The 115,343-nt window shown below is 46.7% G+C and carries 104 protein-coding genes, 1 riboswitch and 1 other annotated feature (2 of these 106 running past the window's edge); of the genes, 71 read left to right on the top strand and 33 right to left on the bottom strand.

Annotated elements, in window-relative coordinates; genetic code table 11:
• Both BUA17_RS26720 and BUA17_RS26715 read left to right on the top strand, forming a co-directional pair.
• Positions 1-345: the 3' portion of a sigma-70 family RNA polymerase sigma factor gene (locus tag BUA17_RS26720; protein ID WP_063566157.1), read on the top strand. 243 nt of this gene lie to the left of the window's left edge; only the last 345 of its 588 coding nucleotides appear in the window; its start codon lies beyond the left edge, outside the window; the stop codon is at positions 343-345.
• The gene (locus BUA17_RS26715) at positions 332-1,093 is read left to right on the top strand and encodes a DUF3600 domain-containing protein (protein WP_072735513.1); all 762 of its coding nucleotides are present in this window, start codon (positions 332-334) and stop codon (positions 1,091-1,093) included. The genes BUA17_RS26720 and BUA17_RS26715 overlap by 14 nt, the downstream gene beginning before the upstream one ends.
• Before the next feature lie 91 nt (positions 1,094-1,184).
• Here BUA17_RS26715 and BUA17_RS26710 read toward each other — a convergent pair whose 3' ends face one another.
• Positions 1,185-2,051 carry an AraC family transcriptional regulator gene (locus BUA17_RS26710; RefSeq protein ID WP_063566155.1) on the bottom strand — a complete coding sequence of 289 codons (867 nt, stop codon included), beginning with the start codon at positions 2,049-2,051 and terminating at the stop codon, positions 1,185-1,187.
• Between the two features lie 112 nt (positions 2,052-2,163).
• On the opposite strand from BUA17_RS26710, the gene BUA17_RS26705 reads away from it, so the two are divergent.
• A complete protein-coding gene (locus tag BUA17_RS26705) occupies positions 2,164-3,321 on the top strand; it encodes a Gfo/Idh/MocA family protein (RefSeq protein ID WP_072735512.1) in 1,158 nt (385 codons plus the stop codon).
• An 85-nt stretch (positions 3,322-3,406) separates the two neighbouring features.
• Here BUA17_RS26705 and BUA17_RS26700 read toward each other — a convergent pair whose 3' ends face one another.
• Positions 3,407-4,534, bottom strand: coding sequence for a glycoside hydrolase family 88 protein (locus BUA17_RS26700; RefSeq protein WP_072735511.1), 1,128 nt, complete (start codon positions 4,532-4,534; stop codon positions 3,407-3,409).
• A gap of 142 nt (positions 4,535-4,676) precedes the next feature.
• Here BUA17_RS26700 and BUA17_RS26695 point away from each other — a divergent pair, with 142 nt between their 5' ends.
• Both BUA17_RS26695 and BUA17_RS26690 read left to right on the top strand, forming a co-directional pair.
• Positions 4,677-5,039: an AraC family ligand binding domain-containing protein gene (locus tag BUA17_RS26695; protein WP_072735510.1), complete on the top strand. Its 363-nt coding sequence runs from the start codon at positions 4,677-4,679 to the stop codon at positions 5,037-5,039.
• Positions 5,040-5,127: 88 nt separating this feature from the next.
• The gene (locus BUA17_RS26690; RefSeq protein ID WP_211754063.1) at positions 5,128-5,550 is read left to right on the top strand and encodes a helix-turn-helix domain-containing protein; all 423 of its coding nucleotides are present in this window, start codon (positions 5,128-5,130) and stop codon (positions 5,548-5,550) included.
• A gap of 165 nt (positions 5,551-5,715) precedes the next feature.
• Here the strand turns inward: BUA17_RS26690 and BUA17_RS26685 are convergent, their stop codons facing one another.
• A complete protein-coding gene (locus BUA17_RS26685; RefSeq protein WP_063566151.1) occupies positions 5,716-6,036 on the bottom strand; it encodes a winged helix-turn-helix transcriptional regulator in 321 nt (106 codons plus the stop codon).
• Positions 6,037-6,450: 414 nt separating this feature from the next.
• Between BUA17_RS26685 and zwf the strand changes: the two genes are divergently transcribed.
• From zwf to yunB, 4 genes are all read left to right on the top strand, one after another.
• Entirely contained in the window at positions 6,451-7,905 is a 1,455-nt protein-coding gene (gene zwf / locus BUA17_RS26680) for a glucose-6-phosphate dehydrogenase (protein WP_072735508.1), read from the top strand.
• Positions 7,906-8,346: 441 nt separating this feature from the next.
• A complete protein-coding gene (gnd, locus tag BUA17_RS26675; RefSeq protein ID WP_063566149.1) occupies positions 8,347-9,240 on the top strand; it encodes a phosphogluconate dehydrogenase (NAD(+)-dependent, decarboxylating) in 894 nt (297 codons plus the stop codon).
• An 87-nt stretch (positions 9,241-9,327) separates the two neighbouring features.
• The gene (fsa, locus tag BUA17_RS26670) at positions 9,328-9,972 is read left to right on the top strand and encodes a fructose-6-phosphate aldolase (RefSeq protein WP_072735507.1); all 645 of its coding nucleotides are present in this window, start codon (positions 9,328-9,330) and stop codon (positions 9,970-9,972) included.
• A 206-nt stretch (positions 9,973-10,178) separates the two neighbouring features.
• Complete coding sequence (gene yunB, locus BUA17_RS26665) at positions 10,179-11,054, top strand: sporulation protein YunB (RefSeq protein WP_063566148.1); 876 nt, start codon at positions 10,179-10,181, stop codon at positions 11,052-11,054.
• A gap of 122 nt (positions 11,055-11,176) precedes the next feature.
• On the opposite strand, the gene BUA17_RS26660 is transcribed toward yunB, so the two are convergent.
• Positions 11,177-12,247, bottom strand: a complete 1,071-nt coding sequence (locus BUA17_RS26660; protein WP_072735506.1) for a M23 family metallopeptidase — start codon at positions 12,245-12,247, stop codon at positions 11,177-11,179.
• 203 nt (positions 12,248-12,450) lie between these two features.
• On the opposite strand from BUA17_RS26660, the gene lipA reads away from it, so the two are divergent.
• Both lipA and BUA17_RS26650 read left to right on the top strand, forming a co-directional pair.
• Positions 12,451-13,350 (top strand): lipoyl synthase, encoded by a 900-nt coding sequence (gene lipA / locus BUA17_RS26655; protein WP_063566146.1) that lies wholly within the window; start codon positions 12,451-12,453, stop codon positions 13,348-13,350.
• Positions 13,347-13,748 carry a YutD family protein gene (locus BUA17_RS26650; protein ID WP_240321485.1) on the top strand — a complete coding sequence of 134 codons (402 nt, stop codon included), beginning with the start codon at positions 13,347-13,349 and terminating at the stop codon, positions 13,746-13,748. The genes lipA and BUA17_RS26650 overlap by 4 nt, the downstream gene beginning before the upstream one ends.
• Before the next feature lie 29 nt (positions 13,749-13,777).
• On the opposite strand, the gene BUA17_RS26645 is transcribed toward BUA17_RS26650, so the two are convergent.
• Complete coding sequence (locus tag BUA17_RS26645; RefSeq protein WP_024634403.1) at positions 13,778-14,581, bottom strand: NAD kinase; 804 nt, start codon at positions 14,579-14,581, stop codon at positions 13,778-13,780.
• A 104-nt stretch (positions 14,582-14,685) separates the two neighbouring features.
• Positions 14,686-15,939: a sporulation integral membrane protein YlbJ gene (ylbJ, locus tag BUA17_RS26640; RefSeq protein WP_072735505.1), complete on the bottom strand. Its 1,254-nt coding sequence runs from the start codon at positions 15,937-15,939 to the stop codon at positions 14,686-14,688.
• Between the two features lie 562 nt (positions 15,940-16,501).
• Here ylbJ and BUA17_RS26635 point away from each other — a divergent pair.
• Together BUA17_RS26635 and BUA17_RS26630 are read left to right on the top strand one after the other, a co-directional pair.
• Complete coding sequence (locus BUA17_RS26635; RefSeq protein ID WP_024634405.1) at positions 16,502-16,879, top strand: globin domain-containing protein; 378 nt, start codon at positions 16,502-16,504, stop codon at positions 16,877-16,879.
• 36 nt (positions 16,880-16,915) lie between these two features.
• On the top strand, positions 16,916-17,647 hold the full coding sequence (locus BUA17_RS26630; protein ID WP_063566144.1) for a DUF2225 domain-containing protein: 732 nt from the start codon (positions 16,916-16,918) through the stop codon (positions 17,645-17,647).
• A gap of 17 nt (positions 17,648-17,664) precedes the next feature.
• Here BUA17_RS26630 and BUA17_RS26625 read toward each other — a convergent pair whose 3' ends face one another.
• A complete protein-coding gene (locus BUA17_RS26625) occupies positions 17,665-17,898 on the bottom strand; it encodes a hypothetical protein (RefSeq protein ID WP_063566143.1) in 234 nt (77 codons plus the stop codon).
• Positions 17,895-18,065, bottom strand: coding sequence for a YycC family protein (locus tag BUA17_RS26620; protein ID WP_064506463.1), 171 nt, complete (start codon positions 18,063-18,065; stop codon positions 17,895-17,897). Before BUA17_RS26620 ends, BUA17_RS26625 begins: the two co-directional genes overlap by 4 nt.
• Before the next feature lie 118 nt (positions 18,066-18,183).
• On the opposite strand from BUA17_RS26620, the gene BUA17_RS26615 reads away from it, so the two are divergent.
• Complete coding sequence (locus tag BUA17_RS26615) at positions 18,184-19,983, top strand: M3 family oligoendopeptidase (RefSeq protein WP_072735504.1); 1,800 nt, start codon at positions 18,184-18,186, stop codon at positions 19,981-19,983.
• Positions 19,984-20,255: 272 nt separating this feature from the next.
• Positions 20,256-20,669: an O-methyltransferase gene (locus BUA17_RS26610; protein WP_072735503.1), complete on the top strand. Its 414-nt coding sequence runs from the start codon at positions 20,256-20,258 to the stop codon at positions 20,667-20,669.
• Positions 20,670-20,747: 78 nt separating this feature from the next.
• On the opposite strand, the gene BUA17_RS26605 is transcribed toward BUA17_RS26610, so the two are convergent.
• Positions 20,748-20,981 (bottom strand): alpha/beta-type small acid-soluble spore protein, encoded by a 234-nt coding sequence (locus tag BUA17_RS26605; RefSeq protein ID WP_063566140.1) that lies wholly within the window; start codon positions 20,979-20,981, stop codon positions 20,748-20,750.
• Positions 20,982-21,182: 201 nt separating this feature from the next.
• Entirely contained in the window at positions 21,183-22,157 is a 975-nt protein-coding gene (locus BUA17_RS26600) for an aldose 1-epimerase (RefSeq protein WP_063566139.1), read from the bottom strand.
• A 249-nt stretch (positions 22,158-22,406) separates the two neighbouring features.
• Positions 22,407-22,672: a binding site (T-box leader), on the top strand.
• Between the two features lie 64 nt (positions 22,673-22,736).
• Here BUA17_RS26600 and trpS point away from each other — a divergent pair.
• Entirely contained in the window at positions 22,737-23,729 is a 993-nt protein-coding gene (trpS, locus tag BUA17_RS26595) for a tryptophan--tRNA ligase (RefSeq protein WP_072735502.1), read from the top strand.
• Positions 23,730-23,839: 110 nt separating this feature from the next.
• Here trpS and BUA17_RS26590 read toward each other — a convergent pair whose 3' ends face one another.
• Positions 23,840-24,037: a hypothetical protein gene (locus tag BUA17_RS26590; protein ID WP_063566137.1), complete on the bottom strand. Its 198-nt coding sequence runs from the start codon at positions 24,035-24,037 to the stop codon at positions 23,840-23,842.
• A 120-nt stretch (positions 24,038-24,157) separates the two neighbouring features.
• Between BUA17_RS26590 and BUA17_RS26585 the strand changes: the two genes are divergently transcribed.
• Positions 24,158-24,376, top strand: a complete 219-nt coding sequence (locus tag BUA17_RS26585; RefSeq protein ID WP_017692386.1) for an alpha/beta-type small acid-soluble spore protein — start codon at positions 24,158-24,160, stop codon at positions 24,374-24,376.
• Between the two features lie 107 nt (positions 24,377-24,483).
• On the opposite strand, the gene BUA17_RS26580 is transcribed toward BUA17_RS26585, so the two are convergent.
• The gene (locus BUA17_RS26580) at positions 24,484-25,464 is read right to left on the bottom strand and encodes a metal-dependent hydrolase (RefSeq protein ID WP_063566136.1); all 981 of its coding nucleotides are present in this window, start codon (positions 25,462-25,464) and stop codon (positions 24,484-24,486) included.
• 253 nt (positions 25,465-25,717) lie between these two features.
• Between BUA17_RS26580 and cyoE the strand changes: the two genes are divergently transcribed.
• Together cyoE and BUA17_RS26570 are read left to right on the top strand one after the other, a co-directional pair.
• Complete coding sequence (gene cyoE / locus BUA17_RS26575; RefSeq protein WP_072735501.1) at positions 25,718-26,647, top strand: heme o synthase; 930 nt, start codon at positions 25,718-25,720, stop codon at positions 26,645-26,647.
• A gap of 231 nt (positions 26,648-26,878) precedes the next feature.
• Complete coding sequence (locus tag BUA17_RS26570; RefSeq protein ID WP_083584878.1) at positions 26,879-27,490, top strand: SCO family protein; 612 nt, start codon at positions 26,879-26,881, stop codon at positions 27,488-27,490.
• Between the two features lie 80 nt (positions 27,491-27,570).
• Here BUA17_RS26570 and BUA17_RS26565 read toward each other — a convergent pair whose 3' ends face one another.
• Positions 27,571-27,918 carry a toprim domain-containing protein gene (locus tag BUA17_RS26565; protein WP_072735499.1) on the bottom strand — a complete coding sequence of 116 codons (348 nt, stop codon included), beginning with the start codon at positions 27,916-27,918 and terminating at the stop codon, positions 27,571-27,573.
• A 301-nt stretch (positions 27,919-28,219) separates the two neighbouring features.
• Positions 28,220-29,395, bottom strand: coding sequence for an MFS transporter (locus BUA17_RS26560; RefSeq protein ID WP_063566132.1), 1,176 nt, complete (start codon positions 29,393-29,395; stop codon positions 28,220-28,222).
• Between the two features lie 216 nt (positions 29,396-29,611).
• On the opposite strand from BUA17_RS26560, the gene BUA17_RS26555 reads away from it, so the two are divergent.
• The 11 genes from BUA17_RS26555 (at position 29,612) to BUA17_RS26505 (ending at position 42,802) form a co-directional block, all read left to right on the top strand.
• Positions 29,612-30,070, top strand: a complete 459-nt coding sequence (locus BUA17_RS26555; RefSeq protein WP_072735539.1) for an ATPase — start codon at positions 29,612-29,614, stop codon at positions 30,068-30,070.
• Between the two features lie 15 nt (positions 30,071-30,085).
• Complete coding sequence (locus BUA17_RS26550; RefSeq protein WP_090810551.1) at positions 30,086-31,234, top strand: transglutaminase family protein; 1,149 nt, start codon at positions 30,086-30,088, stop codon at positions 31,232-31,234.
• A gap of 105 nt (positions 31,235-31,339) precedes the next feature.
• Positions 31,340-33,367, top strand: coding sequence for a peptidoglycan D,D-transpeptidase FtsI family protein (locus BUA17_RS26545; RefSeq protein WP_072735498.1), 2,028 nt, complete (start codon positions 31,340-31,342; stop codon positions 33,365-33,367).
• Positions 33,368-33,736: 369 nt separating this feature from the next.
• Positions 33,737-35,713: a peptidoglycan D,D-transpeptidase FtsI family protein gene (locus tag BUA17_RS26540; protein WP_083584868.1), complete on the top strand. Its 1,977-nt coding sequence runs from the start codon at positions 33,737-33,739 to the stop codon at positions 35,711-35,713.
• Between the two features lie 201 nt (positions 35,714-35,914).
• Complete coding sequence (locus BUA17_RS26535) at positions 35,915-36,898, top strand: metal ABC transporter solute-binding protein, Zn/Mn family (RefSeq protein ID WP_072735497.1); 984 nt, start codon at positions 35,915-35,917, stop codon at positions 36,896-36,898.
• A gap of 31 nt (positions 36,899-36,929) precedes the next feature.
• The gene (locus tag BUA17_RS26530; RefSeq protein ID WP_231952394.1) at positions 36,930-37,751 is read left to right on the top strand and encodes a metal ABC transporter ATP-binding protein; all 822 of its coding nucleotides are present in this window, start codon (positions 36,930-36,932) and stop codon (positions 37,749-37,751) included.
• A gap of 3 nt (positions 37,752-37,754) precedes the next feature.
• Positions 37,755-38,714, top strand: coding sequence for a metal ABC transporter permease (locus BUA17_RS26525; protein ID WP_072735496.1), 960 nt, complete (start codon positions 37,755-37,757; stop codon positions 38,712-38,714).
• Complete coding sequence (locus BUA17_RS26520; RefSeq protein WP_072735495.1) at positions 38,714-39,586, top strand: metal ABC transporter permease; 873 nt, start codon at positions 38,714-38,716, stop codon at positions 39,584-39,586. The genes BUA17_RS26525 and BUA17_RS26520 overlap by 1 nt, the downstream gene beginning before the upstream one ends.
• Before the next feature lie 282 nt (positions 39,587-39,868).
• Positions 39,869-40,618 carry a Cof-type HAD-IIB family hydrolase gene (locus tag BUA17_RS26515; RefSeq protein WP_063566126.1) on the top strand — a complete coding sequence of 250 codons (750 nt, stop codon included), beginning with the start codon at positions 39,869-39,871 and terminating at the stop codon, positions 40,616-40,618.
• A gap of 54 nt (positions 40,619-40,672) precedes the next feature.
• Positions 40,673-41,113 carry a DUF456 domain-containing protein gene (locus tag BUA17_RS26510; protein WP_063566179.1) on the top strand — a complete coding sequence of 147 codons (441 nt, stop codon included), beginning with the start codon at positions 40,673-40,675 and terminating at the stop codon, positions 41,111-41,113.
• A 60-nt stretch (positions 41,114-41,173) separates the two neighbouring features.
• A complete protein-coding gene (locus tag BUA17_RS26505; RefSeq protein WP_063566125.1) occupies positions 41,174-42,802 on the top strand; it encodes a putative polysaccharide biosynthesis protein in 1,629 nt (542 codons plus the stop codon).
• Between the two features lie 149 nt (positions 42,803-42,951).
• Here BUA17_RS26505 and BUA17_RS26500 read toward each other — a convergent pair whose 3' ends face one another.
• Positions 42,952-44,232, bottom strand: coding sequence for a DUF2515 family protein (locus BUA17_RS26500; RefSeq protein WP_072735494.1), 1,281 nt, complete (start codon positions 44,230-44,232; stop codon positions 42,952-42,954).
• Positions 44,233-44,375: 143 nt separating this feature from the next.
• On the opposite strand from BUA17_RS26500, the gene BUA17_RS26495 reads away from it, so the two are divergent.
• The 6 genes from BUA17_RS26495 (at position 44,376) to BUA17_RS26470 (ending at position 49,915) form a co-directional block, all read left to right on the top strand.
• Entirely contained in the window at positions 44,376-44,720 is a 345-nt protein-coding gene (locus BUA17_RS26495) for a thioredoxin family protein (protein WP_063566123.1), read from the top strand.
• A 302-nt stretch (positions 44,721-45,022) separates the two neighbouring features.
• A complete protein-coding gene (locus tag BUA17_RS26490) occupies positions 45,023-45,961 on the top strand; it encodes a COX15/CtaA family protein (RefSeq protein WP_063566122.1) in 939 nt (312 codons plus the stop codon).
• Between the two features lie 214 nt (positions 45,962-46,175).
• A complete protein-coding gene (locus BUA17_RS26485) occupies positions 46,176-46,904 on the top strand; it encodes a Cthe_2314 family HEPN domain-containing protein (RefSeq protein ID WP_072735493.1) in 729 nt (242 codons plus the stop codon).
• Positions 46,905-47,034: 130 nt separating this feature from the next.
• A riboswitch (SAM riboswitch) is annotated at positions 47,035-47,176 on the top strand.
• Between the two features lie 127 nt (positions 47,177-47,303).
• On the top strand, positions 47,304-48,338 hold the full coding sequence (locus BUA17_RS26480) for a methionine ABC transporter ATP-binding protein (protein ID WP_072735492.1): 1,035 nt from the start codon (positions 47,304-47,306) through the stop codon (positions 48,336-48,338).
• A complete protein-coding gene (locus tag BUA17_RS26475; RefSeq protein ID WP_072735491.1) occupies positions 48,339-48,998 on the top strand; it encodes a methionine ABC transporter permease in 660 nt (219 codons plus the stop codon).
• An 80-nt stretch (positions 48,999-49,078) separates the two neighbouring features.
• Positions 49,079-49,915 carry a MetQ/NlpA family ABC transporter substrate-binding protein gene (locus BUA17_RS26470; RefSeq protein WP_072735490.1) on the top strand — a complete coding sequence of 279 codons (837 nt, stop codon included), beginning with the start codon at positions 49,079-49,081 and terminating at the stop codon, positions 49,913-49,915.
• 185 nt (positions 49,916-50,100) lie between these two features.
• On the opposite strand, the gene BUA17_RS26465 is transcribed toward BUA17_RS26470, so the two are convergent.
• Positions 50,101-51,099, bottom strand: coding sequence for a DUF2167 domain-containing protein (locus BUA17_RS26465; protein WP_072735489.1), 999 nt, complete (start codon positions 51,097-51,099; stop codon positions 50,101-50,103).
• Between the two features lie 313 nt (positions 51,100-51,412).
• Here BUA17_RS26465 and BUA17_RS26460 point away from each other — a divergent pair, with 313 nt between their 5' ends.
• Positions 51,413-52,192 carry an SDR family oxidoreductase gene (locus BUA17_RS26460; protein WP_072735488.1) on the top strand — a complete coding sequence of 260 codons (780 nt, stop codon included), beginning with the start codon at positions 51,413-51,415 and terminating at the stop codon, positions 52,190-52,192.
• A gap of 68 nt (positions 52,193-52,260) precedes the next feature.
• Here BUA17_RS26460 and BUA17_RS26455 read toward each other — a convergent pair whose 3' ends face one another.
• On the bottom strand, positions 52,261-52,506 hold the full coding sequence (locus BUA17_RS26455) for a NifU family protein (RefSeq protein ID WP_024632664.1): 246 nt from the start codon (positions 52,504-52,506) through the stop codon (positions 52,261-52,263).
• Between the two features lie 80 nt (positions 52,507-52,586).
• Here BUA17_RS26455 and BUA17_RS26450 point away from each other — a divergent pair, with 80 nt between their 5' ends.
• Positions 52,587-52,841 (top strand): YuzB family protein, encoded by a 255-nt coding sequence (locus BUA17_RS26450; RefSeq protein ID WP_063566116.1) that lies wholly within the window; start codon positions 52,587-52,589, stop codon positions 52,839-52,841.
• Here the strand turns inward: BUA17_RS26450 and BUA17_RS26445 are convergent.
• On the bottom strand, positions 52,838-53,899 hold the full coding sequence (locus BUA17_RS26445) for an NAD(P)/FAD-dependent oxidoreductase (RefSeq protein WP_063566178.1): 1,062 nt from the start codon (positions 53,897-53,899) through the stop codon (positions 52,838-52,840). The two genes, BUA17_RS26450 and BUA17_RS26445, sit on opposite strands and share 4 nt — an antisense overlap.
• A 221-nt stretch (positions 53,900-54,120) precedes the next feature.
• Positions 54,121-55,227: an aminofutalosine synthase MqnE gene (gene mqnE, locus BUA17_RS26440; protein WP_072735487.1), complete on the bottom strand. Its 1,107-nt coding sequence runs from the start codon at positions 55,225-55,227 to the stop codon at positions 54,121-54,123.
• A gap of 628 nt (positions 55,228-55,855) precedes the next feature.
• On the opposite strand from mqnE, the gene BUA17_RS26435 reads away from it, so the two are divergent.
• Positions 55,856-56,212 carry a HesB/IscA family protein gene (locus tag BUA17_RS26435; protein ID WP_064635713.1) on the top strand — a complete coding sequence of 119 codons (357 nt, stop codon included), beginning with the start codon at positions 55,856-55,858 and terminating at the stop codon, positions 56,210-56,212.
• Positions 56,213-56,428: 216 nt separating this feature from the next.
• The gene (locus BUA17_RS26430; RefSeq protein ID WP_072735486.1) at positions 56,429-57,070 is read left to right on the top strand and encodes an NAD(P)-dependent oxidoreductase; all 642 of its coding nucleotides are present in this window, start codon (positions 56,429-56,431) and stop codon (positions 57,068-57,070) included.
• A gap of 97 nt (positions 57,071-57,167) precedes the next feature.
• On the opposite strand, the gene BUA17_RS26425 is transcribed toward BUA17_RS26430, so the two are convergent.
• The 3 genes from BUA17_RS26425 to BUA17_RS26415 form a co-directional block, all read right to left on the bottom strand.
• Positions 57,168-57,677: a hypothetical protein gene (locus tag BUA17_RS26425; protein WP_072735485.1), complete on the bottom strand. Its 510-nt coding sequence runs from the start codon at positions 57,675-57,677 to the stop codon at positions 57,168-57,170.
• 488 nt (positions 57,678-58,165) lie between these two features.
• On the bottom strand, positions 58,166-59,146 hold the full coding sequence (locus tag BUA17_RS26420; protein WP_244552235.1) for a glycoside hydrolase family 53 protein: 981 nt from the start codon (positions 59,144-59,146) through the stop codon (positions 58,166-58,168).
• A gap of 416 nt (positions 59,147-59,562) precedes the next feature.
• On the bottom strand, positions 59,563-59,790 hold the full coding sequence (locus BUA17_RS26415; RefSeq protein WP_072735535.1) for a hypothetical protein: 228 nt from the start codon (positions 59,788-59,790) through the stop codon (positions 59,563-59,565).
• A 247-nt stretch (positions 59,791-60,037) separates the two neighbouring features.
• Here BUA17_RS26415 and ppk1 point away from each other — a divergent pair, with 247 nt between their 5' ends.
• The gene (gene ppk1 / locus BUA17_RS26410) at positions 60,038-62,119 is read left to right on the top strand and encodes a polyphosphate kinase 1 (RefSeq protein WP_063566111.1); all 2,082 of its coding nucleotides are present in this window, start codon (positions 60,038-60,040) and stop codon (positions 62,117-62,119) included.
• Here the strand turns inward: ppk1 and BUA17_RS26405 are convergent.
• A complete protein-coding gene (locus BUA17_RS26405) occupies positions 62,079-63,605 on the bottom strand; it encodes a Ppx/GppA phosphatase family protein (RefSeq protein ID WP_072735484.1) in 1,527 nt (508 codons plus the stop codon). The two genes, ppk1 and BUA17_RS26405, sit on opposite strands and share 41 nt — an antisense overlap.
• A gap of 26 nt (positions 63,606-63,631) precedes the next feature.
• Positions 63,632-63,886 carry a hypothetical protein gene (locus tag BUA17_RS26400; protein ID WP_063566109.1) on the bottom strand — a complete coding sequence of 85 codons (255 nt, stop codon included), beginning with the start codon at positions 63,884-63,886 and terminating at the stop codon, positions 63,632-63,634.
• A gap of 236 nt (positions 63,887-64,122) precedes the next feature.
• Here BUA17_RS26400 and BUA17_RS26395 point away from each other — a divergent pair, with 236 nt between their 5' ends.
• The gene (locus tag BUA17_RS26395; RefSeq protein ID WP_063566108.1) at positions 64,123-64,782 is read left to right on the top strand and encodes a YheC/YheD family protein; all 660 of its coding nucleotides are present in this window, start codon (positions 64,123-64,125) and stop codon (positions 64,780-64,782) included.
• Between the two features lie 355 nt (positions 64,783-65,137).
• Complete coding sequence (locus tag BUA17_RS26390; protein WP_024632651.1) at positions 65,138-65,281, top strand: sporulation histidine kinase inhibitor Sda; 144 nt, start codon at positions 65,138-65,140, stop codon at positions 65,279-65,281.
• Between the two features lie 21 nt (positions 65,282-65,302).
• Here BUA17_RS26390 and BUA17_RS31025 read toward each other — a convergent pair whose 3' ends face one another.
• Positions 65,303-65,554, bottom strand: coding sequence for a hypothetical protein (locus BUA17_RS31025; RefSeq protein WP_072735483.1), 252 nt, complete (start codon positions 65,552-65,554; stop codon positions 65,303-65,305).
• Between the two features lie 84 nt (positions 65,555-65,638).
• Complete coding sequence (locus tag BUA17_RS26380) at positions 65,639-66,640, bottom strand: NAD(P)/FAD-dependent oxidoreductase (protein WP_024632650.1); 1,002 nt, start codon at positions 66,638-66,640, stop codon at positions 65,639-65,641.
• 507 nt (positions 66,641-67,147) lie between these two features.
• Between BUA17_RS26380 and BUA17_RS26375 the strand changes: the two genes are divergently transcribed.
• Positions 67,148-68,341, top strand: a complete 1,194-nt coding sequence (locus BUA17_RS26375) for an NAD(P)/FAD-dependent oxidoreductase (protein WP_024632649.1) — start codon at positions 67,148-67,150, stop codon at positions 68,339-68,341.
• The gene (locus BUA17_RS26370; RefSeq protein ID WP_072735482.1) at positions 68,338-68,592 is read left to right on the top strand and encodes a hypothetical protein; all 255 of its coding nucleotides are present in this window, start codon (positions 68,338-68,340) and stop codon (positions 68,590-68,592) included. The genes BUA17_RS26375 and BUA17_RS26370 overlap by 4 nt, the downstream gene beginning before the upstream one ends.
• Positions 68,593-68,725: 133 nt before the next feature.
• Here the strand turns inward: BUA17_RS26370 and hemQ are convergent, their stop codons facing one another.
• Complete coding sequence (gene hemQ / locus BUA17_RS26365; protein ID WP_063566107.1) at positions 68,726-69,472, bottom strand: hydrogen peroxide-dependent heme synthase; 747 nt, start codon at positions 69,470-69,472, stop codon at positions 68,726-68,728.
• A gap of 230 nt (positions 69,473-69,702) precedes the next feature.
• Between hemQ and BUA17_RS26360 the strand changes: the two genes are divergently transcribed.
• The 5 genes from BUA17_RS26360 (at position 69,703) to BUA17_RS26340 (ending at position 74,215) form a co-directional block, all read left to right on the top strand.
• Positions 69,703-69,996 carry a YuiB family protein gene (locus BUA17_RS26360; RefSeq protein ID WP_053783239.1) on the top strand — a complete coding sequence of 98 codons (294 nt, stop codon included), beginning with the start codon at positions 69,703-69,705 and terminating at the stop codon, positions 69,994-69,996.
• A gap of 355 nt (positions 69,997-70,351) precedes the next feature.
• A complete protein-coding gene (locus BUA17_RS26355) occupies positions 70,352-71,887 on the top strand; it encodes a replication initiation and membrane attachment family protein (protein WP_072735481.1) in 1,536 nt (511 codons plus the stop codon).
• Between the two features lie 85 nt (positions 71,888-71,972).
• Entirely contained in the window at positions 71,973-72,944 is a 972-nt protein-coding gene (locus BUA17_RS26350; RefSeq protein WP_072735480.1) for a helix-turn-helix transcriptional regulator, read from the top strand.
• A 95-nt stretch (positions 72,945-73,039) separates the two neighbouring features.
• The gene (locus tag BUA17_RS26345; protein WP_063566104.1) at positions 73,040-73,558 is read left to right on the top strand and encodes a DinB family protein; all 519 of its coding nucleotides are present in this window, start codon (positions 73,040-73,042) and stop codon (positions 73,556-73,558) included.
• Positions 73,559-74,215 (top strand): hypothetical protein, encoded by a 657-nt coding sequence (locus BUA17_RS26340; protein WP_072735479.1) that lies wholly within the window; start codon positions 73,559-73,561, stop codon positions 74,213-74,215. It abuts the gene before it with no gap.
• Between the two features lie 88 nt (positions 74,216-74,303).
• Here the strand turns inward: BUA17_RS26340 and BUA17_RS26335 are convergent, their stop codons facing one another.
• Complete coding sequence (locus BUA17_RS26335; RefSeq protein WP_139295737.1) at positions 74,304-77,060, bottom strand: endo-beta-N-acetylglucosaminidase; 2,757 nt, start codon at positions 77,058-77,060, stop codon at positions 74,304-74,306.
• 253 nt (positions 77,061-77,313) lie between these two features.
• On the opposite strand from BUA17_RS26335, the gene BUA17_RS26330 reads away from it, so the two are divergent.
• The 11 genes from BUA17_RS26330 to dnaI all read left to right on the top strand — a co-directional run bounded on the left by BUA17_RS26330 (position 77,314) and on the right by dnaI (position 98,518).
• Positions 77,314-79,101: a sensor histidine kinase gene (locus BUA17_RS26330; protein WP_170867951.1), complete on the top strand. Its 1,788-nt coding sequence runs from the start codon at positions 77,314-77,316 to the stop codon at positions 79,099-79,101.
• Position 79,102: 1 nt separating this feature from the next.
• Positions 79,103-80,617 carry a response regulator transcription factor gene (locus BUA17_RS26325; RefSeq protein WP_072735478.1) on the top strand — a complete coding sequence of 505 codons (1,515 nt, stop codon included), beginning with the start codon at positions 79,103-79,105 and terminating at the stop codon, positions 80,615-80,617.
• A 282-nt stretch (positions 80,618-80,899) separates the two neighbouring features.
• A complete protein-coding gene (locus BUA17_RS26320; protein WP_072735477.1) occupies positions 80,900-82,372 on the top strand; it encodes an ABC transporter substrate-binding protein in 1,473 nt (490 codons plus the stop codon).
• Positions 82,373-82,447: 75 nt separating this feature from the next.
• Complete coding sequence (locus tag BUA17_RS26315; RefSeq protein WP_063566098.1) at positions 82,448-83,377, top strand: ABC transporter permease; 930 nt, start codon at positions 82,448-82,450, stop codon at positions 83,375-83,377.
• Positions 83,378-83,461: 84 nt separating this feature from the next.
• On the top strand, positions 83,462-84,316 hold the full coding sequence (locus BUA17_RS26310) for a carbohydrate ABC transporter permease (RefSeq protein WP_205525065.1): 855 nt from the start codon (positions 83,462-83,464) through the stop codon (positions 84,314-84,316).
• Between the two features lie 34 nt (positions 84,317-84,350).
• Positions 84,351-86,699 carry a glycoside hydrolase family 3 N-terminal domain-containing protein gene (locus BUA17_RS26305; RefSeq protein WP_170867950.1) on the top strand — a complete coding sequence of 783 codons (2,349 nt, stop codon included), beginning with the start codon at positions 84,351-84,353 and terminating at the stop codon, positions 86,697-86,699.
• 4 nt (positions 86,700-86,703) lie between these two features.
• Entirely contained in the window at positions 86,704-89,811 is a 3,108-nt protein-coding gene (locus BUA17_RS26300; RefSeq protein ID WP_072735476.1) for an alpha-mannosidase, read from the top strand.
• A 254-nt stretch (positions 89,812-90,065) separates the two neighbouring features.
• Positions 90,066-91,385: a glycoside hydrolase family 125 protein gene (locus BUA17_RS26295; protein WP_072735475.1), complete on the top strand. Its 1,320-nt coding sequence runs from the start codon at positions 90,066-90,068 to the stop codon at positions 91,383-91,385.
• A complete protein-coding gene (locus BUA17_RS26290) occupies positions 91,382-94,555 on the top strand; it encodes a beta-galactosidase (RefSeq protein ID WP_072735474.1) in 3,174 nt (1,057 codons plus the stop codon). The genes BUA17_RS26295 and BUA17_RS26290 overlap by 4 nt, the downstream gene beginning before the upstream one ends.
• Positions 94,556-94,559: 4 nt before the next feature.
• Positions 94,560-97,337, top strand: a complete 2,778-nt coding sequence (locus tag BUA17_RS26285; RefSeq protein ID WP_072735473.1) for an alpha-mannosidase — start codon at positions 94,560-94,562, stop codon at positions 97,335-97,337.
• Between the two features lie 230 nt (positions 97,338-97,567).
• Entirely contained in the window at positions 97,568-98,518 is a 951-nt protein-coding gene (gene dnaI, locus BUA17_RS26280) for a primosomal protein DnaI (protein WP_053783224.1), read from the top strand.
• Between the two features lie 116 nt (positions 98,519-98,634).
• Here dnaI and BUA17_RS31020 read toward each other — a convergent pair whose 3' ends face one another.
• Entirely contained in the window at positions 98,635-98,790 is a 156-nt protein-coding gene (locus BUA17_RS31020) for a YqzM family protein (protein ID WP_090810527.1), read from the bottom strand.
• Positions 98,791-99,053: 263 nt separating this feature from the next.
• On the opposite strand from BUA17_RS31020, the gene trxA reads away from it, so the two are divergent.
• Both trxA and uvrC read left to right on the top strand, forming a co-directional pair.
• Positions 99,054-99,371, top strand: a complete 318-nt coding sequence (trxA, locus tag BUA17_RS26275) for a thioredoxin (RefSeq protein WP_036605788.1) — start codon at positions 99,054-99,056, stop codon at positions 99,369-99,371.
• A gap of 350 nt (positions 99,372-99,721) precedes the next feature.
• Positions 99,722-101,812, top strand: coding sequence for an excinuclease ABC subunit UvrC (gene uvrC / locus BUA17_RS26270; protein WP_072735472.1), 2,091 nt, complete (start codon positions 99,722-99,724; stop codon positions 101,810-101,812).
• On the opposite strand, the gene BUA17_RS26265 is transcribed toward uvrC, so the two are convergent.
• Positions 101,781-103,478: a CPBP family intramembrane glutamic endopeptidase gene (locus tag BUA17_RS26265; RefSeq protein WP_063566091.1), complete on the bottom strand. Its 1,698-nt coding sequence runs from the start codon at positions 103,476-103,478 to the stop codon at positions 101,781-101,783. The two genes, uvrC and BUA17_RS26265, sit on opposite strands and share 32 nt — an antisense overlap.
• Positions 103,479-103,947: 469 nt before the next feature.
• Between BUA17_RS26265 and BUA17_RS26260 the strand changes: the two genes are divergently transcribed.
• Complete coding sequence (locus tag BUA17_RS26260) at positions 103,948-105,288, top strand: TrkH family potassium uptake protein (RefSeq protein ID WP_090810609.1); 1,341 nt, start codon at positions 103,948-103,950, stop codon at positions 105,286-105,288.
• Between the two features lie 17 nt (positions 105,289-105,305).
• The gene (locus tag BUA17_RS26255) at positions 105,306-105,977 is read left to right on the top strand and encodes a potassium channel family protein (protein WP_072735471.1); all 672 of its coding nucleotides are present in this window, start codon (positions 105,306-105,308) and stop codon (positions 105,975-105,977) included.
• Between the two features lie 50 nt (positions 105,978-106,027).
• On the opposite strand, the gene BUA17_RS26250 is transcribed toward BUA17_RS26255, so the two are convergent.
• Complete coding sequence (locus tag BUA17_RS26250; RefSeq protein WP_063566089.1) at positions 106,028-106,951, bottom strand: LysR family transcriptional regulator; 924 nt, start codon at positions 106,949-106,951, stop codon at positions 106,028-106,030.
• A gap of 312 nt (positions 106,952-107,263) precedes the next feature.
• On the opposite strand from BUA17_RS26250, the gene BUA17_RS26245 reads away from it, so the two are divergent.
• The 6 genes from BUA17_RS26245 (at position 107,264) to BUA17_RS26220 (ending at position 113,552) form a co-directional block, all read left to right on the top strand.
• On the top strand, positions 107,264-107,932 hold the full coding sequence (locus tag BUA17_RS26245; RefSeq protein ID WP_063566173.1) for a succinate dehydrogenase cytochrome b558 subunit: 669 nt from the start codon (positions 107,264-107,266) through the stop codon (positions 107,930-107,932).
• Between the two features lie 43 nt (positions 107,933-107,975).
• Positions 107,976-109,718, top strand: coding sequence for a succinate dehydrogenase flavoprotein subunit (sdhA, locus tag BUA17_RS26240; protein ID WP_063566088.1), 1,743 nt, complete (start codon positions 107,976-107,978; stop codon positions 109,716-109,718).
• A 366-nt stretch (positions 109,719-110,084) separates the two neighbouring features.
• The gene (gene sdhB / locus BUA17_RS26235) at positions 110,085-110,849 is read left to right on the top strand and encodes a succinate dehydrogenase iron-sulfur subunit (protein WP_063566087.1); all 765 of its coding nucleotides are present in this window, start codon (positions 110,085-110,087) and stop codon (positions 110,847-110,849) included.
• A gap of 177 nt (positions 110,850-111,026) precedes the next feature.
• Positions 111,027-111,968 carry a metallophosphoesterase gene (locus tag BUA17_RS26230; RefSeq protein ID WP_072735470.1) on the top strand — a complete coding sequence of 314 codons (942 nt, stop codon included), beginning with the start codon at positions 111,027-111,029 and terminating at the stop codon, positions 111,966-111,968.
• A 39-nt stretch (positions 111,969-112,007) separates the two neighbouring features.
• The gene (locus tag BUA17_RS26225; protein WP_072735469.1) at positions 112,008-112,742 is read left to right on the top strand and encodes a metallophosphoesterase family protein; all 735 of its coding nucleotides are present in this window, start codon (positions 112,008-112,010) and stop codon (positions 112,740-112,742) included.
• A gap of 177 nt (positions 112,743-112,919) precedes the next feature.
• A complete protein-coding gene (locus BUA17_RS26220; protein ID WP_082934958.1) occupies positions 112,920-113,552 on the top strand; it encodes a GNAT family N-acetyltransferase in 633 nt (210 codons plus the stop codon).
• Positions 113,553-114,026: 474 nt separating this feature from the next.
• Here BUA17_RS26220 and BUA17_RS26215 read toward each other — a convergent pair whose 3' ends face one another.
• The gene (locus BUA17_RS26215; protein WP_064635735.1) at positions 114,027-114,836 is read right to left on the bottom strand and encodes a histidinol-phosphatase; all 810 of its coding nucleotides are present in this window, start codon (positions 114,834-114,836) and stop codon (positions 114,027-114,029) included.
• 32 nt (positions 114,837-114,868) lie between these two features.
• Positions 114,869-115,343, bottom strand: partial view of a LysR family transcriptional regulator gene (locus BUA17_RS26210; protein WP_063566083.1) — the 3' portion only. It continues 428 nt past the right edge of the window; 475 of the gene's 903 nt are visible here — the last part of the coding sequence; its start codon lies beyond the right edge, outside the window; it ends in the stop codon at positions 114,869-114,871.

The raw sequence follows: 115,343 nt of genomic DNA, 5'->3' as shown, positions 1-115,343 counted from the left end.
CAGGTTCGAAGTTACCGGCGCAGACGATTGACTCAATTTCGTTTTAGCAAGCGGATGGAGAAGTCTGATACTGGGCTGGAATATGATTTTTCCGGTGACTTAATCAACAAACTGGCAAATCGCCCTCTGCTTGAACAGGTGCACCGATTGCCATACAAGCTGCAGCAGGCCATCACTCTTCACTATTTGAACGAGTACACACAAGAAGAGATTTCATGCATATTGGGCATTCCGCTAGGAACGGTGAAATCGCGTATTCATGCGGCATTAACCAAGCTGAGGCAGAATCAGAAGTTGGACCTAGGTATTCGGGGAAAGGTGGAGGATTTACATGAATCTCGATGAACAGCTGCGAACAGCCTACCAGAAAGAGACTAAAGACTGGACAATTCCTGAGAGAACAAAACATAAAATCATGAATGCTATACGAAGTGAATCACATCTCAAAAGACATCGGAAAAAATGGCTGGTTACTGTGCTGCTGGCTGCTGTGCTCATCATTCCTACGGGAGCCTATGCGGGGTATACCTATTTGGCTAACGAAATGTATGGTTCACAGGAAAATATATCAGCGGTGGGTGGAACATCGGAGGATTATATGAGACTGGAAGAGAAGCTCCAGACAGCCAAAGCACATTTAAGTGAAGAGGAATTCATTCAATTTATGGATCTGATGAAGCAAATGGGGCAAATGGCTTTGAAGAATGCGGATCAACAGGGAGAGATGCATCCTGAGCAATGGGGTGTCACAGAACAGACGGAATTTAATCGTCTTACTGCAGAACTGGAACCATTTTTTAAAAAGCTCGAAGCAGCAAGTGCAGACTCTCCAAAAGAACCTAAGGACCAGGAACAATTTTGGAAGGAACAGCTAGCAATGGCAGAGACGAAGTTTTCCAAGGAGCAGTTTACCGAGTTCAAATCGTTATATGAACAGATGAAGCAATATGAAGCCATGGTGATGGATCAGGATGGGAACATGCATGAAGAACGATTGTCTGCGGAGCAGAAAGAAGAACTGAAGCAGGTACGTGAGCAGATTTTTCCCTTCTTGGAGAAGTTGGGACTGGATGTACGCAAACCGGGTGAGTAGCTTAGGTAGTGTTAGGGGCTGAGGAGCGAAAGGTATTTTATTCCTTTTTCTCCTTTTTTATTTTGTAGAAATGATTTTGTAGATAATCTTCTTATCTGCGTTGCATATTCAGCCGATATTGATGTGGCGTAGTGCCTGTTGCATTGCGGAAGACTTTGCAAAAATAAGATGGGCTGGATATGCCTACACGGTGGCCAATTTCCGGAACAGTATGTGTGGTACTTGTGAGTAACACACAAGCATGACGAATACGTGTAGCTTGGGCGTAAGCAACGATGGTGGTACCGGTAGCTTTTTTAAATATATGGGACAAATGATAAGGCGAGAGATGCAGTGTATCTGCGATATCCTCCAGACGAAACGGTTCATTGTAGTGCTCTTCAATCCACTGCATGACAGCCTCAGCATGAGGATGCAGAGCGGGAGGACTCGTTGGGAGCGTAGTAGAGCTGGGATACTGCCTGTCTTTCCAAAGGTAGCGAAGTTGTGCGAGCAGTCCAAGTAAAAAGACTCGTGTATCCTCTTCCACTTCATGTGGAAGTAATGTAGGTAGAATATCGGCAAATTGCTCAATCATCTGAACCATTTGGGATGAAGGGGAAAGACGAATCGGTTGAAGCGGAGATGTTTGCCCGAGAAGGTCCATTGTAAAACGATTTGATACGGCAAATTGCCGAGAGTGCGGGTTCAGCAGGTGCTGCTCATACATTAGTACGCTGCGGATAAAGGGATGTTCTTTCGTGACTTGAATCTGGATCTGATGCAGCTGAAAAGGGCGGAATATCATCAGCGTACCCGGTTCAAGGGAGAATGCCTGACCCTCGGTTATTAGCTGTCCATATCCATCATGGATATACGTGATTTCCATCTGTGAATGAGCGTGAAAAACCTCTCGGAACGCAGTGGTGGAGGTGCGACGGCATGCCAGATTAAATTGATCCTCAGTGATGATGGCCATTAGGAATGCCTCCCCTTCAAGAGCGCAATATAGTTTCATTTTATCACAAGATGAACGCATAAAAGCGCTTTATTATTGTGTATTGTGAAGGGAATAAGGGAGGTATGCATTCATGTTAAAAGTAGCCATTATTGGAGCAGGCGCGATCAGTGCAGCGCATATTACAGCGTATTTGGCATTTCCTAAACGATGTCAGATCGTAGCTGTGGTGGATATGTACACGGAAAAAGCACAGAAACAAATTAACGAATATGGGTTGAAAGGAGCACGAGCTTTTACCGATTATCATGAATTGCTGGATCAAAACATTAACTTGGTTTCCGTATGTACCCCACCGTATACCCATGCACCGATCACATGTGATTTTCTGCATGCAGGTACACATGTGCTTGTCGAAAAACCAATGGCCTCTTCTTTACAAGAGGCGGATATGATGCTGGAAGCGGCGCAAAAGAGTGGTAAGCTGCTTTCAGTTGTGGCGCAAAATCGTTTTACGACACCGATGATGAAACTGAAATATGTGCTGGACAGCAAACTTATGGGTCCCATTGTCCACGTGCAGGTTGATTCATTCTGGTGGCGGGGCCATAATTATTATGATCTGTGGTGGCGTGGTACATGGGAAAAAGAAGGCGGTGGCTGTACACTTAATCATGCGGTCCATCATATTGATGCGATGCTTTGGATGATGGGTCCTCCGGTGGAATTACAGGCCATGATGGCGAATACGGCGCACGATAATGCCGAAGTAGAGGATATTTCCATGGCGATGCTTCGATTCCAAGAAGGAGCACTTGGTATGATCACCAGTTCCGTGGTACACCACGGAGAGGAGCAGCAGTTGATTTTTCAGGGTAAAGAGGCCAGGGTATCTGCGCCTTGGAAGGTCGTTGCTTCTACGGCACGAACGAATGGATTCCCAGAACCCAATCCAGATCTGGAACAACAGATTCAGAAACTCGCTGACGAATTACCAGATGTTACTCATGTGGGGCATACCGGGCAAGTAGAGAATGTGCTAAACGCCATTGAGACAGAATCACCGCTTCTGGTGGATGGGAAGAGTGGTCGGAATACACTGGAACTCATTGTTGGTATCTATAAATCAGCTAGTACGGGAGAGAAGGTTACTTTTCCACTAGAGGCAGAGGATGCTTTCTATACAAGGGAAGGGATTATGGAAAATGCGGTGCATTTTTATGAAAAAAAGACAGCCGTGGAGAACTTCGAGGATGTGGATATTACGTTAGGGAGAAAGTTGGAGTCGTAGTTAAATAAACATGGAAAAGAGGCCAGTCCCACAGATATTGTGAGATCTGGCTTCATTTTATTGGAGTCCTACTCACAAAACAAAATCAATACACCCGATGTTTCCATCCATTCAACTTCGCGATGGCCTCCAGATAATAATAATCTCCATAGATCAGGGAGACATCGATGAAGGAATTGCCGCTGCCTGTGGCGTGCAGCAGAATCGATTCATGCTCTGGCTGATCCCAGACTGCATAGTTCTCTGTTAAGGAACGCAGAATTTGTTCGGCTGCATCGGCATAGAGTCGTTTTTCACCTTCAGGAACGGCGGCGGCCAGTTCTAGCAGACCGGATGCGGCGATTGCTGCTGCAGAGCTATCTCGGGACTGATCCTCCAAAGTCGGAAGTCTGAAATCCCAGTAAGGTACATGATCCTCTGGCAGCGCAGCAATAAAGTAATGGGCGATTCGTTTCGCTGTGTTCAGGAAACGCTCATCCTGGGTATAACGATACGTATTAGCGAATCCGTATAACCCCCATGAGGTACCACGACTCCATGAGGATTCAGGAGCATATCCCTGCCCGCCAAAACATTCAATATAACGACCATCCTCCGGGTCAAAGGAAAGGATATGTTTGGTCGATCCGTCTTCACGAACACCGTACTGCATGGTCGTCTCGGCATGGCTAATGGCAATATGTTTGTAGCGTGGATCTCCCGTCACTTCTGAAGCCCAGAACAACAAAGAGATATTCAGCATGCAATCAATGATGGCCCAGCCATATTTGTCTTCATTCCACGCACGAATGAATTTGCCTGCCGGGTTATAGCGTCCTGCAAGGAAATTGGCTGCCTCCAGACCACGTCTGAGAGCGTCTTCATCACCTATAATTTTATGTTTGATAACAGCAGTAGAGAGAAACTGGAAGCCAACATCGTGATGAAGCTCTCCTGTTGATCTTATAAACCATTGCTCCAAAGTTTCATCCCACGACCATGCCGCATCCCGGTAGCTTTCCTCTCCTGTCATATCGTACATAATCCACAGCATACCCGGCCAGAAACCTGAAACCCACCAATCGGTATTGATGTTATCATACTTCCCATCATCACCGGCAAAATGAGGACATTTATCCCCAATGTTTTTTTTCATCTCTGGCAATTTATTTTCGAGCTTCTGCATGACTTCCTGCCAATAAGTCGTAGTTACGGCGGATTCTACCTTGGCCATGAGATAACCTCCTTAGGGTTAATTAGAAATAAAGATAACGCTTTCCTATAAGGAGATTATATCTTTTTAAAAACCTTAAAAGTTGTGTTAGGATATGAAGAAATGTTGCTCTGTTGTCATTTGTGAAGAAGGGGGAACGAGAGTGTTTGAACCTGTGAACTTTGAGGGAAATACTTTGGTATGGGATTATCAAATTAAATCGGTAAACGAATTCAAAGGATATTATCATTGGCATCAATGCGGGGAAATTCTCTATGTCCATGAAGGGCAAGGCATTGTGGTATTGAATAATCATACCTATCCCATTCGTAAAGGAATGCTCTTCTTTTTTCAGCCATATCAGCTGCATCACGTCTATGCCGAGGTTCATCCAGATACACCATATGAAAGGAACATTTTCTATGTAGAGCCCATTGTAATGGACCGATATTTGGGAGCGTTCCCACATCGCCGTGCTTTTTTTTTCGAGGTTATGGAAAGGAAGAAATCAACAGCAGGTTTTTGATCTAAGTTCATCTATGGATCAGGTGGATTGGATATACAAAAGTTATCACCAGTCACGCAGTCGGGTTGGGGGAGAATGGGAGGAATCGGTGCTGTTTTTGCTACAACTATTGAATATTTTGGATCAACAAAATGACGGGGAACAGGCGAGTCAACCACACTTGGTCGAATCACGTCAATTAAGGCATGCGGAGAAGATGATGCATTGGATTGAAGAGCACTACATAGATGAAATCAGACTGGATCATATGGCGAATGATATTCATTTATCCAAGTCTTATGCTTCCCGTATCTTTCAGCAAGAAACAGGAAGCAGTATTACGGACTACGTCACAGCCCGAAGACTCAAGCAGGCATATCTTCTGCTGGAAACGACAACTCTTTCCGTTGAAGAGATTGGCAGACGAGCTGGATTTCCCAATGGATCTTATTTCATTCAATTATTTCGCAAGTCGGCGGGAACCACTCCGCTACAGTATCGGCAGCATTTTGAACGCAGCAGCAGACATTAAATCACATAAGTGTAACTGCTGATGTTATTAAAAGTAGCGTCAGCACATTATCGTGATGAAATTTAAAGCGTTATTTTAAAATTCTCAATATGTCGTAAGTAAAAGTGAAATAAGTTCCTTCTCTAAAATAGAATGAGACACCTATACTTTCCTCAAAAGTACGTGCTAAAGCCACTTATCGGCCCATCGTTCTACGGAGCTTAATGCGCGCCCCAGCTCTGTGCCTTTGCGGGACAACATATATTCTGTCCGAACAGGGCGTTCCGTAACCACGTGACGCACGACAAGTCCCTCTTCCTCCAATTCCTTCATCCGTTCATTAAGTACCCGTTTGCTCAGGTCCGGGATATAAGCGTGAATTTCACTGAATCGTTTGGGTTCTTCCATCAATGTATGAATAATGAGGGCTACCCATTTCCGGCCAATGATCTGATAAGACTGTTCCACCTTTTCGCATATTTGCTTGGCATTCTCATCATCGCTCATAATAGTACTCCTTTGATTTAGTTATGCTTATTATAGCATTAGTATACTTATTGTAACCTGAGTGTCCACAAGCCCTATGTGTAAAATGTCACATACCAATTGTTCTTAATGTTACCACATAAAGCGTTAACATTAAATAAAAACCCTATAAACACTGGTGTTCACAGGTTGGACACGATTGTTGACGAATTGTGACGACAGGTGTAAGATGGGTAACGTCAATTCAATTGGTTACAATTTATAACCTTGATTAAGGTTGTGGAGAGAAGGAATGTTCCATGTTTAATTCAGGTCAGATACACAAGCGGAGGTAAGGCGGGGAACTCCCCCACTAATTCCGTCTTTTGTCATGCTTGGATTTGAACATTTTGTATCATCATATACTATACTGCACAGATCACAGGAGGCACTCCAATGGACGCAATGACATTTGTCCTCTTCGGGGCAACAGGCGATTTAGCCAAACGTAAGATTTACCCTGCATTATATAATTTGTACATTGATTCGAAAATGCCGAAATCCTTCTCCGTTATTGGTCTTGGACGGCGTGAATTGTCGGATGCTGACTTCCAGGCGAATGTCGAAAAGTCATTGCATACCTTCTCCCGTCAAACACCGGAAGAAGAAGCTGAGGTTCGCGACTTTATTGGTGCTTTCCGTTATTGTTCTTTAAATAATACGAAGCTTGAAGATTACACCAAATTGCTGGAACTGGTTCAGAAACGTGAACAAGAGCTCAATATTCCCGAGAATCGCATGTTCTACATGTCGGTTGCACCGGAATTCTTTGAGCCAATCGCACTGAACATTCAAGAAAGCGGCTTGGGTAACGCCAAAGGCTGGAAGAAACTCATCATCGAAAAACCATTCGGACACGATTTGCAATCTGCTCGTGATCTGAACGAAAAATTGAGCAATACTTTTGCGGAAGAAGAAATTTACCGTATTGACCATTTCCTTGGTAAACCGATGGTTCAAAATATTGAAACCCTCACTTACGCGAATCCGGTCATTCAGGCTTTGTGGTCCAATCGTTACATTGCAAATGTACAGATTACAGCAAGTGAAACGGTTGGTGTCGAAGAGCGTGCCGCGTATTATGACCAAAGCGGTGCCCTTCGTGATATGTTCCAAAACCATATGCTTCAGTTGCTGATGATGATTGGTTTGCATTTGCCAAAACGCTGCACACCAGAAGAAATTCAATTCAAAAAGCAGAAGATCGCTGAAGCTCTTCGTCCATTGACGAAAGAGAATATCGCTTCCGAAGTCGTTCGTGCCCAATATGGAGCAGGCGAACTGCAAGGTACTTCTGTTGTTGGATATCTGGACGAGCCTGACATTCCAGCTGGTTCTCAGAATGAAACATATGTTGCGGCGAGACTGTGGATCGATGATCCATTCTGGAGTGAAGTTCCATTTTATATTCGTACAGGCAAACGCCTGGCTGAGAAATCAACCAGAATTGTTGTTGAATTCAAGGCTCCACTGAAAACAGGTCATGAATCCGAAAATACAACAGAGCCTAACTTGCTGACGATTGAAATTGGTCCGAAAGAAAGCATCTCGCTTCAATTAAATGCGAAAAACCCACTCAACCAAGGCGAAGTGGAACCTATGCATATGAGCTTCAACTCAGGTGAACGCAACATTCCGGAAGCTTATGAAAACCTGATCTTTGACGCGATGCGTGGAGATTCTACATTCTTTGCTCACTGGAACGAAGTTGAACTGGCTTGGCAATGGGTACAGCCGATCTTGGAAGCATTCCAGGAGGGCAGTGTGCCACTCGATACGTACAGCGCAGGTTCGCAAGGACCGGAGTCAGCAGATCGTCTGATTGCAGAGAACGGCTACCGTTGGTGGTAAAAGTATTGTAAGAGCAGCATCAGAGAAGAGAACACTACTATCTATTCTGCTCGATAATATACAAATTTTTATGAATTACACCGTTCCAATTTTGCATAAGTCCTTCCGGTAATACCCGGAAGGCCGTGAAAATTTTTGATATAGATTAGTTGGCTCAATCTAAATCAGTTCGTAACAATTACGCGCGAGTAGTGTAGGGGACGAAATCGATTCTGAAGAAGCGAAGCTAAAAGCTTTCTGAAAGAAAGCTACTTCGGAAGCATATGCCTCGCCTTTGTCTCAATATTTTAACCATAAACATTATTAATCAAGGAAATTTGGAGACAACAGCGATCGAAAGAACGATTCGTAACAGGAACGGCTACTGCGCCAAGGTTAAGCACTTATTTTGGAATTGGCCAGATAAAAATTAGAAATGTTCATAACAGGAGGAACTTAGCAATGAAACTTGGACTTATTGGATTAGGTAAAATGGGATTGAACCTGGGTAGAAACCTGATTGACCACAAACATGAAGTGGTTGCTTTTGACCTTAACGCTGAAGCTGTTAATGAAATGAAAGAATACGGCGCAGCAGGCGTATCTTCTTATGCAGAAATGGTCGCTTCTCTTGAATCCCCACGTGTATTGTGGATCATGGTTCCTCACAACGTGGTTGACGCTGTACTGGCTGAAGTGAGCCCACTGTTGTCCAAAGGCGACATCATCATCGAAGCGGGTAACTCGCACTACAAAGAGTCCATCCGTCGTTACGAAGAAATGAAACCTAAAGGCATTCACTACATGGATGCTGGTACATCCGGCGGTATGGAAGGCGCGCGTAATGGCGCATGTTACATGATCGGTGGCGATCCTGAAGCTTGGGCAGTAGTTGAGCCTGCGTTCAAGGATACTTCCGTTGAAAATGGTTACCTGTATGCAGGTAAAGCAGGTAGCGGTCACTTCCTGAAAATGGTTCACAACGGTATCGAGTACGGTATGATGGCTTCCATCGGTGAAGGCTTCGACGTATTGGAGAAAAGCGGCTTCGATTTCGACTTCGAACAAGTTGCTCGCGTATGGAACAACGGTTCCGTTATTCGTTCTTGGTTGATGGAATTGACAGAGCGTGCATTCTCCAAAGATGCTAACCTGGACGAAATCAAAGGGGTTATGCATTCTTCCGGTGAAGGACGTTGGACAGTTGAAACAGCATTTGATCTACAAACTGCTACGCCAGTTATCGCGTTGTCCCTGTTGATGCGTTACCGCTCCCTGGAAACAGACACGTTCACAGGTAAAGTTGTTGCAGCATTGCGTAATGAATTTGGCGGTCACGCTGTAGAAAAAAATTAATTCATATATAACTGTTAACATATACGGATAATCGGGTAATGATGAGTATAGTTGTTTATAAAATTCATCAAGTGGAGGGAACATATCATGAAATTTTTCTTAGATACAGGTAATGTTGAAGAAATCAAACGGATCGAACGTCTGGGTCTGGTGGATGGAGTCACGACCAACCCGTCTTTGATTGCCAAAGAAGGTCGCGTATTTAAAGAAGTGATTCAGGAGATCTGTGGCGTTGTTAAAGGCCCGGTCAGTGCTGAAGTGATCGGACTTAAAGCCGGGGATATGTTGAAGGAAGCTTATGAAATTGCAGAATGGGCACCGAATGTAGTGATTAAACTACCGATGACCGAAGATGGACTCTATGCTTGTCATGAACTGACCCAAAAAGGAATTAAAACCAATGTAACGCTGATCTTCTCTGCAGCACAGGGTCTGATGGCGGCAAAAGCTGGCGCAACATACATCAGTCCATTTGTTGGCCGTCTGGATGATATTGCGGTGGATGGCATGAAGCTGATTCGCGATCTGCGTCTCATTCTGGATACGTATGATTTGCCTTCCGAAATTATTGCAGCAAGCATCCGTAATATCAAACATGTCGAGGATGCAGCTCTTTCTGGTGCGCATATCGCGACCATTCCGGGTTCGCTCCTGCCAACATTGTGGAAACACCCGCTGACAGACAGCGGCATTGAGCGCTTCCTGAAAGATTGGGAGTCCGTTCCGAAATAATAAAATGTGGACAGGGATCTGATTCCTCAGAGCCATATTCCATTAAAAAGCCTTCCGTCATGCAGACAAAATCTGCTGGTGGAAGGCTTTTTTAGTTGTAAGTGATGATATCCCCGTACGAGCAGGTGCTGTCCTTCTTTTTCGGGACAACAATGCATAAGGATAGTATATAGCCTATAGCTCATCCCGCAGGGGAGGGACGCCCGATGATGAGAAGACGATGGCGAAGCCGAAGACGCCGCAAGCCGCCAAGTGGCAGGCGCAAAATGTGGTTGATTATTTTATTGGTAACAGCGTTTTGTTTGATGCAGGGTTTTGCCTATGTGGATAAGAAAATGAAACCACCCATTATGCATCTGGCCAAAATCAGAGTAAAGCAGATTGCAACGGAAGCGATCAACAAGGCGATTACAGCGCAGGTTTCCGAAGGCAAATCCACCGAAGGATTGATTGACTGGAAAACCGATACGGCTGGGAAAGTGTCCGGATTCATGCTGAATTACGACGAGCATATGCGGATCACTGCGAGTACGATGAACATCGTGCAATCCACTTTGCAGAATGTGCATATGTTAAAAGAAAAAATTCCGCTGGGGCAGGCGTTGGGCAGTCCGGTACTGGCATCCTTTGGTCCAAGTATACCGGTTCGTATTGAGCCTCAGGGTGCCGTCAAGGTGGATCTGAACACCCGTCAGCAGAACGCCGGTATAAACATGATTCTGGTGGAAGTGTACATTCACATCATTGCCGAAGTCGCGGTAGTGGTGCCCTTTGACATGGAACCCGAGACCGTCGATACGGAAATTCCGATATCTTACCTATTGGTGGTCGGGGATGTGCCGATGTACTACTACGATAATCAGGGCAAACCAGTAGGCAGCAACGGAAGCAATGCACCTGCGATCGCACTTCCATCGGGTCAGACGGGTGTTTCGAGTGGTCATGGAGGAACGCCTAATTCAACCTCTCCCAATCAGCAACAGGCTCCAGCAAACGGTTTGAACGGAAATGGTTTGGAGGTTGAGCCGGATTTGTCTGATCCCAATGAGGGATTACAGCTTGACGTGGATGTGAACCACTAATGAATCAAAGGTAAATATCGAATACAAAACGGGGCCCCTAAGATAGAGGTCCCGCTTTGTATTAAAATTCATCTGAATACTAAGTAGATACTTTTTATCCTTTATTCCAACCTCATTTTGCCTCATTTGCTTTTGGCTTTCTTCTGTTTGCGTTCTTCCTGCTCCCAATGCTTCAGATTCGGGTAAGGGTCGAACGACCATTCATTCAGTCCGCTATCACGATAGATGCCATAGTGCAGATGAGGAGGAAACTTACCTTGTGTACCTGGTTTTCCATACCCTGAACTGCCCACCCAGCCCAAAACCTGACCAGGGGTAACCACTTCGCCGATATGGGCGTTTTTGTCGAAGCCGGATAGATGAGCGTAATAGTGGTAATGGTTGTTCAGATCACGAATACCGATACGCCAGCCGCCAAACGGATTCCAGCCTTTGATTTCCACGACACCGTAACAGGTACTGCGCACAGGCAGGCCATGCGGTGCAAAAATATCCGTGCCTTCATGAATACGGTACCCACCCCAACTGCGTTTGGTTCCCCAGGTGCTGCGATATGAATAGTTGGTTCCGAGAGGGACGGGAAAGGCGTGACCAAAGAGATCAAGGCTGTCAAAATGCTCATATAATTTCGCGAATTGCTGAATGCGCTGCACAGCTCGGGAGTTATGATAATATTCCCACAGAGCGATGTTGAAGTCCTCCGGCTTGTTCCCATAATTCTGAACAATGGAAGCCATGCTGTAAAGTACGTCCAGGTCATTATTAGCATCTGCTACGCCATCACCAGAACCGTCACGACCATATCCATTGAAAAAAGCAATGGAACCCGGTTGTTGATCCGTTTCATTCGGATTTAGCCAGCCTCTCCAGGCTGGGGAGGTCATGAATATGCCGGTCAGCCGTTCCGGATGTTTACGATCTTTCGGATGAGCACGCGAGATGGTTCGTTCATATTGATCAATCGCTGCGAGCCTGTACCAGGGAATTTGGGTCATCTGACCAATGCTTTCATATAGATGTCGGCGCGAGGCGAAAATGTCCGCTGGTTTTTGCTCTACAGCCTGAGGTTTGGAATCAGCGGCGGTGGGTTCACCGTAAACATCAACAGGCAAGAATGGGAGAAGCAGTGTGCCTGCAAGCAATGTTTTGATCCAAAAGGAATAAGTTAACCGCGATGTAAAGCGATCTTGCACAGGGAAGCAGCCCCCTTTCCAATGAGATGATGCACATGGTGCCCGGTGAACCAAGCTATAACCTAGCGTTCTTCAAAAGTCTTCATTTTATCCATGTAAGACATGAATGCACAAGATGTGACAAATGGGGGTTTTTCCAGCGCTTTCATGGTATAATATGTTCCGAGCAACAGCCTAACTTCAGTAGAAAGAAGGTTTATGCATTGGCTAAACGTGTTAAAGAACCGAAACCGGACTGGATTCGGATCAAATTGACAACCGGCGATAACTATCAGGAAATGAAAACGATGATGCGTTCCAAAACGCTGCATACAGTATGTGAGGAAGCACGGTGCCCGAATATTTACGAATGTTGGGCTAATCGGACGGCTACTTTTATGATTTTGGGCGACATTTGCACACGGGCATGCCGTTTTTGCGCGGTAAATACCGGCTTGCCAACGGAACTTGATTTGCAGGAACCAGAACGCGTGGCAGAAGCGGCAGAACAGATGAATCTGCAGCACTGCGTAATTACGAGCGTGGCGCGTGACGACCTGAAGGATGGAGGAGCGACGATCTTTGCGGAGACGGTGAAGGCCGTTCGTCGTCGTTTGCCTTTATGTAGCGTAGAAGTGCTGATTCCGGACTTTTTGGGTGACCGGGATTCCTTGCAGATTGTGATGGATGTCAAACCGGACATCTTGAATCATAACATTGAGACAGTAGAGCGGCTATCGGACAGAGTCCGTGCCAAGGCGAAATACAAGCGTTCACTCGAACTGCTTGCTCGTGCCAAGGAAATGCAGCCAAATATCCCGACGAAATCGAGCATCATGCTTGGTGTGGGGGAAGAATATCATGAAATTCTGCAAACGATGGATGATTTGCGAGCTGTGGATTGTGATATTATGACGATTGGTCAATACCTGCAGCCATCAGAGAAACATCTGTTTGTGGAGAAGTACTATCCGCCAGAAGAGTTCGCAGCATTGAAGCAGGAAGGACTAAAGCGTGGATTCAGCCACGTTGAATCTGCACCGATGGTACGTAGTTCTTACCGTGCGCACGAACAGGTAAAATCTGCTACAAAACATGCTGAACAGGCGGCAACACACGCATGATGGAGGATACCGGATTGGAAGAAGATAATAGCACAGAACAGGTTCAGGAATTAGCCCAAGAATCGGCTCAGGACAAACCTCAAGAACCGGTTATTGTTCAAATCGGCGGAAAGAATTATGAAATCGTACAAAACCACAAAGAAGGCTGGAATCCTGAAGTCTTCCGTGACCGTTACAGCGAAGTGCTGGAGCGGTACGATTACATTATTGGGGACTGGGGTTACAGCCAGCTGCGGTTGAAAGGTTTTTACCGGGACAACCATCCCAAAGCAACGAAGGATTCCACGATCTCCAGCATGGTGGACTATATCAATGAATATTGCAACTTTGGATGTGCATACTTTGTGCTTCAGAAGAGCAAAGATCAGCCTCAAGCCAAAGCAAAAAGCGGTTCCTGAGAAGGACCGCTTTTTTTGTTGCGTATATTTTAGTCCAAAAAAGCTGTGCGAACTCTGTTCCAAAACGGATAGGGCCGGAAACGGGCAAAACTGACCTTGTGACGGGCCACCTGGCAGCGTACGGATATGAGATCTTCCACCATAACGTTTACGTGGTCAATGGTAAGCAGTAACCGCTGATCCTTGCGTGAGAAAATATCACAGTGATGATGCTTGGGCAAAATAACCGGTGAACCCAGCGTCCGATAGACGCGGTTATTAATCGAAGCAATCTCGGCGATCTGAATAGCCTCGATTGTGGGATGCACCATAGCGCCGCCAAGCGCCTTGTTGTATGCCGTACTGCCTGAAGGTGTTGATACACAGATACCGTCTCCCCGGAACATCTCAAACGTCACGTCATTAATGTCGACCTGAGCAACGACTGTACCGTCTACACCTTTTAACGTAAATTCGTTCAGTGCGATATAAGAGGTATTGCCCGACTTTTTACGAATCTCAAGCTCCAGCAGTGGATACTCCACAATTCGTGGTTTGAGTCGTTCCGGGTCGCCTTTGCCGCTCATCAATCGAACCAATTCACGTAATTCTTCCTTCTTCCAATCGGCATAAAAGCCGAGATGGCCTGTATGAACCCCAACAAAAGCAATGTCCGGGATGCGGTCGATGAAATTGTGAAATGCTTGCAGCATCGTACCATCGCCTCCGATGGAGATGACAATCTCCGGCGATTCTGCATCCAGCTTAAACCCTTCCTCTTTTGCCAGCGCATGAAACTGCTGACTGAGATCAATCGATAACTGGTCTCCGCGGTCTTGAACATAGTATCTCAAGATGAAAGCTCCTTTGTGGTCATTATACTACCGATGATAATCAATTCCAGGGAAGAACACAACGTTGGATTGATATTCAGTTGTATATAAACGCACAGGAGGGCTTATTTTTTTATACGTCGAGGTAAGAAAAAGGGACTTAGTAGAGAAAGTATCAGCAGGAAAAGTAATACGCCTCCAAGTACACCTACTCCCGAAAAAAAGATCTGTCCCCAGTCTGGTGTATACGAAAATAATTCTGATTTGGCACCGGTTTGGAACAAAACAGGCCATTCCGAATCACCCATCATCGGCATCCATAACAAAAGTACAAGTATGGGTGCAATGAGAGCATGGATTGCTCTGGCAAACAGAAAGGGGCCATATCTCATGGGTGTGTTGCTCAGGACACTCATGATCTGGGCATGAACGGATAATCCTCCCCAGGAGAGGACAAATGCAACAGCAGCAGCTTTGTACACGAGCGGAATGGATATGCCCGCCCCTCCTGCTTCTTTAGCTCCCAAAGTGACTTCAAATAATCCGCCTACGAGGCTGTGGGATAAGGCAGGGGGGAATCCTGTATATAAAAGCAGTTGTTCCGTAATGGCGTATAACCCGCCTAGCCATCCAGTTTGAACGAGTAATTCCATCATAACGGAGAAGAATACAACTAACCCTCCTACGATAATAATAAGGCGAAGGGATGAGGAGACTGCCTGGCGCAGCAATTCACCAAATGCCCGTCCATCAGCCTTTCTTGCCTCGTGCATGGCATAAATGGCTCGGAGCAGTCTGTTTTTGTGTACCTCCTCAGAGTCGGAGGGAGAGTTGTTGTTCGGCTGTTTATCCTTTGCGGAGATGCCGCCATGGAACCGCATGAGCAGGCCCACAAGAAATGCAGCACCATAATGTGATGTGACCAGTATGGGAGCAATAGCTACATTATGAAAAAAACCGACCGATACGGCTCCAATCATGAAGATGGGATCGGATGATGTGGTGAAAGCAACGAGGCGTTCACCTTCTTCCCGAGTAAGCAATTTTTGTTCCCACAATTGTGCAGTCAATTTGGCTCCAGTGGGATAACCGGAGGCGCAACTGACGGCAAACACAAAGCCGCCGCTTCCGGGAACGCGAAATAGCGGACGCATCAATGGATTTAAGAGTGTACCCAAAAAATGAACAATGCCGAAGCCAAGAAGCAGCTCGGAGAGCACCAGAAAGGGAAAAAGGGAGGGAAACAGCACGTCCCACCAAATGGATAGTCCACGTACACCTGCATGCCAGGTTTCCGCAGGAAACAGCACCATCAACACACACAGGATCAGGAGAGCTAGTGGGATCAGGACATGGGTGATTCGTTGTGAAGCGGCCATGAATTCTTCTCCTTTATTTTTGGAATGGTCAGTGTGCAGCAGAACGCAGGTGCTTTTGCCATCAATATATGAGACAAAGCGGACAAACAGTACAAATTAATGTTTAGAAAGCGCTTGCAAAAGTGGCTGTGTTTTTAGGAGATGTATGCTAAAATGATAAAAACGCCTGAACGTCACCTAATTACCTTGAAGGTGGAATTAAATCGGATGGAGTGATGATTATGAGTCTTGTCACCGGAATCCTGGTTTGTGCTTTTGTTTATGTTATACGTGCCTCGCTTGTGCGCTCTGAAGAAGAGGACTGGCGAAGTTATTAATGAAATATCTGGTGCGCCAAACCTCTTGTTTGGCGCTTTTTTTGTGCCTTCAGCACGAGATAGACCTGTATGAGTCATGGCTATGTGGGACCATAATCCTTTCATGTTATATAGGACTTTTGGGATTTTTTTGATAGAATGAAGATAAAGGCGTTCGTGGCCTTGTTCTTCAATCTCCTTTCATAATTAAGCATGGGAGTGTAATATATGTCAAAATTCGACACCTGAAAGGAGGGAAAAGCGGAATGAATCCTAGTTTAAGCATCTACGACAATCTTGGTGGAGAGGCAGGCGTTCGTGCACTGGTCGAAGCTTTTTATCCGATTGTTCAGCAGAATGAGAAGCTGGCACCTCTTTTTCCGGAGAATATTCAGCCGGTAATCGACAAGCAATACATGTTTTTGTCTCAGTTCTTCGGTGGTCCTGCATTGTTTTCCGAGGCTTTTGGTCATCCGATGATGCGTGCCCGCCATATGCACTTTGAAGTGACAGTTGAACGGGCAGAAGCTTGGCTTGCATGTATGGATCAGGCGTTGACACAAGTTGGTGTGGAAGAGCCGTTGCATTCTTTCGTCCTGCAGCGATTGTCGGGGCCAGCACATCATTTTGTGAATACACCTTAGTTCCGATTACAAGCTTGTGGGAGAGGGATGGAATGAGTGGAATTAGAGCCTCTGTATAAGGTAAAGGTGAAGTGTCATTATTGCGAGACTGAGTATGATACCTCACGCGTAAGACCAAGCTTAAAACGGCCATATCGGACGGATTCCGATTTTTGTGCGTACTACAAGCGGGAAAATCCGGATTTCTATGTTGTTCGAATTTGTCCTGAGTGTGGATTTGCTTCGACAGAGAATTCGACAGAACAATTAAACGATAAACAGCGAAAGGCTTTTAAAGAGCAGATCGGCAATCGTTGGGTGAAACGAGACTATAGCGGAGCACGGACACTGGAACAGGCGATGGATTCGTACAAGCTTGGACTGTTGGTTGCGCAGGTTATTCAGGAGAAAGATCGTGTCGTTGCGGGTCTGCTGCATCATATTGCCTGGCTGTATCGGTACATGGAGGATCATACCCAGGAAAACCGTTTTCTTGAATTTAGCCTTGAGGCTTATGTAAAGGTTTATGAACGGGAAGGTACTGGCGGGAATGAAGCCAAGCTTCTTTATCTATTGGGAGAGTTGAACCGCAGAGTAGGTCGATTCCATGAGGCTGTAAAATGGTTCGGCAGGGTTATTCATGACAAGCGCATTACCGATGCTGCCATGATTCGGGCTTCGCGAGAGCAGTGGGCATTACTGCGGGAACAGATGATTTCGAGCAAGCTGGAATTGCCAGATGAAATGATTGAAGCAGACAAAGAGGCTGCGAAACGCAGCCCCATTTGATAAGTGACAGTTGTTCTCTAATTGCGGACAGGACGACTGGACAGCAGGTAATCACTATCATTGTCGATCACAGTCATGCTGGCATTACAACAAGGAAAGACCAGCAATTTCTTTTTGCCTTCGCGAATGCGTACAAGCTCCTTCGGTTTGAGCGGCAGGAGTACATTGTTTGCATGGCAGTACGGACATTGCTGTACATAAATGTCCCCCATTACAATATCGTAAGGCCAGCTGTTCTCAAAGGGGATCATTCTTGCTCGCCTTCCGTAGAGGCAGGTTTAGCCGCTTCTTCTTTGGCCAACTCGGCGATTTTCTGCATCAGAATATGCTGCGGCATATGCATCAGATGTTCGAGGGGAACACCCAGAGATTCTGCTAATTTGACGGCTGTGTCAGCCGAGACTTGTAAAGGTTTCATACGATTACCTCCTGAAAATAGCTTAAACTATTTCTCTAGTATAGAGATATAGCGCTTATAAAACCAGTTCTAATTCAAGGTTAATTATCCATTCTACTGAGAGAGGTGCCTTATTTAAATGAAAACACCATTACAACCCGTCTGGGATCTGGAATCCATTTTTAGTGGAGGTTCTGCCTCCGAGTCGTTCGCTGCGTATTTGATTGAGCTGGAGCAGGATGTACGCAAGCTGCAAGCTCTTTTGAAAGAAACACCTGCACCCAAGTCGCTGGAAGAAACGAATGCATTTGATCCGATCCTTGAACTGCTTCAGAGCTGTTATATCCGAATTTCGGAAGGGTCCGCATTTGTGTCCTGTCTTTCTTCACAAAACCAAAATGATAAAAAAGCAGTTCAGCTTCAGGGAACCATGAGTTCTCTTGGCGCGATGTTGAACAGTACCAAGTCCCAATTCGATAATACGCTTAGCCAAACGACAGACTCTGTATGGGAAGCATGGATTGCTCGGGAGGATATTCAGCCGCTTGCCTTTGCATTGAATGAGAGCCGCACGCAAGCTCGTGAGAAACTGTCTCCTGAGCTTGAAGGCCTTGCGCTTGATTTGGGCGTCGATGGTTACCATGGCTGGGGCAAATTCTATAACACCATTGTGAGCAAGGTTAACATTCCCTTTGAGCAAAATGGTGAAACGGTTATGCTGTCCGCAGGCCAGGCTTCCAACAAGCTGAGCGACAGTGACCGGAATGTACGCGAGACTGTATTCGCCAATTGGGAACTAGCCTGGACCGATGTCGAAGACTTCTGTGCAGATACATTAAACCATCTCGCAGGCTTCCGTCTCAAATTGTATGAGAAGCGCGGCTGGGATGATATTCTCAAGGAACCTTTGGCGATCAACCGGATGTCGCGTCAGACGCTTGATACGATGTGGGACGTAATTAACGGTGCCAAACCTGCGTTGGTTCGATATTTGGAGCGCAAGGCGAAACTGCTTGGAGTAGAGAAACTCAGTTGGAGTGACGTTGATGCACCCGTAGGCAAGTCGGGTGGAAAAGTCACATATGACGAGGCAGCCATCAATATTGTTGATCAATTCGCCAAGTTCAGTCCCAAACTTTCCAAATTTGCAGAGATGGCGTTTGAGAAACGTTGGATCGAAGCAGAGGACCGTCCTGGCAAGCGTCCAGGGGGATTCTGTACGTCCTTGCCACTCAGCAAAGCAACACGTATTTTCATGACCTTCTCTGGGACGCCGTCGAATGTGTCGACACTTGCCCATGAACTTGGTCACGGATATCATCAGCACATTATGGAAGAACTGCCAGCTTTGAATCAACGCTACGCCATGAATGTGGCAGAAACGGCATCTACCTTTGCTGAGTTGATTGTAGCTGATGCACTGGTTCAGGCAGCAACGGATGAGCAAGAGAAGCTTGCTCTGCTCGAAGACAAGATTCAACGAAGCGTTGCGTTCTTCATGAATATTCACGCTCGTTTCCTGTTCGAAAATCGCTTCTATGAGCAACGCAAACAAGGTTTGGTAAATGCAGATGAGTTGTCCAAACTGATGGTGGAAGCACAACAAGAAGCGTTCTGTGGTGCGCTTGCATCGGATCATCCGCATTTCTGGGCTTCCAAGCTGCATTTCTATCTGACAGGTGTACCATTCTACAATTTCCCGTATACGTTCGGATATATGTTCAGTGCAGGCATCTACGCCAGAGCACAGGAGGAAGGCACGGCATTTGCCGATAAATACGATGATTTGTTGCGAGATACAGGCCGAATGACGGTAGAAGAACTGGCTCAGAAACATCTGGGTACAGATCTCACACAACCTGGTTTCTGGCAAAATGCAGCGAACCTGGTCATTGCCGATATTGATCAATTTCTTGAGATGACAGAATCCGCAAAATAGTATTCCTATATATGAAATGAGGCTGCAATCCTGTGTAAATGCATACGGGGTTGCGGCCCTTTTTGTGTTTTTTAAAGTTAAGGTCCGACTAAATATTTTGTCGCAATTGAGAGAAATAACTCGCTAAAAGGACGCAAAATGGCAATTAATTGTGCAAATTATAGTTATAATTACCCAAGTTTGTTTGACTTTGTTGAATGACCACATTTGTTGTCATATAATGAGTCGTAAGTCCTTGTTTTGTAGGATGAAGTGCATAAAGGAGGAGCGTTATGGTAAAAATTGACCAGCTTTCATTAGCACGACAGTTGGATTTGGTGTTCAAAGAGCTTGATCATGAATTATCAGGGTTAGATTCAGGTGTGGTTTTTGTGCAAATACGAAATAATGTAATTGGGAAGTTTGGGATTCGACATAATCCGATAACCGGACGTGACGGTCAAATGAAAGTGGAGGACGGTGGATTAAACGAAACCCAGCGCTCTTCTTTCCGCGCAATGGCACTGGAAACTTTGAAATTCAAGCGAAATTGGACTCATGGAGAAATTGCATATGATTTTACAGTAAGACAAGGCATGATTCTGGTTGATGCCACGATGGAGTCCAACTATAATATGGCGAACCTGATGATTCGTTATCCAAGAACCAATACATACATGGATTCAGGCATGGAGTCGTCTTCATAATTGTGATGAGCACAGGAAAGCGGCACTTCCGAGGAAGGCCGCTTTTTGTTGTTGCATATACGAGCACAAATTACGAGCTTACGAACGACCCGATAATTGCTGCTCAGCGATTTGGACCAGACGTTTAGTGATGTAACCACCCAGAGAACCTGTCTCACGGGAAGTGTAGTTACCGTAGTAACCGTCTTGGGGAATAGTTACACCCAGCTCTTGTGCAGCTTCAATTTTCAATTGTTGCAATGCTGCGTTTGCTTGGGGAACAACCAGATTGTTGGAGCGGCTTCCGCTACCTTGGTTTTGACCTCCGTACATGTGTGTCACCTCCTTATGGCTTGGTGATGTTAGTATGGTTAGAGAATGAGGAAATATGCATGATATGGCGTAAGGGAAAATTTGGATAATAGAAATGAGATATAACATGAAAAAAGCCGACCCAGTATGGATCGGCTACGTAGAATAAAAGGAAAAAATAGGGGTTATGTTCCCTAGAAGATCCCTGAGAGTACAAGATTACTACTCGGTTGGCGGAACAATCTCAATACGTGTAAATAGCTCAACGGGCTGTTTAGGTTCTAGACGAATCAGTCCCGTTTGCTCGTCTGTTAAATTCAAATTGGGTGCATCAGGAAGCCAGGTATAAGGTTCAATGCATAGAAATTGATCGGATTCGCCCTTTGTAAAGAGGACCCAATGTTTGAAATATGCCTCATCCGCTGAATATTTCAGCGTATATCCATCCTGTCTGCGCAAGTGAGCTACTGCTGGTTGCCCTTCGGCAGCTTTCAAAATGGTATCCCAGTTTCGTCCTTGCATGTTCATGCCTTCGTTTAAAGAAGACCATTCTCCGAGAGATTCAATCTCACCAGTAGGCAGTTGTTCTTCATTCTGAGCGTAAATTCCGGACACAGGAAGTTGAAGTGACCATTCGGCAGGTTTGCCGTCAAGCAGAAACCATGTATGATATCCCATTCCAAAAGGAGCAGGAGTAGAGCTCAGATTGGTCACACGCAGACGCTGGCTTAACACCGCGTTTTGTAGTCTGAACGTCATCTCAAGCTTCAAAGGAATTGGAAATTGAGCCATCCAATGCTTTTCATTTTCAGTTAATAATTCCGTTGTAATTGCACAGCCATCTTCATCTTCTTCGATGTCGCTGACACACCAGGACTGGCTGCGGTGGAGGCCGTGAATATGGTTGTCATTGGCGGTATTCTGATCGAATTGGTAATGAACTCCCTCATATTCGAATTGTCCTCGATGAATGCGGCCTGGCGGAACAAGAAGCGGAACGCCGAAGTGATACGGCTTCTGCAAATAAAAGGCAAGTTCGTCTTCTTCCGGACTGCGAACGACATCGCGGCCCTGCACTAAATCGCGAATCGAAATAATATTATTTCCAAGACGTGGCAGCAGGGTAATCTCCAATTCACGGCTATGTAGGATATACGTGTCGTAACCATTCCATTGGCCTTTGGTCACTTTTTTCATATCGATGCTCCTTTTCCCACTTGAAATCTGTCTGCAAACGACCATTCCTATCTGCCGTTGCAGGCGTGTCATTGTGTACATGCCACTTATCCCATTAGCATACCGAATGAATGCTGGTGATTAGGATAAGCAATTCCATCATAACAGATTTCTGTTAAGTGGGTAAAAAAAGCTATTCCCATTTTGACATTCTGCTTCGTGCGGATTAAGATGGTATTCTGAACGATGCGTTTTATCCAATGAATGATAAGCAAAGCGATGACAGGGACAAGTAAGCCAAGAGAACTCTCTTCAGAAAGCCGGTGGGTGATGTGAACCGGTGTGAACTCTTTACCGAATGGACCCTTGAGTGCTGGTTTGAACAGGCGAAGTCTGATCTTGGGCTATCCTTAGTAGAATTGGACGTATACTCCACGTTACGGAGAAATGAAGGCATTTCTTCTACATGATTTAATCAGGTCTAGAGGAATGGAGAAATGCGAATAAGGGTGGCACCACGGTCTCACGTCCCTTGCGGATGTGGGGCCTTTTTGCGTTCGCGGAGAATAGGAACAAAACAAATAGGAGGCGTTATGTGAAATGAAAACAGTACTTTCGGGAATTCAGCCGAGTGGCAAGCTCACATTGGGCAACTACATCGGAGCAATTAAGAACTTTGTGAAATTGCAGCATGACTACCAATGTCACTTCATGGTGGTTGATCTTCACGCTGTAACGGTAGCTCAAGAGCCAGCAGCGCTGCGTGAGCAATCTGAGGCGGTAGCTGCCTTATTCATCGCAGCAGGAATCGATCCTACGAAATCCAATGTGTTTCTGCAATCCCATGTACCGCAGCACGCGGAATTGGGCTGGTTGATGACTACACTGACATCGATGGGCGAGCTCGAACGCATGACTCAGTTCAAGGACAAATCATCCGGTAAAGATTCCGTTGGCGCCGGGCTGTTTGTCTATCCTTCATTAATGGCTGCTGATATTTTGCTGTATAATGCTGATCTTGTGCCTGTAGGAGAGGATCAGAAGCAGCATCTGGAACTGACACGCGATCTGGCGGGACGCTTTAACCACCGTTATGGTGAGTATTTCACGATTCCAGACCCTTATATTCCACAGGTGGGTGCTCGTGTAATGTCACTGGATGATGCATCTTCCAAAATGAGCAAAAGTAATCCCAATGCAGGCAGCTACATTGCCTTGCTTGATCCGCCAGATGTCATCCGCAAAAAAATCAGTCGTGCCACAACCGATTCCGGTCGTGAAGTTGTATATGATCCGGCAAACAAACCTGAGGTCAGCAACCTGATGAGTATCTACGCTGAATGCGCAGGTCTGTCATTGAAAGAAGTAGCGGAGCGCTATGAAGGCAAAATGTATGGTCCGTTCAAAAAAGAACTGGCTGAAGTGGTCGTATCCGTTATTGAACCTTTACAGGAACGGTATCGTGAGATTCGTGAGTCTGGCGAATTAGCAGACATCCTGGAAACTTCAGCTCGTCGCGCAGAAGCGGTGGCTTCTCAGACACTTAATGCGGTTAAAGAACGTATGGGGTTTGTTCCTAGACGTACGTTGTAGTTGGACGAGGCAAGTAACTTAAAGTAGATGAATTGTTCACATAATAAAGAGGAGCCCTGATGGGGCTCCTCTTTATTATCGTTTCGTACTATACCTATGAAGTTTACCGGTCAAGAGGCGGTTTCCGAGGTGGTACGTGCTTCACGACGCTCTTTTTTTGCACGAATAACGAATCCCCAGCCGATGTTGGCAACGGATACGACAAACAGCAGCGTAGCCAACCAGCCGGAGTAAGAGATCATAATCGCCGTAACCGCTAACAACATAATCGAAGAGAATGCAAACCATAGCGATAAACCTTTGCTCATTGGGAAAAACCTCCATATAGAAATTTGATGAAATTCCGTATAACCTGAAGCACACGAGCCATAATAATCTTGCAAGCTTGCAATTACATTACAGACACAGATTGAAGGGAGATTTTAAATATGGCTCAAGGATCTCGTTCTAACAACTTGGTGGTACCTCAAGCAAACTCAGCACTGCAACAATTGAAAATCGAAGCTGCACAAGAACTGGGTGTAACTATCCCACAAGACGGTTACTACGGTAACTACACTTCCCGTGAGACAGGATCTCTGGGCGGGTATATCACCAAACGTCTGGTACAAATCGCTGAGCAGTCTCTGGCTGGGTCTGGCAAATAATTATTATAACCAAAAAGCAACAAGCAGAAGCCCGGAGCGGAAACGCTCCGGGCTTTCTCGCGCGCATTCGTTCCTATGTCTGATTGTGCCCTTCCGTGCACCTTTCGTCAAGAGCGTGCGGATAAAAGTTTTTTATCCATTTTCTCGTCACTTAACCAGCCGACATACGTATCAATCGTTTCGAAATTTCGATCCATAACGACTACAGCGACAAATGGATATTGTTTGCGGTGTCGATAACGCACATCTGCCCAGCGAACCTTGTATCCTGCTGGTAATTCTTCCACCTCTGCAACAGCATAGGAGGTGAAGTACAGAAACGCAGTGACTTCAGGAGATTTGCGTGAGGCGGCGACAGCCGCGTGAGTGGACGATGAAGCATGGAGATTCCAGGTTAGGACGGAATGATCCATTTTGCCAATCTCATAACTGCCGTCTACAAATCTTTTCACCACATGCCAGCGGTTCCAGGATATCGTTGGGATGACCATATAATGAGCCTCAGAATTATTTTTGTCGAGTCGTTTCACCTGTCTAACAGCCATAGCACGTGCTATTGTCCGCCATACATAATACAAGCCAATCAAAATATACAGTGAAACAAAGAGTGGAGCAGGGGCGATCAGATCGAAAGCCCATAACAAAATGGCCAGCACATGTGTGGTAAACAGAAACGGATCAAAAATATGAATGATGTTCCAGGCAATCCAGCGTTCTGTAAAAGGTCGTGCTGCCTGGGTTCCATAGGTATTGAACAAATCGGTAAAAACGTGTACGCCTACGGCGACAGCAGTCCAGGCCGCGACGTGTCCAACAGCGACACCCGGGAAGATCAGTGCAATGACTCCGGTGATGAGCAGAACCCATAACAGTAGAAATGGCAATGAATGAGACATACCCCGGTGATTCCGAATGTAGAGCGAGTTACTTTTGAGACGTAACGCAGTGTCGATGTCAGGAGCCTGCGAGCCTGCAATGGTACCAACCATGACCGCAGCTGCGAGCATGGGACTCGTCGCGACAACAGGATCGACATAAGCCAGACCGGCCAAACCAATCCCCATGACAAAATGTGTAGAAGTATCCATAAACGTCTCCTTTGTGTGGTGTATCGTTAATGCGACTTGCTTCTCTATCTAGGTGATACCCATATATAGTGTATATTATCCGCCTACCGGGAAGCAAAACACCCTAATTTCCAAAGATATGACAAGAACCTGCTCAATTGACAGCAATTGTACGAGCATTGTCAAACTCTTTTTCCTTTTCCTGTGATAAACTTTATATCGGAGGCAGAGAGAGAAACCTCCATGAGATCAAGAAGAAGGGGGATTCACAAGCGTGGACAATCCATTGAGATACCAGGCTTCTTCCGATTCGGCAACACGATCTGCGCCTCCGATGAAATCAGGGACGTGGAAAGATTTTATCCATATTACGAAACCGGGCATTCTTCGAACCAACCTTATTGCGGTTTTTGGTGGCTTTTGGCTTGCATCCCAGTGGGACGTCAACTATGGCAAGATGGTGCTGACCCTGCTTGGAACGGTGCTGATTATGGCTTCTTCTTGTGTATTTAACAACTACTTTGATCGTGAACTTGATCTCAAAATGGAACGTACTCGCAACAGGTCCTTGCCAACAGGACGTTTAACACCCAAAGTCGTTCTATCCTATGCCATTATTTTGGGTGTGATTGGATTATCCGTACTCTTTTCCTTCTCCGGGGTACTTGCCGGATTATGCGGCATTTTTGGCATGTTTGTCTATGTGATTATGTACACCCTTTGGTTAAAACGTTCGTCGACATGGAGCACCTCCATTGGCGGTCTGTCTGGTGCAATGCCGCCAGTCATCGGGTATGTCGCAGTAACCGGGCGTATGGATCTTGGCGCATGGCTGCTTCTGGCCATGTTGTTTTTATGGCAGCCTCCACACTTCTGGGCGCTCGCGATCCGCAGGGTGGAAGATTATCGGGCTGGTGGATTTCCACTACTACCGGTTGTAAAGGGTATTGAACGGACCAAGATTCAGATGATTCCTTATCTGGTTTTGCAAATCTTTGTCCCGGTCCTCATGTATGCTTACGGGTATGCAGGAATCTTCTATCTTACCGTCTCACTGATACTTTCCGTGCTGTGGCTGTACTACGCACTTAAAGGCTTTCGTGCACAAAATACAGATGCCTGGGCCAAAAAGGTATTCCTTTACTCCATTAACTATCTTTCTTTGAGTTTTATATTGATGATTCTGGATACAGTGCACAAATGAGCAGCATGAAATGCTTTAATAAACATTAGATGGGCACGGGTCCGTGGAACAGTTACAATAACAAGGGGCCCATTGTCGGTTGGGTTCTTGGTATACATATGCATCAAAGTGGTATGTGAATGAGGAAAAGTCATTAAAAACACGATCCAAGTCCATGAATTTTATAGATAACCGTTAAAACTTTATGTATGCGTATTCATATGATCTTGATAATCGGAAGGGACGATAATGATGCTAAAAAAGTATAAATGGACATGGATGCTGTTAGGGCTTGCACTAATTATGGCGGTGTATTTAATGTGGGGCACCGTATTTGCCAGCAAGGAAAAGTTACCCGAAATTCGGGAGATTCAATCCTTTTCGATGGAAAATGTGGATGGAAGCACAGTATCTCTGGATGATACCAAAGGTAAGGTGCGTTTGTTCTACTTTTATTTCACCAGTTGTCCGGATGTGTGCCCAATTACGACGTTTACGTTATCTCAGGTGCAGGATCTGTTAAAAGAGGACGATACCTTTGGTAAGGATGTCTCCTTTGTATCCATCTCGTTTGATCCAAAAGTGGATACTAAGGAGAAGATTAAGGAATTTGCAGATCGATTCCATGCGGATTATAATGGCTGGTACTTCCTGCGGGGGGATATGGATCAAACGAAGCAGCTCGCCAAGGATTCATTCCAGATCCTCATTCAGGGTGAGAACAAGGACGATTTTGCCCATATGAACATGATTGGATTGGTGGATCGGAATAACGAGTTGCGCAAGGTATACAATGCGTTTAATACAGAGGATGTTGAACCAGCAGTCATTGCGGAAGACATTCGCAATCTGATCAAGGAATAAAAAAGCGTTCATAATAACAAGCCAATAAAGAGGCTGCTTCCTGGGATGAATGAATACTCCGGCGAGCAGCCTCTTACGGTTTAAAACGATGGGAGTTCAGGATATTGGATATACGATTCCAATCCGGCTTTCTCCAGCTGGGCGATGATGTATTCATCGGGAGTTCCCTCTACACCAGCGTAACCGCGTCGTGTATACATCTGTACTGCATCCGGGAAGGCATCTCGCAGCACACCCCTGATTCTTTTGCCCGAACTGTCATTATCCATAAATAAGTAGACCTCGTCGTAACCAACCTGTTTGCGCAGCGACTCAAGCTTGAGGGAATTCAGTGTTCCAAACGTGCACAAAATGTTGATTTCGGGTCTTACAAGACGTTTTAGTTTGCTGCGGTCGTTTTTACCTTCCACAATGACATGAATAGGCATCATATTCACCTCTTGATCGAGAGCTTATGTCGACATTCCCCGGGAAATGTTGCAGCGAAAATCGACTGGATTATATAAAATGGACCTTCTAATTTTTACACGTGCGACTACGCTGACAGAAACATCTTTGATTTTCAACTTCTTTTCCACACTCTGAGGTGAGTGTCTGTCCGTTCCGTTTGTGTGTAAAACATCAGTCCATTTTATATAGTTTAGCTGTAAATGGGGGAATGATGCAAAGCCAAGAAAAATACAAGCCTTTCTGTTGTCAAAGGGTATGGATATGATCATCTTGATATGGTTAACCCAGTATGCTTTTGGGATCAGATAGGGCAGCTTCGCGTCTGGCTGTGAAATAAGGGAGCAGCATAATGCCGATCATCAATAATACAAAGGCAATGAAATACGGCGATAAACCCACACGAAGCTGTCCTGCTGTGATGGGGCCGATGAAAGAACCGATGGAGGTAGCAATGGATTGCAATGAGAAGATGCGACCCAGCTTGTTTCCACCGCTTAAATGAATAAAGAGTGTTGCCATGGCTGGGAAAATAATGCCTTTAGACATCCCCAGAACGAAAAGCACGGATGATAACGGAATCTGTGGTATGGCCGCCATAGCAAAGAAACATAAAGACATTAGCAGCACACCTGCAATCAACCGCAGTTTGGGGGAATAACGGTTGAGAAATAGCAAGCTCAGAGTAAATAGTGCTCCAATACTGATAATGGAAAACAAAAGCCCGGTAGACATCATGGACGAATGTCCGCCTCCGCGCAGTGGCAGTTCAAAAAAAAGAATTCCTTGAGCACAGGCAATGACAAGGGGCAGAGCAAAATAACGCCAGGATACGGGCAGGAATTTTCTTTTTTCTCCGACTGGGTTGCTAGGCATGGCGGGCTCGGTCACTTTTTCGTGCTGAACCTCAGCGAGGCCTTTGGGCATGGATAACCATGCGATAACGCCGGACAGAATGAGCAGATAACCGAGACTCGCAAAGGTGGCGGAAAATCCTAAAGCTCCGACGATCAATGCGCCTGCGGCAGGGGACACCACGGATGCCAGCGTATGTACGACGCCGTGGCCTGACATATACTTACCTTGCTTGATAGGATCACTTGACAGTTGCGCAAGCAGTGCGAGACAGGCCGGAGACAGAAAAGCAAGTACAAACCCGCTGATGGAGCGCAGGGCGAGCAGCTGCCATGGCGTATGGATTTGCGCCTGGATAAGCAAAATGATGCCTGCACCCAGCAAACTGAATACAATGTAACGACGGCTGCCATGTTTGTCGATTTGGGTTCCGGCGATCAGATTGCCTGGGAGATGAGTCAAGGAATAGATGCCCATCATCCAGCCGATGAAGGTCGGGGCTGCCCCGAGCGAGATAGCGAAAGGGGTCAAGATTGGATACTGGGCGTGCAAATCAAAAACAGCAAGGAACAAAAATAGATATAGCCAGATGGCCGTTTTCACAGAAGCCCCTCCTTGTTAAGCGATGCATATTCAATAACTGGTCATGACGTGTTCCCCGTTCCTTGGACAGAACCTCATGGTACTACTTGTACGCCCGGCGGGACGAACTTAGACCGTTTATTTTTACATAGGAGGGCTTAGCTGACAGCAGCTTCGGAAATCATGTATAATATTCGGGAAGTGTTAATAATCAACTCTAATACGGAAGGTGTAGTCATGAACATAGAAGTAATCAAAGAGTTTGTGATGCAGAACTGGCTGGTGATCGTGGTTGCGTTGATCATTTTGTTCTTTGTTCTGAACGTGGTCAAAACCGTATTGAAATGGGCGATTGCCATCATCATTATTGCGGCTCTACTGATATACAGCGGCATCTCCATTGATCAGATCAAACAGACAGTTACTGACGTACAATCGAGTACGATGGACACATTGAAGAAGGAAGCTACCAGCATGATGCTTAAGGAAGCTTCCAAAGCTAAATACGTCAAAGGACAGGATGGGGCGTTCACCATCACAAGTCCCAATGTGGAGATTAAAGGCAGAACTCAATCAGAGAAAGTCGATGTGACCTTCCGCGGAATTTCACTTGGCGAATGGAAACTCGACAATGACACCATACGTACGTTTGTCGAACAGGCACAGGAGAACGGAACAGCACCGGCTTCGTTGTAAAGGAGGAATGGATACGTGCTGCAAAGTTGGCTGGATAGTCTGAAAGAATTCAACGGCATAACGATTATGCTGCTGCTGATTGTGGCCGCTTCATTGCTTCAGGGGTGGTCCAGAGGTGCTTCGCGTTCGGCAGGAAGACTCTTTGGGTTCCTCATGGATGGCATTATGGCGGTCATTGGTATTTTGTTATCCATCGGTTTAACATTATGGCTTGCGCCATATGTTCAGCAATGGTTGTCTGTGCATGCGGCAGACATGCCAAACCGTGAATTGAACCGATGGGAGCAGATGTATTATACATTGATTACGGCCATTGCTGATTTTCCGCTGATGCGGTTTGCCGTGTTGTTTGTGCTTAGTTATGGCTTCATCCGATTGATTCTCGGATTGCTCTCTTCCCTTATTTTCAGCAGAAGATACAGTTCAGCAGAGCAAGAGAGCAGACCCAAAGGATTTTTCAGCCGTTTTACAGGTGCAGTGATCGGTACAGTCATTGGCTCCGTCCGTGGGATGATTGTGATTGCCGTGTTGTTCATGATTGTAAGTCTCTATCCGGGCAGCATGTTTAGTCGCTATGTAGAGGCTTCACCCATTTATATGCAAGGGGCCAAATTTGTTATAGAGCCATTATCAGGTACATTTATTAAGGACAAGCTGCCCGTATTTACGCAAGCCGTGCAAAAGGAACTTGGCGCGATCCTGCAACGCAAATATGAAGTCATTGACCATAACATTCCGGCGGATATTGAATCTGCGGCAAAAGAAATTGTGAAAGGTCAAACGACAGATGAAGCCAAAGCCAGGGCATTATATGACTGGGTAGGTTCTCGCATTCAATATGACTATGGTAAAGTGGATGATTATGAGCAAAAGGGCATATGGCACGAGCAGACGCCACAAAATACATTTGATACACGTGAAGGCGTATGTATCGATTACGCTCGTTTATATGCAGTCATGGCTCGTTCACAGGGTCTGGAAGTCAAAGTGGTTACAGGACTTGGTTATAATGGGCAGGGTGGATATGGTCCACATGCCTGGAATGAAATATATTTAAGTGATTCGGAAAGCTGGATTCCGCTTGACCCCACTTGGGCGATTAGTGGTGATTGGTTCAATCCTCCTAACTTTGCCGATACCCATCTGAAAGATCAATCAGCTTAATATTACGCCGGACATGGGTCCGGGAGATGACGACGTTGCCAGGTTATCATGCCGAGGCTGTACAGCGTGGACGGTATGCATCAAGTCATGAAAGAGGTAGGATGAATGAAAAATCATTCAAAAGAGAAGGACGAACTTACGGACAAGCGGCGCTTCAGTTACCGGATGAACGTATTTTTCTTCGCTTCCTTTATTATTTTTAGCGTTATTATTGTACGGCTGGCATTTTTGCAATTCGTGGAAGGCCCTGAGCTCAGTCAGGAGGAAGCGAGTAATATTACCAAAGATGTACCACTCGCTCCCGTGAGAGGAACCATCTATGATTCCACGGGCGAGGTCAAGCTGGCTTACTCCAAGCCGATTCAATCCTTGTATCTGACTTTATACAAAAACTATGGGGATGTGGATGGTAAGCCAAATCCGAATATAGCGGAAGTGGAGGACATCGCAACTCGGTTGCATGATGTTTTTGAGCAGTATAAGAAAAAGGATTCCGAGGCCCTTACGGTCGATAACATCTTAGAAGCAATGGACCTCAATTCGCGTAAAGCAAACGGGTTCATGCCACGTCTGATCAAGAGTGATCTGTCCGATGAGGAAGTGGCTTATTTCCTGCAGCACAAGGATGAATTCAAGGGAATTCAGATTGTAGAGGAAAGTGTGCGTTACTATGATCCGGATACGGTAGCCGTTCAGACGATTGGTTATCTCAAAAAGTTCAAAAGCTCTAAAACACTCAATAAATACAAAGAGGTCGATGAGGCCAATAAAAAGCAAACGGACCCAGGTCTTGTATATACCGAGAATGAGTTTGTTGGCTTTGATGGACTGGAACTGCAATATCAGGATGTTCTGCGGGGAAAAAGTGGTTATAACTCCGTTGATGTTGACTTGCGGAATTTGCCTGAAGGTGTAGCGGGCTCTACCCCACCCGAAAAAGGGTACGACCTGATTACAACGATTAACAAAAATGTTCAGGTGAAGACAGAACAAGCGATACTGGATCAACTAAGCTGGCTGCACACACATCAGGTCTCCGGTAAGCTTCATCCCAATGCAAAAACAGGTTTTGCGGTAGCGATGGAAGTGGATACAGGGAAAATCGTTGCTGCTGCCAGTATGCCGGATTACGACACGAACGTATGGAGAACTGGCGGTATCAGTACTGAAGATTACGATAGAATAAAATATATTTATCAAAATGGTACCATTCGTGGATTCCCGCCAGACGATTCAGGTAAACGGGCGGAATCTGTTGTATTGCTTGGTTCCACAATCAAACCACTTAGTGTATTGATTGGTTTGAAGGAAGGTTTTTTCACAACAAATACAGTATATTCAGACAGAGGTTCAACGACTTTTGGTGGGGATAACCGCAGAGTACAGAATTCCTCCGGTCACGTGTATGGTTCGTTAACTCCTCGTGATGCGATTCGACATTCCTCGAACGTGTTTATGATTGATGAAATTGGTAAGAAGCTGTACTCCAAGTATGGTGCAAAGGGTGTCAATGTCTGGGATGAATACATGGAGGAATTTGGGTTAGGTGTCTCCACAGGTGTTGACCTGCCTAATGAATGGCTTGGGCGCAAAGAATATGGTGAGGAAAGCGTCGAGAGTTCCTTGACCAAGCTGGTATATGCCTCCTTTGGACAGCAGGGGAAATATACAACGATGCAGCTTGCTCAGTACACCACGATGCTGGCGAACAAAGGAAAACGCATGGAGCCGCAATTAGTCAGTGAGTTTCGTGATTCGCAAGGGAATGTGGTTGAGAAAATGAAACCGAAGGTGCTCAGCACAGTCGATTTTAACGATGCTTACTGGAATGAGGTACAGCGAGGCATGGCAACCGAGGTATCTTCATTTAGCGGTTTCCCTTATGATTTTGCAAGAAAAACAGGAACATCGACACAGGTAGTCGGAGGCAAATTGGTGGATAACGGGGTGTTTATTGCTTATGCACCACGTAACAATCCGAAGCTGGCTGTAGCCGTGGTTATTCCTGAAGGGGGCTTTGGTTCGAGCAGTGCTGCCCCTGTTGCACGTGCGATCTTCGACGCGTATGACGAGGAGTTTGGTCTGGACGGTGTACCGAAGAAAGATAAAAATAAAGAATCAGATACACAGTAATGTGATTCTTTGATTCCAAAAGAGGGGACCCTTTCGAGGGTCCTTTTTACGTTTGCCAGTACTGAGAGGTCTCTTTTCGACAAGCTGCTGCAAATCAATATGTAACAAACATCGTGCATGTCACGTTTATATTAGGAGAATGAAAATTTATTTCAGGATTAAAGAGATTAACGATATGTCTGTATTGACATCGTTTCGAAAGAGTCGACATATGTCTCTTCTGTTTACGAAAATGTAACCAAAATCTGGAGGACATGGCAGTTGACCTTTGATAGACTTGTAGAAGGAAAGGTATGTTATTTGAACCGATTAATGCAATATGCGTGATAGATGAATCTACTTTTACATAAGAACGGAGAGGCTTATCCCATGTTTAACCGATTGAGGAAAAAGAAAATGTCCAATGAAGATACACCAGTCAACAACAAGCCGTCTAGTGTAAGAATGAATATGTTTTTTTTCGCTGCGTTTGTGATATTCAGTATCCTAATTTTTAGGTTGGCCTTTGTACAATTTGTCGAGGGACCTGAACTGACCTATATGGAAACCAGCCGTAATACCAAAGATATTCCGCTCGCCCCTGTTCGTGGGCCAATCTATGATGCGACAGGGGAAGTCGCGCTGGCTTATTCGGAGCCTGTACAATCCCTCTATGTGTTGTTGTATGAGGATTATAGAAATGATGACCGCAGACAGGAAGCGGAGGAACTGGCTCATGATCTGGCCGCTGTGTTTAAACAGTTTAATCCAGGGGACAAGGAGCAGCCGGATGCAGAAGAGATCATTAAAAGACTGGATCTCAAATCTCAGAAGGCACATGGGTATTCTCCTCGTCTGGTGAAATCGGATCTCAACATGAAAGAAATTGCTTATTTTATGGAGAAAAAGGCTGAATATCCAGGTGCTATGGTACTTGAGGAAAACGTAAGAAAGTATGATCCCGATAGGGTCGCAGTTCAGGTGATCGGATATACAAGAGAGTTCAAGGGCCAACAGGACAACTTGGATAAGTATAGAGAAATCAGCAAATCGGAAGCAACAGAACGCGACCCGGGATTGCGCTATACCCAGCAAGAAAAAGTTGGAGTTGATGGTCTTGAATTTCAATATCAGGAAGAGCTTCGTGGGCGTAGCGGCTACCAATCCATTGATATTAATTTGCGTAATTTGCCAGAGGGTACGATGCAACAGACTCCGCCGGAGAAGGGATACAGTCTGGTCTCCACAATCAATAAAGAAATTCAGATGGCAGCACAGCAGGCAATAACGGATGAATTGCGTAAGCTTCCGAAAGCCGTTACGGGATATGCGGTAGCCATGGAAGTGGATACTGGCAATGTAGTGGCTATGGCGAGTATGCCGGATTATGATCCAAATGACTGGGATTATGACAAGATCAAGTACGTTTATCGCAACGGAACGATGGCTTCCTTCCCGCCGGACGATTCGAAAAAACATACTGAATCCGTTGTACTGCTAGGTTCCGTAATCAAGCCACTCAGTGTATTGATTGGATTGAAAGAAGGACTATTCACGACAGGGCAAACGTATCACGACCAAGGATATGCTATTTTAGGGAAAGACGGGAGACAAGTGAAGAACTCCCATTCAGCATATAATGGCAATATTACAGCGAGACGGGCTATTGAGAAATCTTCCAATGCCTTTATGATTGATATGGTTGGTAAGAGACTTCTAAATAAGTATGGCTCGGATAAAGGGCTTGATGTTTGGCACAAGCACATGCAGGAATTTGGCTTGGGTGTATCAACTGGTGTTGACTTGCCTGGTGAATTCTTGGGCAGACTTGAGTATACAAACAAAGATGAATCGGCTCTTACACGTCTGGCTTTTGCCTCATTTGGTCAGCAAGGTAAATATACAACGCTTCAACTTGCACAATATACGACAATGCTTGCGAATAAAGGCAAACGGATGGAGCCTCATTTAGTAAAGGAAATCCGTGACGCAGAAGGTAATGTGGTGAAGAAAATTAAACCAAAAGTGTTAAACGAGGTTGATTTTGCGGATGCATACTGGAATGAAGTGCACAAGGGTATGGTTACCAAAGTAAGTTCGTTTGACGGTTTCCCCTACGATTATGCGAGAAAAACAGGAACCTCGGAGCAGGGAACAGGGCCGAACAAAAAGGAAAACGGAGTATTTATCGCATTTGCACCACGGGATAATCCGAAGCTGGCTATAGCGGTTGTTGTGCCTGAAGGTGGCTTTGGATCGGTCAGTGCGTCTCCGATTGCACGTAAAATTTTCGATGCTTACGATGAAGTGTATGGCCTTGATGGGACTCCAAAAGGGAAGAAAGATCAGGGGAAAGATACAGAGTAATGTGAAGAAATGCAGTAGATGTAGCTCTTTTAATATCATATCTAACAGGTTAATGAAGTGAACAAGATATGAATCTTGACAGGCAGGGGAAATTATCCCTTGCCTTTTTATTTTGCATCGGCTAAAATTTGCACAAGGGAAACATTATTAGTCTTGTATAAATTTTAATACCTTGTACAACAAAATTAGATGAGGACAATTATGTTAGGAGAGGGAAAGGGGCGGTTTGAATTGTTGATGGTGAAGATGAGGAGCATTCAGAGAGGGTTAATGACGCTGGCAGCTGTTGTTCTGGTTATCGTGCTAACAGCGTGCTCAGGTGCAGCGGAAACAGGAGGTAGTGAAGGGAAGGTGCAGGTCACAGCCACAACAGGCATGATTGCGGATGTAGCGCGTGAAGTCGGCGGGGCATATGTTGATGTTACCGGGCTAATGGGCCCAGGGGTAGATCCTCACTTGTACAAGGCTTCGCAGGGAGATATTCGGAAGCTGGAGCAAGCGAAGGTCATTTTCTACAACGGGCTGCATCTTGAAGGAAAAATGACAGACATTTTGGAGAAAATGTCCAAGAGCAAAATAGTAACAGCTGTCTCGGAGAACATTCCGGTGGAGGAATTGCGTTCAGGAAAAGATACAGGCGGAACGGAATACGACCCACACGTCTGGTTTGATGTTAGCCACTGGATGCATGCCACAGAGGCTGTGCGCGATACACTCGTGGAAGCAGACCCGGAACATGCAGAAGAGTACAAGGTCCAGGCAGAGCAGTATCTAACCAAACTGGAGGCATTGGATTCCGAGGTGCGGGAAAAAATCCAGGAGATTCCGGAAGCCAGCCGGGTATTGGTTACGGCGCATGATGCCTTTGGATACTTCGGCCAAGCTTATGACATGAAAGTGATGGGGCTTCAAGGAATCAGTACAGCAGCAGAATATGGTGCAAGAGATGTCAGTGCGTTGCGAGATTATCTTGTGGACAACAATATCAAAGCGGTATTTGTAGAATCCAGCGTACCAGCAAAAGCGATGGAAGCCATTATTGCTGGTGCAGCCGAAAAAGGACATACCGTAAGTATTGGTGGTGAACTGTTCTCGGATGCGATGGGTGCTGAGGGAACAGAAGAAGGAACGTATATTGGCATGATCCGCCATAACACTCAGACGATTGTAGAGGCATTAAAATGATAAACGATATGAAGAGAGGAGTGGACAGAGCATGAGCGATACAATTTTATCCGAAAAATCTCAATCACAACCAAATGCTAACCATCTGAAGGGAACACAGCCTACATCAGCTCCGCTTAGTGTTCGGGATCTGGCGGTGGCTTACCATAAAAAGCCGGTCCTCAGTGGGGTATCTTTTGACATCCCGGAAGGTCAGCTGATTGGCATCCTTGGTCCAAACGGGGCTGGGAAATCAACCTTGATCAAAGCCGTTCTGGGACTAGTGCCCAAAATGCACGGCGAGGTGAAAATTTTTGGTCAGTCCTACCGAGAACAGCGGCGCCGTATCGGCTACGTACCTCAGCGTGAATCTGTTGATTGGGATTTCCCAACCCACGCCCTCGATGTTGTCATGATGGGGCGTTATGGACATCTGGGCTGGTTCCGCCGTCCTGGCAAAAAAGAACGGGATTTGGCAGCTCACTGCCTGGAGCAAGTCGGAATGGGTGATTATATGTACCGCCAGATCAGTCAGCTTTCTGGAGGACAGCAGCAGCGTGTCTTTCTGGCAAGAGCACTGGTACAGGATGCGGAATTGTATTTCATGGATGAGCCGTTTGCAGGTGTGGACGCCACAACGGAGAAAGCTATCATTTCATTGTTGGAACAGCTAAAGAAGCAAGGGAAGACCGTACTGGTTGTTCACCATGATCTGGCGACAGTGGAGGAATATTTCGACCATGTCTTGCTGCTTAATGGACGGTTGGTTGCAGGTGGACCGACGAATGAAGTATTTGTACCGGATACTTTGCAAGAGACGTACGGAGGCCGGATAGCGATGATCGGCAGCCGGTCGGAGAAAGGCCAGGTGTAGTGCATGTGGAACTGGATAGTAGCCATTTTGTCCGATCCCAATACACGCTGGATATTGCTTGGCTGCTTGTTACTCGGATTCAGTAGTGGAATTATTGGCTCTTTTACTTTTTTGCGTCGTCAGAGTCTCATGGGAGATACGTTGGCTCATGCAGCTTTGCCGGGGATATGTATTGCATTTATGTTGACTGAAACCAAATCAGTAGGATTATTTCTGTTCGGTGCGCTTGTGGCTGGGATCGTTGCGACCTTCGGCATATCGTGGATTACACGATATTCTCGGATCAAGCAGGATGCGGCAATGGGGATTGTGCTGACTGTATTTTTCGGTATTGGCGTAGTAATGCTTACTCGGATTCAGCACGGTGCAAGCGGCAGTCAGAGTGGGCTGGATAAATATTTGTTCGGTCAGGCCGCATCCATGGTGATGACGGATGTGTATGTCATGGGCGGTGTCTGTCTTGTATTATTGATCGCTTGTCTGGCATGGTTCAAGGAATTCAAGCTGGTGAGTTTTGACCCGGGATTCGCACGGGGTATGGGACTGCCGGTTGGCATGCTGGAACAACTGATTCTGCTGTTGACCGTGATTGCGGTTGTTGCGGGGATTCAGGCGGTTGGCGTGGTGCTTGTGGCCGCTTTGCTGGTTACCCCGGCGGCAGCAGCTCGCTGCTGGACGGACTCGCTCTCGCTTATGGTACTGTTGGCCGGCGTATTTGGAGCACTGAGCGGTGCGACAGGTACAATCTTCAGCACATTGGTGCCTAATCTGCCTACAGGGCCAGTAACGGTACTGGCGGCGACAGTGCTATTTGCAGGTTCCGCATTGCTTGCTCCACGGCGCGGACTGTTAGCACGCCGTTTGCGAAGTATGCAGGCGAAATCCGCTTACTTGAGAGAAGAACATGCCACGCTACAGACACTCTCTGCACAGCGAGCACAGCAGGAACGGGGTGAGTTGTAATGGCAACGTTTTGGATTCTATTAACGGCCATCCTGGTATCCTCCGCTTGCGCAATTCTTGGCTGTTTTCTCATATTAAGGCGGATGGCTCTGGTTGGAGATGCGATCAGTCATGCGGTTCTCCCAGGTATTGCGATTGCTTTCCTGTGGAGCGGTTCACGTGATTCGTTATGGATGCTGCTTGGGGCAACCGTATTTGGATTACTGACGGTGTTCTTCATTCAAAGCTTACAGGCTGGAGGACTATCATCGGATGCTTCCATCGGAATAGTGTTTACGGCACTCTTCGCAGTGGGTGTCATTTTAATCAGTCTGAATGCTGGGCATATTGATCTGGATCTCGATTGTGTCTTGTTCGGTGAGATCGCTTATGTCCAGTGGGATACCTTAACGCTTGGAGGGACGGATGTTGGCCCAAGGGCGGTCTGGATGCTGGGCATCACCTTGCTGGTCATCCTCCTTGTAATCGGCCTGTTCTACAAACAGTTCAAGTTGTGTGCCTTTGATCCGGCGCTGGCTGCGGCCTGCGGCATTCCGGTGGTGTTGTTCCACTATCTGCTTATGGGGCTCGTTTCCATGACATCTGTGGCTTCATTTGAGAGCGTGGGATCTATTCTCGTGGTAGGCATGTTGATTGTACCTGCAGCGACGGCTTATTTACTCACGGATCGCTTGGGTAAAATGATTCTGTACAGCGTGCTCGTAGGAGCGGCTTCCTCGGTTGGGGGCTACATCATGGCTTACGCGCTGGATGCTTCCATTGCAGGTTGCATGGTGGCGGTAGCAGGAATTCTGTTTGTGCTGGCCCTGTTGCTGTCTCCAAAGCATGGTATTGTCTTCCGATATGCTCGTCGCAAATTCGCGGCACGTTAAAGGATAAAAAGTAGCAGCCGCCTGCATTGCAGGCGGTTTTTTCATGGATACGGGTAAGTTTTATCTTATACCAGACTCTTACACGAATTGGAACAGACACCTGTGCCCTTGTTGCAAAGGTTCACCCGTATCGCGGGTTACTTTGTTGCAGGCCGACGATCTGTGGTAAAATGTCGTTAGCTGTGACGTCCGGAGTATCCGCCTACGCGGATGCCGGGCGATCTTTTTGTGAGAGTATTTGGATAGGGAGAAGTAGAGAGACAACTGAGGAGGAAATACGGTATGAGTGAACTAAAATACAAATTGCTTGCATTGGATATGGATGGAACATTGCTTAACGATAATCATGAGATCACACAGGAAACGGCCAAATGGATTCAGATCGCCATTCGTCGGGGAGTGCATGTGTGCCTTTCGACGGGAAGAGCTGTTTTTCATGCGATGCCTTATGCGGTACAGCTTGGGCTGGAGACCCCGATGGTAACGGTCAATGGCAGTGAAGTCTGGAAAGCTCCGCATGATCTGCATATGCGCCATCTGATGGACCCGGCATTGATCCGCAAAATGCAGGAGATTGGCGAAAAATATAATAGCTGGTACTGGGCATACTCCGTGGAAGAGCTGTTCAACCGTGATCGCTGGACGGACAATATTGAAGGTCTGGAATGGCTGAAATTCGGATTCAATACCGAAGTAGATGAAGTTCGTCACCAGATTATGATGGAGCTGCAACAAATGGGCGGCTTGCAAATGACGAACTCCTCACCAGTTAATATTGAGATTAACCCTGCTGGTGTATCCAAAGCGAGTGGCGTAGCTGAAGTTTGCAAGCTTCTGGGCATAGAGATGTCCGAAGTGGTTGCTGTTGGAGACAGCCTGAATGATCTGGCGGTTATTGAAGCCGTGGGTCTTGGTGTTGCCATGGGCAACGCACAGGAGCAAGTGAAGGAAGCGGCTGACCTGATCGTAGCGAGCAACAACGAAGATGGCATTGTCGAAGTCATCCGTGATCATATTTTGAAGGGGGAATAACCTTTGCTCGCAACCGTTGGCTGGATTTTAATTGTACTGCTGTTTGCGGTGGGGATGGCCGGAACGGTATATCCCATACTGCCTGGTGCTGTAGCGATTTTCTTCGCGTTTCTGGTCTATGGCTGGTTCTTCAGCTTTGTTCCGTTCGGTGTATGGTTCTGGATTATCCAGATTTTGATCGTAGTGGTGCTGTTTGTGGCTGATTATGTCGTCAGTGCCTGGGGTGTAAAGAAATTCGGCGGCTCCAAATTATCGACGACTCTCAGTACGATTGGTGTCATCATAGGCCCATTTGTTATTCCGGCATTCGGACTGGTACTGGGACCATTTATCGGTGCTTTTATCGGGGAACTGATCGGAGGGTCTTCACCTGCCAAAGCTTCCAAAGTCGGATTTGGTTCCGTGGTGGGGCTGTTTACAAGCACCGTTATGAAAATTATTTTGCAAATCGTCATGATTGTTCTGTTTATTATCTGGGTGGTAAGATTCGCATAGACGTTCGGGAGCGGCTTCATCTGGATGCACGTCGTTGTGGGGGAAAGAAGGGGAATTGGTTTGTCTAAGAAGGAAACATTCATTAGAGGTACGCTCATCTTGGCGGCAGCTGCGCTAATTGCGAGGGTACTCGGATTGGTTCAACGGGTGCCGCTGGAGCATATCCTCGGCGATATCGGTAACGCATCGTTTACCATCTCCAATACGGTATATTTAATGCTGTTAACCGTAGCTACAGCGGGCATACCGAGTACACTTAGCAAAATGGTGTCGGAACGCTATGCACTGGGACGCGCAGGTGAAGCACAACAAATCTACCGTGCAGCCCTGATCTTTGCGGCTGTAGCCGGGGTAGTGATGTCTGCTTTATTATGGTTCGCAGCACCTTATTATGCGACGTACGTATCCAAAGTACCGGAATCGGTGAGCGCCATTCGGGCCTTGGCTCCAGCGCTACTGCTCTTCCCGGCCATCGCAATGATGCGTGGATATTTCCAGGGTCGCGGCAATATGACGGCAGGCGGCATTTCACAGATTGTGGAGCAGTTTGCACGTGTAGGTACAGCGATCATCGTGGCGTTTGTTATGCTGCAATGGAATTATGATGATCAAACCATTGCTGCAGGGGCTTCATTTGGGGGCGTATTCGGAAGCATTGGCGCTTTTGCGGTCATGTTGTACTTCACCTTGAAACTTCGCAAAAATGACCGTGCGGCGCAATTGAATTATGAGCGTGCGGAGCAATTGCCCATGCGGGGCATCTACAGCGATATATTCAAACTTTCGATTCCAATCGTTTTATCTTCACTCGCTGTTCCGGCGATTAACTTTATCGATTCATCGCTGGTAGTTCCATTGCTTAGCGGACGAATCGGGATGGATGAAGCGACAGGAGTTCTTGCCATTCTCGGTGCCAAAGCCCAAAGTATTGCAGGCATTCCTCCGATTCTGGCTATCGCACTGAGTCAATCACTTGTGCCAGTCATTTCGGCAGCTTTTGCACGCAAAGATGAAGTTCATCTGAAAAATCAGGTGACGCTTGCTTTGCGCATTTCGATTCTGACAGGAATGCCGATCGTTATCGCTCTGTGTGCGGCAGCGTATTCCGTTAACGGTTTACTGTTTACCAGCCCAGACGGGACACCAATCATTACATTGCTGACGTTCGGTACCATTTTCCAAATTACGATGATGACCACCAACTCCATTTTGCTTGGGGTAGGTAAACCACGGATTACAATGATCAGTGTAGCTGCCGGTATCGTAGTCAAACTCGTAGCGAGTTTAATTCTGGCTCCAATTTTTGGCATTTACGGGATCATTATTGCGACCGCATTGTGTTTCCTGGTTATTACGTACCTCAATTTGCGGGTGCTTCGCAAAATTGTTGATTTCTCGATCATGGGTGATCGTTGGAAAGGATTCATCATTACCGTGCTGTGTGCAGCGGGTGTTGGTTTTGCGGCGAACTGGGCTGGGAACTCCATCTTTGATTTATTCCTGCCAACACGTGTATCATTCCTCGTTACCTGTCTGTTTGTGGGTGCGCTTGTGGTTGTCGTGTACTTGGTACTCATGGTTGTTCTACGTGTACTTCGTAAAGACGAACTGGGCAGTTACCCTCGTATTTTGCAAAAAATACTCCGTCCGCTCATGCGTCTACAACGTGGAGCCGGGCAACGTGGATAATCGATTCAACACACAATACACACTTCGTTATATTGTTTGAAATAAGTACAAGCTCTGTCTGCTCTCAAAGCGGACAGGGCTTTTTTATATTACCAAAAAAGTAGTCCATTATTGTACTCTAGACGTATTCCCTGGTAAGGCCTCTGTCCTTAATGAGTCAAGGTTTTGGCATCATGGGCCAATGCAGTTTTTAGCATTCCATACCGATGCTCATGACTCATCTCAAACAGCCAAGGGCGGCGCGGGGCAGTGAGATGACCGAGACAATCGCGATTTTGCAGCCAATCCTGCCTTGTAATCGGTTCATACGGCGTATCACCCCATACAGCCAGCAATTCAGGACTATATAACCGTTGTCCTTCCCCTAGCCATTCTTGATCCAACAGCTCCTGACTATAGAGCTCAGCTTCTCCGTCTTCATCTTTATGTGCGGTGAACAGACCAGGCCAGTATTCAGCACGTGAGCCACGGTGGGGAACCGAGCGCGCAAACTCCAATACTTGTGTGTACACTTGTTCCACTCCAAACAGCATCGCATATAAGCCTTTACCAAACATAATCCGCTCATCCAGCTTGCCAAAATGTTCAATAACCCGGCCTGCAAGACCTTTTTCCCGCCCGAGTGGAAATACGATATGGTTCAGCCCAGCCAGATTATGCAGATGGAATGCGGGTTTGGACAGCACTTGTTTTTGAAAATAAGGATGCTGCACGACACGGCTCTCGATATAGTTCTGCTCATTAATAATTAATGCCACACTAAGCAGCGAGCTGCATCGCTCCAGCCAAAATCGTTCCCAGAACGGTGTCATGAACGCCGATACATGAAAATGGGACAACAAATGAAAACAGCTCCGGCCGATCCGGCGGCTGTTCATATACAATAAAAGCTGGGGATATGCGTCCTGAAAAATGAGGGCATTGCATCGCTCCAGTAGTCGATACATATGCTCACGGTCTGTTTGATTTTGCAGATTGTGCATAAGGTCACTCTGAAGATCGGTCATGTGATATCCGCCGTTGCGAGATACCATATGGGCAAGCAGGGCCCAATGCAGCTCTGGATACTGTTCGTAACATTCCAGGTATGCTGCTGTGCGAGTGATGTTACTCCGGTTGTTTTCCTGCGTTAATGTCTTGATCTCTTCCAGAATGATGCAGTCCTCTTCACAGACCAGTGCACTGAGCGTATTTCGGGCAAAAGAACTCTCGTTTCCAGGCAATAGGCGCTCCACCTCTGCTTGTAAGGTTGCAGCCATGTCAGAGTCCCAAGCCATATCACGCAAGGGATGACGAAGCTGTGCAGAGGCCTGCCAAGCCGCCTGTTTGCCCCTCCACACTTCCCGGGCCGCACCGGGGATGGATCGAACCATCTGTAATATTGACCCATGATGGGCAGACTCGGAGGAATCCGATTTAACGGAAGTCATGACATGACCTCCTTTCCTGATATTCTGATTACGCTTTTAGTTTAAGAAGCTGTTGATGTCAGTATGCGCCGAATATTTGACTTCCACTCCGCAATTTGCTTCACTTAGAGGATAAGACAAGGTATAGAAAGGAAGATGTTGTAATGGAAAAGATTACATCGAAACCGGAATTTGATGTGGCAATCCAATCTCCGCGTTTGACTGTAGCTGTATTTAAGGCAGATTGGTGTGGTGATTGCAAGTACATCGATCCGTTTATGCCTGAAGTTGAAGAAAAGTTTGCTCGTGAGCTGAAGTTGGTTGAGGTCGACGTAGATCAGGTGGGTACTGTGAGCGAAGAGCAAAATATCCTCGGCATCCCCAGCTTTGTAGCTTACACAGATGGCCGGGAACTTGTTCGTTATGTGAACAAACTGCGCAAGTCGAGAGAAGAGATTGAGCAATTCCTGCAGCGTGCAGTTGAGGTGTATAACACGATTCATAAATAAAGCATGACAGGTTAACCATGTTAAAGGTTATAATTAAAGGAACGCCATTTCTCTTGAAATAGGGAAGTGGCGTTTGTATTTTCCGAGTTTTCGGGAGAAACTAACGTTGTAATAATGTACATATTTACCGATGACCTGCGGGTCAACTTCTCGACAGACGTTAACATTTTGTCACAAAGCGCGGCGTCAATGACACATTTATCCGGTATAATGAATTTAGTTGTGAAATAAGTGTCAAAGTATCGAATCAAGCGGAGGATGTAGTTCTTCGCCATCTTAAACCAACAGCGGGTGAGAAAAAATTGAAACACTTAACCTTGTTTAAATGGTTAACCGTATTAACCTGTCTTGTCATGTTTCTGGCCACATTTGGCGGAGGCGTTGTGACCCGAACGGAATCGGGCCTCGGTTGCGGCGCAGAATGGCCTTTATGTAACGGAAAACTTGTGCCTGCACATACTGTTGCCTCACTTATTGAATTTTCCCATCGCGCCGTCAGCGCACTGGCAGGGCTGTTGTCCATAGCCTCTTTTGTAGCATTTTTGCGGTTTGGCAAATCACGCCGTGATCTGCAATTGTTTTCATTGTTAACACTGATATTTGTTATTGTCCAGGGAATCATGGGTGCTTTTGCCGTCGTATTCTCCCAATCTTCCGCAGTCATGGCACTGCATTTCGGATTTGCCTTAATTGCTTTTGCCAGCTCATTGATGATGGCGCTTGGTATTCGGCAGGAAGCTCGCCATGGTGGATTGGAACGACTGAATCGATACCCGCGAGTCAGCAAAGGCTTCCGAAATCTGGTGTGGTTTTCCACAATCTATACGTACCTCGTGGTATATACTGGAGCATTTGTGAGCCATACGGATTCTGCTGGAGGCTGTTCAGGCTTTCCGCTCTGTAACGGACAGATTATTCCTGAGCTCTCGGGAGGCGTAGCTGTTGCTTTTGCTCACCGGGTGGCAGCTGTTTCATTAGTAATCGTCATTGCAATCCTAGGTCATTTTGCGTATCGCAAACATCCGGATAACACGGAATTAAGAGCACTTGGCGTCATTTCTGTTGTGCTGGTTTTGTTGCAAGTGGTCATTGGTTTTGGACTGATGCTCACGATGAATCGTCCGGAAGTGTATATGTTCGTGGCGCTGGCGCATATGCTTGATATTGCTATTTTGTTCGGTGTATTAACCTATATGAGTTTCCTGGTGTACAAGTTGCATCGGCCCGTTAACCGATTCTAATATATCCGAATTATTGTAGTTCAGGGGATGAATCCAGCGAAGTTCACCATCCGATGATGTACATCATTGGACAGGTGAACTTTGTTTGATGTCAGGCGTGTCAGGGCACCCTATTGTAAGCAGCGGTCATACGTTTACTCTGATTCCGATTTTGTTTAATATGATGAATTATTATTAATTTAATGATCTGCAGAGTGGAAAGAGGAGGCTATATATGCTGCGAACGTTGCTGGGTGAAAAGCCGCGTAAGAACGAAGGCATACTAAAGGACGCGATGGAAGCGATGGCGGATACGCTTGAGCTATTTCAGCGACAGATGCATGTGGACCATGATCCTACCCATGATTTTCGTAAACTGTATATATGGACCCAGGGATTGATCTCTTCGCTGGATGAATTGGAGCAAAGCTGTTTTGCAGCTTCCCATTTCCGTCAGAAAGTCAAAGCGGGCTCTACGGACGATATGACATTACCAGAAAAAGCAGAGTATGCCCGTTACGTCTATTTCTATAAGGATGGCTTCATCCGATGTTTTGCCATTCTGGATAAGTTAGGTACAGTGTTGAATGAAATATTTGAGCTGAACACAACCAATGTTAAAACGCATTATTCTTATTTCACCGTATTAAGACAGTTCGGATATGATAAGCTGCATTATGTTCTTGCTAACGAACTAATTCGGATCAAGGACTCTTACCGTGAGCCAATGAGCAAATTGCGCAAGCGGCGAAACATGGAGATTCATTACATGAATTCCGAAATGCAGGATGATCTGTGGCAGCTGCACCAGACTTTGCAAGGGAAAGTGAAGCTGGAAGACCTGGATCAGCATCTTTTGGAACTCCGGCAGGGTGTGGATATGGTATGTGAGACGTTAAAAGCAGCGTATGGCTACATCAACGAGAAGTGGCATAAGCAGGTAATGCATCAACCGACGAACTGATTGGATAGTAATATTTGCCTTTGACAAATCGGAATACTTGGATTATACTGAGTTCCTGATCGACAGTTAGATGGAATTAACATTTATGACATTAACATTATAACTACTACTGAACTTATAAATTAAATATTTCTTATCGAGAGCGGCGGAGGGACAGGCCCGATGAAGCCCGGCAACCGATTTATAACTGCATGACAGCTGTGTCATACTTTATAGATGTTAGGTGCTAATTCCTACAAAATGGTGCAAGGCACGATTTTGGCAGATGAGAAGGTATAATCTTTCACGTGAAGAGCCCTTTTTGTTTCTGCAAAAGGGGCTCTTTTTTTGTACGATGAAGGGGAGTTTTCCTTTCATTCGGGTAAAGATACATGTAGGCAGTGGGAAGGAGCAGTAATTTTGATTGAATTAAAAGGTTTAACCAAGAAGTACGGTAAAGGTTCAAAAAGTACGACGGCCTTATCGGAACTAAATTTGAATATCCGCAAGGGTGAAATATTCGGAGTTATCGGTCATTCCGGTGCAGGCAAGAGTACATTGATCCGTTGTATCAATTTGCTCGAACGCCCCACGGCAGGCGAGGTTTGGGTTGATGGAATCAACCTAACCGATCTCAATAAGTCCGATTTGCAACAACAACGGCGTAAGATCGGCATGATTTTTCAACATTTTAATCTGTTATCCTCAGCTACGGTATATGACAATGTGGCTTTTCCTTTAAAGCTCGTTAATACGCCCAAGGCTGCAATTGATCGAAAAGTGAAGGAAATGCTCGCATTGGTTGGACTGGAGAACCACAGCAATAAATATCCGGCCCAGCTGTCAGGCGGACAGAAGCAAAGGGTGGGTATTGCGAGAGCGCTCGCGAGTGATCCGAACGTGCTGCTGTGTGATGAGGCCACATCGGCACTTGATCCCCAGACAACTGATTCGATTCTGAAGTTATTGCTGGATATCAATGAAAAGTATAACCTCACGATTGTTCTAATCACCCATGAGATGCACGTGATCCAGAATATCTGTGATCAGGTGGCGGTTATCCATCAGGGAGGCATCGTGGAGCAAGGGCCAGTGACGGAAGTATTTCTCAAGCCGCAGCATGCCATTACGCGTGACTTTATGATGCGGGACCATGAGGTGGGAATTGCATTAGAAGAGACCGCTCTGGCGAGTGCAGATGTCTCATTACAGAAGGATGGATCTTCTAAGCTTGTGAAAATATCCTTCTTGGGCAATAAAACCTATGAGGCGATTTTGTCCAGAACGGTTCGCAAAACAGGAGTGGATTTCGCCATTTTGCAAGGCACCATTTCAACGATCAAACAAGTTCCCTATGGACAGCTGACCGTTCGTTTTGAGGGGCAGTCAGATGAGATCAATCTCACCATTAAAGAATTAGTGGATCAGGGACTTGATGTGGAGGTGCTTCGTTAAATGGATTTTTCAACAGTACGTTGGGAAGAAATCGGTAAGGCTTCAATTGAAACACTGCAAATCCTCGGAGCATCGGGCCTATTCACGATAATCATTGGTTTGCCGCTAGGCGTATTGCTGTTTATGACGGCAAGGTCGACTTCGATTCAATCTCAAGTGGTGTACACGATACTATCTTTTATTGTAAATATTCTGCGATCAGTGCCATTTATCATTTTGATTGTTGCACTCATTCCGTTTACGCGTTCACTGGTTGGCACTGCTACAGGAGTACTGGGTGTTATACCACCACTCGTCATTGCCGCAGCTCCATACTTTGCCCGGTTGGTGGAAACTACACTGCGTGAAGTGGATCGTGGCGTCATTGAAGCCGCACAGGCGATGGGAGCTTCAACCGGACAGATTGTACGGCGTGTGCTTCTGCCAGAGGCATTGCCGGGTCTGATAGCTGGTATCACCATTACAATTGTTACCCTAGTTTCCTACACGGCGATGGCGGGGATGGTTGGTGGTGGAGGTCTGGGAACATTGGCAATCAACTACGGATACTTCCGTTATCAGAATGAAATTATGATTATATCCGTTGTATTTATGATCATTCTGGTGCAAGTGCTTCAGATGGCTGGCGATCGTTTGGTTAAATGGTTCACCAGGAAATAACACATATATAGCATTTACCTGATTCGGTATCGATTTGGGGCAAAATGCAAAAAAAATTTATTGGAGAAGGGGTTTTACACATGAAAAAATGGTCTTTTGCTCTACTTAGTATTATGCTGATTGCGGTTCTAGCGGCTTGCGGAAACAACAAGGATTCCGACAGCGGCGCTGACAATGCGGGAGGCGCACCGCGCACCGTAGAATTGAAAGTGGGAGCATCCCCTACACCACATGCAGAAATTTTGGAAAGCATCAAGCCTGAACTCGAAGCTGAAGGCATTCGCTTGCAAATCGTGACTTTCAATGACTATGTTCAACCGAACCAACAGCTTGAAGATAAACAACTGGATGCGAACTTTTTCCAACACCAACCTTACCTGGATACAGAGAACAAAGAACGTGGTTTTCATCTCGTTGCTGTAACACCTGTGCATGTTGAGCCATTTGCTGGCTATTCCAAAAAAATCAAATCATTGGATGAGTTGAAAGACGGCGCAAAAGTAGCCATTCCTAATGACCCATCCAACGGCGGTCGTGGACTGTTGTTGCTTGCAAAAGAAGGACTTATCACGCTGAAAGACAACACAAATATCACTTCTACGATTCAGGATATTACAGCCAATCCGAAAAATCTGAATATCATCGAGCTGGATGCAGCCATGATGCCTCGTCAACTGGATGAAGCAGATCTGGTATTCATCAACGCCAACTACGCGTTGGAAGCCAATCTGAACCCAGAGAAGGATGCGCTGTTGATCGAGGACCTGCAAGGTAACCCTTATGCAAACATTCTCGTATCCCGTGAAGATAACAAAGATGCAGATGCCATCCAAAAACTGGCTGCAGCCCTGCATTCCGAAGAGGTTAAAACATTCATCAAAGATCGTTATCAAGGTGCTGTAGAACCGGCGTTTTAAGCTGAACGATTAAGCTGAAAATATATTGTATACTCGGCTCCACTTGTTATGGAACTACTAAAGAAAGCCCTGCATTCTCTTTATTGAGAATGCAGGGCTTTCTGTTTTGTACATCATGTTAAAGAGAACGTTTTGAGGTAAGAGCACTTCGATGTAGGAATACTATAAGTGCTTTACTTATAAGCTTAACGTTTATTCGGATCAGTATCTGAATGTCCATCTGTCTGTTGGCTATCAGAGCCTGCGGACTCCTGTCCAGCAGCATGCTGTTGGTAAGCTTCCTCTGCAGGAGATAGCGAATTCTGATCTCCTGGGTCAGCATCTTTTTTGCGGCCGGTCAGCTTGCGACGAATCCATCCGAAAGCACCAACAATAGCGGCCACGATGACAAACCATCCTTTCTTAAGTAAAAGCAATAATCCAACTTTCTTAGCTACAGCTACACCAGCACCACCGAGAATCAGACTGGTCAGGCCAAGTTCTGATTTTTTGTCTACGGATGCATCAAACTCTTCATAGGTATTTCCTTTGATCACGTTGAGCTGGTTAAGCACGGAGCTTTCAAACTGTTTGCGATTTTCTTCAAAATTGGCACTATCCGTAACGAGGATAACACCGATGTATCCTTCGCGGGTGAGTACATTCACATTATAATTGACGAGTTTTTCCCGCTCTGCATCCTCAAGACCAAGAGAATAGATCAATTGATGTTTGCTGCTGTCATAGGTGGGCTCAATTTCCCATCCGGTGATAAACAATTGATTTTCGGGTGTTGTTTTCTCATTTTGATCTTCTGTACCTCTTTTATAGCTATCGAGCAGTTCATCGGCATCCAGATCGTCTTTCTCACTATCATCGACATGACCGGTATCGTTATATTCAAAGATAACATACCAGTTGGAGTTTTCGCCGGCGCCATAGATACTTCCAATTTCCGTTCCATTGGGGAAGGAGTCCGTGTCTTCCAGGAACCTTTGGGTGTTAGCTGCATCGAGATAGGAGAGATTTTCAGCTACGTTTAATGTTGCTTTGTTATCAAGGACTACGTCTGAAGGCCCATCAATCCATTGATAATCTTCGGTGGAGCTATTGCTTTCACTTTCTGCAGATGCTGTGGTCGAGAATGGAGCTTGAAATGAGGCGATAAGCAAAATTGCGAGTAGAGAGGCTAACCATCTTTTCATTTACGCTGTATTCCTTTCGAAATGTTGTCATTTACATGAACATATGTATTGTGTCGTTATATTCATAAGAAAATAAGGACTTATCGACATTAACATAGGCATCCAGACCAGACAAGGGAATTCTGGAGATAAAGGGTTAATTTTCCTACAAAAGACCTAATTCATTTTATTTCAGTGGTTTGAAAGATAAGTATTTAGTCCTTAATTTACACTTTTTTGCAAATGGTACAGATTGGTGGGAAACACGAGTTGTGGGGGGATGATAAATCTTTTATACTGAATGAGTGACTGCTCTTTGAAGAGGGGGATGAACGTGAAGGGAAAGATTGCCCTCATAACGGGAAGTGCCAAAGGTCTTGGTAAAATGACGGCTCTCAGTCTGGCGGATCAGGGTTGCCATATTGCTCTCAATTACGTACATAGCCGTACGGAAGCTGAGGCGTTACAGACTCAGATCATAGCCAAGGGTGTGCGGTGTATTGCCATTCAGGCCGATATTTCCAAGACAGAAGAGATCACTATGCTCGTTGCTCAGGTCGAAGAGAAACTGGGCAGCATTGATATTCTCGTGAACAACGCGGGTCCTTTTGTCCGTGAACGTCGACTGTTTGCCGAGTATTCCGAAGATGAGGTTCAGATGCTTGTGCAAGGAAATCTGCTTGGACCGATGCTGCTGGATCAGCGTGTATTGCCGGAGATGCGGCGCAAGCAGTGGGGACGAATTATACATTTTGGCTTCAGTCATGCAGGAGAAGCGAGGTCATGGCCTCATCGGGCGGTTTATGCTGCTGCGAAGGTAGGTCTGGTTTCATTTACAAAGACACTTGCTGTGGAGGAAGCTCCCTACGGCATTACGGTTAATATGGTCTGTCCAGGTGATATTCGCGGTGCCAACAAAGAGAAAACGATTGATGAGATGGCAGGTATAACCGACGAGGAAACGCCGAGAGGACGTCCTGGAAGCGGTGAAGATATTGCACGGGTGATTACCTATCTGTGTCTGGATCATTCCGATTTTATAACAGGTAACATTATGGATGTATCTGGAGGACTTGACCCGATTCGTCCTAACATACAGCGTGAGGATGCATAGCACAAAAAAAGAGCCCTCCGCTTCATGTGAAGCGAAAGGCTCTTGAGGTTTATTTCGTGAAGGATTGATTAGAATACTTGTACGACTTCTTCGACACCCTCAACTTCTTCGAGAAGGGCGCGTTCAATCCCGGCTTTTAAGGTAATGGTGGAGCTTGGGCAGCTGCCGCAGGCACCGACCAGTTTCAGCTTAATAATGCCGTCCTCCACGTCGACCAGTTCCACGTCACCGCCATCGCGTTGCAGGAACGGACGAAGTTTGTCAAGCACTTCAGATACCTCATCATACATGGTGCTTTGTGCGTTTTCGCTCATTTTTTTCAACTCCTTTCCTCACTATAGTATATTACAATTGGCCACAAATTAAAATGGTCAAACAAAGCAGGTGAACCTACATGAGACCGATTATTGAATTTTGTGCCAATAATATGCATTTTGGCACAGATGAAGTCATGGATCAACTGGAAGAAAATCCAGACTATGATGTGATAGAATACGGCTGCCTCAGCAACTGCGGCCAATGTTACATGACTCCATTTGCACTGGTGAATGGCGAGCTTGTCATCACCGACAAAGTGGAGGATTTATATAACGCTATATTGGCCAAAATTGCCGAAGCCGATGCCTGGGATGAGCTGGATCTCGATTAACCGAGATGACGCTTGGACATCCAGAGCACGCCGCTTTTTAGAATACGTGGCACACGTCCCATCATGGACGTTTTGCCCATCAGCCCAAATCCAGCCTTCTTGCCGAGTGCACCGAGTGTGCCACGAAGCTTGAGTGGCTGCGGATTGGGCTTTTCGCCTTTCCAGAGGGCATGCTGAATATGGGCGATTTGTTCACCCTGTACTTCGGCAGCCTGACCGCTTGGTGCATAAGGCACGCTGGCACAGTCACCTACTACATAAACATCGGTATATTCTGGAATTTGATAATATTCGTTCAGTACGACACGACCTTGTGGATCCTTGGTCACATCGAGATCCTGTACGACTTTTACGGGCTGAATGCCGGCAGTCCAGACTACCGCATCCGTCAGAATTTCTTCATCCCGGTTGAAAATGGCGTTCGGTTCAAGTCGAGAAATGGCAATATGCCCACGTGTCTCGACCTGATGCTCACCAAACCATTCATGAACATAAGCGGACAAGCGCTGCGGAAAAGCGGATAATACACGTTCACCACGGTCCAGGATGCTGATGTTCAGATCCGGTCTGCTCTCACGAAGCTCGGCAGCGATCTCGACGCCGCTCAATCCACCGCCGACGATATGCACGTTACCATAAGCTTTGACTTCGTTAAGACGAAGGTAGGTTTCCCGTGTTTTGCTAAAGCTTTGAATCGTACAGCTATATTCCTCGGCTCCCGGCGTATTGTGGAATCGGTCTGTACATCCAAGTCCAATCACGAGCTTGTCATACTCCAAAGGGTCCTGTCCTTCAAATTCAATCTGACGCTGTTCCAAGTCAATCGAAGTTACTTCTCCGTAACGATAAGTGACTTTGTCGCTGACTGGAAATTGGATACGCAGGTCATAATCGGATACGGTCCCTGCTGCGAGTGCGTAATATTCAGTTTTCAATCCTTGGAAGGGACTGCGGTCCACCAACACGATTTGTGTATCTGACGGGATCTTGCCTTCCAGAAGTTCCTTGATAATCGTGAGGCCACCGTAGCCGCCTCCGAGAATGACGAAATTTTTCATGACTCGGCTTCCTTTCTGCATCAGTCCCGTGTGAACGGGGCTGTAACCTGTGGAGCAGCTATGCAATAACATAGCTGCTCCTGTTTTTTTAATCTGGATTTGAAATGATTGAAAATGGGCATTTAAAATTACAGATATGTTTCAGTAATCCGCACCACTCCATGCCAAACGCTCCCGAGTTGAATGAAAGTCGCTTATGGGAATGATGCTCATACTACATGCTATTCGTACACTTGAATTTCATTGTAGAACGTATCACGTTCAACCGGAATGCGTCCAGCACCCTTAATTAACCATATAAGCTCTTTGCGGGTGAGGCCTTCAGGCGTTAGTGCGCCTGCTGCATGACTAATCCGTTCGCGAACGATAGTTCCGTGTGCATCCGAAGCACCGAATCCAAGGGCGACTTGAGTCAGCTGTGGACCGATGTTGATGAAGTATGCTTTGATATGATCGATGTTATCCAGCATCAGACGGCTGATCGCAATCGTTTTGAGATCTTCGTATGCGGAGTTACGACGCATGATGCTGGCGTTTTTGCTTTTCGGCTGCATGGAGAGCGGGATAAATACCATGAATCCGTTGGTCTCATCTTGCAGTTCACGAATTTGTACCATATGGTTCACGCGATCCTCATAAGACTCAATGGATCCATAAAGCATCGTTGTATGGGTACGCATGCCCAAATGATGAGCAGTACGGTGCACTTCCAGATAACGGTCAACGTTCGCTTTGTCTACACGCATTTTTTTGCGGTATTCATCGGACAGAATCTCAGCGCCGCCACCAGTCAGTGATTTCAGACCTGCTTTTTGCAGCTCTTGTAGTACTTCCTTGATGCTCAGTCCGCTGATGCGAGTGAAGAAATCAATCTCGGCAGCCGTGTAGGCTTTCAGCGTAACATCCGGATATTTCTCGTTTAAAGCACGCAAGGAATCGACATAATATTGAAAAGGAACATGGTTGTTATGTCCGCCTACAATATGGAACTCGCGTACACCTGGGTGAATATGCTGTTCTACGTAATCGATCATTTCTTGACCGGACAACGTGTAAGAGCCATCTTCGCCCTGATCTTTGCGGAAGTTACAGAAAGCACAGTGGGCTTCGCATACGTTGGTAAAATAAAGGCTCATGTTTTCAATAAAATAAACTTTCTTGCCATTCTTACGCAGGTTGGCCTCATTGGCCAGTTGGCCCAAAGTCAGCAGATCATCCGTTTCATACAGATAAACGCCGTCTTCTACGGTCAGCCTTACGCCGTTCTGCACTTTCTCAACGATTTCAGCCATTCTTTTGTCTGTGAACGGTGTTACCAATGTAGACATTTTGTATCCTCCTATTCTTAACCGGAATCGAGTTGTGTGTAGGACTTACTTACAGAACTACATAGAAAAGATGCGGTCATCTGCCGCTTCTTATATAAACTAACTCTTATTTACCCGGTGCAGCCTGTGCTGCGTACGTAAAGCTGATTTTTCATCAAAATGAGTCTTGTGACTCTATATGCATTGGGGACTGCGTACAGTCTCGAAATGTGAAAAAAATTACAACTCTATATATGACCATCGCCTGAATAAGTCATGACAAAATATCGACATTTCAAAGCGATCACCTACTCATTATAAACCTCGTGTCCCGGGGGTTCAATACACTGGGAAGAAAAAGGAGTTAAGGGGGAACGCGGAAACAGGCAAAGATGACTTGAGCCCCTTGACGGGGTGGAGTATAATTTAAAGAAGAGTTAACGAAAGGTTGTTCAAAAAGTACACTTTTGATTACGAAGGATGCCTAGCGGCATCTCAGCGTCGAATATGGGATTCAGCCGAAATGTCCGTTGCTCACGTAGTTTTGCCTACGCTCCGCTACTCCATTTCTATCTTCATCCCATCTTCTTGGTACTGAAAAGCGCCCTTTTTGAACATGATTTTATATGAAAAAGGAGAGTGACCTGGCATGATTAGCATCAGCGAAACGGCTGCAGACAGATTGAAAGAAATGCTTGCACAGCAAGAGACACCTGGTATGTTCTTGCGTCTTGGCGTAGCACCGGGCGGTTGTACCGGATTTTCGTACGCCATGGGCTTTGACGATAAAGAGTCCGATGAGGACCTCTATATGGATATTCAGAATATGAAGGTTGTTGTAGAGAAGGAAAACCTGAAATATTTGAATGGACTGGAAATTGATTTTGAAGAATCCGGCATGTCCGGTGGTTTCACCATTCACAACCCGAACGCAGTGGCAACATGCGGCTGTGGATCATCCTTCCGGACGAGAGAAGAAGCAGGCGTACCGGATAAAGATTGTTAATATTTGTGAATTGCGGCCTCTATAGCGGATTAGTCTTGTACTAATCACGTTATGGAGGTCTTTTTTTTGCGTGGTGGTTTGGTATGTATTTTGGTTGTTCATATTAAGAGGGCACCTGGACGCTTTTTTATAGAGAGGTGAAGTTGACAAGTTATGTTGTAACTAATATAGTTACATTATGAAATTTAACAGAACCTAACCAAAGGAGAGATTATGATGAAGATTGGAATTATTGGCGCGACAGGCAAAGCAGGGAATTTGATTTTGAAAGAAGCGTTGGATAGAGGGCATGAAGTGACTGCGATCGTTCGTAATGCATCCAAAGTGGAAGATAAAAGTCTGAATGTACTTGAAAAAGATGTATTCGACCTCACGGCAGAGGATGCCAAATCATTCGACGTGATCGTCAATGCTTTCGGTGCTCCAGCCGGTAAAGAGAATCTGCATGTGGAAGCAGGACAAGCCTTGATTAACATTCTGAAAGAGGCGCCGAATACTCGTTTGATCGTTGTTGGTGGTGCAGGCAGTCTGTTCACAGATGAAACTCAAACCTTGCGTGTTGTAGACTCCCCTGGATTCCCTGATGCATACAAAGCAACAGCGACCAACCAGGGTAAAAACTTGCAGGATCTGCAAGCTTCTTCAGGTATCCAATGGACGTTCCTGAGCCCGGCGGGATTCTTCAATCCAGAGGGTATACGCACAGGCAAATACCAATCGGGTAAAGATCAGATTCTGGTGAACAGTGAAGGCAACAGCTACATCAGCTATGCTGACTATGCCATCGCTTTGGTCGATGAGATCGAAAACCCGCAGCATAAGAACGAACGCTTTACGGTTGTAGGCGAAGCGAAGTAATTGATTTGAACTGAAAGAGATAAAAATGGACGCCAATCATTATAATGATTAGCGTCCATTTTTTTCTTATGAAGTTGAGATTCTATAATCCTCAATGCTAGTGCGGTGTAACGTCATCTGTATTTGGATTTTCTATCAATTCTACGGACTCTGCCGACTCCATACTTTCAACACCATCTACAACCTCAACGAGTCCTACAGCCAAAGTAGTGACTGCCGCAGCGGCAATTAGATTCTTGGCCCCGAGCTTAACTCTCTCCATGTCCTCGTCTTTCATGCCGACAACCACATCTTTGCCACCGTTATACACATACTTAGCTGATACCACTACGCCTTTAGCTGTATTGGAAACAGCTCCTCCAATATCGGCAAGTCCGGCGTCTAAAGTTGTGTTGTCTTTTCTGATCACACCACTCGCCATATCATATGTACCGCTGGCAAGTTGTCCTACGGTTTTCCCTGTATTAATCGTAGCTTTTTCTACGCCATTACCAATTTCTTTAATGAATGGACTTCCTGTAAGTTCTCCAGCCACTCGGACGGTGCCGCCCAGTACTTTTCCGGTAACTTCTCCAGCAAACTGACCCAGTTCTTTTAAAAATCCCATATATATTCCCCACCTTTGAAATAAGGTTGCACATGTGCTGTCTGAATTCTATATCTTATATTATATAAGTATATGAGCGATAAGACTATTTACGTTCAGATTCATCAAGCGTTCCTAATTAACATGAACCAATTCAACGAATTCGATCTAACTGAGTTGAAGAAGCAAACCACCTAGCCTAGCTTAAAGCATCCAACCCAAACAACTCACTACAACTCTCAAAAAAAGGAGCTACTCCCCAACGGAAATAGCGCTTTTCTTTTTACTACCCCAAATTCCTACTTAACACATTTTAGAAGTGTCTCATAAGCAGCCAACGTAGTGAAGGGAACGGAATCGATTCTGAAGAAGCGGTAGCGTTCGCCTTTATCCCCGGATTTTGTCCTATGAAATAGGACATTCAAAAAAATCCGGGGATAACAGCGATCAGAAGAACGATCCGTACCCGTAACGGCCACCTACTGCTCACCAGTCACTTATCTCCGTGTTTAGTCGATAAATCCTTCCAACATTACGGTCGGCAAGCCGTTAGACTGCCATGCACCTTTACTGTAACCGCCGTTGTAGCCCGGCGTTGCTTCAGGCTCCCAATAGAATACACCTTTACCTTTGCTGCTCGGCAGGTTGCGGAATTGCGTTTTCATCGCTGCGACGAAACTTTTACCGGCTGCCGGTTGGGTATTATCCATCCCGATTTCCGATACGATAATCTCCTTACCATACCGGTTGATCAGATCCTTGGCATTGTTCACAACATTGGTAACAGCCGTGTTCCAGCCGGAAGCGGAAGGATAGAGGGACATGGCAATCATGTCAAAGTTGGCACCGTTATCGATCAGACCACCGATATTCCATACATAGAGGGCATTATCATCTCCGCCCGCCAAGTGAACGATTGTTTTGGTGCTGGTGCTGATGGATTTTACGGCATTATGGCCCGTATTCACCAGCCACGCATAATTTTTCATGTTGGTGGATGCTTTTCCATCTTCCCATAACATACCGTTGCTTGTTTCGTTACCGATTTGTACCCAGTCCGGGGTTACGCCTTTGCTCTGCATGGCCGTCATAACTTCACGCGTGTGATTCCATACAGCATCCATCAGCTGCTGGAACGTGTAGTTTTTCCAGGCTGCAGGTTTCGTTTGTTGACCCGGGTCAGCCCAAGAATCACTGTAGTGCAGGGTCAGCATGACACTCATACCTGCATTTTTGGCACGCAGGGCCAGAGCAGCTGCACGATCTTTGTTCATGTAACCGTTACCATAATCATTCGAAGGATTAACAAAGACACGAATACGAACGGAGTTGATCTGGTAATCATTTTTCAAAATATCAATAATATCACGCTGTACGCCGTTTTTGTCTTTCCATTTGTAGCCTTGCGCTTCCATCCCGGGCACCCAACTGATGTCGGCTCCTTTGGCGAAGCTCGGTGCTGCACTGGCATGCTGGCCTGCGGGCAGCATAATGGAGGTGAATAACAAAACAAAGACCAGAGCGATGGATGTTTTGAAACCCCTTACATTTTTGAACATTACAATATGCCTCCTCGAATATGGGTTGAGTTGCAACCTAATTATAGCGAGCATTGTTTACTCAGCTACAGGGTCCATTTCCAATATTTTGGTTGTTTTTTCAACCTCTCCCCAAAAAAGACAAAACAAAAAGCCGTCCGAAGACGGCTTTTCTACCCGTGGCGCTTTTTGAAACCTTGATCCGTATCCCGCGCCTCCACCAGAATCAGTTAATTTGAGCTAGTGGATTGGGTAAGGGACACGTTCAACATGTGATTAGATATGTTGACGCACCTCCTTTCCTTGTGCCAAGAGTATACATCACTCTTTTACGGAAAGCTAGTCTTTTTTTCATATTTACGAAAAATTTATTTTTCGGTTTGGAACATCGTGATATCCCGATCATAATGACTCTTTGTACCGTTATCGTTGCGAATTCTCACGCTGTCTTCGCTGATCTGCTCTACGATGCCGCGACCTACTTCACAATATACGCCAGCTGGATCTTCCTGCCATGCGGTTACCGTGCATTGGGATAGTGCAGCCGTGAAAAACTCTATATTTTTTTGTAACGTTCTAGGTTTATTCGATTTCATTATATACTCCTTTAACAAAAACAATTTTAGAATGTGGACAGCAACCGGACATTTTACACTGTAAATCACTTTACTCTGTCTCCTGCTCTTTGTAAAGGGATGGAAAAAGTTATCGTCATGAGGTATCATTTACATAAATTTTACATAGCGTTTACACTACGCTGACGCTTGTAGCCAATCACGAATAGTACAATTAGTTCATAACATCTAACCAAGAATAGATATGTAACAAATTCGGAGGCCATACATGCATAGAGATGTCAAAACAGGTAACTACGTTAACCGTGATTTAAGTTGGGTAGAATTCAATCGCCGTGTGCTCCAGGAGGCACAAGATCCAACAACACCTCTGCTGGAACGCATGAGGTTTCTTGGTATTGTCGCCAGTAATCTGGACGAGTTCGTAAGTGTAAGGGTAGCGGAGACGAAAGAGAAGATCAAGGCTGGATTTACGCAAAAGGATTTTACGGGCTACACCCCTGCCGGATTGTACCGTAGATTGATTAAACGAACGGGGACCATGGTCGCCGAGCAATATAAAACCTATCGGGAGCTCATTCGTCTTCTCGCCAAGAAAGGCGTGAATTTCCAGGAATATACCGATCTGAATATGACCCAACAGCGAGCAATGGACCAGTATTTTCATGAGATCATTTTCCCGGTTTTAACACCGATGGCTATCGATTCGAGCCGGCCATTCCCACTGGTACACAATAAATCTGTATATCTGTCCGTGATGCTGCAGAAGGAAGAAGAGCAGGAGGGCGAGCCATTTTTGGCTATCGTTCAGGTGCCTTCCAATCTGCCGCGCGTAGTTCAGGCGCCTTTAAGGGCGAATAGTAAAAAGAAAACGTTCATTCTGATTGAAGATCTCATCAAACATCATATTCATACCTTATTCAGCGGATATGTGCCGCTGGCTGTACAGGAATTCAGAGTGACCCGCAATGCGGATCTTTCTATTAATGAAGAAGAAGCTGAGGATTTGCTTGAGGCGATTGAGAAGGAGCTGCGACGCAGACGCCGGGGAGCACCGGTAAGACTGGAAATTTGTAAGGATTTCCGCCCGGATGCGTTGCTAGAGTTGCAGGAAGAGTTTGATATTCAAGACCCTATGTATGAGATCGATGGACCACTGGATTTGAGCTTTCTGGCCGGGTTTGTAGATAGTCTGGAAGGCTTCTCTCATTTGAAATATAGTCCGGTGCAGCCTGTGTATCCTCTGGAGTTCCTTCCTCGGGAAAGTCACTTTGAACTGCTGCGTAAACGGGACGTGCTCGTGCATCATCCATACGAATCGTTCGAACCGGTAACGGACTTTATTGTGGAAGCTTCGGAAGATCCGCGTGTGATGGCGATCAAGATGACGTTATATCGGGTGAATGGGGATTCCCGTCTCATCCCCGCACTGGCTCATGCAGCTGAGAGCGGCAAACAGGTGACGGTTGTTGTTGAATTAAAAGCCAGATTTGATGAAGAACGGAATATTGCATGGGCCCGCACGCTGGAGAAGTCAGGTTGTCATGTCGTATATGGATTGGTCGGATTAAAGACTCATGCCAAGATTATTCTCGTCGTACGCAGGGAACAGAGTGGTCTGAGAAGGTACGTGCATGTTGGAACAGGTAACTATAATGAAAGTACGGCCAAAATATACACCGATGTAGGACTGTTTACCTCCAATCCCATCATTGGTGAGGATGCATCGGAATTGTTTAATGAGATTACCGGATATTCAGGACCCAAAGCGTTGCAAGCATTCCGCGTCGCCCCTGACGGCATGAAGGATGAACTGTTCGCGCTCATTCGTCGGGAAAGGGAGCATGCCTTCAAGGGAAGACCATCCAGGATTATTGCCAAAATCAATTCCTTATCCCATCAGGATATCATTGATGAATTGTATCTGGCATCTCAAGCTGGAGTACAGATCGATCTGATCGTGCGCGGTGTATGCTGCTTGCGTCCCGGGGTAGAGGGGCTTAGTGAGAATATTCGGGTGATCAGCATCGTGGACCGGTTTCTGGAACACTCCAGACTGTTTTATTTTGAAAATAGCGGGAATCCGGATGTGTATCTATCCAGCGCAGACTGGATGACCCGTAATTTGAAGCGGAGAATAGAACTGATGTGTCCCGTGTTTGATCCGGAGTTGAAGAAGATGCTGGTCGATATATTGAATCTGTCGCTCATGGATAATGTGAAGGCAAGAGAGCTTATGCCTGGCGGCAATTATGTTTTTGTACAAAATGAAAAGCCCCCGCTGAGAAGTCAGACGGAGGCGATGGGCATTATTCCCTGGAAGCCTGCTGAATGGAGTGCGTTAACGTAACTCCCCAAGCTTCCTGTAAATCCTTGACGGCATCGTCAAGGCCACTGAGTTCCAGTAACGGCTCGGCTGTACAGATGAATTGCATCTGCAGCGAGTCGTTTTCTTTTGCCGCCTTTATGGCGGTTATACTTTCAGATCGATTAATCGCTTCAGTCACGCGCAGCAGAGAGCCCAAACGATGGGCATGCCGTTCGTCCGAATCCTTGAGAATGTCCTTGTGCTTATGCAGCAGCTGGGGCGTTCTTTTTTTTGGATGATAATCGGCTGCAACAGCACTCAGGATGGTCTCCCGGTGAGATAGTCCGTAGATGCTTGCATTCATGATCCAATAAGCCGAGTGCTGGGGATACCGGAAGTAGTTAATCTGTTTTCCAGCCATGTGCAGCATGGAGACCGTATACAGAATTCGGGCATCCGCTGGATCGGGAGCATTACCTTGTAGGGCAGTATACAGAGTAAGTGCATCATGGTGAATCCGATTCAGACGTTTCTCCGGAATGGGTGGACCAAAATGAATGAAGTTGCGAATGCTGTCCCGCAGCGCATCTGGCACGACTGGCTTACCTTCAGCAAGGAGATCCCTTAGCAAACCATCGCGTAATCCCGCTCCGCTCACGACATAACGATCCCCTTGGATGATTCGGAAGACCGTCCGCAATATGAGTACACCTGGAACAATAATATCGGCACGATCCTTGGCCAGTCCGGGTACTTTCTTGCGCTGTGCCGAGGTTAGATGTGGCAAAGAACGAGCGATATTTTCCATCTCTTCTGCACCGATTTCATAATGATGCGTAACCGGTAGTGAATATTGTGTTCTCTTCTGCTCCACTTTGGCCAGTGTACGCATGGTGCCACCAAGTCCAATAAGAGGTAGTCCGGGATGTTGTCTGATCCAATCCTGACCGCTCAATGCCTGTATAACTTCATTACATAGCGCAGCTGCATTTTCCTCAGTCCACTGATCTTCTCCACCATAACGGGCATGAGAGTTAACCGCACCAATAGGCAGAGAGATGCTGTGCAGTCTTTTTCGATCACGGAATACAGTGATCTCGGTACTGCCACCGCCAATATCCACGACATAACCATCTGCCAGATCAATCGATTGAGTGACTCCAAGGAAACCGTAATAGGCTTCCTGATCGCCGGATACACATTCGATGGTAAGTCCCGTCTCGGCTTCCAACCAACCTATAATTTCTGGGGCATTGCCTGCATTTCGAATCGCAGCCGTGGCTGCAGCGCGGATAAGCTTGGTTTGATATGCTTCGCAAGTAGCCCTGAATTGTCGCAAAATCGTAATGGCCTTATCCAGTGAATGTCGCAGGATGGTTCCGTCTTGTTCAACCACATTGCTTAGACGAGCGGCATATTTGTCTTCATGAATGATGCGATAGGCTCCATCCTGGTCGAGTTCATAAATAACCAGACGAATGGAATTGGAGCCGATATCGATGATTCCGAGTATTTCGTTATGTGTCATAAGCATCTCCTTCTACAGAGGTTAATCTACCCGACTTTTAGCAAGGCAGCCATGGCTTCCGGTGAACCCGGAGGCGTCGAGGAGAAGGGCGTGGTCAGCATGACCACAATGATGAAGACGATAAAGCAGGCAAACAGAATACAACTTACAGCAAAACCGCGATTGCTTTTCTTCATAAACAGTCGAATACCTGTAACGAATAGAAGTACCGTAATGGCTACCAGAACGATAGAAATTGCAAAATAGGCTACGCCATACAGTGATTTAAAAAATGATTCCATGTCTTCTGAACGCTCCTTAGATCCTCATATTTAAGCCTCTCCAAACCATTCCTTAGTAGCATACGATAGATTGATGCGTTTGAAAAGCAAACCAGGCGCCTGTTCCGGCCTTGAACCAAGCTGATGGACTATATCAACGGAAAAGGGGCCCCAGCCTTGGACAGACATCCAAGAAAGCACGGCTTCTGTTGAGTATGTATAAGGAAGGACTATTGTTCACGAAAGGAGATCAACCCATGTCGAGACAGCTTGCAAGCAAATGGCTGAAGACAGCGGCGCTGTTAAAATATCCGGTAGCTGCTGTCCACATTCCACAGACGAAGGCGTTCAACTCGGGGAATCTGCTAAACATGCTTAGTCATTATGGAATGGTGTATATCAAACCTGTTGTCGGTGGTGGAGGTTACGGTGTCATTAGAGTATCAGGAAGCGGAGGAGCCTATCGTTACACTCATATGAAGATAACCCGTTCATTTACTCAGTTTGATCAGATGTACCGCTCCCTAATCCGTGTAAAAGCCAGACGGAGATACCTTATTCAACAAGGCATTCATCTCGCAACCATTCAAGGCAGACCAATCGATTACAGAGTCAAAGTTGTCAAGACGGAAAGAGGCTGGGTATTCCGTTCTATGGTGGGACGGCTCGCTCGTCCGGGACTTGTCGTGACCAATCTTAGCAAAGGAGGGACGATGCTGTCCGGTAGGAGAGCGCTCGCTCTGTCCTTACCTCATATTTCCGGTAAACATAAACGTCGCGAGATGCGTTCACTGACACTCACCTGTACACATATCATGGAAAGTCAGTTCCCAGGTGTGGGGCAGCTCGGCTTCGATTATGGACTGGATCATTCAGGCAAGATATGGATTTTGGAAGTGAACACCAGACCGCAATGAAAATGGTGACAAAAGCTAAAAAAATCCAAAGAAAATCCGATAGTAATATAGTAGGAAACTAGATGGAAAACGTTTGAAATTTAACAATTAAGGGTAATTTACTCGCATCAACTCTTGAAACTATGAATTTATTCTAAAAAAAATGCTCTGATAATCGTTCTGTTCGGTAAGCTACGATCCTGTGTATAAATACTGTCCACACTATCCACGTTGATCAATCAACATTTTTACCATTTATCAACAAACTATACACAGGATTTCCACATAACGTTGTGGATAACAAGAACGCTTGTTCTCTTTATAAATCTCTGATATGATAGTTTTGAGGAAAAAAAAGGAAAGGTTGTGGCGGGAAATGGCTATGTTATCCGATGAGATGTTGTTGGATTCCTACCATAAGGCGATTGAGTTGGATCTCGAACGAGATTTCATCGCACTGCTGTTGGCAGAAATCCATAAGCGCAAACTGGGTACCGACGTATCTGCCATTCTTCACTAGAGATCCTCATTGCAGGCAATGCTACAGGTTTCCGGACATGTCCCATAGATTGACAGGCCATAGCGTGCTTGTCTGACAATGGTGACAGTACATCATATGATTGCAAACGTTTTCGGCTTCGTCTGCCGTGTCAGAGGAAGTGTGAATGACGTAGGGGCTGTATGGTCCGGTGTAATCGTCCAATTTGCCGCATTCTGACAGTCCCTGAAGGCAGTGGGGACAAGCCTGCTCCGGTACAACCAGACCGTTACACAGCGGGCATATATAAGACAAGGGTATCCCTCCTGATGTTCAATTCATTCAGGAGTAAGATACCCTTTTTTGTGTCTTTTATGTTCTATATGATTCCATAAGGAATTAGCGCTTCATGTTACTGCTGTGTCCCGGGGACAACTTAGCGTCTGGGTCGAAGTAAACCTTGGCATTGTTCACTGCGGTTGGTGCTTCACCGAATCCGACAGCAATCAGCTTCAGCTTGCCTGGATAAGTTGTAATATCTCCGGCAGCATAGATACCCGGAATCGAAGTTTCCATGCGGGAATCGACCACGATGGAATTGCTATCAATTTCGATGCCCCATTCTGCAATAGGTCCCAGGGAAGAGACAAAGCCGAAATTGACGATTACATCATCGACTTCAATTTCCTGTGTTTCCTTGGTTTTAACGTGAGCCAAAGTAACTTTGGTAATGCTGTCCTCACCATGAAGCTCCGTAATTTCGGTAGGTGTAACGATGTTCACCTTGGAATTCATCAGGTTTTCGACACTGTGCTCATGCGCGCGGAATTTGTCGCGGCGATGAATCAGGGTTACTTGCTCAGCGATTGGCTCAAGCATAAGCGCCCAGTCTACAGCGGAGTCACCGCCACCGCTGATCAGTACTTTTTTGCCTGCAAAGGCATTCAGGTCACTGATGAAGTAGTGCAGATTGGTTTTTTCGAATTTGGCCGCACCCTCAAGCTCCAGACGACGGGGTTCGAATGCACCCACACCTGCAGTGATAATTACCGCTTTGGCGTGATACTCATTCACATCGGTTTTTACGACGAAGTGACGTTCTTCTAATTTCTCTACGGATACAACCTTTTCCTCAAGACGAATGTTCGGGTTAAAATGGCTCATTTGCTCCACCAAGTTATTCACCAGCTCCTGAGCGGTAACTTTCGGGAACCCGGCTACATCATAGATGAATTTTTCGGGATAGAGGGCGGCAAGTTGTCCACCAAGTTGTGGCATACTTTCAACCAGAGTAACAGATGCCTGACGCATCCCTCCGTAAAACGCGGCGAACAGACCCGCAGGGCCGCCACCAATAATAAGTAAATCGGTCATGTCATGACCGGCAGTTTGTGCAGTCAAGAATCAACAACACCTTTCTTATTTTAATAGGTAGTTAACAGAAATAATAAAGCCGGGTACGTATGGTAACCAGCGTTTGTTGCTGAACTGTCTTTCTCATTATAAACGGTGTAAACTGGGTTGCAAAGTTGGCAGTTTGATGAATCTGGGAACAATAGATGAAGATCAGGTGAGAATAGGATGAAATTGGAAATGAAAGGTTATGAAAAATAACAAAAAAAACCTTGATCTTTGCCAGAAATACAGATATCCTTGACCTGTACTATGTGTTTTTTTGTCTAATTTAGCCCCAATTTGTAATGTGAAGACAATACCCGCGTTTTGTTGAATCTTGTGTATAATTTCACAATTTTAATCGATAACTTGCATGCAAAAAGTTCAAATAAATTCGCGAAGTTAACATTTGTCGTCATAATGGATAAGACCTCATCAATATGGGTAAGTAAGAGCCTTTTTACAACAAAACAATCGAATGGCTGATGCAACGAAACCGGAAGGGGTATAGACATGAGCAGTATTCCCAAAATCGTCATCCTCGGCGCGGGCTATGGCGGGATTCTGACAGCGCAGCGGCTGCAGAAGGAATTGAACTATAACGAGGCCGATGTCACATTGGTGAACCGGCATGATTATCATTATATCACTACACATCTACATATGCCGGCAGCCGGCACAGATACCATTGAACATGCAAGGGTCCCGATTTCGAAGCTGATTGACGAGTTCAAGATTGATCTGGTCAAATCTTCGGTGAAAGAGATCCGCCTGCAGGATCGGAAGATTATTCTGGAGGATGGCACGTTATCCTATGATTATCTGATTATTGGATTGGGTGGGGAACCGGAGACCTTTGGTATTCCAGGCATGCTCGATCATGCCATGACGATTCGCAGCATTAACTCGGTCAGAATGATTCGCGAACATATCGAATATCAGTTTGCTATGTACAAAAACGATAATAAACGTAACCGCATTCGTTTTGTTGTGGGTGGGGCTGGCTTCAGTGGTGTCGAATTCGTGGCTGAACTTGCGGATCGAATTCCTCAGCTTTGCAAGGAGTTCGACGTGAATCCCAAAAATGTTCACATCTATAATGTGGAAGCAGCGCCTTCAGCTCTTCCGGGCTTTGATCCAGAACTGGTTGAGCATGCAATGAACGTGTTGAAGAAAAAAGGTGTTACTTTTAAAATCGGTGTTCCGATCAAACAATGTCTACCAGACGGAGTCATTGTGGGTGAAGGAGAAAAACTCGATGCAGCAACGGTCGTATGGACCGGCGGTATTCGTGGGAATGCTCTGCTTGAGCAGGCAGGTCTTGAAGTGATGCGCGGACGGGTGAAGGTCGATGAATTCCTTCGTGCCCCAGGGCATGAGCACGTCTATGTCATCGGTGACAATTCCCTCGTGTTCAACAACGAAGGGCGCCCATATCCACCAACAGCTCAGATTGCGATGCAGCAAGGTGTTAACTGTGCCAAAAACGTTGTCGCTGCCATCCGCAAAAAGCAGCCTCAACCTTTTGTGTTTACAAGTAAAGGTACGGTTGCGTCACTAGGCAAAGGTGAAGCTATCGCCGTTGTAGGCGGTAAGAAATACAAGGGATGGAAGGCTGCTCAGCTGAAAAAACTGGTGGATCTCCGGTACTTGTTTATCATCGGTGGCATTCCTTTGGTACTGAAGAAAGGGCGGTTTTTTGGATGAGACATTGCAGTGTTCAGGTCAGAGGACTACTCACACGCGAAGAACTGGATCGTTACAACGCCCTGATGCAGGTTGGCGGTTATCTGGAGGAACAGGATCAATATGATCTAGCTTATATCGTTCAGAAGGAAGTTGATATTCTCATTTTGCCTGCCATTGAGCGGCTTAAGGAGAAGGGACGTGACCGTGACCGGGCAACGGCTGAGTTTTTGGAATCTCTGAAAGCGATTGATGAAGAGGATCAGGATTAAGCATTCACGTTATCCCAAAGATCATGAGTCATCCATTTATTATTGAACATTTCATATTCATTCGAAAAAGAAAAAGCACCGCTGATCCTATCCTTAACGGAGGTGTCGCGGTGCTTTTTGTAATTTATCCGATTTACAGCTTGAGCATCTCTTCCAATGTTCCTTCGTTCAGCAGGCTTCCTACATAGAAAGAGCCGAATTCGCCATAACGGGCACTGACTTCATCAAAACGCATCTCGTAAACGAGCTTCTTGAACTGAAGTGCATCATCCGCAAACAACGTAACGCCCCATTCCCAGTCGTCGAAACCAACGGAACCGGTAATGATTTGTTTCACTTTGCCAGCGTAACTGCGACCAATCATGCCGTGGCTGCGCATCATCGTACGACGCTCGTCCATCGACAGCATGTACCAGTTGTCGTTCAGCTCGCGTTTTTTGTTCATCGGGTAGAAGCAGATGTATTGCCGCTGTGGCAGGACCGGTTTGAGACGGGCGATAATTTCCGGGTTCTGCATAGGGTCTTCGCCCTCTTTGCCAAGATAATTGCTCAATTCCACTACACTGACATAAGAATATGATTTGGTGGTGTACTGGGCAAACATTGTTTTGTTGAACGCGTTCTCAACGGCTTTCAGATCTTCCAGCGTTTCACGCAAGTGCATCATGACAAGGTCAGCCTTCTGTCCCACAACGGTATAAACGACAGTGCTTCCTTTGGATGAATCTTCTACTGCTTTCCATTCCTTCCAGAATGCCTGAAGCTCGTCCAGTGCTACGGCGCGTTCCTCATCATCGGCTGCTTTCCAGGCGGCCCAGTTAATCGAGCGGAAGTCGTGCAGGGCGTACCAGCCCTCCAGTGTTGATGCGGCTTCGTTCATTGAATTGATTCCTCCTGCAGGTTATATTTCCAAATCCCGGTAAGGGACGGTTGAGTACTTTATCGTCTTCATTGTATCCCAACAGGAAGCAGAAGGGCAAATGAAGAGAAGGTGAATATAGGGAAATTTGTCCTGAAAGTTCGTTGCTTCGCCACATTTTTTGCGGTACACTATCTACTATCCGTAGTAAGAGAAACCGAGTCAGTGAAAGAAGAGGTGAACGTCACCCGATGCAGTTTATACCTGTGCTGGTATTAATGGTGTTATTTTTCGTTATGATGTTTGGTATCGGTTTCATTCTGAATATGCTGATGAAGACAACCTGGTTTCCTTCCTATCTGTTCATTATTGTCATTCTGCCTGTCGTCGTGTATTCCTTATGGGATCATACGGCATCGTTGATGTCGCATTTGGGTTCTTTCCATATTGTAGACTATATGACGGGCGTAGCTGGACTTGCTGGAGCGGTCATCAGTGGCTGGGCCATTCGCAAACTTCGTCTGGGTGGGTACAAAATGTTTTAATCGGCTAGCCAATTTGGCAGCAAACGCTGGACTGCATTTTCCGTAAAGGTCTTGCCTTTGTCGTAAACGCTTACGAGTGCAAAGGGAAGGCTTTTTGGCATGCATCAAAAAAATGTGCATGATAATTCGGACATGTCTCATATATATCTGGATAACATTTCTCCATATGTTTACTTGTGTTCTAAGGCTGTAGCTTTTATAGTAATCTAGCAACTCTGCGAAAACGTGAATGTTGTCGACCTAGGACGAAACGGAGCGAGAACAGGTCCGTTTTTTACCTGTTTTTGAGCATTTGAGGATCGGACATTTATGATAGAATAGATAAACATACTTTTGGGGAGAAGGAGATCAAGCTATGCGCATGAAGAATTTGCACCATTATACTGAACATCATCGCTACTGCGTATACAGGGAGTTTGGACTTAGTGCCCTGGATGACCGCATGCTCACCGGAGCGTATCAGCCAATGGTAGGTGCCTTTGCGATAGGCTTGTATCGACTGCTATTTCAGCATCTTCCCGGTGAACAGGTCGGTTACTCGCCGCTTGAACAGCAACGGAGGCTGTTCATGACGTTGGGACTCGAGCCCAGCGAGAAAGGGCGCAAGTATTTGGTGGAGCAGGCATCCAAGCTTGAAGCCGTTGGTTTGCTTCAGACTTCACGGCTGTATATTCCGGAAAATGACGACTACATTTATGAATATGAGCTGCAACCTCCGCTCTCTCCGGCAGAATTTTTCCGTACACAGCATTTGACACTGTTGCTTCGTGACAAAATCGGCAAGTTCGCCGTACTCTCACTACGTTCCGGTTTTTCGGCGATAGAGAGCGGTGACGCGCCTTACCCAGCAGCGAATAAAGAGAATATTTCCGTTCCTTTTTACGATATATTTGAATTGAATACCCATGTCATTGATTATGAACTGGAACAAGCGTTGTCGGAAGTTTCGACTTCGGCTCAGCGCAGCGGGATAAGTGGTGCGGCCGAAGAGAACAGCCTGAATTATGCCGACATTATATTGCGTTTTCCGCGTGAGTCGGTCAATCGCCGTCATGTGGAGCAATTGCGGTTCGATCACGAACAGCTCGGCATTGTGAATTATGTGGTGAACAAGTTCAATCTCAGCGTACAGGATGTATGTCGTTTGTTGGATGAAGATGATATCTTTAACCCACAGGGGCAGCTGGTGCTGGATGATCTTCAACACAAGGCAAGCCTGCAGTTCAGACAGACCAAGAAGCGACATGAGCAGCAGACGGTGCAGGCAGCGAAGGTTGTTGCTCTCAGACAGCATATGGAGGTGCCTGAGCATAAAGAGGATTCCGGTGAACCGCCTGTCGAACATGTGGTACAGATGGAATACTACGTCGAAGTGCCTCCGCAATTTTCGACCAAGTGTGATATTCATCAATACAATATGATGCTGCGTAATGAGCCTTACACACGATTGCTTCAGACGTTCTTCCCTGGTGCCGTACCGGACAATCTGGTGGACATTTTTGAGAAGATCGACCTCAGTTACAAGTTGCCTGGTGAAGTGATCAATGTGCTGATTCATTATTTGATGGCATTGCTTGTATCCGGCGGTGAGCAAAGAATTAACCGTAACTTTGTTGAGGCTATTGCCTCCAACATGCTGCTCAAGCAGGTGAATTCCTATGAGAAGGCGGTACAATACATTCGTGACCAAGCCAAGGTCAAAGGCAAACAGGCTGCTGGTGCAGCTGGAACCCGTTCCCGTACATACGGCAAAGGAACCAAAGCCAAACCCGAAATTCCGATTGTACAAGACATAGGCGCCGACGGCGATGCCGTATCCGAAGAAGAGTTCGAAGAGATGATGAGGTTTGCCCAGCAGATGCAGGCAAGCAAACAAAAGGGAACTTCATAATTTTCATAATATACATCCAAAAGGCGAGTCACCTAAATTAAAGGAGACTCGCCTTTTATTCTTTCAAGAAAAGAGGGGACTCCCGATGGCGAAATGGGATAACATGCTGTCCATGCTTTGGATGCTGCGATCCGGAAGAAAGCTCACCGCCGCTCAGATCGCAGACAATTTGGAGATTAGCGTCCGCACCGTGTACCGATATATCGACGCATTATGCGCAAGTGGCGTGCCGGTCGTTGCGGAATCGGGCCATGATGGCGGTATTCGTATTCTGGAGAGTTTTAAGGAAACGCCATTGTTCTTCAACTCTGTAGAGTTGAAGGCACTTGTGGATGCGTTTAAATTTGCCCAAGGTGCTGGTTATCCGTATGTGCAGGAGCTGGAGTATGCGTTGAAGAAGGTGGAGAACGGACTGCACGAGGAGCAGCGCCACGATCTGTCTCGCCAGCAGAGCAGCTTGGACGTCGTTTCTTCAGCGCGTGCACCTTCTGTAGTTCCGTTGTTGCGGGACTTGGAACAAGCGACGAAAGACGGGCGAACGGTCCGTATGGTCTATCGCAAAGCGAATGCGGAGCAGGCTGACGAACGTGAAGTCGATCCATATGGGCTAGCGTATGACCGAAATGAATGGTACATTGTCGCGTTCTGCCATCGGTCGCAGGCGATGCGGACGTTTCGCGTCGAACGAATTGAACAGCTGGAGTCAACCGAAGCGAGGTTTGACAAGCCGGAGTCTTTCTCTGCGTCCGCGTTTTTCTGTGAGCAGTCCAACCAGAGACGGGAGGCAGATGGGCCGTTAACCGTTATCCGTATCGAGGGACAGCCTGACACGCTTAATGATGTTTGCAACCACTGGCATCTGCGCCACTATTTGACGGAACGAACCGATCGGGAGGCACGGTTTCTGATCGATGCTCCGACGATGAACAAGTACCTTCCAACATATCTCCTGACGTTCGGCACGGCCATTCGCATCCGCGAACCACTGGAGTTGAAGCGTCGGATTCAGGAAAAGGCATACGGTATCGCCAAACATTATGAAAACGATCCGAATTGAAGTTTGCTGACAACATTTGTCAGCGAACTTGTTATATGATAAAGACACAGCAGCGGCAGCCAAACCATGCGAAGAAGGGAAAGGTGAATTTATCGATGCTTCAACAACCATACCAACAGTATGACTATCATGTTTGGGCAAACGATCGATTGTTTGCACACCTGGAGCAACTCCCGGAGGAGGTATTCCATGCGGAAGTGACGAGCGTGTTCCCATCTGTATCACAAACATGTGCACACATGTATTTGTTCGAACAGCTCTATATGCTCGTGCTCGCGGAAGTTCCGAACGAGGAGATCTTCCCGAAAATCTCGGGCTGGACAGAGGAAGCGCAGGGTAAAACTGTGAATGAGATGCGGGAGCTGTTTGGCAACGTTGCTGAACGTTTCCGCGATTTACTGCGGAATACGCCTGAACCGGACAAGAAGATGACGATCGAGCATCCAAAATACGGTAAAATGGAAACACGTTTTTCCGACATCCTGCAGCATGTTGTCAACCACGGGACGTATCATCGGGGCAATGTGACGGCGATGTTGAGACAGCAGGGTTATAGCGGTGTGCCAACCGATTATATATTTTATTTGTTGGAACAGCAGAAAGTTCAAGGGTAAATGAATCAGATTAGAGTGAAGAGCGAATCAACCACAAAACAAAAAGTTGTATCGATAGGGTATGCCATGCTGATCGGAGTTATCATGGGGGTGGCAGCCAAAATTGTTGATGCTCCGGGATTTAATCCTGTATTTGATGATATTGGTGGACGTCTGGGCGTATGGATATTTGTTGCAGCGCTTATAGCGGTTTTTAGCTATTCTCCAAAATTGGCGGCAGTAAAAATATTCATCTTTTTTGGGTCAATGCTGACCGTGTATTATGTTTACACCGTGTTATTTCTACATTTTTCTCCAGATAAGGTTATGTTTTTTTGGGGGATATGTGCGGTGGTATCTCCGATCTGTGCTTATATTATGTGGTATGCACGTGGGAATGGGCTGTTATCTAATGTTGTTGCAGCTCTCCCCATTACATTATTACTGTCAGAAGGGTTTCAATTACGTCACGCTTACTTACCCATTCACACTCATTACTATTTAATTCCAGTCCTTATGATAATATATTTAATCATGATTGTTGTGTTGTTGCTGATCATACCGATAAATAAAAAACAATTTTTATCCATTCTATCGATAGCAGTTATATTGTCATTTATTATGATCTATTTTAATGTTTTAGGTCGGATATTTGGTGGGATGAACGGAGTATTGTAGGGTTTAATTAAAAGTGCCAAACATAAATTAGGCCCTTTCGACTTCCTGTAGGGAAGCGAAAGGGCTGGATTGATTTCTTGTGAATCTTTTATCGCAGAATCGTCGTTGCTTTATTGCCAGCATAATCTTTGATAACGAGCTTCAGGGAGCTGGTGCTGGATGCGGGAGTGAATGTCAGCTCGCTCAGCTTCGTTCTGCCCCGAATGATATAAGGGAATTTTTGCGAAACGTAAGTTACTCCGAATTCGCGTGGTACCTCATTTTCATAGATATAGATTTTGTACCAATCCTCCAAATCAGGCAATGCGAGGGTGTACTTTCCATCCTTTACCGTAACCTTTTCCTTGGCATATGGTGTAATCTGAGTATCTGCCAGTTGTCCAGTCGTTGTGACTGGATTCTGTTTGCCAATGGCAATATCCAGGACGTAATGTTCGCCATTGGTCGGAAGACCTGTCAGAATGGCAGACTGTTTTCCTTTTTTGACCTGAAGTGTCTTGGTGAAGGGTTCCTTCGTATACTCCGTTTGGAGTGTAAGCTGGATCGGATCTTTACCTGGGTTCTTCTTCGGGTTTTTCCAACTGACAATAGCATCGCCATTGTTCTTGAATTTCACATCAATGTCCTGAACAGCTGCATTCAGACCATAGGACAGGACAGTTGCTTCACTTTCGGTACCATCTGCGCCTACAGCACGAATGGACAGTTCGCCAGCGGGATGTTTGAGCGATTTAATATAAAATGTGGAGTCATACACGCCGCCGACATAAGCGCCGTTCTCATACAGATTATATTGCTTAACCTTTGAATAGTCCTCGATATCCCATTCGACAACCAACTCATCGGTGTTGGTCAGTGCTTTGGCAATATGGAATCCGGTTGGAGCATTCGGTTTGGCGGCAGAACCGTCGGATATACGAATCTCACCAATGTTCATCTGATATTTTTCAATCGTAGTACCGTTAGGGTCGAAGGATAGACCAAAAGCTGCGACGGTCTTCCCTTGGTGTGCACTTAGATCGAGTGAAGTAGTCTTCCAGCCTGCCGTGTGCTGACCTGAATCGGGCACTTTGACTTTGGCCACTTTGGTTGGTTCATCCTCAAATATCAGTCCGACATACATGGAGGAAGCGTCGTTGACAGACGGTTTATTATAGGTGAGATTCAATTTGGATTGGGCGTTGATCGACAGATCCGTCTTGTACAGGCGTAGGAAATTGTCCGTATTCAGACTTCCATTTACGACAAGAGAACTGCCGCCAGTGAACGCACCAACGGAATCATACGTATAACGAGCACCTTTTTCATAGGTTGGACCATAGTCAAAATCAACAGTGAGTTTGTCACCTTGACTATCCATCCACCACTGCCAGGTGACTGGGATATCCTGAATATTAATATTGGACCATTCGGTTGCATTGGAGACGGTTCCGCCTTCATAATATTTCAGACCGTGGCCTGTATTGAAATTGGTCACAAAATTGGAGCCGTGAATAACGGAGCGTTCGGTGAGATAAGCGGCGATGCCGTCCCACTTTGCACCCGAAGCATACACATCGGACAGATCGACGGATGCCGTACGGCGTGCGTTAGTTGGGTCCTGATTTGGACCTGACCACCAAGCGCGGTCACGCACAAAGGTCATCCATTGGTACTCATCATCGGCTCTATGATTCGTGCTGCCATCGCCCATTTCTTCATCCAGGGCATTATGGGTAAAGTCAGCACCAAGTGTTGCAATACTGTTCATCGGTTGACCGTTCTCGTCCAGATTGTTACGCAGATCGTAGAGCTGCTTCCAACGGCCAAACTGGTCATTCCCACCTTCGACACCGGCAAATACCGTTTCCAGTGGGTCAAGTCCCAAACCAATGGCATGATCGCGTGAATCACGCAGCATGTCATGGTTCCACACGTAATTCAGGAAAATCGAATCCGAGACTCTGCCTAAAGCAGAATCTTGCACAAAAGGACTGTTGAGTCCGTTAAACTGGTTCTGGTATTGAATTTTGCCCGTTGTATTGATGGTGGAGTCATACCACTGAACATATAGTCCTTCGTTTTTTAAATATTTCATGAATTTCTTGTAGGAAGCGATGTCTTCAGGCGCAACGCCTTTGGCAACCTCTTCCTGATTGAAGAAGTATCCGTCGTAATTATAATACTTTGCCATCTCGACCAGCTTTGCAGCAACAGGGAAGTTCCCTTTTTCATCCTGCACAAGCATCTGCTTGTAGGTTTGTGGTCCACGATCATTGTCTGAGAAGAAGATGTTGGCGATGGAACGGACACCGTTTTTGTGTGCAGCATTGGTGTAGGCCGGATTCGGAATGTTCAAAATGCCAAACTCAAAGTACTTTTCCGTCCATTCCTTATTGGGGTCATACAATTCCTCAGGCACGCCAGCAGAAGCCATACCATGCCAATAGCTATAATAGTCTGTGTACTGCCAATAATTAAAGAGGTACTCGCTGAATTCATTCGTGTAAGGGGTGCTATCGAAGAATGAGTTGCCATAATCGCCACTCATCGTAAACAGCTGGGTGTCCGGGCTGAGTTCGGGATAAGCCTGCGTGGCCGCAAAGGCATCGTTACGTGGTTGCAAAGGTACATGAGCACGAAGCAGATCACCATGGATATCACTTTCGGGTGTCCAATTCAGAATCTGGGCAGCGGTGTAGCCATGCTGATAAGGCTGATTTACTCCCTTGGCGCTGTCACCTGTGTAAGGAAGCGTGTCCCCGGCATAAACGGATGAGGCAATGACTTGTCCAAGCAGAGCCGAAGTGAGAACCATTGCGGTTACTTTGGGGATAAGGCCTTTGGGTTTGTGTTTGCGTATCATGTTGTTCCTCCTTCAAGTCGAATGAATGTAAGGTATTCTTTTACACAAAAATAAACTTATGGTTAACGATAGGGTATGAAAGCATTTTCAAATAGGGAGAAATTAAAGAAAGGAAGGTATAAACTAAAGAAAAGTTCGAGGTGACAAGTTAATGTTAGAAGGCAAATGATATACTTTAGACAGGAAAACAGCATCGGGGGGAACATGTGACTTGAAAATTGTTAGCGTTTACAAAAATTTCTTTAAAAATAATATGTTTATGAAGATGCTGTTCATCTTCTCCATGATCTCAATTGTAACGATTATTACCTTATCCTATATCATTTTCCTGTCGGTGTCCGATGCCACAATTCGCCGAGAACTGGCGATCCAGAAAGCGGCCATGGAGAGTGTTGACCGATACATTCATCAGCAGTATGAATCGGTGCAAAACATGGTGAGGGACATGCATCAGAATGAGGCCTTATCAGCCAATATCACCTATCTGATGAACCACACGTACGCCGAGTATGTACAGCATCTGACGAATGGCTATTATGCGAATCAGGATGATTATTCAGCTGATGTACTGAAACATTTTCAAAATATCATGGATCGCAATTCGGATATCAATCAAGTGATGTTATATAGTGCCGAGCGGCAGGATCTGTCCTCCTTCAATCAACATAAGCAGTTCAGAAAGCTGAACACCAATGTGGCTCATTCCTATATTCCTGACGTGATGGCGATGGAGACACCGAATATCAGCGCACCAAACTATTGGATTCGTAAAGAAATTGATCAATGGGACCCGGCGCTGTATGCGATTCGGGTGCCTATCAACGATACACAGACCCTTCGAAATTTGGGTCAGTTCCTTGTTTTCTTTGACTCAGCAGGTATTGGCAACGCTTTGGATAGTTACGAAAGTAATCTCAAGGGAGAAATTGTGGTGCTGTCAGCCAAAGGTACAGTATTGTTCGATTCCAACAGTAACTATTACGGCAAGAAGTACCCCTATATCAATGTGGCCGATTCCCTGTTTGATCAGACGGATATGGACTCGATGAAAAAGGAGCGAAATATGTATGTGAACAAGTTTGTCTCGGCGGATCAGGGCTATGTGGTCGTTGGCACGGTTCCTGTGGATGAGATGGCTGAGGCCTATGCGGGTACACGCAACACAATCGTTTCGATTAGCATCATATGTATCCTGTTTGCAGTGTTGGTTCCGGCGTTTTTCATTATTAATTTTGCCAAACGCACCCGCAGAATCATTCGTTTCACCCAAAGGGTGAAATACGGCAACCTGACAGCACGCATCGATGATGCCCGTGATGATGAGCTTGGACAGATCTCACACAGTTTCAACGATATGCTGGATGAACTTAATCAATATATTGAACGCGTCTACAAAGCCGAGATCAAACAAAAGGAGACAGAACTGGTCGCTCTCCAGGCACGGATTAATCCTCACTTTCTCTATAACACGTTGGAGGTCATCCGAATGAGGGCAATTTCGCAGGGGGCGAAGGATGTCGGGGAGATGATCTACAGTTTATCCGTGTTATTCAAGAGCCTTGTTCAACAGAAGAAAAATTATACGCTCAAGGATGAGATGGAAGCTTGCCGTCTGTATCTGGAATTGTTCCGAATCCGGTATAAGGATATTTTCATGTACACGATTCAGTTGGACCCTGTGCATAATCAGCATCCGGTGGTTAAGCTGTCCCTACAGCCAATTATTGAGAACTATGTGGTGCACGGCATTCAGACAGAACGTTCGGATAATCAATTAGCGATTGTTGTTGAGGAACTGGGCGACGCTTTGCAGGTAGAGGTTAGAGATAACGGTAAAGGCATTGATCCTGAGCGCCTGACTGAAATTTTAGAAGAACTGGAACGTCCGGAAGAGTCGGGTAAAATGTTCGGACTGCGCAGCGTACACACCCGTTTGCGTTTCCTGTATGGACCGGAATTCGGCATCACGATAGAAAGTACACTCGGAGAAGGAACCCTGATCAGGGTTCGTTATCCTCATACAGAAGGGACAGGTTTTTAATATGTACAAGGTATTTATTGTGGATGATGAACCGTTCATCATTGAAGGATTGTACGATATTTTGGATTGGTCGTCGTTTGATATGGAAATTGTAAGTCATGCCGGCAATGGACAGGCCGCATTAAACGCCTTGTCTGCGCAGCCTGTGGACATTCTGATCACGGATATATCGATGCCATTCATGAATGGTCTGGATCTGATTCGGGAAGCAAGGCAGTTGCAGCCTGAGATCAAGGTGATTATTTTAAGTGGTTTTAATGAGTTTGAATATTTGAAAGAGGGCATGCAGCTAGGCATCGAAAATTACCTGCTCAAACCGATCAATGTGGAAGAGCTGGAGTCGACGCTTCGCAATACGGCTTCCAAGCTGGACCATGCGTTGTCTCCTCAAACGGATGATGCTTATGGTGTTCAGATTCTGAAAGACAACATCCTTCACCGATGGTTGACGGGACAGATTGCCGCCACGGAATTCGAGGAACGGGCTCAGTTCTTGAACCTTTCGCTGGATGCACCCGATGTTGCAGTAGCTATCCTGCGAACTAAAGGGGAAGTATCCGGCATGTTCGAGCGAGTGGAGGACATGCTGAAGGATAAGTCCTATGTGAATATATTTCATGACATCGATGGGGACATCGTCATCGTTGCCAATGTGCATGCAGGCGAGGACGAGAAAGAGAAGTTTATGGAGTGCCTTCAGGCATTATCCGCTGCGCTATGTGAGACACATCCTGCTGTTCTGATTGGGGTAGGAAGTCTGATACGTGGACTTCACCATGCGCCGACAAGCTATCAGGAGGCGAAAAAGGCTCTCCAGTATGTGATGATCTATCCCGATCTCAAAGTGATCGATCATGCCATATTGGAGAAGGGTGGAAGCTCTGCTTCTTCCTTCTCGATCGATTGGAAGGAGTACGCGAAGCTCATTCTATCCCGTAATGCAGAGCTGCTTGCGGAGCGGATTCGGGTCGATTTTGAACAGCACCGCGACGGGGTTACTCCGGCTGAGTTGCAGAACATCGCACTGGAAGTGGTCATTCGCTTCAAGATGGAATTGGAGGGCATTAAACATTCCGATGAATCGCCTATTTACCAACGTGGACTTCGCCTTGTATTGGACAGCGGAACGTTTGACGAACTCGTGCAGGCGTTGCAGCAGGTTGGTTCGGAGACGATTCAGTCTCTGCTTCAGGATTTAAAGAATCCGATCGTCAACCAGGTGCTTCAACATATTGACAAACATTACGCAGAAGAGCTTTCCCTGAAGCTGCTGGGTGCTCACTATCATCTTCATCCGGTATATTTGGGACAACTGTTCCACAAGGAGACCGGGGAGACTTTTGCCGAATATATCAATAAATACCGGATTGAACGTGCCAAGGAACAGCTGCGCAATTCGAATCTGAAAGTACATGAGATTGCAAGGAATGTCGGGTACTGGGAGACCGGATATTTCTATAAACAGTTCCGCAAGTATGTGGGAATTTCACCAACTGATTTTAAGGTTTTTGGATAATGTTCAGTGGATCACCGATTGGACCAGTGGACTGAAATGAATGAGACATTCTGGGGACAGGAGGGCATGCAATGGAGTTGATGCCAAATGTTACTCAGCATGTCTTTTTGATGTAAGCGATTTATTCAAATAGGTACAAATTAATGAATCAGTACAGATTTCTCTTTAATTTGTACCTCGAAATATTAAGTTTATCTTCTTTTTGAAAATGCTTTCATTCGATAAGGTTAAAGCAGTTAGTTTGTAGAGCTAAAGGGAACACGAAAAGGGAGGATCAAGGAAATGAGTAAACAAAGAAAAAGTTTTTCTCTCGTACTTGCATTATTGATGGCGGTTACACTCGTTCTTAGCGCCTGTGGAGGAAGCAAGGATGCTTCAGAATCAGGGGAAACAGGAGAGGCTCCTGTCGAGCTGATCTGGTACACCATTGGTACCCCTCAGAAAGATGTTAATAAAGTGATGGAAGAAGTCAGCAAGTACACGAAAGAAAAAATTAATGCCACAGTAACGATGAAAATGGTTGACTGGGGTGACTATCCGCAAAAAATGCAAGTTAACGTAGCATCCGGCGAGCCAATGGACATCCTGTTCACCTCTTCCGGCGGATTCGATTATGTTCAAAATGCCAGAAAGGGTGCATTCCTGGAACTGGATGACTTGCTCCCTAAATATGGTCAGGACCTTATTAAAACGATTGATCCTGCATTCCTGAGTGGTTCGAAAGTAGACGGACACAATTACGGAATTCCGGCCAACAAAGAGCTGCCTCAACAAGAGGTATGGCGTTTCAACAAAACGCTGCTAGATAAATACAAAATGGACATCTCCAATATCCGTACGTTGGACAGTCTGGAGCCTTTGCTCAAAACAATCAAGGAAAATGAGCCAAGCGTGACTCCATTTGGAATGGATAAAAACTTCGTTCCTTATGTTCCTTATGACTATGTCATTCAGAATTTGCCAATGGCGATCAAACTGGATACAACGGATTACAAGATCGTGAACATTCTGGATACTCCGGAAATGAAAGCAGCACTCAAAACGATGAGCAAATACTATAAAGCTGGTTATGTATCTGCAGAGGCAGCAACAACAGGCTCTACCAATGACCTGACTACATCAGGCAACTGGTTCCTGGATCGTGCACAAACTCAACCGCTTGCAGACAACCAATGGTCGGCAAGTTACGGATATCCGGTAGTTTCCACACCAGCTAGTGATGCGATCATCACTAACACGTCTGTACAAGGTTCGATCATGGCCATCTCGGCTAACTCCGAATATCCGGAGAAAGCAATGGAGTTCCTGAACCTGTTGAATACAGATCCAGTTCTGCGCAATATGGTTGATTCCGGTATTGAAGGCGTTCACTACAAAAAAGTGGATGACACGCACATGGAAAATCTCGCTGAATCCAAGAACTACGATATGCCTTCTTACTCCCTCGGTAACAACATGTTGTTGTATCTGAACAACAATGACCCGGATAACAAATGGGATGAGTTTAAGAAGTTTAATGCAGAGGGTGTAAATTCCCCAATTCTGAGCTTTAACTTTGACTCAAGTAAGGTGTCTTCGGAACTGACAGCTGTGCAGAATGTCAAAGAGCAATACTGGGCCGCATTGATGACAGGTACGCTGGACCCAGAGAACAATTTGGAGCAAGTGATTGAGAAGTTCAATCAAGCCGGACTTGAAAAAGTGATGGCTGAAGCCCAAACCCAGCTTGATGCCTGGAGAGCGGCAAATAAGTAAGGGTAAATTCAGGGATCGGGCCGCTGCTTGTTGCGCCCGATCCTTTTTCATTCAAGCCTGAAGGAGGATCTTCATATGACCGCATTTTTGAAAAATCTGATTAGAAACCGAGTCATGCTGTTCATGGTGCTGCCAGGCGCCATCTGGTTCTTCTTCTTTTCCTACTTGCCACTGGTTGGTACAGTAGCAGCGTTCAAACAATATCGTTTCAGCCGCGAAGGCTTCTGGGCCAGTCTGATGAAGAGCGAATGGGTGGGTTGGGATAACTTTAAATTCCTGTTCAGCACTAACGATGCTTGGCTCATTACTCGAAACACGCTTTTTTATAACCTTGCCATTATTATTCTGGGGCTGGTATTCGCTGTAGGTTTGGCAATTCTGCTCTCGGAGCTGGTCAATAAACGATTAGCCAAATTGTATCAAACAGGTATGTTCCTGCCGTATTTCCTATCCTGGGTTATTGTCGGTTATTTCGCGTTCAGCTTCCTGAGCATGGACCGGGGGATGTTGAACCAGATTATTGGGTGGTTCGGTGTGGAACCGATTCAGTGGTATTCGGAAGCGAAGTATTGGCCGTATATCCTGGTGTTTGTAGCTTTGTGGAAAACGATCGGGTACAACAGCATTGTCTATCTCGCTTCCATTCTGGGGATTGATCGGTCGCTGTATGAGGCAGCGATGATCGATGGCGCCAATAAATGGCAGCAGATCCGCAACATTACGATTCCTTTGCTCTCACCTATCATTATTATTATGACGTTGCTGGCTGTGGGTCGCATCTTCTATGCCGACTTTGGTCTCTTCTATCAGGTTCCAAGGGATTCGGGTACGCTGTATGCCGTTACCAATGTTATTGATACCTATGTGTATCGTGGCTTGAAAACAAGTGGTGAGATTGGCATGAGTACCGCTGCCGGATTGTATCAATCCGTTGTAGGCTTCGTGCTTGTTATCATTTCCAACTATGTTGTACGCAAAATCGATAAAGATAGCAGCTTATTCTAGGACAAGGGAAAGGAGTGAACCACTGTGGCTCAAATCGTAAAAAAACGCGACTTCCATCATGTATCCAATGGCTGGAACGTCATTATGAATATTTTGGCCGGACTATTCGCTTTAATCTGTGTATTTCCTTTCGTGTTTGTAGTGATCATCTCGTTCACGGACGAGAAAGCACTGGCCCGTGACGGGTATCGACTGATTCCGAAGGAATGGAGTCTCGCAGCCTATCAGTTTGTGTGGCAGAGTGGAGACACGCTGCTGCGTGCTTATGGGGTAACCATTTTGGTGACGGTGCTGGGTACCATCATCAGTCTGATTCTAATGTCGCTGTATGCTTATGCAATTTCCCGCAAGAGTTTCCGTTATCGGAGATTTTTCTCCATATTTGCCATTCTGACCATGTTGTTCAACGGCGGGATGATTCCGACCTATATGGTCGTATCCCAACTTCTTCATTTAAAAGATAGCATATGGGCACTGGTTCTGCCGCTTGCAATGAATGCCTTCTATATCATGATCCTGCGTACGTTCTATTCAACCAGTGTGCCGGATGCAGTCATTGAATCCGCGAAAATTGATGGAGCCGGAGAATTCTATACGTTTATGAAAATTGTCATTCCATTATCACTGCCAGGGCTGGCGACAATCGGATTGTTCAGTACGCTCGGTTACTGGAACGATTGGTTCAATGCACTGTTATATATCGATAATCCCAACCTCGTACCGCTGCAATCAATGCTGATGCGGATCGAGTCCAGCATCCAGTTCATCCAGCAGAACTCGGCGAACAGCTCGATGAGTCTGGCGGCGATGCAATCCATCCCGCAGGATACTTCACGGATGGCCATGGTGGTTCTCGCTACATTGCCGATTATTTTCGCTTATCCGTTCTTCCAGCGTTACTTTGTACAGGGTCTGACGGTCGGAGCTGTCAAAGAGTAACCGAATCACTTCTATAGGGTGGAGGTATCGAAGGATGATGATATATAAGGACAAAAGTAAATCCGTGGAAGAGCGAGTAGAACATCTGCTGGGCTTAATGACGACGGAGGAAAAGGCGGGTCAACTCATCCAGCCTTTTGGTTGGCAGACATATACCAATAATCAAGGGAACATTACGCTGAATGAATCCTTTAAGCAGCAGGTGGAAAACGGGGGCGTAGGCTCCCTGTACGGTGCACTTCGTGCAGATCCATGGACGGGTGTTACGCTTGAAAATGGACTGTCTGCAAGAGAAGGGGCAGAAGCAGTAAATCTTATTCAGCGCCATGCTGTAGAGCACTCCAGACTGGGGATTCCCATTCTGATCGGAGAGGAATGCTCTCACGGACATATGGCGATTGACGGTACGGTCTATCCAGTTCCCCTGCTCTTAGGAAGTACTTGGAACGTGGATCTGTACCGTGACATGTGCCGGGCGGTCGCTCGCGAGACGCGTGCTCAAGGCGGTGCAGTAACGTATTCTCCGGTGCTGGATGTTGTACGTGATCCACGCTGGGGGCGTACCGAGGAATGCTTTGGTGAAGACCCGTATCTCATTGGTGAGCTAGCTGTTGCTTCCGTGCAAGGACTTCAGGGCGAGCGTTTGGACCAAGAGGATGCGGTAGCGGCTACACTGAAACACTTTGTCGGTTATGGCAGCTCGGAAGGTGGACGCAATGCGGGACCGGTGCATATGGGCTGGCGTGAGCTGCTGGAAGTAGATCTGTATCCGTTCCGCAAAGCTGTTGAAGCAGGCGCTCAATCCATTATGCCGGCTTATAACGAAATCGACGGTATCCCGTGTACGGTTAATACGGAACTGCTGGATGACGTTCTGCGAAAAGACTGGGGCTTTGACGGTCTGGTGATTACGGACTGCGGAGCCATCAACATGCTCGCAAGTGGGCATGATGTGGCGGCAGATGGATTGGAAGCATCCGTACAGGCCATTCAGGCTGGTATTGATATGGAAATGTCCGGTGAGATGTTTGGACAATATCTGGTGCAAGCGATCTCGGAAGGCAAACTTGAAATGCATGTACTGGATCAAGCTGTCCGCCGTGTGCTGGCACTGAAATTCAAGCTGGGATTATTTGAGCAGCCTTATGTGGATGCCGATCGAGCGGCAGAAGTCATTGGCAGTGAAGAGCATATTCAACTGGCACGCCAATTGGCTGCAGAAGGTGTGGTATTGCTCAAAAATGAAGCTGCAACGTTACCTCTGTCGACGGCAACAGCGGGCCGAATTGCTGTCATTGGTCCTAATGCAGACCAAGCCTACAACCAGTTGGGCGATTATACTTCCCCCCAACCGAAGTCCAAAGTGGCTACGGTACTGGATGGCATCCGCAGTAAGCTTGCTGTAAGTGAGAGTGGGCACGCAGGGGAAGGCTCAACTGGACATTCGAATAGTGAAAATCAGGTTTTCTATGCACCGGGATGTCGCATCAAGGGTGATTCGAGAGAAGGGTTCGAGCACGCAATAGAAACTGCACGTCAGGCAGATACAGTCATCATGGTCGTTGGCGGCTCGAGTGCCCGTGATTTTGGTGAAGGAACCATCGATCTGAAGACAGGTGCTTCCAATGTGTCCGATAACTCATGGAATGACATGGAGTGTGGAGAAGGCATTGACCGCATGACGCTTGGGCTTGCAGGAGTCCAGCTGGAGCTGATTCAAGAGATTCACAAACTTGGCAAAACACTTGTCATTGTTTATATCAACGGTCGCCCGATCACCGAGCCTTGGGTGGATGAACATGCCGATGCCATTCTGGAAGCATGGTACCCAGGCCAAGAGGGTGGGCACGCCATTGCGGACATTTTGTTCGGCGAAGTGAATCCGTCCGGTAAACTGACGGTATCCATTCCGAAGCATGTGGGTCAATTACCGATTTACTATAATGGCAAACGTTCACGCGGCAAGCGTTATTTGGAAGAGGATCTGGAGCCTCGTTATCCATTCGGATATGGGCTCAGCTATACTACTTTTGATTACAGTGAGCCGAAGCTAAGTACAGAATCGATGACGGCCAACGAGACAGTCACCGTATCAGTGGAAGTCACCAATACAGGGTCTTGCAGAGGTGCAGAAGTCATTCAGATGTATGTATCCGACGTGGTTAGCCGTGTGGCACGTCCAGCTAAAGAGCTGAAGGGGTTTGAAAAAGTGAATTTGGAACCTGGAGAGACGAAGACGGTAGCCTTCCATATTGGAGCGGAGCAGCTGCAATATATCGGTCGTGATCTCACGCCTGTCGTTGAACCAGGACAATTCCATATTCATATCGGAAGACATGTGAAAGATACGCAGTTCGCCGAGCTGACGGTAGAGGAGGCGTAAGGAATTGGAACGCATCAGACGATTTATTCGCGAGTTGTCCGAACGTCAGTGGTTGGAGCAAATGGAGCTGCGCAGCTGGGACATCACCCGCGCTTATTATAAAGTGCCAGGACAATATGAAGATCAGAAGGCTTATCCAGAAGGCGAGGGGTTGAATCGTTTCCCGAGTGATCAGGGAACGACCTATTTCTTCCGGACACGGTTGGATGTACCTGCCTCCTGGCAGAAAGAACCTTACGGACTTGTATTTGAATCCGGTGGGGAAGGCTTGCTTCGGGTGAATGGACATTCCTATCAGGGGCTGGATCGTAATCATACGTATGTAACACTCGACCCTTCCCGAGTAGGGGCTCAGCCTGAACTTGAGATTGAGTTATTCGATCCGGTACCCGAGCCTGTAGATCCACTGAACCAACAAGCGGTTATTCAGCCGCCGATTACATCAATTAGCAGTTTGTTGGTGCGACCGAATGAACCTGTCCGCAGCCTGATGTACACGGTCACGATTGTGCGTGATTCCGCAGTGCTGCTGCCGGAAAGTGATTTTCGCCGTGTGCGACTGTTGGAAGCGATCTATCGGGCGATGGATCAATTCGTAGGTCTGACAGAAGACGCTGTCAAGCAGGGGAATGGCATCCACAGTATCGAAGAAGGATTGATCCATGAAGTGCGAGAGATTGGTGGAAACGCCGAAGGCTTGGAGCATATGGTGGGGCAATCGCACATTGACATTGCCTGGCTGTGGCCTGTACGTGAGACGGTGCGCAAGACCAGTCGTACATTCTCCACGGTGGATGCACTCATGAATGAATACCCGGAGTATGTTTATTCCCAGAGCCAGCCTTTGTTGTACGCTTTTCTGAAGGAACATGATCCCGAGCTATATGAACGGGTGAAGAAGCGCATTGCCGAAGGACGCTGGGAACTGGTTGGCGGGATGTGGGTTGAGCCGGATCTGAACATTCCGAGTGGGGAATCCCTGATTCGTCAGATGTTATATGGTCAACGCTTCTATATGGAGGAGTTCGGCAAAACATCACAGATTGAATGGCTGCCAGATACATTTGGTTATTGTGCTTCCCTGCCTCAGATTTTGAAGCATGGCAATGTGGAGTACTTCATGACGACCAAGCTCGGATGGAATGATACGAACGTATTTCCATATGACCTTTTCCACTGGGTAGGTATTGATGGCACGTCCATCCTGTCTTATCTCAATCATGGTGTTAACGAGCATACGCTGCCGAAGGACATTCATGATCATTGGCAGTCTTACCGCGAGAAGGCGGCGCATCCTGAGCATATGCTTCTGTACGGGCATGGCGATGGTGGCGGCGGCGTGACGCGAGAGATGTTGGAGTACGTGGATCGTTCTGAGTTGATGGTGGGCCAACCGAAGAATGGTTATAGTACCGCCGGTGCCTTTTTTGACGGAATCGAGAAGGCGCAGCCTGATCTTCCGAAGTGGCATGGCGACTTGTATTTGGAGCTTCACCGGGGTACCTATACGACCCATGGTCGCAATAAGCGCAACAACCGGAAGGCTGAGGTGCTTTATCGCGAAGCGGAGCTTTGGAACACACTTGCCTTACCGGATATGGAGCCGCAGCAGGATGCTGAAGTACGTTCGGCGCTGCATGATGGATGGAAGCTGATTTTGCTGAATCAATTCCATGATATTATCCCAGGCTCTGCAATTACCGAATCGTATGTAACTTCAGACGAGGAATATGTCCGGGTATTTGAATTGGGTAGAGCAGGTTTGAATCAAGGGGTAGCCGCTTTAACGAGGGGAATAAACACGCAGGGGCCAGAGGGTTCTATACCTTATGTTGTGTTCAACAGCCTTGGTTGGAATCGAATTGAAGTCGTTCAACTTCAAATGCACGATGGATTGGATCGTTACGTCATCGATGAAGAAGGTCAGCGTTTGCGCATGGATCGGGAAGATAGTCAAATTTCGGTTCTGGTGACGGATATTCCAACGTTTGGTCATAAGACGATTTGGCTCGTACCGGAAAATGCAAGGGAAACGAATCTAAGGGAAATGGCGAGCATTGCCGGGCAAAAGAACTTTACAGATACATGGGAAACCGCGTATTACCATGTTCAGTTTAACGAGCGTGGCGAGATATCCCGCTTGTGGGACAAGACAGCAGAACGAGAGATTCTGAAGCCAGGTGAGCACGGCAATCAATTTCACTTTTTCCATGACCGTCCGACGCTCTGGGATGCCTGGGATATCGACAGCCGTTATGAGGCTCAGGTTGCTGGAGAAGTGGAGCTCTTGGAGAAAAAGCTGGTTCTGGCAGGTACTACGAAGGATGTACTTCGTTTTCAGTGGAAGCTTCACCAGTCTGTGATTACACAGGATATGGTGTTCTATCATGACAATCGACGGATCGATTTCAAGACCCATGTAAGCTGGAATGAAGATCATAAATTGCTCAAAGTGGGCTTCCCGATCGATATAGTGACTTCCAAAGCAACCTATGAAATTCCATTCGGTGCATTGGAGCGTCCAACTCATCGCAACACGAGTTGGGAGCAGGCTCAGTATGAAGTGTGCGGACACCGCTTCGCAGATGTCGCCGAGCACGGATATGGCGTCAGTCTGCTTAATGATTGCAAATATGGATACGACGTACAGGGAAGCACGATTCGCCTTTCCTTGTTGCGTGCACCGAGATGGCCTGACCGGACTGCGGATATTGGAGAACATGACTTCACCTATTCCCTGTATCCACATGAAGGCGACTGGAGAAGTGCACATACGGTACGTCAGGCAGCCGAATTAAACCATGAAGTGCCTGTGCATCAGGTGGACCAGAACGCAGGCTTACGCCCGGCAACTGGAGCATGGATTGAATTCGATAGCAGCCATGTCATCTTGGATACGGTCAAACTGGCAGAGGCAGGAAACGGTACAGTACTCCGTTTCTATGAGTCTTCGGGCACACGTGAACGAGTGACGCTGCAATGGCCGCATGCATTTGAGCAAGCTTATCTCTCCAATGCTTTGGAAGAAGCAGGCGAGCCTTTGGATACCACCAATGGTCAGATTACATTATCTTTTAAACCTTACGAAATAAAAACCGTGCTATTACGGTAAACCTTTTTGAAATACTCTGAGCTATGTAAGCTCAGCTTTTTATTCACACGTTAACGGAGAGGACAGAAATAACCTGAAGAAGTGAAACGTTCGCCTTTATCCCCGGATTTTAACCTTCTGGAGAAGGGAATCAAAAAATCTGGGGATAACAGCGATCGGAAGGTTATTCTGTCATCGTAGTGGCTAGTGTGAATGTTCTCAGCTGATCTTGCTACAGCTACACCATTCAATTTGTTTAAGGAGTGCACTCATTCATGGAACAATTCAGACTACCCAAAATACCGATGCCACCTGTTGCATTGCCACAAGCTGTACAGGCTGTAATGAAAGAAGCAGAGCAGAAGCTGTCACATCGACCGAAGCTGCTTCAACTATTTAAGAACTGTTTCCCGAATACGATTGAAACAACAACTAAATTAATGGACGACGGCACGACATTTGTCATCACTGGCGATATTCCAGCTTCATGGCTACGGGATTCTGTGGAGCAAGTGGTGCATTACATTCCATTTGCCAAGGAAGATCAAGACCTGCAACGCATTATTGGTGGTCTGATTAAGCGCCACATCCAGTACGTTCATATTGATCCGTATGCCAACGCCTTCAACGAGACAGCCAATGATTGGCACTGGAACACCACCGACGTGACCGAGATGTCACCTTGGGTGTGGGAGCGCAAATTCGAGATTGATTCCTTGTGCTTTGTTGTGCGTCTCGCTTATTTATATTGGAAAGAAACCGAACTGACCGATATTTTCGATTCCAGCTTCAAAGCCGCCATGCGCAAAATCGTGGATTTGTTCCGGGTGGAGCAGCATCACATGGAGAAGTCACCATACAGCTTTACCCGCAATAACGGCATTGCTACGGATTCAATTCGCAATAACGGACGAGGTATGCCCGTCAATTACACAGGCATGATCTGGTCCGGTTTCCGTTCTAGTGATGATGCGTGTGATTTCCACTACAACATTCCAGGCAATATGTTTGCCGTGGTTGCCCTGCGTCAGATGCAGGAGTTCGCGGAGTGGGTATTCCGGGATATGGAGTTCCTGCAGGAGCTTAAGGATCTGGAAGCCGAAGTAGATCATGGTATTCAGCTGTACGGTATTTACCGTCATCCCGAGTTTGGCCCGATCTATGCCTATGAGACGGATGGTTTCGGCAACTACTGCCTGATGGATGATGCGGGTACACCGGGACTGATGTCCATTCCTTATCTTGGCTACGTCACAGCGGATGATCCGATCTATCAGAATACGAGATGTTTTGCGCTTAGCAAAGAGAATCCGTTCTATTATGAAGGCAAAGTTGCCAAAGGAATCGGCAGCCCGCATACACCGCCGGATTACATCTGGCATATGGGTCTGTCCATGCAAGGATTGACGGCCCAGTCTGCTGAAGAGAAGCTCGAAATCATTCGGATGCTGGAAGCAACGGATGCGGATACAGGATATATGCATGAAGGTTTCCATGCCGATGATCCGACGATTTTTACGAGAAAATGGTTTGCTTGGTCCAACAGCCTGTTCTCCCAGTTGGTCTATAAATCCATGAAGGATGGTTTGCTATGAGCAGCGCACAAGTGAAGAGAACCAAGTTGATTATTTTCTCTGATCCAACGTTTCCAGTGGAGGGTACTTTGCCAACGCAAGGTGCTCTTGATTCATGGAAAGCATCGGAAGAGATCATCGTTGTGGGCGCGGATGATTTGGCTTCGGCTTTGAGCACAGCGGCAGGTGAAGGGTGTTTCGTGAACCTGCATGCGCCTTATTTTCCTAAATCCGCTTGGACCGAAATCGCAGCTTTTCTTCATCAGGGGGGAAGTCTGATCAGCATTGGTGGCGCACCATTCAAACGTCCTGTTCGTCAGGAGAATGGGGCATGGATTTCCGAGTCGGAACAAACGGCGTATCACCAGGAACTTTACATTCATGAGGCGTTAAAGGTATCCGCAGCCAAAGTGGATTCACTAACTTCCTCAGAAGATATTCCACTCCTTGCAGGCAAAGAGAGACTGTTCGAGAATGCGGATACGTGGAATCTGGTACCTCATACAACCAAAACAAGCGATTTGCCACATCAGATGGGTTCCTCAGGTCCGATGAGCACGCAGATTTCTCCGCTGCTCCGCGGCCGCAGCAAGGATGGTCGCAACATCGCTGCCCCAATCGTACTATGGGAAAACTCCCGCAGTACGTTTGCCGGTTCGCGCTGGCTGTTTGTGCATCTGCCTTTGACGGCTACCTTCTGGGATCAGAACGGAGCAGCCGAAATCGTGAACTGGGCGCAGTATTGCGCCAAAGGTGTAACCGAGCTATCTCTGAAGCCGAACTATGCTTCGTATGAATTGGGTGAACGAGCTTCACTGATCCTCCAAACTCAAATTCTACAGCGTGCGGGAAGCAGACGAAGTGAGCCGGAGCTGTGGACGTTTGATTTAACCGTTGAACGGGAAGATCGCACAAACGGCACGGTAGAGAAGGTATGGAATCATCAACTGGAGCTGGAACTTTCCGGCGAACAGCGTTTTGAACGCATTCTTCTTCCGGTTTCAATCGAGAGCGGGCTGTACCGAATCGTGGGTCGTGTTCAGGCACCGGATGGCGAAGTTCGCATACTGCGGCAAGGCTTCTGGGGTCAGGACGCAGCTTTGTTGGCAGAAGGGGAAGTCATTACACGCAGCAGAGATTATTTTATCAAAGACGGTCGTCCATTGCCTGTGGTTGGTATGACCTACATGACCTCTGATGTGGCACGGAAATTCCTGTTCCTTCCTAATGCGGATGTATGGGATCGGGATATGGCACAGATGGCGAAGGCCGGCATTAACTGGATTCGGACCGGAATCTGGACTGCCTATCGCAACATGATGCAGGTGGATGGTCATATGTCTGAGGATGTACTGCGTGCTATTGATGCGTTCCTGTTAACGGCAAAACGGCACGGCCTTCAAGTGACGTTCACCTTTTTCTCCTTTACACCCGAGACGTGGGAAGGAACAAATCCATATTTGGACCCGCAGAGTGTAGATGCACAGAAACGCTTCATCCGCAGCATTGTTAGCCGTCACAGACATTCCACACATGTGGACTGGGACTTGATTAATGAACCGTCGATGTTTGATCCTGTGCGCATATTCTCCGATGGGCCACGTTCGGCAAGAGATTCGTATGAGCAGCAGGCGTTTATCGAGTGGCTTCAGCAGCGGCATCAGACGATTGAAGCGTTGCAGGAGGCATGGAACATGTCACCTAAGCAGCTGCCGGACTTTACCGCAGCGATTATTCCTGAACCGGAAGAGATCAATTTCGATGTACAGGACATGCACAAGGCTAAAAAAGGAACACGCTGGCTTGATTACTGTCTCTTCTCGATGGAGATGCATAATGTTTGGGCGAGAGAGCTTGTAGGCACGATCAAGGATCTTGTTCCCCATCATCTGGTTACCGTAGGGCAGGATGAAGCTCTCGGAGCACAGCGGCCTTCACCGTTCTTCTATGAGCGGGAAGTGGATTATACAACCGTGCATTCCTGGTGGCTCAACGATGACCTGATCTGGGACGGCATTTTCGCCAAAACACCACATAAACCCAATCTCATTCAGGAGACAGGCATCATGTATGTGGAAACCCCTGATGGCCGGGCCAAACGTACAGAGGAAGAGCTTCACAGCATTCTGGAGCGCAAATACGCCTATGCCTTCTCAACAGGCGGTGCAGGAGCAGTGCAATGGATCTGGAATACGAACTTCTATATGGATAATGCCAATGAATCTCATATTGGAGCGCTGAGAGCGGATGGTACGGAAAAACCTGAAGCCGATGTGTCTTACGATTTTGGCCGATTCATGGAGCAGATTCGGGACTTGTTTACCGATCGCGAGCTGGAGGAGATTGCGGTGGTCTTCCCGTATTCCAACGATTTCTCGAACCGTTCCCTGGCTTACGATGCAACTACAAAATTGACCCGTGTGATGGCTTATGAGCTGAAGCAGCCATTCCGGGCTGTATCCGAGTATCATCTGGAAGCATTGAAGCAGCAACCACCGAAGCTGATCATGGTTCCGAGTCCGCACAACATGGACAGTGATGCCTTAAGTGAGCTATTCAACTTCGTGGAGAATGAAGGAGCTACGCTGCTTATTACTGGCCCGCTCGGGTTGGATGCTTATTGGAAGAGAAGTGATCGAGCAGATCATCTTGTTGGCCAGCGCAGTCTGGGCAACGTACAGCGAGAAGAAATGCTGAATATTAACGGGGTGAATCACCGCGTCACGTATGGTCGTCGCCGGATTGCCGAGGTGGCGAAGGAAACGTTGCTTCATGCGGAGAATCATACACCTGATGAAGTAGAAGTACTGCCATTAGGCAAAGGCAAGTTGATCTGGAGCCCGCTGCCGCTGGAGCTGAATGGCCGGGATGAGCCGCTGGCTGACCTGTATCGATATGCGTCAGAAGTGGCTGGTATTAAAAATGAACTGGAATGGATATCTGGCGGTGATCTGGCAGGGATTTATGGCCGGAAGCTGAGCTTCCCGAAAGGGAATCTGTACGTATTTGTATCGGAGTTCGCTTTGAATCATGAGGTGAAAGTCAGAGATACACGTACGGGAGTCATATATACGTTCCTGTTGGAGAAAAATCGCTCGGTGCTGTTTGCCACAGATGATGCCGGACAGCTGCAAGCCGTATATCGTCCGGATGAAGTAGAGATTGTACAACAAGAGGTAGAGGGGGAATAATACAATGACCAAACCAACAAGCAAATCGAAAAGAGCGCATATTATTTCTCACACGCACTGGGATCGGGAATGGTATTTGCCGTATGAGAAGCATCATATGCGATTGGTGCAACTGGTGGATGCCTTGCTGGATCAGCTCGATCAGGGGCCAGATTTTAAAAGCTTTTACCTGGACGGCCAGACGATCATCATCGATGACTATCTTCAGGTTAGACCTGAGCAGAAGGAACGGTTGGAGAAGCATATTCGTGATGGCCGGATTGTCATTGGGCCTTGGTATATTTTGCAGGATGCCTTCCTGACCAGTGGTGAAGCAAACGTACGTAATATGCAGGTTGGACATCGGGATGCCAAACGTTACGGAACACCTTCAAAGATCGGATACTTCCCAGATACGTTCGGACTTGTAGGACAGACACCGCAGCTTATGCTGCAATCGGGCATTGATAATGTCTTTTTTGGGCGAGGCGTGAAGCCAACGGGCTTCAACAACATGGTGTCTGACGATGGATACGAGTCCAGTTTCTCAGAGCTGATGTGGGAAGGTCCGGATGGATCTAAAGTGCTCGGTGTTTTATTTGCCAACTGGTACTCTAACGGGAATGAAGTTCCGGTGGATGAAGCTTCAGCTCGTAAGTTCTGGGAAACCAAGCTGGCTGATGCGGAGAAATATGCATCGACGAATGAATTGCTGTACATGAACGGATGTGATCACCAGCCGATTCAGAAGGATCTGCCTGAAGCCATCCGTATGGCTGAACAATTGTATCCCGATATCGAGTTTGTTCACTCCAACTTCCCGGACTATCTGTCAGCGTTGAAAGCATCTGCGGTTCAGGAGCTGTCTGTTGTAAAAGGAGAGCTGCGCAGCCAGCGTACCGATGGCTGGGGCACTTTGGTGAACACGGCTTCCGCACGCGTTTATCTGAAACAGATGAACCAGCTGGGCCAAGCCATGTTGGAAAAAGTGGCTGAGCCCCTGGCGTCGTTCGCGCACCTGTTGGGTCATTCATATCCGCATGATCAGTTTACCTATGCCTGGAAAACGTTGATGCAGAATCATCCGCATGACAGCATCTGTGGCTGTAGCGTAGACGAAGTACATCGCGAGATGGTCACACGGTTTGATAAGAGCCGTCATGTCGCTGAGGCCCTGATTGAGGATAGCACCAGCCAAATCGCTGCAGCTGTGGATACTTCAACCTTTGAACGATATGGTGATGAAGCCCGGCCTGTGGTTGTGTTTAACACTTCGGGATGGGAGCGCAGCGGTGTGGTTCAGATTGAACTGGATGCGGCCCGTTTGTACTTCCGCGACGGTTTCTCATTGGAAGATATGGCAGCCAAAATGAATGCCATCGACCTGTCAGGTCGTATATTGGTGGATGAAGAAGGCAAACCAGTTCCGTGTACGGTAGAGGATCTGGGTCTGCAATTCGGCTATGATCTGCCGGATGATCGATTCCGTCAGCCATATAGCTGCCGTCGGGTCAGCATTACGTTTGAAGCAGAGAATGTGCCTGCACTTGGCCTGAAGACGTATGCCTTGGTTCGCATGGACAGCAATGCCGCGAATTCAAATACACTGCTGCGTGGTGAACGTGGCATGGAAAATGAATATTTTATCGTAAATATTGCAGACAATGGATCTTTTGCACTTACGGATAAACGGACAGGCCGAACGTATAAAGATCTTGGCGTGTATGAAAATGTCGGTGATATCGGCAATGAGTACATGTTCAAGCAACCGGAGAACGAAGTAGCACTGACTACGAAGGATCTTCGGGCAGAAATTCGAGTTATCGAAGATGCGCCTTACAGAGCTTCGTACGAAATTGTTCATCATTGGGAGATTCCTGAATCCGCCGACGAAACGCTTGATCGTGAGCAGCGGGAACTTATCTATTATCCGCATCGTAAAGCTCAACGTTCCAAACAAATGGTTACGCTCAAGATCCGAACCATTGTGTCGTTAAGCCGCAGTGGAAAAGGCATCAAGCTCGAAACAACCTTCAACAATCAGGCGAAGGATCATCGGGTGCGGGCACTCTTCCCGACGGATCTGACAGCTGCTGTTCATCACGTTGACTCGATGTTCGAAATTGCTACTCGCGATAATACGCCTGCACCGGAATGGCAGAATCCGAGCAACACCCAGCATCAGCAAAGTTTTGTTGATGTGAGCGAGGATCAGGCCGGGTTGGTTGTAGCCAATCTCGGTCTGAATGAATATGAGGTTCTTGAGGATGGACGGAATACGATTGCGGTGACATTGCTTCGTGCCGTGGGAGAGCTTGGAGACTGGGGATTGTTCCCGACACCGGAAGCTCAGTGTCTTGGCGAGCATTCCTTCCAACTGGAGATTATCCCTCATGACGGGAACGGAGCAACATCCGGAGCGTACATTGAAGCTTATCAGTTCCAGATTCCATGGACTTTGGCTCAGACGAACGTACACCCGGGATTCCTGACGCCAAGCAACACACCTTTTGAGTGGCAAGGGGACGGTCTTGCGTTTTCTTCACTGAAGGTGAACGAAGATTCGGGTGATCTGATGTTGCGTTGGTATAATATGGGGTCGAATACGACTGAGTTGAAGTTTGCTGCTTCTGAGTCCATCCCGCAAGCATTGGAAGATGCATATCAGAGCAACATTCTGGAAGAAGAGACAGGTAAACTGAATTCTTCGATGATAAATGGATCTTCCACTGCCTTAATCAGCAAAGAATGGGCTCTTCAAGCGGGACCTTGTGAGATTGTTACGGTGGGGTTACGTCGTTAATATTCCAAGCGTGATCGGATATATTTTTTGTGTAATGTCTAACCGAAGTTCTGCGCACTGTCATGGAATGGATAATGCTTTTTCCAGCTGAAAATGTTGAGTTATTCCTCAAGTTTATATAGAATGAACAGTAGAATTACAAGCGATCGAAGGTTACCCTGCCATCATGATGGTCATCGTAAAATTCAATTGTTCATTCTATATTGAAACTATTAAGGGGGCTTGAAGCCATGGAATCCTTGGGAGGACTGCTTCAGCAGCTGAATCCTTCCTTTCGTGAACAGTCGCGGCGGATTGCGGCGGAATTGATGGAAGATCCGTACGTACGCGAATTCCGCGCAGGTCATCCTGAACTGAAAGATGCACAGCTTATTACCGATCTGAGCAAGCTGTATCAGTATGCCAAAGATTCGAAGAACTGTGCGAACTGTCCGGGGCTCGACAACTGTCCTAACGATTTCCAGGGTCACTTTTGCAAACTGGAAGTAGAGCATTTTAACGGTAAACCCGAAATTATAGATAAAAAAGCACCTTGTTCCAAACATATCGCCCGGCAGAATGAGCATGTTATCAAGCAAAGAATCCGCAGCTTCTATGTGGACGAGCGTGCGCTCAATGCAGGATATAACGATGTGGAAATTATGGGCAAGGATCGGATGCGTGCTCCGGCGGTGAACCAGGTTCTGCGTTATATTAACGACACCAAGGAGAATGGATTGTCTCCGCAAGGACTGTTTTTGGAAGGATCATTTGGAACGGGCAAGACGTTTCTGATGTGTTATCTGCTGCATGAACTCGCGGTTGTGGGCCACACAGGTGTTATTATCTATATGCCTGATTTTGTGGAGGATCTGAAATCCATGATTAGTGAAGGAAACAAGCTGAAGGAAACGACGGATATTCTGAAAAGCTGTGATCTACTCATCTTTGATGATATTGGGGCAGAGAATCTGAACCCATGGGTTCGAGATCATGTGATGGGTTCCATTCTGAATTACCGTATGAATCGCAAACCTACATTCTACACGTCTAATTACAACTTGGATGGGCTGGAGAAACATCTTAGCTTCACCAGCAGGGACGGCGAGGAAATGAACAAAGGCCAGCGTTTGATGGACCGGATTCGTCCGTTTGTTGATGTCATCTCGGTTCGAGGTGAGAATCAACGGGGTAAACGTTAATTTCTATTTATGTTACCGATCTGATCTATTTTTTACTCATATAGTCCCAAAAAAAGCCTGGCTTTCGCAATGTCGCGAAAACCGGGCTTTTCTGGCCTGCGTGCAGCCTGAAGATCCTATTCGGTGATAAATTTGAAAATCACCATTCCGAAAAAGATAACCGTCATCAGGCCGGCCATGCCAGCAACACCCGCAATCAGATCAAACAGATCGTTACGGGGTTCCTCGTTCACATGTTCACGCGGGTCGTTGATCCGCACATTTGCATCCATGGTATTGCCTCCTTATGGGGATAACAGCTTGCCCTTACAGGGAACTGAAGCCCGGAGTAATTTTAGTATACTTGGAAAAGAAAGCGTTTGTAAAGATTTTGCAGTGAACCCGCTAGTTCCCCAATTGTGAAGATTTGATGTTGGGAAGATGAACATTGATGCGTTCATTTCACAACATTAGAGTTGCTGTGTTATACTGGAAGTGTCGTTCGCGACGTTACAGGTTAAAATAAACCGTAAGTATATATAAGGAGGACAATTTCATGGCTATTGTTAACGTATCCGATCAATCCTTCAACGCTGAAGTCGAAGGCGAAGGAACGGTTCTTGTTGATTTCTGGGCGCCTTGGTGTGGTCCTTGTAAAATGCTCGCTCCAATCTTGGAAGAGCTGTCCACCGAAGTTGGCGATGCAGTGAAAATTGCTAAAGTCAATGTGGACGAAAATCCGGAATCCGCTTCCCGCTTCGGCGTAATGAGCATTCCAACATTGATCTTCTTCAAAGATGGTCAACCGGTTGATAAAGTGGTTGGTCTGAACTCAAAAGATGCTCTCAAAGGAATTATCGAAAAACACCAATAATTAACCAAGATTTCACATACGCCTCCGGTTATGCGCCGGGGGCGTTTTGCGTCGAATACTTTCATATAGGACAATATAAGATATACTATTTATTATAAGGTGAAACTGAAATTTACATGAACAACGGAGAGGGCAGAAATGACTTGTAGAAACGAAGTGGTCGCCTAAAAGCTTTCTGAAAGAAAGCTACTTCGGAAGCATGCCCTATCCCCGGATTTATACGTTATAAGAAAAGAATCAAAGAAATCTGGGGATAACAGCGATCGAAAGGTCATTCTGTCATCGGAAAGCCTCATGTAAGGTGAAGCTATCAGCTTTCTCAGTAATCGGGAAGGAGGACCCACCGAATTATGGATGAATTCATTACAAACGTGCAGGAGCAGGAGAAGGCACTAGAGCAGATTCGCCACAAGCTGGCTTTGCTGCCTGACATGTCCGGCTGTTACCTGATGAAAAATAGTGAAGGTACTATTATCTATGTAGGTAAAGCCAAAGTGCTGAAGAATCGCGTAAGATCATATTTTATCGGCAGTCATAATGGGAAGACACAGCGCCTGGTGTCCGAAATCCGTGATTTCGAATATATCGTTACCGGCAGCAATATGGAAGCACTCATTCTGGAGTGTAACCTGATCAAGAAACATATGCCGCGGTATAACGTGTTGCTCAAGGATGATAAGACATTTCCTTACCTTAAAATTACGAATGAAAAGCATCCTCGACTCGAAGTGACCCGGCGGGTGCTCAAAGATAAAGCCAAATACTTCGGACCTTATCCGAATTCATATGCGGCACACCAAACGAAAAAGCTGCTTGACCGGATGTATCCGTTACGCAAATGCGGTGTGATGCCGAAGGAAGTATGCCTGTATTATCATATGGGACAGTGCCTCGCTCCCTGTGTGCAAGAAGTGGGCAAGGAGCAGTATGATGAGATCTCCCAGGAGATCAGTTCTTTTCTGAGTGGAGGCCATGAGGAAATCAAGAAGGATTTACAGCGCAAAATGCAGGAAGCGGCTGAGGATCTATATTTTGAACGTGCCAAGGAACTTCGGGATCAGGTCATTGCCATTGATGCGATGATGGAAAAACAGAAAATTACGATGGCGGATGCCAGAGACCGCGATGTGTTTGGTTTTGCCATTGATAAAGGCTGGATGTGTGTCCAGATTCTATATATGCGTCAGGGGAAAATGATTGAACGACATGTATCAACGTTTCCATTTTACGGTGAGGCATACAGTGACTTTATGTCTTACGTGACCCAGTACTACAGTGATAATCCAGCGTTGCCACAGGAGATCTTACTGCCGGAAATGCCAAAAGATATGGCAGCTGATGACGGTGGTGCGGATGATATATCCGATGCTGCTGGAGCGGTACCTGCGGCGGTGACAGCCGAGTCAGAAGAGACAACGCGATTGGCGCAAGATTCTGTGGTTGAGCTACGTGTTGCCGAGGCCCGTGCATCTTATGGTGATAGCCAACCCGAAGCAGAAGCGGAAGAAGCTACGATGGTTATCCAGGAAGACGCTGTTGCTCAGGAAGATGTATCGGCTGATAAACAGCCCCCAGGTCTTGAAGATCCTTCTCAAGTCGCAGCAGCATTGCAGGAATGGCTGGAAATCAAAGTCCACATTCCGCAGCGTGGATTGAAACGCCAGATGATCACGATGGCCGTGGATAACGCACGTGTGGCACTGGAAGAGAAGTTCCGCCTGATTGAGCGGAATGAAGAACGGACATCGAAAGCTGCTGAAGGACTGGGACGTTTTATTGGACTGGATCAGCTTCACCGTATCGAAGCGTTTGATAACTCGAACATCCAGGGTACGAACCCGGTATCTGCCATGATCGTATTTACCGATGGAAAACCGGATAAGAAGGAATATCGGAAGTACAAGGTCCGTTCTGTTGAAGGTCCAGATGATTATGAAACGATGCGAGAGGTCATCCGTCGTCGTTACGAACGGGTGTTGAAGGAAAACTTAACCCAGCCTGACCTGATCGTGGTCGATGGAGGTAAAGGGCAAATTTCGGCAGCCGTGGACATTTTGGAGAATGAATTGGGCCTGTTTATTCCGGTATGTGGTCTGGTGAAGGATGCGAAGCACAAGACCTCACAATTGATGATCGGCAACCCGCCGGAAGTCATCTCCTTGCCGCGTGACAGTCAGGAGTTCTACCTGTTGCAGCGGATTCAGGAAGAGGTCCACCGTTTTGCGATTTCGTTCCACCGCGAGCAACGTGGTAAATCGATGGTGACTTCCCGTCTGGATGCCATTCCGGGGATCGGAGAAAAGCGGCGCAAGCTGCTGCTGAAGCATTTTGGCTCTTTACGCAAAATAAAAGAGGCCAGCGTCGAAGACTTCCGGCCTCTATCTATTGGTGACAAGCTTGCGAATCAGATTATTGCAGCACTTCGTGATGAGGAGTCGTGACATACGGCTTCTCTTTTTGTTTTGGATTCATCTTATAGATGACATAACCAACGATGGCCGGAAGCACAATCCAGAAGAGTCCTGCGGAAATGTTCAGTGCATCACCCATGAAGATCAGGCTTAGCCCCATCAACAGGCTGTCAAAGATAACATGCGCGAATACAACGGCGATGAAGCCGTGGCGCAGCATGATCAGACTGAACAAAAGTCCGATGACAGTAAGCTCTATTGGACGTGTGATCACCGGATAGATCGGGTACAGGGTGTGTCCCAGAGCCCAGATCAATGTTGGGATAAGGCAGGCGATGAACGTATTTCGTACCACCTTCTGCATCATGCGAATCCCGAACAGGCGATAGACCGTTTCCTCACCGATCCCGGCCATCCAAGCCATAATCGGGAAGATCCAGGCATAACTCATGTTGTATGTGGACTGGTCAGCCGATGTTGTTGACCAGCTTCCAATACTGCGCTCCAGAATAAAGAACAGTACGGATTGCACACCCAGTAGAATCAACGCCCATAAGTAGCCTGTATACATACTGTGCAGTACATATTTGCCGTATCCGGGTTCTTTGGCCCGAGGCCAAGGATTCAGACCGATTTTGCGCCACATGCCGTCACCGGCAACGAGCGACAGATAGATGGTTGCACTCATAACCAGCGTTATCCCAGCTTGCATCACCATCAGGAAGGTCAGCATAAAATTAGATAGCCCCTGCGCCTGAAAGAGCGGGATCATGTTCAGTGTGCCAATCACGGAAGCCGCAAAGTATACCAAGGACAGAACGATTCCGCGTTTGAACGACGTGTTTGCCCTCGTCAGAATACTGTAGATGATCGCGAGCACGCCAAGCACAAAGGTCAGGAAAGCATAACCGCCGTAAGTCATCCAGTTGGCTTGCCGAGTCTGATTTTCTACATAGTCAGTATGGGAGTCAGGGACTGAGAAGACCGATTCGAAGGAGCGAACGGCTCCGTTTTCAAACGTAAAATTCAGTTCCAGCTTGGAATCTCCAATTTGCTTTTCATTATCTGTGTATTGCAGCCCCGCTTCTTCTTCACGGGTGTCCAGTTGAAGTTTCGGTACAGTATACCCGAATTCGCCAAGGACGCTAGCGGCAAGCTGCTCTTTTTCATTTAGAGAAAGGTTATCTTCAGCTAAACGTTGGGCAGCATTCACTTTGCTTTTGTCCTGCTCAGCCTCAATGGATGCATACAGGGAAGAAGGCAGTTCGCGCTTGAAACCGACAACTTTTCCTGTTCTCATATGTACGTCAACATTCAAATAACCGCCTTTGTCCTGATCGGGCAAACGAACGCGGTACACATCGTAAGGATAGGTTGTTTCCCATTTCTTGTTATAGGTTTCTAACTGTTTGGTTTTGGCCATATACCCATAAATATCGGAATGGGTTTGGTACGTCACTAGCTCGTTTCCGGTATCCGTCGGAAGGGTATAATCAGGTAGAGAAGCTGCAAAAGATCGTGCCGACTCCGCCGCTTTCTCCTTGCTTATGAAGGAAGTAGACTGGATATCAGTCGTTTGCGATGAGGTGGCAGGAAAGATTTGAAAAACGAAAAACAGAATCAGACCAATCGCCGCAAGCAACCCTAAACGCTTGAAGTTAGCTTTGAGTACCAAAGGCTGCCCTAAGGGATTCATTTAATATTGTTCCTCCTTTATTAATGTGGATATTAAAGTAAAGATAGCACAGCCCAAGCCCCGAATGCCAATGGCGAAACGAGAAGTGGTGCAAATGCATGAAAACGAATGAAAATGATCGAAACAATCTGATCTATCCGTCGCCATATCTGAGTTTTTCCCTTTTTGACGGAATTCGATGCTATTTACACAAAAATCGTTTTGTGTACAAACGTCGCAGCGCTTATAATTTTGAATCAAATGTCCAATATTCCGCATGTCTTTAGGCTAACAAGGGAACGAATAGAAGGTATAAAAGGCATTCCAACCTAATGTATATGTATTACAGCGAAAATCATACATGTTTACGCTCCGAAATAGGGCTTTCAAAGGGCTTGGCTATTCCGTCAAGTGATATGGAAAAGCACTTCGGAGAAAGGCTCCACGTCGTGGGGTCATTTTCTTTTTGGCAGAGGTGGATGATACTCAAGTGAAAATGAATGTTCAATGGATGCGTCTATCGCCACCCCGAATTCTGGTCCTAGGGTTCGCGGGTATTATATTGCTCGGGACACTTCTGTTGATGCTCCCGACATCCAGTCGAAGCGGAGTCAGCCTTCCTTTTATTGATGCACTCTTCACTGCGACTTCTGCAGTCTGTGTAACGGGGCTGGTTGTGGTGGATACCGGTACTCATTTTTCGACGTTGGGTCAGATTATAATTGCAATCCTGATTCAAATTGGCGGTCTTGGCTTTATGACGATGTCGACACTGGTGGCGATTGCATTCAAACGGCGGATCTCTCTGCGTGAGCGGTTGATTTTGCAGGAAGCGATGAACCAGAGTACGATGGAGGGGATTGTCCGTCTTATTCGCAAAGTTGTGATCTACTCGCTCATATTGGAAGGCATATGTGGCACGTTGTTCGCCATTCGGTGGTCGTTTGATATGCCAATGGGGCAGGCCATCTATTATGGATATTGGCATGCCATCTCCATGTTTAACAATGCTGGGTTTGATATGTTCGGGGAATTCCGCAGCTTAACCGGGTATGTGTATGATCCACTCGTGAATTTTACTGCCATGTTCCTGATTATTGCAGGCGGTATCGGTTTTGTCGTTCTATCTGATCTGGTGGAGTATCGGAGGACGAAGAAGCTTTCGCTGCATTCCAAAGTGGTATTGCTGACGACAGGTTTGTTAATCGTATTTGGCGCACTGGTTATTTTTGTTTTTGAATTCAGCAATCCCCGGACACTGGGTGGTTTGAACTGGGGTGGTAAAATTCTCGGTTCGTTCTTCCAGTCGGTTTCCCCAAGAACAGCAGGGGCGAATACGGTAGACATTGCTGGCCTGAGACAGGCAACGCAATTTTTCATCATTATATTAATGTTTATTGGTGCTTCCCCCGGTTCTACTGGAGGCGGCATTAAAACAACCACATTCATGATTATGGCCGGAGCTGTCTATGCCATGATGCGGGGACGGGAAGATATCGTCTTTTTCAGATATCGGCTCCTACAAGAACGCATTTTCAAAGCACTGACGATTACACTGCTTGCCCTGTTGCTCATTATTGCCGTTACGATGGTGCTTAGTACGACGGAAGACAGCAGTTTTTTGATGATATTATTTGAGACGACATCCGCCTTCGGTACCGTTGGTTTATCTATGGGGCTTACACTGAAGCTGACCACGATCGGCAAGCTTTTGATCTGTTTCACCATGTTTGCAGGACGTCTTGGACCAATTACGCTCGCGTATGCACTCGGACAGAAAAAGGGTAAAGAATTGTACAGGTATCCGGAAGGCAAAATGATTATTGGATAAGGGGTTCGTGAAGAACAATGAAAACACAGCAGTTTGCGGTAATTGGGCTAGGGCGCTTTGGCTCCAGTCTGGCACAGGAATTAATGGAGCTTGGTTATGAAGTGCTGGGTATCGATAAAAATGAAGAAGTCGTCGAAGACATGAGTGAATTGGTCACCCATGCCGTCGTCGCGGATTCAACTGATGAGGAAGTGCTGCGCTCCCTGGGCATCCGTAATTTTGACTGCTGTGTTGTTGCCATTGGGGCTGATATCCAGACCAGTATTCTCACTGCTATTTTACTGAAGGAACTCGGTGTAAAAACAGTTGTGGCCAAAGCCATTTCAGTCCTTCATGGACGGGCACTGGACAAGCTGGGGATCGATCGTGTCGTTTATCCTGAGCGTGATATGGGAATTCGGGTTGCCCATCAGCTCGTCACCCCGAATCTGCTGGATTATATCGAATTGTCCGATGATTACAGTATTGTGGAGATGAAGGTTCCAGCCTGTCTGCATAATAAAACGCTGTCCACTCTGAATGCTCGAGTACGTTTTGGTTGCAGTATTGTAGCTCTGCAAAAGGAAGCCGGGGTTATCATTGCCCCGACTGCACTGGACTCGCTTCAGATGGGTGATATCATGGTGATTATCGGCATGAATGATGACATTGACCGTTTTGAGGCAGAAGTGATCAGCCAAGAGAGCTAGAGCTGAGTCTATGAAAGCAGAGCGTTGAGCTCGGCTGATTAATATGAATGCTAAGGCGTCGTAGTCCTCCGTGAGGGCAGCGGCGCCTTTGCTGTAAAGAGCGCAGCCGTTTCCCTGACCCACTGTCTGGAGGTTTGGCTGAGGTCTTCCTTTTCCCCATAGATCATGCAGGTTGTTCGCCGAGTCTGTTGCAGTTGCGGCAGATATACCGAGACGAGATCATTGTCCGCAAGCAATTGAGGCCGGAGATACGACTTGGGCAGCAGGGCTGCTGCTTTGCAGGTAGGCAGAAGACGGACAATCGCTTCAAAGGAATCAATCTCCATGCGAATATCCGGCATCACGGCGCAGCGCTGGAACAGATCGTCGGTCAATTTGCGATACCAGGTTCCTTTGGAGAACGTAATCATCGGCAGATCTTGCAAATGTTCCATTCCGGCTTCTTTACCCGATAGGGGATGCGTTAGGGGTACAACCAGCTCCAGATGATCATCAAAGAGCGGCACACAGTTTAGCCCGGCTTCACTTATAGAAGAGGCAACGATGCCCACATCGGCTTTTTTATCCCGGACAAAAGAGACGATTTCATGTGTTTTCCCCGTCACCAGCTTGATTTCCGCGTTCGGATGCTTCTCCATAAAGGCATTTACCAGCGGTGGCAATGTGGTTTGAAGCGTTGTCAGACTGGCTCCAAGCGTAATGGAGCTTTGTTCTTCGTCCTTGTACTGGGCCAGCATGGTCAGAAATTTTTGTTGCTGCTGTTTCTGCTCTACCGCGAAAGTATAGGCGAACTGGCCTACGCTGGTTAATTCAAGTCGTTTACCACGGCGATGAAAGAGCGCCACGCCGAGCTCATCCTCCAATTTGGAGATTTTGCGAGACAGCGCGGGCTGTGACAGATTCAGCAATTTCGATGCACGGTTCAGACTGGACTGCTCTACAACCGCCGCAAAAGCGTTTAATTCCTCGAACATGAGCACTAACCTCTTTTCTAATGAACGTATGAACGTACTTTGCGTGAGGCATCTCCTTGTCAAATATTTCTCCATGTTGTATGGCCTGCACGACCGATGTTTATAACTTATACCTATAGGTTATAACATTTAATAATTATATTGCAATTCCCTTATAAGAAAAAAAGGAGTAACATGAATCGTGACACAAGTTGTTCACACCTGAAGAAAACGGAACAATTTGTCGAACCTTTCCTTGGGAAAGGTTTGTGTCATGATAAGCGAATTTTATTTATGAAAACGTTGTATTTAGCGAAAGGGGATCGACATTTTATGAAAGGGTTTTACTCCAGAAAGCTGCACTCCTTGCTTGGCGTCATTCCGCTCAGTCTGTTTTTCATTGAGCATATGGTGACGAACTTCTCGGCAGTTGAAGGCGGCAAAGAAGGCTTTAACGATGCAGTTGCATTTCTGAATGGCCTGCCGCTCGTAATTGTACTTGAAACGCTTCTCATCTGGTTGCCGCTGTTCTATCACGGTGTATATGGTTTGTACATTGCCTATCAGGCCAAGCCTAACGTGGGACGTTTTGGCAATGAGCGCAACTGGCGCTATACGTTGCAGCGCGTCAGCGGTGTCATTACGTTTGTGTTCGTCATCTGGCATATTTGGGAGACTCGTTTCCAGGTTGCGCTGGGGAATGTCACACACGAAGAGCTTGGCGGTGTCATACATGGCATCGTGATGAACCCGGTAACGTTTATTTTATATCTGATCAGTGTGGTTGCGGCATCCTATCACTTTGCCAACGGTTTGTGGTCGTTCCTGGTTAGCTGGGGAATTACCGTCGGTCCGCGTGCGCAGCGTGTATCTTCCTACATCTGCATGAGCTTGTTTGCTATCGTAGCCATCATGTTTATTGTATCGTTGCTTGCTTTCCGGAGCATGGATTTCCAGGTAGCCACTTCGATGATTGACGCAGTTAAGACAGTTCTGATTTAAGCATTTGGACTTTAAATGCTGACTTATAAGGGAGTGAACAGCAATGGCATCATCTAATGTAATTATTGTGGGCGGAGGTCTCGCGGGATTGATGGCGGCGATCAAATCGGCTGAAGCCGGAGTCCATGTTCATTTATTTTCACTGGTTCCCGTCAAAAGATCCCACTCCGTATGTGCCCAAGGCGGTATCAACGGTGCGGTAAATACCAAGGGTGAGGGCGACTCCCCATGGGTACACTTTGACGATACAGTATACGGCGGTGACTTTTTGGCGAATCAGCCTCCAGTCAAAGCGATGTGTGAAGCCGCACCAGGCATCATTCACCTGATGGACCGGATGGGCGTAATGTTTAACCGGACACCGGAAGGTTTACTTGATTTCCGTCGTTTCGGCGGAACGAAGCATCACCGTACAGCGTTTGCCGGTGCAACGACAGGACAACAATTGCTCTACGCATTGGATGAGCAGGTGCGTCGCTGGGAAGCGGCCGGTCTCGTGACCAAGTATGAGAACTGGGAGTTCCTGCAGGCGGTTATTGATGACGAAGGCATCTGCCGCGGCATTGTAGCACAGGATCTGAAAACGATGAAGGTACAGACGTTCCCGGCTGAAGCAGTTATTCTGGCGAGCGGCGGCCCAGGCATTATTTTCGGTAAAACAACCAACTCGGTTATCAATACAGGTACTGCCGCAAGTGCGGTGTATCAGCAAGGTGTAAATTACGCGAACGGTGAGTTCATTCAGATTCACCCGACAGCCATTCCAGGCGATGACAAGCTGCGTCTGATGTCCGAATCGGCTCGTGGTGAAGGTGGACGGATCTGGACGTACAAGGACGGTAAGCCTTGGTACTTCCTCGAAGAAAAATATCCGTCATACGGTAACCTTGTTCCGCGTGATATCGCGACGCGTGAAATTTTCAGCGTCTGCGTGGATATGGGCCTAGGCGTGAACGGCGAGAACATGGTATATCTGGACTTGTCACACAAAGATCCGAAGGAGCTGGATGTGAAGCTCGGCGGAATCATTGAGATCTACGAGAAGTTCATGGGGGATGACCCACGTAAAATCCCAATGAAAATTTTCCCGGCAGTCCATTATTCCATGGGCGGCATGTGGGTAGATTATAACCAAATGACCAACATTCCAGGACTGTTCGCAGCTGGTGAATGTGAATACCAATATCATGGTGCGAACCGTCTGGGTGCAAATTCCCTGGTATCAGCAATCTACGGTGGTATGGTAGCTGGACCGAAAGCAGTTGAATATATCAAAGGACTCAAAAAATCGTCCGCAGATATCAGTTCTTCCGTATTCGAAGGTTATACTAAGCGCCAAACCGATAAATACGAAGGCATCCTGAACATGCAGGGCAATGAAAATGCCTATGTCATTCACAAAGAGCTTGGCGAGTGGATGACGGCGAATATGACGGTGGTACGTTACAACGATAAGCTGGAAGCGACCATCGGCAAAATCAAGGAATTGAAAGAGCGTTACGGCAAAATCAACATGTACGACACTTCCGGTTGGAACAACCCGGGTGCAGCATTTACCCGTCAGCTGTGGAACATGATTGAACTGGCAGAAGCGATGACTTTGGGCGCACTGCTGCGTAACGAAAGCCGTGGAGCGCATTACAAACCAGACTTCACCGAACGTAATGACGAGGAATTCCTGAAAACAACGATCGCAAGCTGGTCGAAGGAAGGTCCAAAAATTTCGTACGAGCCTGTAGACGTTTCCCTGATCCCACCACGGATCCGGGACTACTCGAAGGATTAAGTAAAGCGAAATTTCGGTCTATTCATAAAGATAAAGACTTAGCATCTTAACGGAAAAGCACTAGACACATAGAGGCAAAGCGTACACGGAGCTTCTCAATGTTACTGCCACCAGAATGAATGGAGTGCAGTTTCCAGCAAAGTGACCCTGCGTGCACGACGTAACGGAGGAAGCGGAAATGCCCAGAAGAAGCGAAGCGCTCGCCTTTATCACCGGATTTTAACCCTGGGAAGGGTTGATAAAAAAAATCCGGGGATAACAGCGATCAGAAGGGCATTCCGCTGCCGGAGCGCCACCCGTGCACCAAAAGAGTAACTTTGCGCATCAGCAACACCAATCATCGTCACCAAAGGAGGGGACAACGATATGACGGACACAGCTACAGCAAAAAAAACCGTCAAGTTTATCATCACCCGTCAGGACAACCCGGAGTCATCTTCGTACAACGAAGAGTTTGAGCTTCCATACCGTCCCGGCATGAACGTTATTAGCGCCCTGATGGAGATCCAGCGGAACCCGGTTAATACAGAAGGCAAGTCCATTGCCCCGGTCTGCTGGGAATCGAACTGTCTCGAAGAAGTCTGTGGAGCATGCTCCATGGTCATCAACGGCAAGCCGCGTCAAGCGTGTGCAGCCCTGATCGACAAGCTCGAACAGCCAGTTCGCATCGAACCGATGAAAACCTTCCCGGTGGTTCGTGACCTCGTCATCGACCGTACCCGGATGTTTAACGCCCTGAAACGGGTTAAAGCGTGGATTCCGATTGATGGTACCTATGACCTCGGTCCAGGTCCGCGGATGCCTGAGAAGAAGCGTCAGTGGGCTTACGAGCTGTCCAAATGCATGACATGTGGTGTATGCCTCGAAGCATGCCCGAACGTGAATGAAAAAACAGACTTTATCGGTCCGGCAGCTCTTTCTCAAGTACGTCTGTTCAATGCTCACCCAACAGGGGAGATGAACGCTGAAGACCGCTTGGAAGCACTTATGGAAGACGGAGGTATTGAGGGCTGTGGTAACTCGCAGAACTGCGTACGCTCTTGTCCAAAAGGTATTCCGTTGACTACCTCCATTGCCGAAATGAACAAACAAACAACCAAACACATGTTCAAACGCTGGTTGGGTGTGTAATCTAGTCATATTTAATGCAGAACTTCGGATCTGCACCATTAGAAGAAGTCGTGATCCTTGGCACATATAGCCTAAGATCCCGGCTTCTTTTTCTGTACTCGCAAAGGAACCGGGCTAGTCATGCAGAATATGGTATACTAAGGGGATGGATTTGTAGCGGAAGAAGGAGGGGGACGCATGGGAGAAACACCGCGTGAGGGCAGCAAGATCTCGCCGCCCCGGCGCTCACAGAATGGATCTGATTCGCAGGACTCCATTTTTCCCGGAGAGGAAAAGGATCATGATCCCTCCCGGCGCAGTTTTTTGCTGCGCATGATCTTAATGACGGCGAGTGCCAGTATACTCACAGGAGGATATGCCTGGTTATGGGAGCCTCGTCATCTGGAGATCAAGCACGTTGAGTTGAAACTGCCCAAGTTTCCAAAAGCATTTGAGGGACTGCGTGTGATTCAGTTCAGTGATGCTCATCTTGGATTCCATACGGGGCTGAAACAAATGGAGAAGCTGGCTGAAACGATAAGGGAACAGCAGCCTGATCTGATTTGTTTTACCGGTGATATGGTTGAACGGGAAGCAGAACCGATGCGTGAATGTATTCCTGCACTGGCATCAATGCAAGCGAAGTATGGCAAATATGCCGTATTGGGGAACCATGATTATCGAGGCCAGCAGCAGCATGAAGTGGAGCTGATGTTTAAAGAGGCCGGGTTCACGTTGCTTCGAAACAGCCATGTTCTGATTGAACGAGGGGATTCACGTATCGCGATAGCAGGTCTGGATGACGCTCTTACGGGCAGACCTGATCCTGTTGTAGCAATCAAGGGATTGAGTAGAGAGGTCTGGAAACTGCTGCTTATGCACGAGCCCGATTATGCAGACATTGCAGCACCTTACGGTTTCGGACTACAGCTCTCGGGACACAGTCATGGCGGGCAGGTGCGTTTTCCTTGGATTGGGGCACTGACTACACCAAGAGGTTCACTCAAGTATATTCAAGGGTTATATTACGCTGGGGATAAGCATATGCCAGTCTATGTGAACCGAGGCTTTGGCATGACCCAACTGCCGATTCGCTTTTTGTGCAGGCCGGAATTGACGGTTTTTGAACTAAAGGGTTAACAACATAAAGAATATAGAGCATAAAGGGAGGTTAGCCAGATGGAACGAATTGCGATTGTATCCGATATTCATGGCAACATGACTGCTTGGAAAGCGGTATTAAAAGATATTCGGAGTCGCGGATTGAAGCGAATCTTTTGTCTTGGCGACCTCGTTGGCAAGGGGCCTGATCCAGTACAGGTTGTTGATCTGGTGAGAGAGACATGTGAGCAAGTTATCCGTGGCAACTGGGATGAGTTGGTTGCGGTTAATCAGGACAATGAGAATTTTACTTGGCAAGCGAAGCGGCTGGGTAAGGAGCGATTGGCATATCTGGAGAGCTTGCCGTTTAGCCACCAATTAGAGCTGAGTGGTCGTACGATCCGTCTGGTGCACGCATCTCCCCAAAGTGTATATCACCGTGTACAGCCGTGGGATGAGATTGAGAAGAGGTTGGCCATGTTCGATCCTCCGGCAGATGAACCTGAGCTTGGTATGGCGGATGTCGTGGGATATGGGGATGTGCATAATGCATACTTGCAATTTATGAATGGAAAAATGTTGTTCAATGCAGGCAGCGTGGGTAACCCGCTTGATTTTACCCAGGCTTCTTACTGTATTCTTGAAGGAGAGAACAGCAACGATCGGAACACCCCGTTCAACCTTCAATTTGTAAGGGTGCCTTATGATATTGAGCAGGAAGTAGAGATTGCTCAGCAGGCTCAGGTGCCTTCGCTTGATTTTTATATCCGAGAGCTTCGTACAGGCGTTTATCGCGGGCTGCAAACGGATTAGTTATGTCAGGAATAAACCGCTGTAATGAATTGGCATACTAATGTTCGGGCTACTGAGCGGGTATTGTGGAGTATAGTGATGTTATTGTTTATCCATGTATTTTATTTGCGCCGGATCATCCTCAGAGCATGCTTGTCTTACCGGACTAGAACCCGTTAGGCAAAAGGAGCGATTGTCATGCTGACCCGAAAAATGCTGGGCCAAGGATTGCCTGCTTTATGGACAGAGCGCCTTGTTCTTCGATCATTACGTCAGAGTGATTACAGCACGTTGTCGGAGCTGTTTTCCGACCCGCAGGTGATCCGTTATGTAAACAGGGGGAGTCAGCCCACGCCAATCCGGGCTCGGCGATTATTGAATCAGATCCGCAGCAGCAGTGCCAAGCTGGATTCATTGCATTACGGCATCTGCTGGAAAGGCAGCGAACAGATCATCGGCATCACTTCATTCCAGCATTGGAACGACCAGAATGGTACCGCACAGATCGGATATATTCTGAACAGGTCCTGCTGGGGTAAGGGAGTCGCGACTGAGGCAGTGCAGCGTTTGCTGGAATTCGGTTTTGCCGAGCTTAATTTGTGTAAAGTAGAAGCCCGCTGTTACGAGGCAAATGTATCATCCGAACGGGTTCTTTGTAAAAGCGGTATGATTTATGAACGGACCCTGCCCTCGTTTGTTTTGAATCATGAGGATGGTGAGACGCCGGAAACCCTGCTGGATGTTAAGGTGTATAGTCTCTATCGTGAACAGCATGTCCGTTCTCATTGGGAAAATCGCCTGCAAACGTTGGTATCCGACAACCACGAGTAACATAGAATAGAGTATATTGCATAAATCCAAAGAGCGTATTTCAATCAGAAAAATATAGATCGAAATGTTTCTATTCGTCTATTTTTTTACTCGGAAGCGAGTTGGGTCGAATTATGCAAAATGCTGAAATTAAATGAAACAGCAGAGGTTTGAAACGAACTTCAATTATTTGTTACACAAATGAAATATAGCTGCAATTGAACTCTAACAGACAGCGGGTAAACTTATCTCATGACCCCCTTTTTGATAATAGATAATGCTGTTGGGACCCGCGCTTAGCGGGTTCATTTTTTTTGTCTGTATAAGTTTAACTATGGAATTTCTACGCCAACACTCCGATGACAGAACTACTTTCCATTATTGTGTAAATATTTATTTGAACGTATATAACATCTTTTTTTATATTAGGATACAAAGAAAAACCCCCACAGCGTTTTTTTACGCCGCCGTGAGGGCTATTGTGGTGCTCTATGTTTAAAACGGTACAACTTGCATTTGTTTCTGCTTGAAGTATACCCATTCGGTGAATCCAATCTCTTGCAGACGTGTACGAACGTCATCCAGTTCATCAGCAACACGCTGCGGTTTGTGGGCATCCGATCCGAAGGTCACTTTAACTCCGTAATGATGCGCACGCTCCAGAATGGCATCGGAAGGGTACCAGCCCCCACTGAGTTTGGTTTTACCCGATGTATTAATTTCAATAGCCACGTTCGATTCTGCAATGACCTGCAACGTTTCATCGATGGCTTGATCCGCGATAATATCCGAGAAAGGTGGATAATTTCCTTTCATGGCATCAATATGTCCGAGAATCTGGAACATTCCGCTTCGGGCTGATTGCCGAATTAAAGCATAGTAACTCTCTTTCACTTCAACCTTACGTGCATTGCTTAATCCGTTCCAGCGGGTTTTGTTGAATATGCTGACATCTTCCGTATGATGAACTGAACCAATAATATAATCAAAAGGATATTGCCCCAGTGTATTGCGATACAAATCGGCATGGACGGGGAAATAGTCAGATTCAATGCCAAGCAGCACATCAATTTTGCCCGCGTATTCTTCCTTCAGAGCCAGTACTTCTTCCACGTAATGATGCAATTCCGACTTGCCCATCGCGATCCGGGGAAAAGCCTGTTCTTCGTCACTACCGAAGTAAGGTGTATGATCTGAGATACCGATGACCTGAAGTCCAGATTGAATACCTGCCTCAATATAGTCGCGAATATTGCCGTCTGCATGACCACAACGAAAATGATGGGTGTGAAGATCAAATTTCATATGGAAATCCTTCCTTTCTCATGGCTCATTTATCATTCTGAACTGATGAACTGGGTCTCCGGCATGCCTTTGAGATCGCTCAGGAATTGCTGCATGGCCGAATTCACATAACGACTTGATTTGTAAATGACTCCGACAGGGTGACTGACTTCCAGTTCACTCAGTGGAATCATGCGCAGTGTGCCTTGCCGCAACTCGTGGGCAACGGATTGTTTGGATATAACGGCTGCCCCGAGATTAATCTCAACCATCCGTTTTACTTCCTCGCTACTTGACAACTCCATAACGATATTGGGCTCAATATTATGTTTTTTGAAAATGCCTTCCGTAAAGCGGCGCCCCACTGTATCCGGAGATAGCAAGATCAGAGGTGTGCTGCGCAGGACATCCACCGCGGCATGCTTTTGCTTCGCCAGTGGATGGAAAGGAGATACCACAAGCTCGAAAGTATCATAATACAGCACAGACGTATTCAGGTTAGGATTACGCTCTGTAAGATAACCGATA

This window comes from Paenibacillus sp. ov031, from assembly GCF_900143165.1.
Taxonomy (GTDB): Bacteria; Bacillota; Bacilli; order Paenibacillales; family Paenibacillaceae; genus Paenibacillus; species Paenibacillus marchantiae.
Note: the sequence above shows the minus strand (reverse complement) of the source record. Positions and strands in the feature narration are given on the sequence as shown.

Bases quoted from the DNA above. Each gene is read 5' to 3' on its own strand.
- BUA17_RS26715 (WP_072735513.1), top strand. From the start codon at position 332: ATGAATCTCGATGAACAGCTGCGAACAGCCTACCAGAAAGAGACTAAA.
- BUA17_RS26710 (WP_063566155.1), bottom strand. From the start codon at position 2,051: ATGGCCATCATCACTGAGGATCAATTTAATCTGGCATGCCGTCGCACC.
- BUA17_RS26705 (WP_072735512.1), top strand. From the start codon at position 2,164: ATGTTAAAAGTAGCCATTATTGGAGCAGGCGCGATCAGTGCAGCGCAT.
- BUA17_RS26700 (WP_072735511.1), bottom strand. From the start codon at position 4,534: ATGGCCAAGGTAGAATCCGCCGTAACTACGACTTATTGGCAGGAAGTC.
- BUA17_RS26685 (WP_063566151.1), bottom strand. From the start codon at position 6,036: ATGAGCGATGATGAGAATGCCAAGCAAATATGCGAAAAGGTGGAACAG.
- zwf (WP_072735508.1), top strand. From the start codon at position 6,451: ATGGACGCAATGACATTTGTCCTCTTCGGGGCAACAGGCGATTTAGCC.
- gnd (WP_063566149.1), top strand. From the start codon at position 8,347: ATGAAACTTGGACTTATTGGATTAGGTAAAATGGGATTGAACCTGGGT.
- fsa (WP_072735507.1), top strand. From the start codon at position 9,328: ATGAAATTTTTCTTAGATACAGGTAATGTTGAAGAAATCAAACGGATC.
- yunB (WP_063566148.1), top strand. From the start codon at position 10,179: ATGATGAGAAGACGATGGCGAAGCCGAAGACGCCGCAAGCCGCCAAGT.
- BUA17_RS26650 (WP_240321485.1), top strand. From the start codon at position 13,347: ATGATGGAGGATACCGGATTGGAAGAAGATAATAGCACAGAACAGGTT.
- ylbJ (WP_072735505.1), bottom strand. From the start codon at position 15,939: ATGGCCGCTTCACAACGAATCACCCATGTCCTGATCCCACTAGCTCTC.
- BUA17_RS26635 (WP_024634405.1), top strand. From the start codon at position 16,502: ATGAATCCTAGTTTAAGCATCTACGACAATCTTGGTGGAGAGGCAGGC.
- BUA17_RS26625 (WP_063566143.1), bottom strand. From the start codon at position 17,898: ATGATCCCCTTTGAGAACAGCTGGCCTTACGATATTGTAATGGGGGAC.
- BUA17_RS26620 (WP_064506463.1), bottom strand. From the start codon at position 18,065: ATGAAACCTTTACAAGTCTCGGCTGACACAGCCGTCAAATTAGCAGAA.
- BUA17_RS26615 (WP_072735504.1), top strand. From the start codon at position 18,184: ATGAAAACACCATTACAACCCGTCTGGGATCTGGAATCCATTTTTAGT.
- BUA17_RS26610 (WP_072735503.1), top strand. From the start codon at position 20,256: ATGGTAAAAATTGACCAGCTTTCATTAGCACGACAGTTGGATTTGGTG.
- BUA17_RS26605 (WP_063566140.1), bottom strand. From the start codon at position 20,981: ATGTACGGAGGTCAAAACCAAGGTAGCGGAAGCCGCTCCAACAATCTG.
- BUA17_RS26600 (WP_063566139.1), bottom strand. From the start codon at position 22,157: ATGAAAAAAGTGACCAAAGGCCAATGGAATGGTTACGACACGTATATC.
- trpS (WP_072735502.1), top strand. From the start codon at position 22,737: ATGAAAACAGTACTTTCGGGAATTCAGCCGAGTGGCAAGCTCACATTG.
- BUA17_RS26590 (WP_063566137.1), bottom strand. From the start codon at position 24,037: ATGAGCAAAGGTTTATCGCTATGGTTTGCATTCTCTTCGATTATGTTG.
- BUA17_RS26585 (WP_017692386.1), top strand. From the start codon at position 24,158: ATGGCTCAAGGATCTCGTTCTAACAACTTGGTGGTACCTCAAGCAAAC.
- BUA17_RS26580 (WP_063566136.1), bottom strand. From the start codon at position 25,464: ATGGATACTTCTACACATTTTGTCATGGGGATTGGTTTGGCCGGTCTG.
- BUA17_RS26570 (WP_083584878.1), top strand. From the start codon at position 26,879: ATGCTAAAAAAGTATAAATGGACATGGATGCTGTTAGGGCTTGCACTA.
- BUA17_RS26565 (WP_072735499.1), bottom strand. From the start codon at position 27,918: ATGCCTATTCATGTCATTGTGGAAGGTAAAAACGACCGCAGCAAACTA.
- BUA17_RS26555 (WP_072735539.1), top strand. From the start codon at position 29,612: ATGAACATAGAAGTAATCAAAGAGTTTGTGATGCAGAACTGGCTGGTG.
- BUA17_RS26545 (WP_072735498.1), top strand. From the start codon at position 31,340: ATGAAAAATCATTCAAAAGAGAAGGACGAACTTACGGACAAGCGGCGC.
- BUA17_RS26540 (WP_083584868.1), top strand. From the start codon at position 33,737: ATGTTTAACCGATTGAGGAAAAAGAAAATGTCCAATGAAGATACACCA.
- BUA17_RS26535 (WP_072735497.1), top strand. From the start codon at position 35,915: ATGTTAGGAGAGGGAAAGGGGCGGTTTGAATTGTTGATGGTGAAGATG.
- BUA17_RS26530 (WP_231952394.1), top strand. From the start codon at position 36,930: ATGAGCGATACAATTTTATCCGAAAAATCTCAATCACAACCAAATGCT.
- BUA17_RS26525 (WP_072735496.1), top strand. From the start codon at position 37,755: ATGTGGAACTGGATAGTAGCCATTTTGTCCGATCCCAATACACGCTGG.
- BUA17_RS26520 (WP_072735495.1), top strand. From the start codon at position 38,714: ATGGCAACGTTTTGGATTCTATTAACGGCCATCCTGGTATCCTCCGCT.
- BUA17_RS26515 (WP_063566126.1), top strand. From the start codon at position 39,869: ATGAGTGAACTAAAATACAAATTGCTTGCATTGGATATGGATGGAACA.
- BUA17_RS26510 (WP_063566179.1), top strand. From the start codon at position 40,673: ATGGCCGGAACGGTATATCCCATACTGCCTGGTGCTGTAGCGATTTTC.
- BUA17_RS26500 (WP_072735494.1), bottom strand. From the start codon at position 44,232: ATGACTTCCGTTAAATCGGATTCCTCCGAGTCTGCCCATCATGGGTCA.
- BUA17_RS26495 (WP_063566123.1), top strand. From the start codon at position 44,376: ATGGAAAAGATTACATCGAAACCGGAATTTGATGTGGCAATCCAATCT.
- BUA17_RS26485 (WP_072735493.1), top strand. From the start codon at position 46,176: ATGCTGCGAACGTTGCTGGGTGAAAAGCCGCGTAAGAACGAAGGCATA.
- BUA17_RS26475 (WP_072735491.1), top strand. From the start codon at position 48,339: ATGGATTTTTCAACAGTACGTTGGGAAGAAATCGGTAAGGCTTCAATT.
- BUA17_RS26470 (WP_072735490.1), top strand. From the start codon at position 49,079: ATGAAAAAATGGTCTTTTGCTCTACTTAGTATTATGCTGATTGCGGTT.
- BUA17_RS26465 (WP_072735489.1), bottom strand. From the start codon at position 51,099: ATGAAAAGATGGTTAGCCTCTCTACTCGCAATTTTGCTTATCGCCTCA.
- BUA17_RS26455 (WP_024632664.1), bottom strand. From the start codon at position 52,506: ATGAGCGAAAACGCACAAAGCACCATGTATGATGAGGTATCTGAAGTG.
- BUA17_RS26450 (WP_063566116.1), top strand. From the start codon at position 52,587: ATGAGACCGATTATTGAATTTTGTGCCAATAATATGCATTTTGGCACA.
- BUA17_RS26445 (WP_063566178.1), bottom strand. From the start codon at position 53,899: ATGAAAAATTTCGTCATTCTCGGAGGCGGCTACGGTGGCCTCACGATT.
- mqnE (WP_072735487.1), bottom strand. From the start codon at position 55,227: ATGTCTACATTGGTAACACCGTTCACAGACAAAAGAATGGCTGAAATC.
- BUA17_RS26435 (WP_064635713.1), top strand. From the start codon at position 55,856: ATGATTAGCATCAGCGAAACGGCTGCAGACAGATTGAAAGAAATGCTT.
- BUA17_RS26430 (WP_072735486.1), top strand. From the start codon at position 56,429: ATGAAGATTGGAATTATTGGCGCGACAGGCAAAGCAGGGAATTTGATT.
- BUA17_RS26425 (WP_072735485.1), bottom strand. From the start codon at position 57,677: ATGGGATTTTTAAAAGAACTGGGTCAGTTTGCTGGAGAAGTTACCGGA.
- BUA17_RS26420 (WP_244552235.1), bottom strand. From the start codon at position 59,146: ATGCTGCCCGCAGGCCAGCATGCCAGTGCAGCACCGAGCTTCGCCAAA.
- BUA17_RS26415 (WP_072735535.1), bottom strand. From the start codon at position 59,790: ATGAAATCGAATAAACCTAGAACGTTACAAAAAAATATAGAGTTTTTC.
- ppk1 (WP_063566111.1), top strand. From the start codon at position 60,038: ATGCATAGAGATGTCAAAACAGGTAACTACGTTAACCGTGATTTAAGT.
- BUA17_RS26405 (WP_072735484.1), bottom strand. From the start codon at position 63,605: ATGACACATAACGAAATACTCGGAATCATCGATATCGGCTCCAATTCC.
- BUA17_RS26400 (WP_063566109.1), bottom strand. From the start codon at position 63,886: ATGGAATCATTTTTTAAATCACTGTATGGCGTAGCCTATTTTGCAATT.
- BUA17_RS26395 (WP_063566108.1), top strand. From the start codon at position 64,123: ATGTCGAGACAGCTTGCAAGCAAATGGCTGAAGACAGCGGCGCTGTTA.
- BUA17_RS26390 (WP_024632651.1), top strand. From the start codon at position 65,138: ATGGCTATGTTATCCGATGAGATGTTGTTGGATTCCTACCATAAGGCG.
- BUA17_RS26375 (WP_024632649.1), top strand. From the start codon at position 67,148: ATGAGCAGTATTCCCAAAATCGTCATCCTCGGCGCGGGCTATGGCGGG.
- BUA17_RS26370 (WP_072735482.1), top strand. From the start codon at position 68,338: ATGAGACATTGCAGTGTTCAGGTCAGAGGACTACTCACACGCGAAGAA.
- hemQ (WP_063566107.1), bottom strand. From the start codon at position 69,472: ATGAACGAAGCCGCATCAACACTGGAGGGCTGGTACGCCCTGCACGAC.
- BUA17_RS26360 (WP_053783239.1), top strand. From the start codon at position 69,703: ATGCAGTTTATACCTGTGCTGGTATTAATGGTGTTATTTTTCGTTATG.
- BUA17_RS26355 (WP_072735481.1), top strand. From the start codon at position 70,352: ATGCGCATGAAGAATTTGCACCATTATACTGAACATCATCGCTACTGC.
- BUA17_RS26350 (WP_072735480.1), top strand. From the start codon at position 71,973: ATGGCGAAATGGGATAACATGCTGTCCATGCTTTGGATGCTGCGATCC.
- BUA17_RS26345 (WP_063566104.1), top strand. From the start codon at position 73,040: ATGCTTCAACAACCATACCAACAGTATGACTATCATGTTTGGGCAAAC.
- BUA17_RS26340 (WP_072735479.1), top strand. From the start codon at position 73,559: ATGAATCAGATTAGAGTGAAGAGCGAATCAACCACAAAACAAAAAGTT.
- BUA17_RS26335 (WP_139295737.1), bottom strand. From the start codon at position 77,060: ATGATACGCAAACACAAACCCAAAGGCCTTATCCCCAAAGTAACCGCA.
- BUA17_RS26330 (WP_170867951.1), top strand. From the start codon at position 77,314: ATGTTTATGAAGATGCTGTTCATCTTCTCCATGATCTCAATTGTAACG.
- BUA17_RS26325 (WP_072735478.1), top strand. From the start codon at position 79,103: ATGTACAAGGTATTTATTGTGGATGATGAACCGTTCATCATTGAAGGA.
- BUA17_RS26320 (WP_072735477.1), top strand. From the start codon at position 80,900: ATGAGTAAACAAAGAAAAAGTTTTTCTCTCGTACTTGCATTATTGATG.
- BUA17_RS26315 (WP_063566098.1), top strand. From the start codon at position 82,448: ATGACCGCATTTTTGAAAAATCTGATTAGAAACCGAGTCATGCTGTTC.
- BUA17_RS26310 (WP_205525065.1), top strand. From the start codon at position 83,462: ATGAATATTTTGGCCGGACTATTCGCTTTAATCTGTGTATTTCCTTTC.
- BUA17_RS26305 (WP_170867950.1), top strand. From the start codon at position 84,351: ATGATGATATATAAGGACAAAAGTAAATCCGTGGAAGAGCGAGTAGAA.
- BUA17_RS26295 (WP_072735475.1), top strand. From the start codon at position 90,066: ATGGAACAATTCAGACTACCCAAAATACCGATGCCACCTGTTGCATTG.
- BUA17_RS26290 (WP_072735474.1), top strand. From the start codon at position 91,382: ATGAGCAGCGCACAAGTGAAGAGAACCAAGTTGATTATTTTCTCTGAT.
- BUA17_RS26285 (WP_072735473.1), top strand. From the start codon at position 94,560: ATGACCAAACCAACAAGCAAATCGAAAAGAGCGCATATTATTTCTCAC.
- dnaI (WP_053783224.1), top strand. From the start codon at position 97,568: ATGGAATCCTTGGGAGGACTGCTTCAGCAGCTGAATCCTTCCTTTCGT.
- BUA17_RS31020 (WP_090810527.1), bottom strand. From the start codon at position 98,790: ATGGATGCAAATGTGCGGATCAACGACCCGCGTGAACATGTGAACGAG.
- trxA (WP_036605788.1), top strand. From the start codon at position 99,054: ATGGCTATTGTTAACGTATCCGATCAATCCTTCAACGCTGAAGTCGAA.
- uvrC (WP_072735472.1), top strand. From the start codon at position 99,722: ATGGATGAATTCATTACAAACGTGCAGGAGCAGGAGAAGGCACTAGAG.
- BUA17_RS26265 (WP_063566091.1), bottom strand. From the start codon at position 103,478: ATGAATCCCTTAGGGCAGCCTTTGGTACTCAAAGCTAACTTCAAGCGT.
- BUA17_RS26255 (WP_072735471.1), top strand. From the start codon at position 105,306: ATGAAAACACAGCAGTTTGCGGTAATTGGGCTAGGGCGCTTTGGCTCC.
- BUA17_RS26250 (WP_063566089.1), bottom strand. From the start codon at position 106,951: ATGTTCGAGGAATTAAACGCTTTTGCGGCGGTTGTAGAGCAGTCCAGT.
- BUA17_RS26245 (WP_063566173.1), top strand. From the start codon at position 107,264: ATGAAAGGGTTTTACTCCAGAAAGCTGCACTCCTTGCTTGGCGTCATT.
- sdhA (WP_063566088.1), top strand. From the start codon at position 107,976: ATGGCATCATCTAATGTAATTATTGTGGGCGGAGGTCTCGCGGGATTG.
- sdhB (WP_063566087.1), top strand. From the start codon at position 110,085: ATGACGGACACAGCTACAGCAAAAAAAACCGTCAAGTTTATCATCACC.
- BUA17_RS26230 (WP_072735470.1), top strand. From the start codon at position 111,027: ATGGGAGAAACACCGCGTGAGGGCAGCAAGATCTCGCCGCCCCGGCGC.
- BUA17_RS26225 (WP_072735469.1), top strand. From the start codon at position 112,008: ATGGAACGAATTGCGATTGTATCCGATATTCATGGCAACATGACTGCT.
- BUA17_RS26220 (WP_082934958.1), top strand. From the start codon at position 112,920: ATGCTGACCCGAAAAATGCTGGGCCAAGGATTGCCTGCTTTATGGACA.
- BUA17_RS26215 (WP_064635735.1), bottom strand. From the start codon at position 114,836: ATGAAATTTGATCTTCACACCCATCATTTTCGTTGTGGTCATGCAGAC.